Consider the following 115,343-nt stretch of genomic DNA (forward strand, 5'->3'; position numbering starts at 1 on the left):
TTTCATAATATAAAAATTTAGACATCAACAGGTAAATCATTCTTTGTACATGCTCTTTTCTGATTACTGCTAAATTAAGCAGACACATCTATTAAGTTAACACAGATATCAAAGCAAAAGCATCACTATCAATTAAAAAATACCAGAAAGCCTGGGACCGATAACTTCTAACCTTTGTAAAATAGTAATCTCCATTATTTATAATTTTTTACTACACAAAGTTCTGACTAACCAGCATAAACTAAATGATTGTTATATATTAAAGAGTCATTTATCCGTGTGGTTTGTAGAGAATTTGATAAGTACAAATTAGACATTTAGTCTAAAATATTTTTTAATTTCACTTATTTTAGTCCAAAAATTTATTTTTAGACAAAATACTTGTAAAACCACCTTAACAGTATTAAGATGCATCACACATAAAACATAACAAAACAAAGCTACTACAATGAAAGCACAAACCTTATATGAAAAACTGTGGAATAGCCATATTGTCCAAGAACAGGCTGATGGTACAGTTTTACTTTATATTGACCGCCATCTTGTACATGAAGTAACCAGTCCGCAGGCTTTTGAGGGACTGAAACTTGCTCACCGTCCGCTCTGGCGTGAACAAAGCATTGTGGCCACTGCTGACCATAACACCCCGACCGATCACTGGGATGAAGGAATTACTGACCCGATATCCAAACTTCAGGTCAATACACTGGATAAAAATATTCGTGAATTCGGTGTAGAGAAATATTATCCATTTAAAAATATCAATCAGGGTATTGTGCATGTTGTCGGCCCTGAACAGGGAGCAACTTTACCTGGGATGACAGTAGTATGCGGTGATTCACACACTTCTACACATGGTGCATTCGGGGCGCTTGCTCATGGCATTGGCACATCAGAAGTAGAACACGTGATGGCAACACAGTGTATTACTGCAAAAAAATCAAAAACCATGCTGATTAAAATCGATGGCACCCTCAAAACAGGTATCACAGCCAAAGATATTGCTTTATATATTATCGGGCAAATTGGTACAGCCGGCGGTACAGGCTATGCAATTGAATTTGGCGGCGAGACTATACGTAATCTTTCTATGGAAGGCCGCATGACCTTATGCAACATGGCCATTGAGGCCGGTGCCCGCTCCGGTCTGGTTGCCGTCGACCAGACAACTATTGATTATATTAAAGACCGTCATTTTGCACCTCAGGGTGAACTGTGGGATCAGGCTGTTAGCTACTGGCACACTTTAGTATCCGATGAAGGCGCACATTTTGATAAAACCTATCACTTTAATGCTGCAGATATAGAACCACAGGTAACATGGGGAACGTCACCCGAAATGGTGATTGCAGTCAATCAGCAGGTACCAGACCCGGCTGCTGAAACTGATCCAGTTAAACGGGAAGGTATGCAGCGCGCATTACAATATATGGGATTAACAGCTGGTACCCCAGTTAACGAGATTCCGGTAGATGTTGTTTTTATTGGTTCCTGTACAAACGGACGAATTGAAGACTTACGCATTGCTGCCAGTGTCGCAGAAGGACATCACAAAGCAGATAATGTAAAAAGGGTATTGATTGTGCCCGGTTCCGGTCTGGTTAAACAGCAGGCAGAAGCAGAAGGACTGGATAAAATCTTTACAGCAGCCGGTTTTGAGTGGCGTGAACCGGGCTGCTCAATGTGTCTGGCCATGAATGCAGACCGTTTACAGCCGCAAGAGCGCTGTGCCTCAACATCTAACCGGAATTTTGAAGGCAGACAGGGCAACGGCGGACGTACTCACCTGGTTAGTCCGGCAATGGCCGCTGCTGCTGCCATTGCCGGACATTTTACCGATGTGCGACAGATATAAAGTGAATAACTTGCAGTTTTAAGCCAGCACGTGCATGATAAGCATGTAGTTCTGATTGAATTTGTAAATATTTATCTTTGTTAAAGGAGTATGGTATGAAAAAAATGTTGTTAATTGCTGCAATGGTTATGGCCGTAGTTACTGGCTGCCATACAATTCACGGCGTGGGACAGGACGTCAAAGCTGGTGGTCAACACTTATCCAATGCTGCCAACAGATAATAATACAAGGATAAAATCATGAAAAAATTAATGCTTTTGAGTCTTGCTATTGTTGGTTTTCTGTCCGGTTGTCATACTATTTCCGGTGTAGGTCGCGATATTTCTGCCGGTGGTCAGGCTGTAAGTAATGCTTCTGACAACGTACGCTCAGAAATGTAACTGTATGCAAGCCCGCAAGGGCTTGCATAAAATTCAATCATAAACTACAAAATACTGAAATACCGCATGAAATCTTTTACTACTCTTACTGCTCTCGTAGCGCCTCTTGACCGCGCTAATGTAGATACTGATGCAATCATTCCCAAACAATTTCTTAAATCCATTAAACGCAGCGGCTTTGGGCCGAATGCATTTGATGAATGGCGTTATCTGGATCATGGTGAGCCAGGTATGGATAACAGTAAACGTCCGCTAAATCCTGATTTTGTGCTTAATCAGCCATGTTATCAGGGCGCGCATATTCTGCTCACACGGAAAAACTTCGGTTGCGGCTCCAGCCGTGAGCATGCTCCCTGGGCTCTGGATGATTATGGCTTCCGTGCCATTATTGCACCTTCTTTTGCTGATATCTTTTTCAATAACTGCTACAAAAATGGTTTATTACCTATTGTTCTGCCTGAAGAAATCGTTGATCTCTTATTTCACAATGTGACAGCTCACGAAGGTTATCAGCTAAATATTAATCTGCCGGAACAAACTGTTAACACGCCGGACGGAAAACATTATCATTTTGAGATTACTGAACACCGCAAACACTGTCTGCTTAACGGTCTGGATGAAATCGGACTGACATTGCAACATGCTGATGCTATCAAAGCATATGAAAATAAACATAAGCAACAACAACCATGGCTGTATCAGTCCTGACTGAATCAGAAATTTTCAATCATTTATAATCTGAAAAACTAACTGACGACTCAAAATTATCAGTCATTAATCGATAAGCAGAAAGAATAAAATGAGCAAACATATTGCGATTCTTCCCGGTGACGGTATCGGACCGGAAATCATCGGACAAACCGTACGTGTTCTGGACAAACTGATTGCAGAGGGGCTGGATGCAGATTATCAGTATGCACCATTGGGCGGAGCAGCCTATGATGAATACAGACATCCCTACCCTGAATTTACTCAGAATATCTGTCGTCAGGCTGATGCAGTATTGCTTGGCGCAGTCGGCGGCCCTCAATACGATAAACTGGAACGTTCTTTACGTCCCGAACGCGGTCTGCTGGCCATACGCAAAGACCTTAATCTTTTTGGCAATCTGCGTCCGGCAATTCTCTATCCAGAGCTGGCCAATGCTTCTACATTAAAACCGGAAGTAGTTTCCGGATTGAATATTCTTATCGTGCGTGAATTAACCGGCGATATTTATTTTGGCGAACCGCGCGGAATTCATACATTAGCTAACGGTGAACGCGAAGGTATTAACACCATGCGTTACAGTGAGAGTGAAATTCGCCGTATCGGTAAAATTGCGTTTGAAGCAGCACAAAAACGCAACAAAAAACTTTGTTCCGTCGATAAAGCCAATGTACTGGAAACAACAGAGTTATGGCGTGAAATCATTACAGAAATGAGTAAAGATTATCCTGATGTCAGCGTCAGCCATATGTACGTAGACAACGCTGCCATGCAACTGGTTAAAGCACCTAAGCAATTTGACGTTATCGTAACAGGCAACATCTTTGGTGATATTCTTTCTGATCAGGCTTCAATGCTTTCCGGCTCTATTGGTATGCTGCCTTCTGCTTCTCTTAATGAAACCGGTAAGGGCATGTATGAACCCTCCCATGGTTCTGCTCCTGATATTGCCGGTCAGAATCTGGCTAATCCGCTGGCTACTATACTTTCTTTAGCGATGCTTTTACGTTACAGCCTGAATAACGAAGATGCGGCTCAGCGAATCGAAGCAGCTGTAGGCAAAGTGCTGGCACAAGGTTTGCGGACAAGTGATATATTTGAAGAAGGTTGTACGCGTATTTCATGCAGCCAGATGGGTGATGCCGTACTTGCTGCGTTATAAGATAATTGCACATTATCATTAAATTACGTATATTAAACTTAACAGAGAATTCATATCTCTGTTAAGTTATTTTTTATATAGCTTTTTTATAATTGAAATTTGATATCTTGAGCTACCATTCCACACAACAGGCGCATACTTCATTAGCTGACTTGCCAGATGGCAGCCTGCCGGCACATCATGTTGGCTGCCCCTGCTGTGGTCTTTCTCTGTCTATTCCTTCGCTGACTCCCGGCGAATATGCTCATTGCCCCCGTTGCAGGCAGCATCTGGTCCGAATTGAACATCATCCACTGGATACGCCAACAGCTTATGCTATTGCTTCATTAATTATCATGTTAATTGTGTATACACAGTTATACATGAGCATAGATTTACTTGGCATACATGTAGAACTAACTATTCCGTATATGGTTGAGACACTGGCTCAGCAGGATTATTCTTTGCTGGCAGAAGTCATGTTCCTGTTAACTTTCGGTTCGCCGATACTGTTTCTGTTATTGTGTCTGTATGTATACACAGGTTTGCGCTACCGGCAGATATTACCCGGTATGCTATACGCTACCCGTACACTGGTTCGTTTGCGCCACTGGATTATGGTCGATGTATTTTATATTGCCACTTTGGTAGCTTATATCAAAATCAGTGGTATGGCACAAATTCATTTCGGATTTGCTTTCTGGCTGATGATGGTACTGGCCATTTTACTTATCCGCACTTCTCAGGGTGTACCTGAACACTGGATTTTTTATCAGATACAGCGCCTTACCGGCAATGATCCTGTTTTACAGAACAATGGTTCTGACACCATTAACTGTAATTACTGTCTTTTTGAGCAGCCAGCCAGCCTGAATGTATGCAGCGTCTGCGGTTCATATCTGAGCCGCCGTAAACCGTTAAGTCTGAGCATTAGTATGGCCTTTCTGCTGGCAGCCATTATTTTCTATATACCGGCCAATTTATTGCCGATGATGATAACCCGCTCGCCGGGCACCAATCTCTCCAGTACCATTCTTGATGGTATAGAATACATGTGGAATGATGGTGACATTTTAATTGCAGTTGTTATATTCAGTGCCAGTATGGCCATTCCCATATTGAAAATTATTTCTATGCTGGTTTTACTGTATTCTGCTGCCTACCGGCCATTAATGTCTGCACACAAATTAACCATACTCTACCGTATTACCGAATCAATCGGACGCTGGTCAATGATTGATATTTTTGTTGTTATCATTCTCATGTCGGCATTTTCCACACCACTGGCCAATGTAACCCCTGGTGCCGCCACTATTTATTTTTGTGCAGTTGTCATCCTGACCATGGTTTCTGCACTGAGTTTCGACCCGCGTTTACTCTGGGATGAAGCAGTACAACAAAGAAAACACCATAAACCTCATTATAAAAACAGCAGTAAAAGGCATTCTCATCATGAGTCAATCTGATAATCAGACGCCGCAGGCAACTGCCACTATAAAACGTAACCCACCCTTCAACGTACTGGTATGGATTATTCCGGTACTGGCATTATTAACCGGTGCATGGCTGCTTTTTCAGCATCTGCGCCATACAGGGCCGGAAATTACTCTGTATATAAAAGATGCTGACGGGCTTGAAATTAACACGACTACCATTAAAGTTATGAATGTCACCGTCGGTAAAGTTACTGCAATCAGAATCAGCCCAGATGAAAAAGGCGTACAAATCAAAGCGCAGATGACAGCTGACGTCAAAAATATGCTACGCAAAGACACTCAGTTCTGGATTGTTAAACCACGTATAGATCAGAGTGGTATTACCGGTTTGAATACCTTAGTTTCCGGTTCATATATCGCTTTTACTCCGGGGCACAGCAAAGAAAGAGCAGAAACATTTACCGTAGCTGATTTACCTCCTGTTACTGCCATATCGCAAAGTGGTATGCGTTTGCGTCTGAAAGGCCACAGTGACAAGCTGCTTAATCCGGGCAGCCCGGTACTTTACGGAGATATCAGTGCCGGACAAATTGAAAAAGCCTATTTTGACCCTAAAGACAACAGCGTACATTATCAGGTCTACATCAATAGTCCGTATGACAGCCTGATAGGCGACAAGGTTAAATTCTGGCTGCAAACAGGTCTTCAGGTTACTGCTACAGGCGGCGGTGTACATATTGATTCTGCCCCCATACCCGCACTGCTCTCCGGTGCAATCGTATTCAAAACCATGTTTGAAGGTAAAGGCAATCCTGTTGCCAACAACACAGAATTTACTCTCTACAATAGCGAACGGGAACTGGATAACCTGCCGACAAATCGTGCCCAATACTATGTTGTATTCTTCCAGCAATCTGTACGCGGCCTGAGCGTTGGTGCTCCGGTAGAATATCAGGGTATTAATATCGGTTCTGTTGCAGATGTACCATACTTTGCCCCGAATGACAGCCATAAACTCTTCCAGCATGGCTGGATACCAGTTCGTTTGCGTATTGAACCAGGACGTATGGAAATAAATGCCGGCAAACAGGATGATAAAATCTGGCAGCAGCAAATCCAACAGGCACTTAATCTGGGTTTATCTGCATCTCTGGAAAAAGACAATCTGATTACTGGTAATCAGTATATTAGTTTATCTCAGGCACAAGCGGGAGAATCACTGTTTAAACCAGTAGCACAATATCAGGGATATACCGTTATCAGCAGCACCCATACCGGACTTGATATGATCCAGAATCAATTGACTGCACTATTAGCCAAAATGAATAAGCTGCCTATAGAAAACACCATGAAACAGCTCGATATGACACTGGCGCAATTAAAAACGACTCTGGCCAGTGCAGACCGCTTGTTGTCACAAAATAAAACTCAGCAACTACCTGCTGAGCTGGCGGCTACTCTGAAAGAATTACGGACTACATTACAAGGTGTATCCAGCACCTCACCTCTATATGGTGATATTCAGCAAACCCTGAAAAGTATTGACAGCACCCTGAAAGATGCACAGCCAACACTGAAAACACTGAAACAACAACCCAATGCCCTGATTTTTAACCGTCGCGGGCATGATCCAGAACCAAAAGGAGCCAGATAATGAAAATTTTGTTACCACTTGTCTGTGCTGTCAGTCTGACGCTTGGTGCATGTGCCGGTAATCCGGTTACCTACTATCAGCTACCCGGTAGTAACTATCAATTGCCGGCCGGCAGCCAGAGAATTCCGGTACAACTTAAAGTAGTACTGGCTGAACGCCTTAATCAGGGAAATTTAGTTTATCAGGACAGTCCGACAACTCTGCACTTTGCTCAGCAGCATCTATGGGCTGATGATCTTGGCGGTGAAATTAGTCAGACTCTGGCCAATGAACTTAATAAACAAAGTATTCGCTATCTGTTTACTCCTGAAAATAAATCCAAAACCACACTAACTGTATATATTCAGTCTTTTCAAGGTAGCTATGATGGTTATATCTACATCAGTGGTTACAGCAGCTGGCAGGGTATTAATAATGAACGTGGTCAGAATTTTAATGTCCGGCTACCTCAGCAGGGCAATGGCTACAATAATATGGTGCATGCTCTGGCACAAGGGCTCAGTAGTGTTGCCAAAAGCATAGCTCCATATAATTAATCGTTAATCCGGGTATATAAATTTTTTACCCGGATTGTTAAACTAACTGAATCAAAGCTTCAATTTCTTTGCAGATTAATTTTTGATTAACATAAAAACTATAGAAATAATCAATACTGCTTCCGAATTCAATCGATTGATGTTAATTCAAAAATTTAATTTATTATTAACATCAGATTTTTTTGAGTTACTCAATTATCAGAAATTGCTAAACGTTTTAATATTCAGTAACAGCTATTGAATCAGCAGACAGAATATAAATTAAAATTATATTAAATATTTATAAATATATTAATATTACTATTTATTCGATCGTACAGTCTTATTTTTAATACCCAATAATTATTCTACTTGACAACAAATCAACTGAAAATGATAATGGCGCCGCTTTTGCAATTAATATTTAAATTCTAAGAGGTGGCAAAATGCCTGTAGTTAACACTTTATCTTAATGCCGGCACGGTATATTCTATCTTATTGTCGTTTCGCTTTTTTTATAAAGCCTCTACTTTTCAGTTCAATCTATAGATCTTTGCCTTGTCGGTTTTCCCTAATTTTCCGGAGAAAACAAAATGACAACGGACACTTATATTCAAAATTTAGAATTAATTAAATACCCGCGTACAACACACTTAGAAAGTTCGCGTTTACAGTCTGGTGATATTGAACATGGTCAGCAACCTTATCATCAATTAGCCGGACAATATATTGTAGTAGAAGAAAAACTTGATGGTGCTAACTGTGCAATCAGTTTCTCTAAGAGTGGTGAACTTTTATTGCAATCACGCGGTCATTATTTGACAGGAGGCAGTAGAGAACGCCAATTTAATTTATTTAAACACTGGGCAACTGCACATGAAAGCTGGCTGTTAGAACGCTTAGAAGATCGCTATATTATGTATGGTGAGTGGTTGCATAAAAAACATGCAATTTTTTATGATGCATTACCACATTATTTTTGTGAATTCGATATTTGGGACAGACATAATAATCATTTCTTATCGACACACAAACGCCATCAATTACTCATAAATGGCCCTGTTCTGTCTGTTCCGGTATTGTATTCTGGTATAGCGCCGGAAAAATTATGTGACTTACTGACACTTGTTAAATTTTCTTTAGCCAAATCAAAAAATTGGCGGGTTTGTTTTGAGAAAATCGTCGCTCAGGAAAAATTTGATTTAATAAAAGCATGGAAACAGTGCGATAACTCCGATTTTATGGAAGGATTATATTTAAAAATTGAATCGGAAAATACGACAACCGGTCGTTTAAAATGGGTCAGACAGGATTTTGTTCAATCCATATTAGATTCTGGTCAGCACCACTCAGAACAACCATTTATTCCCAACCAATTAGCTGAAAAAGTTGAGCTTTATACGCCACAACTAACCATCAACTGGAATAAGGAATTTTTATCCGGAGATGATTTATGAGTTATTCACAATTACAACAGGAAATTGCCTATAGTATTAGCAAAGATAATTTTGATCAGTGGCTAAACTGCATACCTGAACTGAATAAATTAATTACCACGCCTCAAGATCTATATTACCATGGTGAAGGTAATGTCTGGATTCACACTCAAATGGTACTAAGAGCATTAATTGCGCAAGATGAGTTTGCAAAATCCGCTCCTGAAGAGCAGTTTATATTATTCATGACTGCTTTGTTACATGACATTGCCAAGCCAGAAACGACAATAATCGATGAGATTAGCGGACGAATTTCACAACCAAGACATTCAAAAAAAGGTGAAATAAGCAGTCGAATATTATTATGGCGCCTGGGTATTCCGTTTGAATTAAGAGAAAAAATCTGTCGGATTATACGTGTCCATCAGGTACCGTTTTATGCATTAAGTGACAATATCAGAAATAAATCACCAGAATGGTTAATCCATTGCCTATCCTGGGAGCTGCCAGTCTGGATGCTGTGTATGCAAGCAAAAGCTGATATACAGGGTCGTATTTGCGCTGATAAAAACAGAATACTTGATGAAGTTGAGCTCTTTAAACAATTAGCATTTGAAGAAAAATGTTTATATCAGCCGCGGCAATTCATAGACGATTACACTCGGATACAATATTTTCGCGGTGCCAATGTTTGGCCTGATTATGCTTTGTACCCACAGAAAGGAGCTAAAGTTATTTTAATGTCGGGCTTGCCTGCATCAGGTAAAAATGGCTGGGTAAACAAATATAAACCAACTTTACCGGTAGCTTCTTATGATGACGCCAGAAATCAGCTTAAATTAAAGTACGGTCAAAATGAAGGATTAGTAATTCAAGCTGTATTGGCCAAAGTAAAGCAATATTTAAGAGATAAACAGCCATTCATCTGGAATGCAACTCACCTATCTCAGGATATGCGCCAAAAAGCATTAAATTTACTTTATGCCTATCATGCTGAGGTTGAAATTGTTTACCTTGAACAATCTGAAAAAACATTATATCAGCGCAATTCAAGCCGGAATACCAGTTTGCCTAATAAAAGAATTAAACAAATGTTTTCTAAATGGGAAGTACCGTTACCGACCGAAGCGCATAAGGTAACTTATTTAATAAATAGAAACTGAATGTAACTGACACAAACTATGATGGGCTCTGTAGAGCCCCATCATTAATCAATATTCATTTATATTTTAAACTATTTTCTTTAAAGCTCACTGATATCAGTCATTGGTAAAATTCATATTATTCCATAACTTTATGAAGGTAATAATTACAGAGATATATTTAAATTATAATCTACACATCATCATCGACGATCTGAACTCTGTAAGAATTTCAACTTTCAGACAACTTTATATCTGATAACAAATAAGCTCTCTCTGTAGTAAGTACAACAAAATCGCACCAATATCAGCATAAATTTATTCGCCAGATAGTCAGAAAGTTTTATAATAAAAAAAATTCTGTCCTAAAAAATTATGAAATTCATACCTCTTTCCCTTATTGCTTTCTTTCTGCTCAGTGCATGCAGTGTTGGTATGCCCTCCAATGTATCAGTCGGCATTGGTGGTGGTAATCACAATTTTGGTCTAGGCACCTCAATTAATTTCCCGATTAAAACCAAACCGTTACCATCAGAACCACCAGTTATTGCCGGTACAGAATCACCCAATCAGCCGACAAAAACACCTACCTCAAAAAAGCAGCCACAAAATAAGTAGAAATATTTTTTCTAATCAGTTAGTTAACAACATTATTTATTTTGATATCAATTCAGCGTATCAGGCTTATTGCATCAGTATTTTGCTTATAAACGGTAATTTTTCTGATAAAACTGGTAAATTTATAACCATATCAAAGCATCTGCGACAAAAACAGGCTAACCGCCAGACAAATTATGCCTAAACCGTATAAACCGTGCTAAACTCAAGAGCAAAATTATTTCGATATTTAAAAAGTAAGAGTAAAACCTATGGCTGGTAATACTTTCGGACAAATCCTTACTGTTACCACCTTTGGTGAAAGCCATGGTGCTGCACTTGGTTGTGTCATAGACGGGTGTCCGCCGGGTCTGGAACTGAATGAATCCGATATTCAGCCTGATCTGGACAGACGTAAACCAGGTACCAGCCGCCATGTGACTCAGCGCCGAGAAGCAGATACTGTTGAGATACTTTCCGGAGTATTTGAAGGAAAAACTACCGGCACACCAATAGGTTTGTTAATCAGAAATACTGATCAGCGCAGTAAAGATTATAGTAATATTGCTCAAAGCTTCCGTCCCGGACATGCGGATTATACCTACTGGCATAAATACGGTATCAGAGATTATCGTGGCGGCGGACGTAGTTCAGCACGAGAAACAGCTGCCAGGGTTGCAGCCGGCGCAGTAGCAAAAAAATGGTTACGGCAGCATTTTAATACTGAAATTATTGCCTATATCACCCAAATTGGTGAAAAGAAAATCTCTTTTGAAGATTATTCCTATATAAATAATAATCCTTTTTTTATCGCTAATCAAAGCCAGATTGAAGAACTGGAACAATATATGGATAGCATACGCAAAGCATGTGATTCCATAGGAGCCAAACTGCATGTTACCGCCAGCCACGTTCCTGTCGGATTAGGTGAACCGGTTTTTGATCGTCTTGATGCAGATATCGCTCATGCCATGATGGGCATTAATGCAGTCAAAGGTGTTGAAATTGGTGCAGGTTTTGGATGTATATACCAAAAAGGCAGCGAACATGGAGATGAATTAACACCGGAAGGATTTCAGTCCAATAACGCCGGGGGTATCCTCGGAGGCATTAGTAGCGGTCAGGATATACATATTAATCTGGCTATTAAACCCACCAGCAGCATTGCCACTCCGCGCCATTCTATAGATATTCATGGTCAGCCGATTATACTGGCTACCCACGGTCGTCACGATCCTTGCGTCGGACTGCGCGCAGTACCAATTGCAGAGGCGATGCTTGCCCTGGTACTTATGGATCATGCTTTGCGCCAGCGTGCGCAAAATGCAGACATTCACGTAGAAACACCTGATATTGCTCATTATTTATAACATGAAGCTTAATTCTGAATATTAATTTTGATAGCCATAATTGTTAAGTTATCACTAAAAATCGGTGAATTAATTTAATATCAATTCACTGAAATGGCCATAAACCCACAAGGAAGTAACCTTATGAGTCAAGAAACTGCTTTGGGTGCAGCACTGAAATCAGCTGTACAAACCATGAGCAAAAAAAAGCAAACAGATATGATTGCCGAACATATCTATCGTAAATATGATGTATTTAAACATTTTAAACCCTTGGCGATCGGCATTGATCAGGATTTAGTTACCGCATTACCCCAATACGATCCGACCCTTATTGCCCGCGTTCTGGCTAATCACTGTCGCCGGCCAAGATATATCAAGTCTCTGGCCCGCGGAGGAAAGCGTTTCGATTTAAATAATCGCTTCAAAGGTGAGGTTTCACCGGAAGAACAGGCAATTGCCAAACAGCATCCCTGCATGCAGACAGCTAAGCCGGCAACAGGAGCTGAAGCTGCTGTAACTGAGGCGACCATTGCTACTTGCGCGGATTCAGAAAATAATCAAAGTTCCGGCGAAGAACAAACACCAAACTGATATCTACAGATACACGAGCCTTAGGCTCGTGTTTTTAATTTTATGCTATTTGATAGCCACTGCCATCTCAATCACAGCCCGCTAATAGAAAATCTGGCACAAGTGCTGCAACAGGCTAGTGATAAACATATCAGCCACTTTCTTGTACCGGCCACTGCGCCAGCTGACTGGCTGACAACTATCCGGCTGGCAGAAACTTATCCCTGCATTTATGCCGGAATAGGCATCCATCCCTGGTATACCGCCAATTATAATGATTCTGCACTGAATCAACTTGAATTCCTATTAGAAGCACATCCTCACACAATAATGGGAGAGATTGGTCTGGATTTTGCACGCGCGCATAACGAAGCAGAAAAAAATTTACAAATTAATTGTTTTGAGTCCCAGTTATTACTGGCAAAAAAAATGCGGCGCCCAGCCATTATTCACCATGTTCATGCTACCGGTACATGTTTACAGAGTATTAAACGTTGCCATTTTACTTATGGAGGCATTGCTCATGCCTTTTCAGGCAGCATACAGGAGGCTCAGGCTTGGATAAAGCATGGTTTCCTCATTGGTATCGGTTCTTTGCTTTTACGAACACAGGCCAAAAAAATTCGGCATATAGCTGAAAAACTTCCTTTACAGCACATGGTAATTGAAACCGATGCACCCTATATGTCCCCTCATCCTCAGCAGAAAAACAGCCCTGATAATTTGCGTCAGATTGCTGAAATTATAGCTAGCTTACGCAACTGTCACTGGGAGGATATTGCTACTATTACCAGAAAAAACATGTTTAAAATCATTCATTAAAATTTCATATACCTATTTTACTCTATTTGAATATATATTTTTAAACACAATTCAATTTAGTCAGAGACTTATTTAATAGTTAATACAATTCTTTGATTTAAATACAGCTTACATTTAAAAACCTGCCAGTTTTCATGACTGAAAACTGGCAGGTTTTAGGCTCTTTTAAACAGTTAAAACAAAGGAATCACTTTTCCCCGGCATTGACACCTTAGTTTAAAAATTAATTTGTGCGCTAATATTATAGCGACGTCCATCCAGGGTACGACCATAATCTTTCTGATCTACTCTTTTATCAAGAATATTGTATATACCACCACTTAAAACGAAATCTTTGTTTGGTTTGAATACCAGCCCGGTATCGACAAAACCATATGATGGTTTACCAATTGCCATAGAAGTTCGTGACAAATAATCTGAAGTTCTGCTGCGGTAATTCCATCTTGCCCATGCAGAGAGTTTTTCAGTCGCATTCCAGTTAAGTGTTGTATTGAACATATTTTTTGGCATTTCATTTAATGGCTTACCACTAAACTGACCGCTTTTCTGTTCACTATGTGTATAGGTATAATTAGCAGACCAGTCCACTTTTGGTGTTATTTTCCAGGCAAATGTTGCCTCTATACCGCGTAAAACTGCTTTATCCACATTTTCCCGCTGACTGATAAAATCAAAATACTCATTGCGCCAAGAACAGGCATTTGAACCGGCATCCCCCTGACAGGTACGTACTTCCGTTATTTTGTTTTTAAATTTTGTGTAGTAAGTAGTTAAACCGGCAGAAAGATTACGGTTATTATCCCAGTTAAAACTGATTTCGAAATTATCTGATTTTTCCGGTTTAAGATTCGAGTTACCCACAATAATTCCTTTAGAATACCCGCCTCCGGTTTCCTGCCCCCAGCCACTACTTGCTGCACGTAGCGCAGGTGCTTTATATCCACGAGAATAACCACCTTTAATTATCCATTGATCATTAGGTGTCCACACACCATAAAGTTTTGGGGTTATTTCAGTGCCATAATTTTCATCATGATCCAGCCGTGCTGCACCAGTCAAGGCAAATTTCGGCAAGATACGCCATTCGTCTTGCCCGAAAATTGCCCATGAATCACGTTCCAGATGAGTTAAGCGCCGCCCGTTAATAACAAGCTGGTTACCCGTATCATTCAGTTCTTCCCGCTGCCATCTGCCACCTACACTGAGCGTATGTTTATTCAGGCGATACTGAGTTTGGGTATTAAAAATGGTATTTTTTTCATGCATATCACGTGACGGATTATTATTTTCCTCACGCTGAATATATGTCTGAGTATCAATTTTATCGTAGTAGCCACGATGAGTAATGCTATACTGATTACGATCATACAGAGTGTAATCATCAGTAGGAACTCTCCCTCTGCTTGGTTTAGGATCGATGGTTTTGCCTACTCTGCCATTACGATTTTGTAAACTGCGGTTTACTTCGAAATCAACTGTATTTTTATCATCCGGTGTCCAAGACAGCATCAGATTACCGTTGCGCATACGCTGCTGTTTATATCCCCCAATAATATTGTCTTCTTGACGATGGGAATACCCGACATTGGCCCGAATGCCTAATTTATCCTGAATTAGCGGACCGGACACATAAATGCTGCTTTGCAATGTATTCCCGCTATTACTGTGCTGTTGTATGGTTGCATCTGTTTTAACTGAACCAGTCCAGTCTGCAGCTGTTTTTTTGGTAATAATATTAATCACCCCGCCCATTGCATCTGATCCATATAATGCTGAAGCAGGACCGCGGATCACCTCAATGCGCTGAATAGCTGAAATTGGCGGCATCCAGCCCTGTTCAATTCCCGGGCCATCTGAATTAGGACGAACCCCGCGCGAATTTACCCGTTTGCCATCTATCAGCAGCATGGTATAACCACTGGACATACCACGGATACTGATATCCTTAGTACTTCCGCCACCAGTTACCACCACACCCGGGACATCCTGCAAAGCATCTGTTACATCATGATATTCTTTAGTTTCAAGCTCTTTAGCATTGATTACAGTAATTGAAGCGGCTGCTTTTTTTGCCTGTTGTTTAAATCCGGAAGCTGTTACCACCACATCATCCAATTCTGCCTCTGCAGCATATAAAGGAGATATCAGTGAAGACAATAATGCCAGTGAAAAAGAATGATGAATCAGTTTACGCATATAACAACAAACCTCTGACGATTGCATTTCAATAAAAAATAAAATAATTATTATTAAATTAAATGATAATAGTAATCATTATTTAATTTAACATATATATACATAAAATGCATCTGATTTATTGACAAATGCAAAAAAAACATACCATCTGAATTAGTTTGCTGTATGCATATACGCAACACAATGACTGCCGAACGAATAAATGCTTTTTGATCTACCCAAATAATAGTGATAGATGTTCTTAATTAAAAAGCAGGCAAATAAAAATCCCTGAAATGTAATTCAGGGATTTTAGTATATGGCGGAGAGTAAGGGATTCGAACCCTTGATACAGGTTTTGCCCGTATACTCCCTTAGCAGGGGAGCGCCTTCGACCACTCGGCCAACTCTCCGTTGAGAAGAGCGCACTATACCCGATGAACGCCAGGATGTCAAATAAAATCCGCGAAGAAATAGCTTAAAATAGAGTTTTAATGGCTAACACTATAGTAGAAAAAGAATTTTTCTTTACATCAAAAAACTGTAAACAGGCATATCTCTGAGCCTGATTAAAATAATTGTATTAGATCCGGATATTTTCATATTAAGTATGAAAGCAGATTTTAATCCGATTGATCTTCTTAACCGTATTTTGATATAGCCGAATTCTATTGATCTTTATTTAACTGTCACCTTGATAAATAACTGTTCTACCCAAGCCCTTATCAATAAAATTCGAATGTAAATTACCCTTTTCTCATACACTGCCTACGGTATAATATAAAGTTTGACAATCTGACCAATCTGATGGCTGGTAGAATTATTGTTTGTACTATTTATCGCATAACAAGATGAAATTTAAAAATTCTGGAGACCTGCATGAGTGCAATTATTGACATCTTTGCGCGTGAAATACTTGATTCACGCGGTAACCCTACAGTTGAATGTGATGTTCTGCTTGAATCCGGGGTAATGGGCAGAGCTGCTGTACCTTCCGGCGCCTCTACCGGTGAAAAAGAAGCATTGGAACTGCGTGATGGCGATAAACAGCGTTATTTGGGCAAGGGTGTGCTACAGGCCGTAGAAAATGTTAATAATGAAATTGCACAAGCACTTATCGGTATTGATGCCAGCGAACAAAGCTATATTGATCAGATTATGATTGATATGGATAGTACTGATAATAAGGGTCGTCTTGGAGCCAATGCCATGCTGGCAGTTTCACTGGCTGTTGCTCGTGCAGCAGCTGAGGATGCCGGCTTGCCTTTATATCGTTATATTGGCGGCGCCGGACCAATGTCTATGCCCGTTCCGATGATGAACGTGATTAATGGCGGTGCACATGCAAATAATAGTCTTGATATTCAGGAATTCATGATTATGCCGGTAGGCGCTGAATCTTTCCGTCAGGCATTACGCTGTGGTGCCGAGGTCTTCCATCATTTAAAAAAATTATGCAATGATAAAGGTATGTCTACCAGTGTGGGAGATGAAGGCGGTTTCGCACCTGATTTAGCCAGCCATGAAGAAGCTATCCGGCTGATTCTGTCTGCGGTAGAAGCCGCCGGCTATGTTCCGGGCAAAGATATCGTACTGGCTCTGGATTGCGCCTCCAGCGAATTTTACAAAGACGGTCATTATGAATTAACCGCAGAAGGTCTGAGTCTGACCAGTGCCCAATTCGCCGACTACTTAACTGAACTGGTTAACAAATACCCTATCGTATCTATTGAAGACGGTATGAGTGAGCATGACTGGGAAGGCTGGAAACTTCTGACTGAACGTCTGGGTAAAAAAGTACAGCTGGTTGGTGATGATCTGTTTGTTACCAATCCGGCTATTTTAAGCGAAGGTATAGCTCAGGGTCTGGCTAACTCACTTCTGGTTAAGGTCAATCAGATTGGTACATTGTCCGAGACACTTAAAGCGGTAGATTTAGCCAAACGCTCAGGCTATACCAGTGTAATGAGTCACCGCTCCGGCGAAACTGAAGACAGCACTATAGCTGATCTGGCCGTAGGTACAAACTGTATGCAAATCAAAACGGGTTCTCTTTCTCGCTCAGACCGTATTGCAAAATATAATCAGTTACTGCGTATTGAAGAGGAACTAGGTTCTGCTGCCTACTATCCGGGTAAAAAAGCCTTTTATCAGCTTAGTTAATCCTTTTCAGGAATATATGGGCAAATAAAATGAAATGGGTAACCTGGATACTGTTATTCGCACTGGTCGGTTTACAATACGATTTATGGATGGGTCATGGCAGCTGGAAAGACATGTGGAAGTTAGAAAACGATGTCTTAGAGCAGAATAGCAGTAATGAAGCACTAATACAGCGAAATCGCGCCTTGACTGCCGAAATCAAGGATCTTGCCGAAGGCAAGGATGCAATTAACGAAATGGCACGGAATAAACTGGGTTACATACAGGAAGGAGAAGTGTTCTATCGCTTTGTTCCTTCCGGTACTTTCATAACTACAAACAACAATCAGGAAAATACTTCATCTCGACGATAACTCTGATACTAATATTTCATAAACCAGCAATTTTTAATGATAAAAACTGCTGGTTTTATTTTATATCAACAATTTGCCCTGTTTTTTTGATTTGGAATCAATTATTTTTTATAGTTTAAAACCAGGTTGTATCAATACCACAGCTATCAAATTTTTACGCACTATATCAGACTGCATTTAAAAGAGTCATAGCCAATATATTAATCAATTAGTATGATGATTCTACAGATAAACAAGTGTGCTTAATCTGTTCTGGCATCAAAGGTAAATATATGATTTCTATCCATAAAGAAAATTATGGTTTAAATGTCGTACTGTATAACGAATTTACGCTGGAAGACTTTCATCAGCTGGAAGAAGCTCTGTTAACAGCTATTGAACATATTCATTTACCTAATCTGTTACTGGACCTGAGTCAGATGAAAGATTTCACTATAGATATGGCTTTAGAACATCTTAGATTTCTACGTCAGCACGCTCATGATTTTGGCTGCACTGCTATTGTCGTTGACGATATTTGGATTCGTATAGGTATACGTCTTGCTAATTTATTAACCTTGCAGCGCCCCAGGTATTTTAGTGATACAGCTACAGCACAAAAATGGTTGGAACAGTATACACAGAATTCAAGTGTTATCAGGAATAATTAACCGCTTTAGTTATCAGTAAGCTCACTTAATATATTTACCTGATAAAACCAGGAATGATTTTATTTAAATTTAATTATTTTAAAGCTGACTGAGCCAACCGGAAATAGTTTCAGCCAGTATTTCCGGCTGTTCCAATGGCAGCATATGCCCGCTATTTTCGATTATTTTCAGACTAGCCTGTGGTATAAACTCTTGCAACTCCTTGGCTTCATCAATAGAGCGCATCTGATCTTGTGCAGCAGCAATAATCAAAGTCGGGCAGGAAATTTTCTGACCTGTCGGAGTTTTACGATTTAACAAAGATTGTCTGCTTAACACATCAAAACCCAAACGTTCACTCATTTGCCGGATTCTGCTGATCATCTCTTGATTATTTTGATTATCAGGTCGCAACGTCTGAATTATAGCTTTATGCCCCAAACCACGAAAATTTAGATGCTGCTGAATTTGTAAAGTATTTTGTTTTGCTGCGTATTGCTGTGGTGTATCCTCACGCAATGAAGTAGCAATTAAGACAAGGGCAGCAACCCGCTGCGGATACTGGGCGGCCAGCGTTCTTGCAACATAGCCGCCAAGCGAAAAACCAATAAGCACAAAACGTTCAGGAGCAGAAACAGCAATATTTTTTGCCATAGCAGCAATACTGTCTCCATTTGCCAGTGATGCACATAATACCGGCTGGGATTCAGCCAAATTAGCTTTCATATCATTCCATAATGTTTCATCGAGCATAAAACCAGGAATGCATACCCAAGGTAATATTTCTTTCATCTTAATATTCTCAATAGAGCAAACCACTGGTCTGATATTTTATAACAGTTTACCAATCAGCCAAATTAATGTTTGCAATTAGTTTGCTGCCAATTTAAAACCTATTTAACTAATTCCACTGTTATTTAATATTTTTACATTTACATTGACTTAACCAACCTTATCCAGCAAAATTAAATCACTACATATATTATTTTCCAATGACATTGAGAAATATTATGCCAAATACATTTACCTTAACCAGTCCTGAATTTAAAAATGGCGATACTGTTGACTCCTCTTATCAAAGTGATCGTGATAACCAGTCTCCTGCTTTAATTTGGGAAAATGCACCAGCTGAAACCAAAAGTTTTGCAATTCAATGCCATGATCCCGATGCCCCTACAGGAGGTGCAGGTTGGTGGCACTGGATGGCGATTAATCTGCCAAAAAACTTAACTGAACTGAAAAGAAATGCTGGTGCAGAAGGCGGGCAGAATTTACCTGCTGGAACACGTCAGCTACGTAACGAGACCGGAACTTTAGGTTACTCGGGTTTTTATCCGCCAGAAGGTCATCCGCCCCATCGTTATATTTTTACTGTTTATGCTCTGAATACCGATAAAATTGATTTACCCGAGGATGCAACTACTAGTTATGCGGGTTTTGTAGTGAATAGTCATGCCATTGCCAAAGCCTCAGTAATGGTTCACTATGGCCGCTAAATTCATAATGTAAATCAGGCTAAATAATAAAAAAGAGGTTGTCCAATTTGGGACAACCTCTTTTTTTAAGCTTCATTTAATCTTCAACCGGTTTTTCTTTAGAAACTTTATCAATCAAATGCGAAATACTCATACCTCGTTCAAGTGAGTCATCATAAATGAACGTCAGCTCAGGTGTACGGAATAAAGTTATTCGACGAGCCAGTTCGCTACGCAAATAACCCTTAGCATGTTCCAATGCTTCTTCGGTTACAGCACGGGTACTATCATCCAGCACAGTGTAATAAATAGTAGCATGACTATAATCGCGGGTTACTTCTACTTCATTAATTGTAATAAAACCGGCACGCGGATCTTTGAGACCAACACGCACAAGTTCGGCCAGTTCACGCATAATCTGCTCTTTGACACGATCCTGACGAGCATAACCACGCTGAGGTTTACGCATAATCATTCCTTTCTGTGATCAGGCCAGTAAATTCAGGCAGCCGGAAACTTCTCTGGCTGCCTGTTATACCCTAAATCATTTTAAAGCTTACGGGCAACTTCAACCACTTCAAAGACTTCCAGCTGATCACCTTCCATAATTTCATTGAAGTTTTTCAGCATCAGACCACATTCGAAGCCTTGACGTACTTCCTTAACATCATCTTTAAAGCGTTTTAATGAAGCCAGTTCACCTGTATGCACAACCACATTATTACGAATTAACCGAACATGAGAATCACGCTTGATTAAACCATCGGTTACCATACAGCCGGCGATATTACCCACTTTTGATACGTTAATAACCTGACGAATTTCTACTGTACCAATCACATTTTCTTTTTGCTCTGGTGCCAGCATACCGCTTAAAGCTGCCTTCACATCATCAATAGCATCATAAATGATATTGTAATATCGGATCTCAATACCTTCATGTTCAGCCAGCTTACGAGCAGTGGCATCAGCACGTACATTAAAGCCGATGATGACTGCGCCAGAGGCGATAGCCAGATTCACATCAGATTCTGTCACACCACCTACACCACTATGCAATACATCAACCCGTACTTCATTAGTAGACAGTTTACGTAAACTACCTGCTAAGGCCTCATAAGAACCCTGAACATCTGCTTTAATAATAATCGGCAAGCTTTGCGCCTGATTTTCACCCATGTTGTTAAACATGTTTTCCAGTTTGGCAGCCTGCTGTTTAGCCAGTCGTACGTCACGATATTTACCCTGACGGAACAAAGCAATTTCACGTGCTTTTTTCTCATCGGCCAGTACAATAAAATCTTCACCAGCATTAGGTACGTCTGACAAGCCCAGGATTTCTACCGGGATAGACGGGCCGGCATCAGTAATGGTTTTGCCGTTCTCATCTACCATGGCACGTACACGACCAAAAGTTGTACCGGCAAGCACAACATCACCTTTACGCAACGTACCGCTTTGTACCAGCAAGGTTGCTACCGCACCACGCCCTTTATCCAGACGTGACTCGACAACAATACCTTTAGCAGCAGAATCTACAGGTGCTTTCAGCTCCAGAACATCTGCTTCCAGCAATACTGCTTCCAGCAATGCATCAATATTGGTGCCCTGTTTAGCTGAAACATCAATAAACTGTACATCACCACCCCATGAATCAGGGATGACTTCATGTGCTGTCAGTTCCTGACGAATACGTTCAGGATTGGCGCCTTCTTTATCAATTTTATTTACAGCCACCACTAAAGGTACTTTTGCAGCTTTAGCATGTGCAATGGCTTCAATAGTCTGAGGCATTACTCCATCATCAGCGGCCACCACCAGAATCACAATATCGGTAGCCTGCGCACCGCGGGCACGCATAGCAGTAAATGCTTCATGACCCGGTGTATCCAGGAATGTAATTACACCGCGCGGTGTTTCCACATGATAGGCACCAATATGCTGTGTAATACCACCTGCTTCACCCTGCACAACACGGGCACGGCGAATATAGTCCAGTAAGGATGTTTTACCATGATCTACATGCCCCATCACAGTAACCACCGGCGGACGGGGTAATTTTTCAGCCTCAGTAACGGTAGTATCTTCATCCAGAAAGGCCTCAGGATCATCAGCTGCAGCAGCCTTACCAATATGCCCCATTTCTTCTACTACAATCAGAGCAGTTTCCTGATCCAGTGACTGGTTGATGGTCACCATCATACCCATCTTCATCAGAGTTTTAATCACTTCTGCAGCCTTAACAGCCATTTTGTGTGCGAGCTCAGCAGCTGTGATGGTTTCCGGCACCAGCACTTCATGAACTACAGGTTCAGTAGGTGCCTGGAAGGCATGCTGATTCGGTTCCAGTTTAAGCTGTTTCTTACCACCTTTTTTACCACCTCGTCTGCTGCTGCGCCCCTCTTCTGAGTTAGTCGCATCTGCCGAGCGCCGGTTTTTACCACCGCGCGCTGATTTACCTTTTGGCATATCGTCTTCACGCTGATGACGCTGCTCATCTTTTTTACGCCGGCCTGTTGATTCAGACACGTTTTCTGCTGCTTTCGGTGCATTACTGCTCACCGTTTTTTTCTCAGTTGGCTTAGCCGAACGCACTTCAGCAGTTTTCTGCTCACTAACTGCTTTACTTTCTTCCTTAGCCTGCTGTTTAGCTGCTTCGCGCCGTGCCTGACGTTCCTGTTTCTGTTTCAGTAACATTTCACGATGAGCGCGCATAGCTTCAGCACGTCTGGCTTCTTCATCACGCTGAGCCTGCTCTTCAGGACTGATAATCGGCTTGGCTGCTTCAGCCTTAAGTGCAGCCAAATCAATTTTTTTCGCATTCCGGTTACGGTTGTTGCGCTTGGATTTAGACTGCTCGGTTTTGTCTGCTGCCGGTTTTTTATCAGCAGGTACTTCTGCAGGCTGAGCTGCTGCTTTCTGTTGCTGTTTCACTTCCTGTTTTACCACTTCTGTCTGCACAGACTCCACTTTAGGTTTCTGTTCGGTTTTACTGGCAGCCGCTGCTGCTTTCAGACGCGCTGCTTCTGCAGCCGCTGCCGCAGCAGATTCTTCTCTGCGTCGCGCTTCGGCCTGTTCTTCAGCAGCCTTTCTTGCCTGTTCTTCAGTCTCAGTATCTGCTGTTTTCACCGGTTCGGATTCAGGCTGGGGAAGATTTTGTTTTTCTTCTGTTTGTCTGTTTTCCTGTTCTTCCGGCGGTACAGCAATACGGCGCCGGCGGCGGGTTTCAACTTCAACACCGCCAACAGTACTTTTTTCAGCTGGTTTTTTACGATTCAGTGTGATAGTACCAGCAGACTGACTACCATTAGCCTGCTTTAAATAAACCAGCAACTGTTTCTTGTCTGCAGCTGTCAGTTTATCCGACGCTGCCTGTTTATGTACTCCGGCTTCGGCTAACTGTTCCAGCAACCTTGAAGTTGATAAATGCAGTTCCGAGGCAAATTGTTCTACAGTTATTTGATTACTCATTCGCGTACCCTCATACTTCGTCAAACCAGTGGGCGCGTGCTGCCATCACCACTTTCTTGGCGGTTTCCTCATCAATGCCTGTAATTTCAATCAGTTCATCTACTGACAATTCGGCCAGATCATCACGGGTTTTAATTCCTTCATTGGCCAGATCATGCAGCATTTCCTGATCAACACCTTCCAGATTTTTCAAATCTTCGTCCATGTGCTCTAACTGCTCTTCAGAGGCAATGGCCAGGGTTAAAATGGCATCACGGGCACGATTACGCAATTCTTCTACCGTACTTTCATCAAAACCCTCAATTTCCAGCATTTCCTGAACAGGAACATAAGCCACTTCTTCCAGGCTGGTAAAACCTTCCTGAACCAAGACCTCAGCAACGTTTTCATCAACACCCAGGTTATTGATAAACAGTTCACGTATGGCTTTATCTTCAGCCTCATGGCGTTCCTGAGCCTCATCCACAGTCATGATGTTCAGCTGCCAACCTGTTAGTTCGGCTGCCAGACGTACATTCTGTCCGCCACGCCCGATTGCCAGGGCCAGCTGATCTTCTGCCACAATCACATCAACAGAATGATGATCTTCATCTATCAGAATGCGAGTTACTTCGGCCGGACTCAGTGCATTAATCACAAACTGTGCAGTTTCTGGTGACCACAGCACAACATCAATACGCTCACCTGCTAACTCTTCGGTTACTGCATTGACACGCGAACCGCGTACGCCAATACAGGTACCCTGCGGATCAATACGTGCATCATTGGATTTCACAGCAATTTTGGCACGTAAACCCGGATCACGGGTTACTTCCTTGATTTCCAGCAAGCCGTCTTCAATTTCCGGCACTTCCATTTCGAACAGTTTTAACAGGAATTCACGCGAAGTACGTGTCAGAATAACCTGACTGCGGTTACCAATCTGATCTACCCTTAAAAACAAAGCCCGTACTCTGTCACCATTACGGAAGTTTTCGCGCGGAATCATCTGATCCCGCGGCAATAGTGCTTCCAGACGACCAATTTCCACGATTGCACCGTGTCGTTCTACACGTTTAATCGTACCCAGAACAAGGCTATCCTTACGCTGCAAAAATTCGTTTAAAATTTGTTCACGTTCTGCATCGCGAATGCGCTGCAAAATAACCTGTTTGGCTGTCTGTGCGCCGATCCGGCCAAATTCCACATTTTCGATCGGTTCTTCGTAATACTCACCAATCTGCAGGGTAGTTCCTGGAATTTCTTCCTGAATTTCTTCAATGGTTTTTTGAATATCAGGATAGGTATAATCCTCATCAGCCACAATCAGCCAGCGACGAAAACTACTGTAATCGCCGGTATTGCGGTTAATCACTACCCGAACATCCATATTTTCACGCTCAGTCTTTTTCTTTGCCGCACTGGCCAGAGCAAATTCCAGCGCGCTGAATACTACTTCTGTATCTACATTTTTTTCACTCGCCAAAGCTTCGGCCAGTAGTAAAATTTCACGACTCATTTAATTCTCCTTGCAAGCCTTTGCTTACAACAATATGAAATTTCAATTTAAAAATCAAATTCTGGTTTTAAACGCGCTTTATCAATATTCTGCCACTCTATTAAAACCGTCTTACCGGCTGCCACAGCAGCACGTTTAGCACGACGCGCTTCATTAATTTCTTCCAGGGTAATACTGATTAAATCGTTTTCATCAATACCATTAATCCGGCCAATAAAATTCTTCTGCCCGTCTATAGGCAAACGTGTTTTAATCTTGGCCAGTTGCCCGGCAAAACGCGTAAAATCTGCCGGTTTGGTTAAAGGACGGTCTAAGCCCGGGCTGGAAATTTCCAGACGCTGATAATCCACATCCTCTACAGCCAATACCCGGCTTAAATGATTACTGACTGCAACGCAATCATCCAGAGAAATACTGCCCTCCGCTTTATCAATAAAGACACGTAAATCCCCCTGAGCAGTCAGCTCATAATTAACCAGCTCATAGCCCAGACCCGGCAAAGTTTTTTCTAAAATGCCCTGAATATCCATCTGTGCTCCATAAAAACAAAAAAATGGCCTAAGGGCCATTTCTCAATAATTCGAAAAATTTCTTTATTTTAACTCATTGTTGAAAAAAAAGAAACCACCTGCCATTATTCTGAATATACACAAATACCGATTAGATCAGACATATCAATTAATTGCATTAATCGCTCAGCCTGATCACCCTCTGAAACCAGTCGTAAAAATCTCACATCCCATAAACTCTCAATAACATATTACGAAATAATGTCAACAACTTGACACCTCATTCAGCTATACTAACTGATAATGTGTCTGCATCATATCCGCAAACACAAAATACAATAACAATTAGTTATCAGTTGCTATGATTAATGAACAAAAAATTCTATAGAAACTCACACATAAGGGATTGGCTAAAGTTGACGTTAAGACTAAACTGCTCTCCCCGATCATTACAAGAGGTAAATAAATGCGTAAACAGTTTTCTGCCAATACCGCAATGACACTGGCTGCATTGGGTATTGTTTACGGCGACATTGGAACCAGTCCTCTGTATGCCTTAAAAGAAAGCTTCCGCGCTTCTACAATCGCTCCCACAGAAGCTAATGTATTGGGCTTTGTTTCTTTGATTGTATGGTCATTACTCCTGATCGTTACTCTGAAATATGTTCTGTTTATTCTACGAGCCGACAATAATGGTGAAGGCGGCGTTGTTGTACTGATGCAGCAGGCAATGCAGCATCTTAAGGGTAAACCCGTATGGATTGTGATGATGATGGGGCTTACTGGCACCGCCCTTTTTTACGGTGATGCCATGATTACACCAGCCGTATCGGTTTTATCCGCTGCAGAGGGATTAACGGTAATCAGTGAAAGCTTCCGCTCTTATGTTATGCCTATAGCATTGATTATCCTGTTCGGACTTTTTTTAATTCAAAAAAAAGGTACACACAAAATCGGTACACTGTTTGGTCCGATTATGCTGATTTGGTTTAGCGCTATTGCACTGATAGGTTTGTATCAGATAGTTCAGGCTCCGAAAATTATTCTTGCTTTCAGCCCTTTCTATGCAATTAATTTTGCCATTAATCATGGCTGGGACGGTTTTATCGGACTAGGCTGCGTTGTACTGGCTGTAACCGGTGCAGAAGCCCTCTATGCCGATATGGGACATTTTGGCCGTAAACCAATCCAGACAGCATGGATAAAAATTGTTTTACCTAGTCTAATTATCAATTATCTGGGTCAGGGTGCCCTGATTCTGCATAATCCGAATGCAATTAATAACCCGTTTTTTCTCAGTGCACCGCACTGGCTATTAATTCCATTAATTATTCTGGCTACTTTTGCAACTATTATTGCCAGTCAGGCCGTTATTGCCGGAGCCTACTCACTTACCCGTCAGGCAATACAGCTTGGCTTTGCCCCGCGCATGAATATTATCCATACCAATAATGAAGAAGTTGGTCAGATTTACCTGCCGTTGGTTAACTGGCTGTTACTGGTAGCAGTTACATTAGTAGTACTGGCTTTTCATGACTCAGAACATCTGGCTTCAGCTTACGGTATTGCGGTTACGGGTACCATGGTTATTACCTCATGTCTGTTCTGCGTAGTAATGATTAAAAACTGGCGCTGGCCAATCCCGCTTGCCTTACTGCTTACTTCGGTTTTCCTGTGTTTTGATCTGGTTTTCTTCAGCAGTAACCTACTAAAACTAATTCATGGTGGCTGGTTCCCGGTAATGGTAGCCCTGATTGTGGTTACATTATTCTCAACATGGCGTCGCGGACAGGCACAATTGCTTCAGGCACAGCAAAATCAGGAATTTTCATTGGATAATTTTGTTGAAAACCTGAACGACTACCCTCCTCAGATTGTTTCCGGCAATGCAGTATTCATGGTTTCCGACCCGTTCAGCATTCCGCGAGCACTCCTGCATAATCTGAAACACAATAAAGTACTGCATAGCTATAATGTATTACTCAGCGTCAAAACCAAAGAAATACCCTATGTAGCCGATAATGACCGTATTGCCATGAAACAGATTGGTCCCCGTTTTACCAGAGTCATCGCCAATTATGGTTTTCAAGAAACAGCCAATATCACCCATATTCTGAAATTGATGGCTGAACAAGGGATTAAACTTGACACCATGGATACCTCATTTTTTCTGTCGCACGACAGCATTGTTGTTGCCGCCAAAACCAAACATGGCAATATGGGGCGGTTACGTGCACGCCTTTTCAAATGGTTATATAAAAACAGTGCTTCAGCCGGTAATTACTATCATATACCGGCTAACCGCGTCGTCGAACTCGGCGCTCAGGTCGTGATTTAACGACATAGCAATTGCAAAAAATTTATGAAAGATCCATATGAGTATTAAAATCGGCATAGTCGGAGCCACAGGTTATACTGGTGTAGAACTATTACGTTTACTGGCACAGCATCCGGAAGCTGAAATCATCACCGTTACCAGCCGCAGCGCTGCCGGAACAACGCTGAGCGATTATTTTCCAAGTTTACGCGGCATCTATGATCATTTGATTTTCCAACATCCCGATCATGCTGACTTAAGTAAATGTGACCTAGTATTTTTTGCGACACCTAACGGTGTAGCCATGCATGAGGCTCCAATATTACTGACACAGGGAGTTAAAGTAATCGACCTGTCTGCAGATTACCGTATCAAAGATGTAGCAGTCTGGCAAAAATGGTATCCGTTTACTCATGCCAGTCCCGAATGGATCACAAAAGCTGTTTATGGTTTGGCGGAACTGAACCGTACTGCCATTACTCAGGCGCAGCTGGTAGCCAATCCTGGCTGCTATCCGACTTGTGTCAGCCTGCCTTTGTTACCTTTATTGCAGCAACAATGTCTGATTCATAACATGCCGCTTATTGCCGATTGTAAATCAGGAGTATCTGGTGCTGGTCGCAAAGCAAATACTGGTAACCTTTTTGCAGAATGCAGCGATAATTTCAAAGCCTATGGTATCAGCGGACACAGACATTTACCGGAAATCAGACAAACACTGAATCTTTTACAACCAGATTCAGGTAACAGTCTGGTGTTTGTACCTCATCTGACACCCTTGATTCGCGGCATGCATGCCACCATATATATTCAGGTAAAAGAAGGTTGCAACCCATATCAGTTGATTGCCGATTATTATCAATCCAGCCCGTTTATTGATGTCATGCCTGTTGGCAGCACGCCTGAAACCCGCTCAGTCCGCGGAGCAAATCTCTGTCGCATCAGTATACAACCTGCGCCGCAGAATAATACCTGGATTATTCTTTCTGTAATTGATAATCTGGTAAAAGGTGCAGCCGGACAAGCTGTACAGAATATGAATATCATGTTCGGGTTTGATGAAAAAAGCGGATTAAATCTTATTCCTCTCTTGCCATAACCGTTCAGCAGGATAGACAATCAAGTATGCACATATTATTAAAAGGACTACACCATGTCAGAAACCGATATTGAAACACCGATTATCTTTACTGAAAGTTGTTGTACCAAAGTAAAAGATTTAATTGCAGAAGAAAACAATCCAGACCTGAAACTGCGCGTATTCGTGACAGGTGGGGGATGCTCAGGTTTCCAGTACGGTTTTACTTTTGATGAAATCGTTAATGATGATGATTTTGAAATCCAGAAAGATGGCTTAACATTTCTGATTGATCCAATGAGTTATCAGTATCTGGTTGGTGCAGAAATCGATTATTCTGAAAGTCTGCACGGTTCACAATTTGTTATCCGCAACCCTAACGCAACTACTACCTGTGGCTGTGGCTCGTCTTTCTCTGTTTAAGTGAATCGACTATATAGCAAAATTTCTTTAATCAAACAACTGAATTAATTTTCTAAACCAGCCAAAGCAGGCTGGTTTATTTATGGGCAACAACTAGCGATAACCAAAAATTGTTCACTTTAAAACTCAATGCATTAAAAATTTCACACAATATTAAAAAATAATTTCCATTTACAATAAAACATAAAATAACAAAATATTAACATCATATTTTATTCAAAAGCCTATAATCATCCGGGTAGCCGAAAGCAGTAAAGGCCTTTTTTAATAACAAATTAACAAGGAGCTTTACCATGAACCATGATATAAAAAAATGCCCGGTAACCCATCTCACAACAGATCAGGGGGCGCCAGTCTCTGATAATCAGAATAGTCTCACAGCCGGACCACGCGGTCCTTTACTGGCTCAGGATTTATGGCTGAACGAAAGACTGGCCAATTTTGTCCGCGAAGTTATTCCTGAACGTCGGATGCATGCTAAAGGCTCAGGTGCATTTGGTACTTTCACAGTTACCCACGATATAACCCAATATACATGTGCCAAACTATTCAGCCAGATTGGCAAAAAAACCGAAATGTTTGTACGCTTTTCTGAAGTAGCAGCTGAACGCGGTGGTGGCGATGCTGAGCGCGATATCCGTGGCTTTGCCATGCGCTTTTATACCGAGCAGGGCAATTGGGATCTGGTAGGCAATAATACACCTGTATTTTTTCTGCGAGATCCGCGTAAATTTCCAGACCTTAATAAAGCCGTCAAACGCGACCCGCGTACCAATCTGCGCAGCCCTACTTATAACTGGGACTACTGGACTTTACTGCCGGAATCATTTCATCAGGTAACCATTACCATGTCCGACAGAGGCATACCGGCCAGTTACCGGCATATGCATGGTTTCGGTTCACATACATTTAGTTTCATTAACGCTAATAAAGAACGCTTCTGGGTTAAATTTCACTTCCGCACTCAACAGGGAATTAAAAACCTTACCGATGAAGAAGCCGCCACTATTATGGGACAAGATCGCGACAGCCATCAGCGCGATCTTTACAATGCTATCGAATCCGGTAATTTTCCTAAATGGACAATGTATATCCAAATCATGCCGGAAACCGATGCAGAAAAAGTACCCTATCATCCGTTTGATTTATCTAAAGTATGGCCGCATGGCGATTATCCGCTTATCGAGGTGGGCGAATTCGAACTAAACCGCAACCCGGATAACTATTATCTTGACGTTGAACAGGCTGCTTTCGCTCCTAGCAATCTGGTGCCGGGAATCAGCGTTTCTCCTGACAAAGTATTACAGGCACGCCTGTATAATTACGCAGACGCTGCCCGCTACCGTGTAGGGGTCAATCATCATCAGATACCCGTTAATAAAGCACGCTGTCCCGTTTTCAGTAACCATCGTGATGGTACAACCCGGGTAGATGACAATTATGGAAGTCTGCCCCATTACGAGCCTAACAGCTTCCATCAATGGCAGGAACAGCCTGAATTTCGCGAACCTCCGCTCAAAATACATGGTGATGCTGATTTCTGGAATTTCCACGAAGACGATAAAGACTATTTCAGCCAGCCCCGCGCCTTGTTTAACTTAATGAATGATAACCAAAAGCAAGTACTGTTTGAAAATACAGCACGGGCTATGGGTGATGCACCTGACTTTATCAAATACAGACATATTCGTAACTGCAATGCCTGCCATCCGGACTATGGTGCAGGTGTAGCCAAAGCACTGAGTATGACAGTAGAAGCAGCCATAGCAGCACGCAGTAGTGACCCGGCACAGGGATGCGCTGTTTTGATTTAAACTTAATCATTAATTGATAAAAATCCTTAAACAATAACGTTTAAGGATTTTTATATAGAAATATAATTTCGTTAGATAATTATTAAAATTTAAATATTAATTAACCAGAATTTATAAAAAATTAAAATAATTTAATTAGAAAATATCCTATATAAAACAGATTTCAATCATAAAATTTTCGTTATTTAATTATTTTCAATTTGTTTATATACGCTAGTTTTATATCACTTGCATACATAAATTCAGAATAATTGAAATCTATATTTTCACTATTCTCCAAAGATTTATACAATTCGATAATTTTTCTTTTGAATTTGCAATGATTAATAAAGTGGTTAAAAAATTGTTCTGCTTTTTCTTTTGGTGCAAATCGAATCATAAAACCAAGCGGGCGTAAAGAATCATCAACATATTTATTGAATTGCTGTCCGTTTACTGCCAAAAAATCAATTACCGAGGTTTTTTCTTCAAATAGATCAAATATAGGTAAAGCATAATTGTTTAATAATTCCGCAATTTCTTCAATGTACTTTTCGCGGCTGAATCCTGCTAAATTCCAAGATTTTAATGTTTTGTAAGGAGTGATATTCCCTAAATGTTCAGCCACAACAATTCCGCTACTGTACGAGTTATTTGTTTGTTCAATTATCCATTCTTTCAATTGTTTTGAGTAAACATTTATGTGGGGTAGAATTGAAATATGAGAATTTGTGTTTCTGAAACTGGACTGAAATACTATTTCATAAACTATATCTTTATTTTTAGACTTTTTTTTGAGTATCTGACCTTTTTGGATTGCATTAAAATGTTTATCCTGTAATAAATCTGCTATTTTATTACAAGATTCAATAAAAATATTTCTTATCTCTTTCATATTAATATTTTTGCATATCTGATACACTCAATCATACAATTTACATTGTATACTTCACAAGATTGCCTAATCTTCAAAAATATTAAATTTTTTAAATATAAATATTGTACTTATTTGAGGCCGCAGATTATAGAATAATGACAGCAAACTTTAAATTAAAGATGGCAGCTAACCTCTGATCAGATTATGAAAACACAATCATTAGCTATAAATTAGTTGCAAACTTGGTTTACTCTGGATGTCCAATCGCAGACCATATTGCGCGAACACTAGGCTCAGTTACAGGTAAGCAAACTTGAATCAAATAAAGCCATTCAGTATCATTTAATTGATAACTACAAGACTGATAATGATATTTGCTCATCTCATTGCAATAAGCCATCCATTAATCTTTTTAGCAAATATCAATAGCTATATATATCATTATCAGGATATATAATCTATTTTTAAATTAATTTAAATATTAACGCTTTTCCTGTCGTCGAATCAGATAAACAGCCAGACATAAAAAAAATAGTGTGGGTAAAAATGCAGCAATTACTGACGGTATACCATATAACTGGCTGGTAAATCCAAATAATCTTCCTGAAAAATGGAATAGTAGCCCTAAACAAATTCCATAAAACAGTTTTAATCCCATATTGCCGTGTCGGTTTTGTTGAGGTGTAAATGCCAGCGCGACTAAAGCCATAACCATACAAGCCAGCGGATAAACAATTTTACGCCACCAGGCAAGCTCATAGCGAGTTGTCTGCTGATGATTATGCTTCAAATGCTTAATGTAAGTTGAAAGTGCAATAATCGACATTTGCTCCGGTGCTACCAGCAATATATTAAGAAGCTGGTGATTAATCGATATATGCCAATCCAGATTTTCTATATGATTGGCAGTTATCTGATTTTTCTCTAAAATAGATTGATTTACCTGATATAAATGCCACTTAGATTTTTTACTTTCCGAAGTATGAATATCTACTTTCGCACTAGCAGCATTTAATATCTCTATCAGCTGAAATTGTTCATTATGACGAAAAATAGTGATATTTTTTAAACTACCATCAGGTAACATTTCAGCTACATTGACAATATCTTTTCCCTGTTTTAACCAGATACCGCTATCTCCGGCACTAATACTGTTTTGTCGCGCATGTAACCGATATTGTTCCGCATAGGGGCCTGTTTTAGGCACTACATACTCACCCAGTAATGCAGCAATAACAGCAAAAAATAAGCCAAACTGCAACATCATACCGATAATGCCGGTTAAACTAATACCGGATGTTCTGATTACAGTAAATTCACTATTGCTGGCCATCTGACTAAGACAAACCAGTCCTCCGACAAGCACTGCCAGCGGCATAAGCTCATAAGCATGTGTCGGAATCAGCATAAGAACATAATACAGCATCTTATTAGCAGTATAACGCCCGTCGCCAACATGGCTGATTTCACCCATGATATCGAAAAAACTATATAAGCTAATTAATGCCAGTAATGCATATAAAGTATAAACCGTCATTTGACTGATGACATAACGATTAAGCAAACGCATCAGGATCGACCTTTCATCAATGACGTAAATGTCGTTTTGAAGGATGCGGATGGCCGGTCACGCCATCGTAACAAAAATACGAACAACAAAAACATTATCAGATGCATGGGAAATAAACCCAGCCAGAAAGGGATATGACCATTTTCTACCAGATCGCGTATAAAAGTCAGACCATTCTGATAAACTAAAAATACAGCAATAGCAATCAGAATATTGTATGTATGCCCCGTACGAGGATTAAAATAGGATAATGGCAAAGCCATTAAAGCAAGTATTACCACGCTGATTGGCAAAGATAAACGCCACATCAGCTCAGCTTTATAAATAGGTTTGTCGCTGGCAAATAAAGCAGTTGTAGGAATCGTATGCCGGTTCTGTTTGGGATCAATAACTGTTGTATTAACACTGATTACCAATGTCATTTTTTGAAATGAAGCTCTTTGATAGTTAGCCTGACCGGGCAGACCATTGTAGTGAAAACCATCTTCAAGAGTAAGAATACGTTTTTCACCATCCTGTTTAAACTCGCCTTTTTTAGCAAAAATCGTGGTTTCCTTGCCATTTTTTTCTTTTTCCCGGACAAAAAGATTACTGGCAAGACCACTATCAGGATCAAATGATTCAATAAAATAAACGCGCGGATGGTTTTTACCTATTTCCCGAAATACACCCGGCTCCAATAATGACATTTCCTGTTTCTGTTTCAGCAATTCGGCAAATTCCCTACTACGCCACTCTGCCCATGGCTGAATCAGCATGGAAACGATGGCAACCAGAACAGCAAACGGAATTGCAAATTTCATTAATGGAATAATCCAGTTTTTCAATGACAATCCGCTGGATAACCAGATAACCATTTCGCTATCACGCCAGTAACGGGTAAGTACAGTAATAATGCTGATATAGGCTGTGAGAATAAGCAGTACCGGAGTCAGACCAATTGTCCAGAATCCGATTAACGCTGATACAGCATCAATAGCCACACGACCATTGGCAGCGCGACCCAGCAGATTAATTGCTTGTGTAGCCACCAGCACAATCAACAAAACCATGAATATGCCTACGGCAGCCCATGATAATTCTTTAATAAATTGGCGTTGATAAATCATAAGATAGTTAAACACATTTGCAACTGTCCGTACTTTAACGACAGCCTGCGTTACAATAGGGGCATCCTGATCAGCTTAACGCATGATACGTCCAGAGTATATACAACGCCCTCATAATGGGAGAGGAAAAGATGGAATTTAGCATAAAAGCCGAACAATTGCAGCCGCAAAACAACAGTTCGTTATTATTTGTATATTGCAAAGAAAGCAAACCAGAACATCATATAGCTAATACTTTGCTAACTCAATTACAACAGCAGCAAAAGGATTTTATTGCTACACACACAGTAAAAGATGAATTTTTACAGGCTTTAGCTGTAGTAAGCATTGATAAAGATGATTATGCCAACATTCAGAAACTGACTTCAACTGTTGCCAGCTGGGCAAAAGAGCAGCAGTTACTCAATGTAGATTTGAGTAAGCTGCCGCAAGCTCTGGCTCAGAAATGGGTACAGGCATTTACTATTGCTGTTGGTGAGGCAGTTTATTGTTTCGATAAATTTAAAAAGGATTCAAAACCTGTATTACTTGAAAAAATCAATTATCAAACAGATCACGCTGTCAGTACCTATTTCAGTAAAGCCGAAGCTATTATCTATGGTATGAATATCTGTAAAGATTTAGGTAATGCACCGGGAAATATCTGTACTCCGGCATATCTTGCTTCTTCTGCTGCCAAAATTGCCAATGATTTAGGTGCCAGTGCACGCATCATAAATGAAACTGAAATACAGGAAATGGGTATGAATGCTTTACTGTCTGTTGCACAGGGAAGCTCAGCCGGAGCTTATCTTATTGAATTGCAATACCATGGGTCTCCGGATACTGAAGATAAGCCTGTAGTTTTGGTTGGAAAGGGTATTACTTTTGATTCTGGCGGTATTTCTCTTAAACCGGGTGCTGCCATGGATGAAATGAAATTTGATATGTGTGGAGCGGCTTCGGTTATTGGTACTTTTGCAGCGGCAGTAAAACTCAAACTACCAATAAACCTCGTTGCAATAGTCCCGACCTGCGAAAATATGCCTTCCGGCAATGCGGTTAAACCAGGTGATATTGTTCGTGCCATGAATGGTTTAAATATTGAAGTTTTGAATACTGATGCAGAAGGCAGACTGATATTATGTGATGCACTTACCTATGCTGAACGCTTCCAGCCTAAAGCAGTTATCGATGTTGCTACTCTTACCGGAGCCTGTATTATTGCTTTAGGACATGTTGCACAAGGTATATTAGGTAATAATCAGCAATTAATAGATCAGTTACTACAGGCAGCAGACAGCATTAATGATAAAACATGGCAACTACCTTTATTTGATGAATACAAAGAGCAGCTAAAATCCAATTTTGGTGATTTACAAAATATAGGTGGTCGCCCTGCCGGAACAATTACTGCTGCAGCCTTTTTGTCATACTTCACTGAATCCTATTGCTGGGTTCATCTTGATATTGCCGGTACAGCATGGCAGTCTGGTAATAATAAAGGTGCAACAGGCCGCCCTGTTCCGCTTTTAATTGAGTATCTGATTTTGCAATCCTGAATTTAAAATGATATGGCCACTACTACTTTTTATACTCACATTACTGACCCCGTTTCATTTACATGTCGCCTGACGCAAAAAGTATTTAAAAGTGGTTCAAATATTTTAATTTGGTGTGATGATGTAAGCCGTGTTAATCAGCTGGATCATGCTTTATGGTCATTTCAGCCTGCAAGTTTTATCCCGCATGAAGTCTGGACACCACAACACCAACAATTATTTGATTTACAAGCTGTATTACTGGCTTATGGCGAGGATTTACCAGTAATAGAAAAAGATTATGTTGTTATTAATCTGGCGGATGCTTACTGGTGTAATGCCCCCCGGAAACCAGAACGAGTATTAGAACTGGTCAGGAATGATCTGGATGAAATTGCAACTGCACGGCAACGTTTTCGCACCTATCGTAGTGCCGGATTTAAAGTTGAGCATTTCGATATGCGTACGTAAGGCTGAAACTATCATTTATAAAAAAACGGGTTATCAGTTAACCCGCTTTTTTATACTTCTTATCTTATTAATTTTTCGACAATACGTGCTAAAGGTGTATCTGCAACCGGTTGCGGAAGCAGATTTTGCAAAGAACGACTGTCCAGAATACCGAACTCAGGTCTTCTGGCCGCTGACTGGTAATCAGCAGTAGCAATATGTTCAACCTTAACGTGTTTGTAACGTTCGTCAATTTTTGCAGCTTCAGCAAAAATACGCTGAGCAAATTCTGCCCAACTCATTTGCTGACTTCCTGCAAAATGTAATAAACCACGCGGAGAATGAGTTAAGGCAGTAAGACGTATAATGACCTCAGCCAAGTCTCCGGCATAAGTCGGACAACCAATCTGATCGTCAACTACTCTCAGACTAGGCGTTTCTAACCCTTTTTCCAACATAGTTTTTACAAAATTAGAGCCATACTCACTATAAACCCATGAAGTACGGACAATAACGGTATCCACATGGGCATTTAAAGCCAGTAGTTCACCAGCCAGCTTACTGTGCCCGTATACACTCAATGGATTAGGTGCCATGTTTTCCGAAAGAATCACATGGTGATGACCATCAAATACCTGCTCAGTCGATATATGAATCAGACGTGCGCCAATTGACTGAGCTGCCTGAGCCAGATTCAGTGTTCCAGTTGCATTTATTGCAAAGGCTTTATCTATGTCCGTTTCAGCAGCATCAACTTTTGTATACCCTGCTGCATTAATAATCACATCCGGTTCAAAAGTTTTCACCATATTGAGCACATTATGTGCATCCGTAATATTCAGTGTCTGCGAGTCACTGGCAATTAACTCCCAGCTATCTGGTAATCTGTCTCTTAAACAACTACCTACCTGCCCTTTTGAACCTGTTAATAAAATACGCATGGCGAAACCTTTGTTTTAAATTGCCAATAGAAAAATTAATATATCCACAACAATAATGCTAACACGCTCATTAAAAATCAAACCTGCTTACATGCGATAGATTCATTGTTACATATTGAAAATTTATTTTCAGCACTAAATAGCTTTTCAATCAGAAATATTAATTTGAAAATTCAGGCTAATTATGATTCTGAATCAGCTTTACCCGCCAACCATTCAGCACTTTCACGATGACGCAATAACCAGCGACAATCCTGCCCAAATATTTTTACATCAACTGTCTGCCACTCCGGCTCTGTTAAAGCCTGTGGATTTTCCGCCAGTTCGATAGCATTGCGCGCAGTAGCTCCCAGTATCTTGGGAGCCTGATAATAAATAATTTCATCAACCGCATTAGCGGTTAACAATGCCGAATTCAAAATAGAGCCTGCTTCCACCAATACTGAACCAATATCACGTTGAGCCAGAATTGGCCAAAGTTCTTGTAAATTAATCTGTCCTCGCTGATTTGCCGGTACAGTAAGCACAGAAACATGCGAATAAGATGCAAAAATAGCCTTTTTAGCACTGTCATCAATAGTAGTAATAACCAATGTAGGACTATTTGTATCCTGAATTACCTGATATTCCGGCGTAAGACGTAAGTGGCTATCCAGAATAATACGTAACGGTTGTCTTAATGTCGAAAAACGACGTACATTTAACAGAGGGTCATCTGCCAGTATAGTATTGATGCCGGTTAATATGGCACAACTTTCAGCACGTAAAGTCTGTACATCATTACGTGCTTCCTCACCAGTTATCCACTGGCTCAAACCATTGCTCAGAGCTGTTTTGCTATCCAGACTTGCGGCTATTTTCAACCTGATATAAGGCTTATGTCTTTCCTGCCTGGATAAAAAACCTGAATTCAGTTCACGTGCCTGTTGTGTAAACAGACCACTGTCGACCTGTATACCTGCCTTTCGCAACATATTTAATCCATTGCCTTTCACTAATGGATTAGGATCACTCATAGCAACAACAACCCGCTTAATCTGTGCATCAATCAATGCCTGAGCACATGGACCTGTCCGCCCTGTATGACTGCATGGTTCTAAAGTAACATAGGCAGTTGCAGCTTTTGCCCAATTTCCGGCCTGACGTAATGCATGTATTTCAGCATGTGGCTTTCCTGCACAAACATGGAATCCCTGACCAACAATTTGCTCCCCGTAAGTGATCAAGCAACCAACTCTCGGATTAGGGCTGGTAGAAAACCGCCCTTGCCAGGCTAGCTCAAGGGCGGTTTGCATAAATTTTGTATCAAGCTCAGAAAAGCTCATATTTTAACTATTCTGTACATTTATGGTTTTTAAAGTACCTGCAAGTTCAGCATAATCAGCACTCTCACTGCTGGCGCAAACTGAATACAGGTTATTGTCTCCAATCAGGGCAACACAGCTTTCATTTAACAAGCTACCATTTTGCTGATGACTGAAACGATAATTCATACGGTTTTCAGTAGCAACACCTACCTTAATATCACTAATATTTTTATTATTTTGAAGGCTGTCAGCAAGATTTTTGAAATATTCATCCGGCTTAATCTTTATTGTACCCAAATTATTTACTGCTAAAGTAATATTACTATTTTCATCATGCTGTAACAAAGTCAGACTATTTAACTCTTCCTGATCTACCCAATCTGTTGCACTGTCCATTACATCAGCAAAACTTCCATTAACTACAATGCTGAGTTTATCATCTTTACTCGTCAGAGTCTGAGTAACCGGAGTTTCAGCGGCAGATGTCGCGCTGCTGCTGGCAGCCTGAACATCACTTGCATCTATCGTTACAGAAGTATCATCTTTTTTACAAGCAGATAAACTAAGTAAAGTAATTATTACATACAACCATATACGAGATTTCAACATGATATATTTAAGCTTTCATGATAAGGCACAATAGTTACAAAGTATAACAAGAATTAGTAGCGAATGCAGTGAACTGTGTAAACTATTTTAACTGAATGAAACCTAATCTGTTTTTTTTAAAGCTGCAATTAATTGAGTGAATTCTGAAACATCATGAAAACTTTTATACACCGAAGCAAAGCGTACATAAGCAACTTCATCCAGTTTGGCCAGTAAACTTAGAACCATATCACCAATCATATAACTAGGAACTTCTTTGACACCCATGTGATATAGATTAGTTTCTATTTCTGCTACCGCATTTTCAATACTTTCCCGATCCATCGGTCGTTTGTGTAATGCCCTACTGATACTGGTATATAACTTGGCCGGATCAAATAATACCTTTTCTCCAGTACGTTTGATAATCAATGGCATACGCATTTCCACTACTTCAAGCGTACTAAAACGACAGTCACAGGCCAGACAGCGACGGCGACGGCGAATACTATTATTACCTTCGCTCAGACGCGTATCTATTACCTGTGTATTGTTATGCTGGCAAAAAGGACATTTCATATAAATACAAAATAATATTAAATTGAAGAGCTATTGTGGCAGGCAGTACTATAAGTAGCAAGCTTCTTTATTTGTCAGATTAAAATAATTTAATCCACAAAATTGAATTATCCACCTGTACACAAAATTCAGCGCAAAACTTTAGGTAAAATATGGGGATAACTCAACTATATAACTGATTTTTTTTATTTATTTTTTATTGCTTAAAAAATAAGCAATTTATGTTATTAAATCATTTAAGCTTATTCTAAAAATAATTATTTAACTGATAATCAATAGTTTATTTCATAAAAAAATAATACACAGCCAAAATTTTTATCGCAAAAAATTCGTAATCAGAATTATTCATTTAATACCAGATTGTTCAGTATTAGAAAATGAATCAAAATATATTTGATCCGGGTAAACTGTTTAAATTAGTCAAATCAATAATTACAAATAAGAATATATTTCTTGATTCTGCCGGCTTATCTGCCTCAAATAATCATTTTCTATATTTGACATGTAATTAAGCTAAATTGTTTTAACATATCATCTCATTTATTCAATTAAATATTTACGCATCAGTAAGCAGTTCACCGTAACCTGATCATTAAGAGGTAAAGCACATTCACCCAATGAAGCATAGCCATTAATTTCATAAAATTTTACCGAATTGAGTGAAGCATATAACTTCAGCATTCCCAGACCTGTACGACAGGCAATGTCTTCGGCACGCTGCAACAAGGCAGTACCTAAACCCTGATTATGTACAAAAGGATGAATATATAAAGCATCCAATTGTGCTTCTACCAGATCCATCTGAAAAAAGCCTTGTATATTACCTTTATAATCAATCACCCATAAAGCTTTATTAGCATCTGCCAGTGTATGCAAATAACTTTGTATATTCAATAAAGACAACCATGCTTTTAATACTGTTTCATCATACTTACGTGCACAGGTATATTGAACAGCATAGCGATGAGCATTATAGATATGTTCACAGTCTTCCGGTCTCGCAGGACGTAAATAGGTAATAATACTCATATGATCTTTAACCAATATGACAATGCATCAATTTATCAAAGTAAGGCAGAGATTTTATATCAGCTAAACATAATTAAGCAAAACAACATCTTTTATTCAACACATGCTGGTGTTAGCATGTACAAATAAACCACACAAATATATGGAATAACATTATGAATCTAAAAATTATTTATCTAGCTGGCGGCTGTTTCTGGGGTATAGAAGGCTATTTTAAGCGTTTAAATGGCGTGATTGAAACCGAGGCCGGATATGCCAACGGGCATACTGATAACCCAATCTATGAAGAAGTATGCAAACAGGACACCGGCCATGCTGAAACGATAAAGGTTAAATATGATGCAGATATTCTTTCCTTAACTGACATTCTGCGTCATTTTTTCCGTATAGTAGATCCCACTACTCTGAATCGTCAGGCACATGATACTGGTACTCAATATCGTAGTGGTATCTACTATACTGACCCTGCTGATCATGATGTTATTCAGGCAATGATTAAAGCTGAACAAGGCCGTTATACCGCACCTATTGTGGTAGAAAACTTGCCTTTACAACAGTTTTTTCCGGCCGAAGAATATCATCAGGATTATCTGGACAAAAACCCACAAGGCTACTGTCATATTGATTTACAAAAAGCCCGGGAACCTCTGCCTGAATTGCAAACATCTCAGACTACAACAACATTATATGATACAAACGCTTTTCATAAACCTGATGCAGCCACTTTACACCAGCAGCTGAGTGAAGAAGCTTATCAAATTACTCAGAATGCAGGTACTGAGCCTCCGTATAGTCATCCGTATGATGAACTGTTTGTCCCTGGCATTTATGTAGATATTGTCAGTGGAGAGCCACTTTTCAGCTCACGGGATAAATTTAATTCCGGTTGCGGCTGGCCGGCATTCAGTCAGCCAATACAGTCGGAAGCGGTGAGTAACCATGAGGATAATAGTCATGGTATGCAACGAACCGAAGTGCGTAGTCAACAGGCAGACTCACATTTAGGACATGTATTTACAGATGGCCCGCAAGATCGCGGTGGATTACGTTATTGCATCAACGGAGCAAGTTTACGGTTTATTCCCTATGAAGAAATGGATGCAGCCGGCTATGCTGCTTATAAAGACATGGTGAAGTAACTTTTTCAGCATCGGACAACGTGTATATAAACCATCTTTGCTGTCCGATGCTGTAGTTTCCAAGAGCATGAATTACTATCAAAACATAATTAATAATTAAATATTTAAATAAAAATATAAAATTATCACAACAATTTATCCAGAGATACATTCATTAATCAATAATAAAAAATCACCTTAAAGCGCTCAAAGCGGTATCATATAAGCAACCAAATCATAACTTGTCAGGGACACCCCGTTATGCCATGGAATTTTCCGATATTGCTCACTTGGTTGCGTATCATCATCATTCCAATATTTACTTTATTATTTTATTTGCCAGCAGACTGGATTAGTGATCGCCAGATCATTAATTGGCTTGCAGCAGGCTTTTTTGCTATAGCAGCCATAACTGACTGGTTTGATGGTTATCTGGCACGTCGTTGGAAACAAACATCTAATTTTGGTGCTTTTCTTGACCCGGTTGCGGATAAACTAATGGTAGCTGTCGCTCTGATATTACTTGTAGCAACTGGCCGTACATATGCCATATTTGCCATGATTATCATCGGTCGTGAAATCACCATTTCTGCTTTACGGGAATGGATGGCTCAGCTAGGTAAACGAAATAGCGTTGCAGTAGCCAAACTGGGAAAATTTAAAACTGCGGCACAGATGGGGGCTATTTTTCTTTTATTACTTACTTCACCACCATTGGCTGAACCGAATTTGTTATGGAAACTAGGAAATATCCTCATGCTTATAGCCTGTATTCTCACCATTTGGTCAATGCTCTACTATTTAAAGATGGCAACAAAAGAATTTAAATCCTAAAAAATCATAGTGAAAGCAAAAAAAACTTTATCAGGCTGGTTAATAATCTTGACACAATTTTTTTCAACGATATAATGTTGCTTCTTCATTCAGTACGAATGAACAACGCGGGAATAGCTCAGTTGGTAGAGCGCAACCTTGCCAAGGTTGAGGTCGCGAGTTCGAGACTCGTTTCCCGCTCCAAAAACATGTTCACATGTATAAAGTGAATTTGCGGGAATAGCTCAGTTGGTAGAGCGCAACCTTGCCAAGGTTGAGGTCGCGAGTTCGAGACTCGTTTCCCGCTCCAAAACATGCTCACATGTATAAAGTGAATTTGCGGGAATAGCTCAGTTGGTAGAGCGCAACCTTGCCAAGGTTGAGGTCGCGAGTTCGAGACTCGTTTCCCGCTCCAGTTTTATAATAGTTGCTCTACCCGATTGAGTAATATATAAGGCGGGATGGCAGAGTGGTCATGCAGCGGACTGCAAATCCGTGTACGCCGGTTCGATTCCGACTCCCGCCTCCAGATTATATTAAAGTTTTATGGCGGGGTGGCAGAGTGACTATGCCACAGTGTGCAAAGCTGTGCAGGCCGGTTTAAATCCGCGCCCCCGCCTCCATACAGCATACTGATGCACAAAACGTGCATTAAAAACTACCCGCCCGGGTGGTGAAATTGGTAGACACAACGGACTTAAAATCCGTCGGCTCTTAAAACGGCCGTGCCGGTTCGATTCCGGCTCCGGGCACCATTTATTGAATCCAGATACACTTAGATGTATCTGGATTCTTTACATTTATATTTCAAGAAATACACACTTGTATATTTTGCTTCTTCAACTTCTCTGTGACATATAAAACATCAAATTGATACCTGAAATTCTATTGATGATTTTCTATCTTTACATATATTCCTATATATAAGAGCATGCTCTAATATATTTTATAAATTTTAGAAAAGCAGTAATCAAACTATACTTATTATTTTTAATAACCATGCATTTAAAAAATATGAATTTAGAGCTGGGTGAAACGTATAGGACTTTTAAAACTGACACTGAATTCGAAATAGCGATGCATCAGGCATACTTAGCCAATAGCAAAACTGATAAAGAACTACGGAGATAAAAATCCAGCAAATTTATCTAATTTATATTGGTAACAATGAAATTGGCAATATTCCAATATTAGGTAAATGTTTTATTCAATACTACTATCGTATAAACCAAAATTTTTTATAAAAATCTATATTCTCAATTATGATGAGCTATAAATTGAAATATAAATTGAGAATATAAAAATAATTTTTATTATTGCTTAACCCAATCATTATTACTCTATCTTTAGCAGCAAATCCTTATTATTAAATCATAAACCCATTGCTTCCCAAATCATTCTTTTTTTAATTAAGCCTGAATAATTCACCAGATTCAATCCTTGATTACGAACCCAGCCAATGGCAGGAAAATAGTCATTGGCAAATAATTTGAATAAACCATCACAACTATATTGCATCAGCCTTACTGCTAATAATCTTGATCGCTGATACTGTTTGAGAATAGACCATGTACCCGAATCACTAGCATTTGTCAGTAAGTTACTGAGACATTGCACATCTGCAAAACCCAGATTTACGCCTTGTCCGGCCAATGGATGGATAGTATGAGCAGCATCCCCAATCAGAGCAATTCTTTGGCTGATAATTTTTTTAGGCTGTCGCATTATCAGCTCAAAGTTGAACACAGGAGTGGTTAGTGTTAGTTCACCTAACTTTTGATTACCTGCCAAAGCAACTTCCCGTGCAAAACTTTCTTTATCCAGCTTCGTCAGACTTTCTAGGTCAGACGTCGACCATACGATAGAAATCTGCTGCTGTGGTAAAGGTAAATAAGCAAGAATATCACTACCACGAAACCACTGATAAGCACATCCATTATGTGGTTTTTCCGTGTTGAAATTAGCAACAATACCTTGTTGCTGATATGGAGAAGCGGTTACTTCAATACCAACCTGCTCACGCAACCAAGAATTAGCTCCATCCGCACCAACAACTAGCTGACTGCAATAGGTTTGACCATTTTCCAGGGTTATTTTTGCCGACCATACATCGGTAATCACAGATTGAGTGCAACTACTGACTATTGCTACCCCCTCTTCCTGCAAGGCTAGCCACAATTTTGCCAGTAAATAGCGGTTTTCAACCATAGAATTTAAACAAGGTACATTTACACTGGAGGCGTCAAAACTAATGCATCCATTACTGTCACCATAAACTTCCATATGGCGTACTTTTTGTACTCTTTCTTCCGGCCAAACGCTTAAACTATTTAAAAATTGCTGATTAGTCGGACTAATAGCATAAATACGGGCATCCCAAGACTGAGAGAGACTAATCAAATCTGTTTGAGGTGGCTTTTTTTCAATGATAAGAATCTTTTTACCTTGCCGATGTAAAGCTAAAGCTAAAGTTGCACCAACCAACCCTCCCCCTAGAATAATGACATCAAAATCATATTGTGTGTTTATGCACATTTTGCTTTCCATATCGTTTAAACAATAGTATTTATTCTAAATATCGGGATGCGGAGTTACTCCAAAAACCAGCTGCCTGGTAAACTTATGCTTCAAAGCAGGCACTGATCCCAAAATACTCATACCCATACTTTGTCCATATGCCAGCCCGCTGTGAGCATGATCAAACAGTTGTACCAGAATATGCGTAAAGCCTACAACTGCACGAGCATCATAAGTACGTATTCGTGCATATTTTCCGGCTAAAGAACTATCATTAAGAGAAATCTTATCTGTCTTACCAAATATTGCACTTAACATTTCGGCATCACGAACACCGAGATTCAATCCTTGTGCAGCAACCGGATGCATGGTTTGGGCGGCATTTCCAATACAAATTACTCTCTGACTATACACTTGGTTAAGCTGACGTAATTTCAACGGAAAAGTTGCCGGCGTTCCCATTTGCTCTAAATGACCTAATCGTTCTCCCATTACAGACTGTAACTGCTGATTAAATTCTTCTACATTCCACAGCTCTCGTTGCAGTGCTTCTTCATGAGTACATGTCCAGACCAGTCGAAAATCATTTCTATAAGGTAATAAAGCAAGTGGTCCATTTTCAGTAAAACGTTCATAGGCTATAGTATGATTGCCTGCCTCAAACTTTAGAGTATTAACTAAAGCCAGCTGCCGGTAATCATGAGTGTGTACTTTTATATTCGGCAAGCCGGCTGCCAGTTCACCTCCTTCTGCCAGAATCAGCCATTGTGCAGTTAAGTTAAGCCTTCGTTGCTGATAAAAACACTGTGCTGAAGCCCAATGAGTTGTACTTTGTACCTGTTCAACAGTTGTTTGCCATTGCACAGGTACATTGTTTTTTTGTAATGCTTTTTCACAAGCCTGTAATAATCTGACGTAATCAATCGTCGCTCCAAGATAAGGTAAACCTATATCCTGTGCTGACATCAGTACACGACCAAAATGATGCTGCCGTGAAACATGTACCTGACGGATAAAAGTCAAAATTTCATCAGGCAGATATACTCCGGCCTGCCGGAAAGTCTGGATACTATGATATGACAAAGCAAGAGTACGCTGATCATTTAGTTTACTGTCAGCAGCTCTGGCCTCCAGTACTAAAACCGATTGATTCTGCTGTTTTAACAACAAAGCAGTAAGCATGCCAACAGGGCCTGCACCGATAATAATAAACGGATAGTGTGATAATGGCTGCATAAGCAGTACTCTTAATCAAGACAGTCAAATTCTAACGTAATTTATCCATATAGAAATATAAATCTTATTTACCTGTCAGATTAAATAAAATTCTGGCTAAATTAATATGTAATTCTTTTTTCAAGCACTAAAATTCTATACAAACTTCTTTAGCCTGATAATGAAATAAATATTACTCTTTTACTTAATAGTTTATAAATTGATAAAATTTATTTCGACAGATACAATTACTAAATCAAAAAATATGCAATATAAAACACCATTATAAAAATGGTGTTTTATATGATTTCAATGTTTCTGTTTATGCTTTTTTTCGCATCAACACACCACCAATCAGCATTGCCAGCAACTGCACACTAATTAATACAACAGCAGTCATAAACCACCCTCCACTCTCAAAGGCATGACCACATAATAATGAGCCGGCAAAACCGCCTGCATAATAGCACATATAATACAGACCGGAAGCCAATGAACGGCCTTCGGTTACATTGGCAGCTATATAAGTGATGGTAGAAGATTGGGTAATAAATATGCCACTACTCATAATAGCCAGAGCCAGAACAATTAGCCATAATGGATGCAATAAAGTGATTAACACACCAAAAATTGATAAACTCATTGCAATCAGTACAGTAAGATTGGTACCAAATTTAACAATTAAACGTGCTGATAATGGTGTAATAATCATACCAATCAGATATACGGCAAAAATATTAGCTAATTGTGAACTGCTTAGATTATATGGTGGCTGATCAAGATACAAATTGATATAGGTAAAACAACCAACCAGAGAAAACAGTACACAAAACCCTAATGCACAGGCTGCAAGGACATAATAGTTATGTAAATGATGCCATAAAGTTATTAATGCTGTTGAAACCTGAGGCCTGGCCTCAAATTTTTGGGATGCCGGAAGATTTTTCCATACCCAAACTGCACCTAATATACTGATAATGCCCATTACCATAAAAGCATGCCGCCAGCCAATAAATTCTGTCAGGTACCCCATGAGAAACCGACCAAGAAACCCACCTAATACTGTACCAGAAACATAAAAACTCATTAATTTAATACGGGTATTACCGGAAAATTCCTCGCCTAAATAAGCCAGTAAAACTACAGTTATTCCGGGAACTGCTATTCCCTGAGTAAAGCGTAACCACCATAACCAATTGATACTATAAATAAAAGCTAAGAAAAAAGTCGGTATAGACATAAAAACTATCGAACCGACTATAAAAAATTTACGCCCGAAAGCATCTGAAATCATTCCTAAAAACGGCGACATTAATGCAATAGCCAGAATCGTTGCTCCTACAGTTAAACCCATTGCCGCCGCACTGGCATGAAATTCCTGCATCAATACCGGTAAAATTGATTGAATAGCATAAACATGAACAAAAGCTAGTGCCCCGGTTATCAGTACCGTAATAATTAAAGTCATATTTAATTTTGAACCGGATGAAGTCACAGGTGAATTACGTTTAATCATGAACATTACTCATTCTATTTTCATTACCTAATTAATATATATGCTAGTATTTTTTAAATAAATATTTAACTTATATTTAAATTTTAGTTAAATTTTTTATAGAATCAATTATATCTCTTATTTGGACAATAGTTTTTTTTAATTTTGTAATAACTTAAACTAACTAACAATATAATTTTAGTATTCATATGGTTATCGTTAATTATTTATTAAAAACAGACTATTAATGAATTGAAATTATAATATTACAAAATTATAAATAAATATTACCTATAACCAAAACAGTTAGATTTAATCAATAATATTAATGTTCATTATGGTTTTTAATGAATATTATCGCTAAACATTTGTAATAAAAATTATGAAATAATATTCTTTTAGTAAATAATAATTGAAAAATATTAATTAATTTTATTACAATATAGCAAAATTGTAGTTTTTTATTATATTTTGTCAATAAAATGGCTAAATTGATTTGAAATATATGATTTTACTGATTTATTTTATGTTAAATAAAATTAGCATGTAAACGAAAATGATATTGGAAGTATTAATAATTCACCAAGGATGTTGTTTGTAAAATGGAATTGATAAATAAAATAACAGGTGTTTTTCCTGATCGTTCTTTAAAAGTAAATAAGCTGAAAAATGAAGCTTCTTCACGACAAATAGGAAGAGTATTTTGTATATTTTTATGCTTATTATTAGGGATATATTTAGCGGTGGATAATTATCCAGATTTGATTGATGATTATAAAATATCTCGTAATCCAATTGTTGTGGATCATAATATTAGTGGCGAATGCAAGGTTCGACGTTTGATTACTAGTTGTTCCGTAAAAATTTATAATGGTGATAGAGATTTTATTGAGAAAAATTTTTCTTTTTTTGGAAATAGCAAAAGGTATCAGGTACAAGTCATAGCTTCCGCTGATAATCCTTCGTTAATGACACTGGATTTAGCGATTAAAACTATGTTTAGTCGATTTTTGATTATTACGGCTCTTATACTAGCAATATTATGGGCGATTTGGTTAATAATCGATTTATTATGCAGGGCACGTAATTCAACAAAAATTATTGATGAAATAAATGGACATAAACTGAAACCAGTTAGTGTTCCAGTTAAGCTTAAATTTCTTCAGACAATAACAATAGCAATATACAAGGGAAAAGATACACAGGGTAAGAATAATAAATATTCAGCTACTTTTAATTCTAAAACAGATGGTGGTCCTATTGTACTCAAGCAGCATTCAAAAAAGAAATACGATGTTTTAGGTGTAATCAGTGATAAGAATCCTACACCTATTATTCTTGATGAAAATTTTTCCCGTTGCGATTTTACGGATGAAGAGATTCGCAGAATAAGTAAAATTTTGCAAGAAGGATAAATATTGCGACAGGTAATATGAACTTGTTATCAATTTTATTTTGGGTAAAAAAGGGCGTAAATTACGCCCTTTTTTATTAATCATAACTACTATTTAAAATTTAACTGCTGGATTGTTTCGCGAAGATTATTAGTAAGCCAGAGCAAAATCTATTAAGTCATCTATGTAGGGACATTTTATTCAGGAAGTAATGACTAATAAATTTGTGCGCCATATACCAGTGAATTTAACAGTCGTTTTAGTAAAGCAGAAACACAACCAGTAATGTGAGGTCTATAAACTGATTTTATGGATTTATTACTGGCTGCATTGGGTTGGTTTGCTTAATAAGACTAATGTGATTTAAATAAAAAAAGGAAATACATTACAATAAATGCTCTAAGTATTTCGGGATTGATTTTAGTCAATCGAACAATCTGAACAGCAATTAGGGTATAAATTTTTCATCTTACGTAAAAATTCCAACCCTTTTCCGTTGAAATAAGCCAATATTTTATCTCTTGTATAAATCGTATCCAGCTATTATTTGCTGTCATTACTACTTTAAACTGAAAAACCCATTTTTGAGGAAACTAATGATATTAAAAAATTTTTTATATTATTAAATGGGATAGATATTTAAAAAGCATTTTAAATAACTAGTATAAAGTTTAAATTAATGTCAAAATAGAATATATTTTTGTAATTTAGTCCAGTTTTGTATATTGTATCAATCTTAACCTTAATACAACGTCGCTGCCTGTTTCATTGCAGCAGCAATAACTCTCCAGGATCCTTGTATATCATGGCAATAAGTTTTTTAGATAAAACCGACCTGAAAATTTTGCAAGTTTTACAAGACAACGGTCGTCTTACTAATGTTGAGCTATCTGAACGTGTAGCTTTATCACCATCGCCATGTCTGCGCAGATTAAAACAGCTGGAAGAATCGGGGATAATTCGCCGGTATGCAGCTCTGCTTGATCCTTTTCATGTGGAACTGGGTTTACAGGCTTTTATTAGGGTGAGCGTGAATAAAAGCAAACAGTCCCGGGATGAATTTACACTGGCGGTTCAGCGATGGCCTCAGGTACTTAATTGTTTTGCTCTCACCGGTGAATCTGATTATATTCTTCAGGCTTTTTTTTCCGATATGAATGCCTTCTCGCATTTTGTACTGGAAACATTATTGGCTACACCCGGTGTTGAAGATGCTAAATCCAGTTTTGTATTGAAAGAAATTAAGACAACGACATCATTACCTTTAGAACATTTGAATGTCGGTTAAGCAAACTTATTAATAACAAAAAATTAATAACTTGTTGGTAAAGAATGTGTTATTCTCTGGTGCAGCTACGTTACACCAAGTTATCTGCTATATGTATAGATAAATACTTATGTCTGTAATTTCTACTCAAGATAAAGAAATCATTACCATTTGTCGCCACTGGCTGGAACAGGCCGTAATAGGTCTCAATCTTTGTCCTTTTGCCAAAAAACCTTACAATTTACAAAGATTGCGGTTTGGCGTGAGCCACGCCAGACATATTGATGCATTTCTGGAATTTGTGGAACAGGAAATTCAGCTTTTATTACAGACACCGGCACAAGAAATAGAAACCACATTATTAATCGAACCTTTATTATTTAAAGATTTTGAAGTTTTTCTAGACGCCGTAACATTAGCAGAAAATCTACTTCATGAAATACAAGCAAATGGCATTATACAAATAGCTCCTTTTCATCCGAATTTTCAGTTTGCGGATGAACCTGAAGATGATATCAGTAATTATACTAACCGTAGTCCATATCCTATTTTGCATTTAATCCGGGAAAGTAGTATCGATCAGGCTGTTGCAGCATTTCCAGATGCTGCAACTATTTATGAACGTAATAAAACGTTATTAAGAAAAATGGGGATAGAAGGCTGGACAAAACTGGCTATAGAATATCCGACACACAAATCAAAATAACTTAACCTGAAATGACAAATCTACCCATACGGTCCGAGTCTTTCACAAATACCATATAAATCTATCAACAGTTAACTATTATTTTTCAGGTCTGACACTTTTAGTTAATAACTCACCTTTTATCATATTAATTCTTCAACATCATAAGGAATTATTGTGAAAATCTCTGTCTGCTTAAATAGTAAACCATATACAATGTCGCCGGTTAATTCTTCTAAAGAGCGGTTTACCTTTTCTTTGTCACAGCAAGGTAATCGAATACTGCAATTAATCATTTTAATTATACTCAGTTTAGTTCCTTTTCCTGTACTGGCTGCCGGATTACCTGCCAATGAGTTGAGTTTATGGTGGTGCATCCCCTTTATTGGTACACTTTTAACTATAGCATTATGTCCGATGCTACTTCCCAAATTATGGCATCATCATAACGGGAAAATCATTTGTATTTGGTGTGCATTATTTTTGTTACCATTGAGCTGGTTTTATGGTACGTCTGAAGGTATATCTATTACTGTGCATGCATTATTTCAGGAATATATACCTTTTATGCTATTGCTACTGGTTTTGTATACCTTGTCTGGTGGTATCTTTATCAATATTAATGGTACGGGTAATGTAAAACTGAATGTGCTGATACTGACTGCAGGTACAGTACTTGCGGGTGTTATGGGCACAACTGGTGCTGCCATGCTATTTATCCGCCCCTTATTACGAGCCAATGCCCGTCGACGCCATCGAACTCATCTTGTGATATTTTTTATTTTCCTCGTTGCTAATATTGGCGGCGGATTAACACCACTAGGTGATCCTCCTTTATTTCTGGGCTTTCTGAAAGGTGTTGGTTTCCAATGGACTTTCAGTCATATGCTGTTACCAGTACTCATAAATACTCTGATTTTACTTTTGATATTTCTTTGTATTGATCACTATTTATTACAACAAGAGCCGAGTACTGATAATAAAGTTAAAGTACAGAAAACTATTTTTTCATGGTCTGTTCAGGGTAAAGCCAATCTGTTGTTATTATTTGCTGTTACCGGAGTAATATTAATTTCCGGTTTATATAAAAATGCACCGACATGGTATGTTTACGGAGTTGAAATCAGTTCAGTTGCATGGATACGTGATGGCTTACTATCAATCATTACCTTATGTTCGCTTAAATTAACACCGGCAAAAATACGCCGGCAAAATGACTTTAACTGGACTCCGATGGCGGAAGTAGGCAAATTATTTATCGGTATTTTTATTACTATTGCACCCGTTATGGCTATGTTAAAACTCGGAGACACGGGGAATTTCAAAATATTGATAAATATCATTGAGCATAATGGTGAACCGGTCAATACCCTCTATTTCTGGCTGAGCGGGTTATTATCCGGCTTTCTGGATAATGCACCTACCTATCTGGTGTTTTTTAACCTTGCAGGTGGTGATGCAGTCACACTAATGCAACATTTACCGGCCACATTAACAGCTATTTCTATGGGTTCAGTGTTCATGGGGGCATTAAGTTATATTGGTAATGCTCCTAATCTCATGGTTAAATCCATTGCCGAACAACATCAAATTACTATGCCAGGCTTTTTTGGCTACATGGGTTGGTCTGTTGCTTTACTTATTCCGGTTTTTTTGCTGGATACTTTGCTGTTTTTTTAACTTATCTGGATAACCGGTTATTAAGGATTATTAGTCATGCAATTAATAAAATACTTGCAAGCACAAGGTTTGGGTAGTCGCAAGCAATGTCAGGCATTAGTTACCGATAGTGCCGTACAAATTAATAATACACACTGCAATGATCCTCATATGGAGATCAATCCGCAAATGGTAAGCAGTTTACACATTGATGATGTAAGCCTGATACCAGTCCCTCTTCCTTACTTTTATATTCTGCTCAATAAGCCAGCAGATTATGAAACCTCGCATAAACCACAATTTTATCCAAGTGTTTTCAGTTTATTACCAGAACCATTGCGACATCTTGACATGCAGGCTGTAGGTAGACTGGATGCAGATACAACCGGTGTACTGATTCTGACTAATGATGGTCAGTTTAATCACCGTTGCACGTCACCAAAACATAAACTTCCAAAAATTTATCGTGTCAGTTTGAAGCATGCTGCAGACGAAAAACTGTGTACTATTTTAAAAAACGGGGTCTTGTTGCATGATGACAATGAAATAGTAACAGCACAGGCCGCTGAGTTAACTGACCCGTATACCTTGCTGCTTACGATTACTTCAGGTAAATATCATCAGGTTAAGCGTATGGTTGCGGCCGCAGGCAATCGTGTTTCCGCTTTGCATCGCTGTGCTTTCGGACAATGGGAAACTGATCATTTACCCACTGGAGAATGGCGTTTTTTTCAACCAGAATCTGACTTGAAGTAACATGCCTAATACAGATTTTATTTTTCAATTGATAAGTATAATCGGAACTGCCGCTTTTGCTGTATCCGGCTATCTGGTTGGTTTCCGCAAAAGGCTGGATATTCTGGGCGTAGTGATTGTAGCTTTGCTAACTGCAGTAGGCGGAGGCATGATGCGTGATGCTCTGGTTGGCCACATTCCAATGATTTTTAAAAATAATACTGCATTATGGACTATTTTCATTACACTAGTAATTTCTTGGGTATGTCATTTGCAGTATTACCGTCATCGTGTATTGACTGTATGGTTTGTCGTTGCCGATGCACTGGGACTAGCCGCTTTTAGTTTGACAGGTGCGCAAGTCGGCCTTGATCTTGAGTTAAACTGGTTTGGGGTAATTACACTGGCATTTGTAACAGCAGTAGGTGGCGGCATACTACGCGATATACTGGTAAATGAAGTACCCATTATTTTGCGCAGCGATATTTATGGCACTATTGCTATTTTACTTGGTCTGCTATTGTGTTTGCTGGATCACTGGAAAATGGTTACACCAGTGAGTATCAATATTTTATTTATTGGCGGAGTAATAAGCCGTTTATTCGCTTATCATTACAATATTACCCTGCCGGGATTTCAAAAGAAAAAAAATTACAAAATATAACAAAACTATAAGAACTTTCTCAGCAAAAAACAGTCTAAGTCATTAAGATGATATCTATACGCAGCAACAAGCGTATAACTTAAAGATTTAAAATGGTTTTTAGTATTCTCTTGTCGAAACATTATTTTAGCCCTCTGCTGCTTCTCCCCTTGGCACAGAGGGTTCTTTTTATTCTCAATCTTTGATTGCCATTTAACCCATACAATAAAACTAATGGATATACCATAAACACATATAATTTTTAGTTCTGATATTTAGTTACTATTGTCTTAATTTATTCAGATTTATAGTATGAATTAATGATAAATATTTTTATAATCAATTATGTTTATACTAATTTCATACGATACAATACTGTCTTTTTCGCAAAAGCCACCATAAAACCGTAAAAGAGATTAAATAATTACTACATTTTTGCTTGAAATCTTATTTTTCAGCGCTATGTACGGTAGAGTTAGTTTTAATATTTCTGATGTGAAAGTATCCAAGTGATGGAAAATAGAAAATTACGCTATATAGTTTCAGCATTAATCCTTTGTCTGACACTAAGTCCACTGGCTGAAGCCAAACGAATTGGCGGCGGCAGTAATCGTGGAATGTCACGCTCCAATTACTCCAACTCTTATTCCAACTCCGGACGCAATGATTATCGTGCTAACAACCAGAATAATTACTCTGGTCAGACACAGCCTCGCTCAAGCAATACCGGTCGGATAATTGGTGCAGGTGTAGCTGGTGCGACGATTGGAGCCCTTGCCGGTCATGCAATGGCTAATCATAATCAGCAGCAATCTAATGCACCAGCTCCGAATGCTGATGGTAATTACAGTGAAAACACCAATGATAATAGCGTAGCAGCTACTCAATCGACCAATAATGATCAGCCACAAGTACAGTCACAACCAGAGAAAAAAAATGGTTTTAGCTGGCTTTGGCTACTTATTATTGCATTAGGCGGCTTTTATCTTTACCGTCGTTTTACCGGCAAAAAAAATCATCAGTCCAATATACCTTACGCGGGTACTGGAAAGTATGGAAATTTTAACTCATCAAATATTAATGGCAATAGTAACAGTACCAATATATTTGGACAAAAAATTGTAAGCAATAATAATTCCATACCACATAATTCATCTACTATGGCAGACGGAAGCAATCCAGATGCATTTCTGCGCTTTGCCCGCCAGCGTTTTAATCATGTCCAGTCAATGAACAACGCTTCTAATCTGGAAGAAATACGTCGCTACTTTACTTCAGATATGTTTGCAGATATTCGTAATGATATTATGAATAATCAGGATACAGCTGAATTTAGTAATCTTAATACCGATCTAGTAGACAATACTCAGGAAAATGGTCAGTATGTTGCCAGTGTACGATTTAGCGGTTTGGTAAGTGAAGAGTTGGGCAGTCCACAACAGCCATTCAGTGAAATCTGGCATTTTGTTAAACCGATTGGTAGTCAGCAAGACTGGCTGATTGCCGGCATACAACAGAATTAATCAGTAACTGCAAAGAAATAACCAATATTTCACTTAACATGTTTAAAAGCACTGATAATATCAGTGCTTTTTTACTTAAAATATGGGACAAATATCATTATTCAAACAAGATAATCCCGTTTATAACGTATTGATAAAAAAGTAATGCCGTCTATATTTTCATTATCCGGACATCATTCATGCGTTTCAAAATATACATTACCATAATATTCTTTGAATATCATTGAGTTAACATTATTTACAAAACTGCTGTTTATGATATTGATTTATATTTTTATTAATTACTCTATTACCGAATTAGTGTTGTATTAATAATTATTGAATACAAATAATATAAGCACATTCAAACTAAAGTTGATTTTTAAAAATATTACATACTTAAAACATTTTTCTTCACACCATATTAAAGAATAATGAAATAAAAACTGCCGGCAGCACTGTTATTGGTATGAATAATTTATAACAACGGACCAACCAGACGCACTGTATTCTCCACCAGCCCCCACCACTTTGAACGAGCCTGCCATGTTTTCAGTTCGATAAATTCACAAGCTTTCAAATAAGTACTCTGTAATGCCACTACTTTTTCAGTCATACTTTCATCATAAATAGCCAGACTAATTTCCATATTGAGATAAAAACTGCGCATATCCATATTTACAGTGCCAAACAAAGTGTAATCACTATCTACAGTTAAAGTTTTAGCATGTAACAGCCCACCCTTAAACAAAGCAATTTTCACCCCAGCCTGTAATAGTCTTGGATAATATGCACGTGAAGCATATTTCACCAGCATTGAATCCACTGCTTCCGGTACAATCAGAGTAACATCCACTCCCCTGGTAGCAGCCGTAGTTAAAGCCAGCAGCAAAGCATCATCCGGAACAAAATAAGGCGTCGTAATAATAATACGTCGTGTAGCGGCATGAATTGCATTAACAATAGTGTCGTAAATAACCGGACTGCCTTGCTCAGGTGCTGAAGGAATCACCTGAACTACTACACCACTTTGTTCCTGTTGTGCAACTTGCAGATTATGCATGAGTGCCTGTTTACCGTAACTGTCTACCCATTGCTGTACCTGCATTAAATTAGATTCAGTTTCTACTGCCATATCACCGGCAAATACTGCTGCCAGAGGTTGTACCAGACTTCCTTCACAACGCATCATCACATCAACCCATTGTCCGACACCAGCATTTTTTTTGAAAAAACGCGGGTCGACCAGATTAAAACTGCCGGTATAGCCAATTTTCTGATCTATAACCGCAATTTTACGATGATTACGCAAATCTGCACGTACAAGAAAAGTGCGCCATAATTCAACAGGTAAAGCTTCAGTCAATGTAATACCTGCATTGCGTAAACGCTGAGGCCAGTCACTACGCCAGAATTTTACACTACCAATACTGTCAACCAGCATACTGGTAACCACACCTCGTTGTGCTGCTGCAATGGCATCATTCAGCAATTCAATAATTTCTCCCTGCGGATCAACAATATAAAAAGCCAGTAAACAGCTTGTTTTCGCATGCTGAATATCATAACGAATGGCGGCAATGATTTCTTCATCATTGGTAAGAAGCTTTAAGTGATTGTATTCGGTAGCCTCAAATCCAGTTTTATCGGCTGCAATCAAACTGATACCATGATAACGTTCATTCAGACCACTACAAGCATGCTGATTGAAATTATGCAGATATTTATTACTGAATCCCTGATAAAATTTCACCAGTTCATTCTGACGACGTAGCCGGCGTGAACCCAGCCTGGGTTCACCAATTAACAAGTAGCCTACAGCCCCGACTAAAGGAAAAGCCATTAACATCAGAATCCAAGCAACGGAAACTCCTGTATTACGCTGATGGTATAACACTCTCACTACCAGAACAGTAACCACAATCACATGTAATACAACAAGAATTTCAGCCCAGGGTATATCATGTAACATATAAGTAAACCAATTATTTAATGTCTAGAATATAGTAGATTATAAATGGATAAATAATCTATATAATGAATTGAGATAAATATCAGATAAAAAATTCTGGCAGGTACAGAAAACTAAGTCTGTGACTGCCAGAAATAGCAAGTAATTATTCACATCATTTATTTGTTTCAGAATTAATTAATATTCTCTGAAATAAAAATAATTAATTCTGATGATATTCTGTAGAAATGCGATGTACCGCATCTACTGCATATTTCACCATTTCCGGATTAGTATATTGATTGATACCATGACCCAGATTAAATACATGTCCGCTGCCAGCTCCGTAAGCAGCAAGTAAACGCTTTACTTCGTCTGTAATACTTTCTGAATCACCAAATAGAGCCAGCGGGTCAAGATTTCCCTGTAATGCCACCTGCTGTCCGACCAACTGACGTGCCTGCTGTAAATTGACAGTCCAGTCCACGCCTAACGCATCAGCACCCAGTGCTGCTAATTGTTCCAGCCACTGGCCACCGCCCTTAGTAAATATAATGACTGGTACCCTACGACCATCTGCTTCACGCTGTAAGCCTGAAACGACCTGTTGCAAATAGCGTAAATCAAACTCCTGAAAAGCTTTATCGCTGAGAATTCCGCCCCATGTATCAAAAATCTGTACGGCCTGCGCACCTGCAGCTATCTGTTCATTCAAATAAGCAGTTACAGTCTGCGCATTAATATCCAGTATCCGGTGTAACAATTGCGGTCGCTGATAAAGCATGGTTTTCAATAAACGAAAATCCCGACTGCCTTCTCCTTCAACCATATAACAGGCTAGTGTAAACGGACTGCCAGAAAAACCAATTAACGGTACACGACCGTTCAAAGCATTACGTATACTATGAACAGCATCGAACACATAGCGCAAACGGTTCATATCAGGAACCTGTAAACGTGTCACATCCTTTTCATACTGCAACGGATGAGTAAATTTAGGTCCTTCACCTTCGACAAAATGCAAACCCAGCCCCATTGCATCCGGTATAGTGAGAATATCGGAAAACAAGATAGCAGCATCCAGTGCAAAACGCTCCAATGGCTGAAGAGTCACCTCTGTAGCCAGCTCTGGATTATGACAAAGTGCGAGAAAACTGCCGGCTTTCGCCCGTGTTTCTCTGTACTCCGGTAAATAGCGTCCAGCCTGTCTCATTAACCATACCGGCGTATATTCAACCGGCTGCTTTAGTAAAGCACGTAAAAAAATATCGTTATGTAAAACTGCCATAATTAACCTCAGGCAGTTAGTACATACAGTACCAACTGCCTGTTAAATAAAAACTAAAAATTACAACTCATCATTATTACCAATTGTGGCCAGAATTTCATTACGCTGCTGCTCGGCAGCCTCGCTCTGACCGGATTGCTCCAGTACTTTAGCTAATAACAATCTGGTTACATTATTATTACTGGCCTGCAAACTGGCTTCGAGATAAGTTTTTGCCTTTCCCCAAAGTTGTTGCTGATAACTTAACTCACCCATCAACAATAGTATGTCCGGGTCTTGCGGATTTTGTTGTAACCACTTATCGACGGTTACCATATTTTTTTGCTGTTCTTTACTGCTTAGATATTGATTGGCCTGATTAAATGCAGGTAATAGTGAAGCATCATGAGTGCGCGGATAATATTTTTTTACCCATTTCAATGCCTGAGTATACATACCTAGCTGAAGATATTTTTCTGCAATGTTTGCACTAAGTGTACTTTCACGTTCATCTACCGGAATCAAATTAAGACTGCTTTTCAGCTCACTCGGCTCTTTAACATTTGCCAGTAACTGTCGATAAGCCCAGTATTGGTAATTATGCTGTTCGCTTTCGCTTAACGCCCCTGCGCGGCTTAATTTATCAACTGCTTCCAAAACACCCTGAGCATCATGCTTTTCCCAGTCATATCGTAACTGCAGCTTAACAAGCTGGGTTAAATTCGGATTGATTTTGGCTGCTGCTTCTAGTGCACTTCTGGCTTGCTGATCATTGTGCTGTGATAAAGCTGATTGAGCCAGAAGCAAATAGCGGGAAAGCTGCTGTTTTTCCGGCAACTTTGCAATTTCATCTAAATAACGGTCTCGTGTTGTACTGTCATCCATCTGATCAGCACTATGGGCAGCCAGTAATAAGGCCAGAGCACGACTGTGCTGCCCCTGTTTATTACGTAAGATCCGCTCAGCCTCACGCTCAGCAAACTGATAGCGACCTTCAAAGTAGGCTAAACCGGCATGATTTAATGCTGTTTCAACCTGATGGCGCTGATGATTGATACGCCAGTGATGCCAGTGACCGGGTAAATGCACAAAACCCATAATAATGCGTAAAAATATATACAACAGCACTACCGTTAGCAGCACAAGACCAATAAACAGCTGCAGATTGATACGTATCAGAGTTTGCTCAACTACAATATACACATCACCACTGTAATATTTCGCACCCAGTACGACACCCACTGCAACAATAAACAGAACAATCAACCATAATAGAGATCTCATAATGAATGGTCTCCTTGTCTGGAAGATGACGCTGCAGAAGCATTATTACTGTTTATAGGGCTAGCCTGTTGTTGTTCGGTATGTACCGGTACACTGCTGGCAGATGATGCACTTAAATCCGGCAACGCCGTTGACATATCCATTCCAGACTGATTCTGGTATTCACGTACAGCAGCCAGGCTGGCTGACAGACTATTGTCCTGACTAGTTTGCACGTTAAGTGTCTTTAACTGAGTTAATTCTTTCAGCCACGACTGCGTTGCTGCTGAACCACCGTCAAAATATTGCTTAACAGCAGCTTCTGCACCATTTAAATCAGCAACATAGACTTCTCCGCGGCGCTGAATCAGAGCAATACGTGCATCCAGCAATCGCAGCCGCAGATTTTCACGTACAAAATATATCTGTTCAGGCGACATTAGCATTGAATCATTGTGATTAATGTGACGCACTTCTACCATACTGCGTAAAGAGTGCAAAGTATTTTGCCATGTACGCTGCCACCATGAAGCATTTGGATTCACCGGTGTATTACTTGTCACTCCGGGCTGTAACTGACTTTCAACTACTAACGGCAGACCTGCTATAGCAGACTCAAGACGATTTAGACGCAATGAAACACTGGCAACATCCAGATAAGGCCGGTTTTTCAGATTTTCCAAATCACTGCTTATAGCCTTTTTGATAGACAGCAATTGCGGCTGGTCAAAGCGAGATAGCCGGCCATCCAGACTTTCAAGTACATTAACTGCAACAGGAACATTACCGGAAATCAGCAACTGCTGAGAGGCAAGATTCAATGTAGCTTCTATTTCATCAACCAGCCAGTCAGTGCGATTTTTTACCAGCTCCTGATAGGCACGGGTAAGCCGGTCTACATTATCACCCTGAGTTTTCTGTTGGGTTTGAATTTCCTGCAATTGACGACTTAACTCATCAATGCGTGTCAGGCTGGTTTCTATCGAAACAACTGTTTTGCTGGCACTAATTCCAGCATTGTCGATTTTCTGATCAAATTGTATCTGCTGGTTTTTAAGCTGATTCTGTCCTTCAACAAATAAAAACCCACTGGCTCCCAGAGCCAGTAATGATAATACCAGTGCGCCCAGAGCAATTCCCTTACCTGAGCCGGATTGCGACTGTTTTGCCGGAGATGGCTGAACAGGAATACTAGATGCAGAAGCATCTGATACTGTGTTGTTTTTTTGGGAATTCATAGTTTGATGTGTCGTGTTTTGATCTTTATTGGTAGCTTCAGTAATCGCAGAAGTAGCCGATTCGGGAGGAGCACTAACTTCGCCTTGTTTATTCACCAGCAATGGCTGCTTTTCCTGTTCAGGAGGCTGGCCAGCCTGTGCATTCTGTTGTTCACTCATTCGGTATACTCCCTACTTTATATAATAGGTTAACAGCACTACTGAAGAAAATATCATCAGGTGCTGCGTGAATGCAAAAGTGCCAGTCCGCGACATAAGTCCGGAACATGAAGTGTCTGGACACCATATCCGGTTAACGTAGCATCTATGCGCGGATGGTGAACTAAGTATAACAAGCTTTTGCTAACTGCGTACAAATCCGGAGGTAATTGAGTAAACCACGCTTGGACTGCGGCAGTTGTCGTCATATACACTGCCTTCAAATTTCCCTGTTCAGCCTGTGTTGAAATAACTGACCAGTTTATAGGCACCGGATTTCGCTGATATACTTCTGCTACCTCAATTTGCCATCCTAGTTGATGCAGTTGCTTAATCAGCCAGTCGCGGCCACCTATGCCTCTAATCAATAGCAATTTACCTTTACGCTGCTGCCATAAAGGCAAATGTAAAACTGCTTCACTATCATGTCCGTTTTCCGGATAAACAATCTGTTTAAATCCATAACTGGATAATGCTGATGCCGTAGCAGCACCCACTGCCACATGTATTAATTTATCAGAACGTGAAACATAATTTGCAGCAATATGTACGGCACTCGGGCTAACCCAGAAAATAATATTCTGACTCTGGCTTTGACCAGATAGCCGGTTTAAAGCCGCTGATTGTGTCTGTAATTGCAGATATTCAAGTAAAATAGGTTGCCAGCCATAACGAATGCAACAGCCTATATCGGCAGTAGCTGCCAGCTGCGGACGCATTAGCACCAGACAAGGTAAAGTATTCATCGGATAGATAAAACATCATTAATTAACTGCTGCGCACCTTGATCAGCTAGCTGCTGTGCAACCATCAAACCCAGCTGCTCTGCTTCACTAATATTTGCCTTTTCACTGGCTCGCAACACTGTTACACCATCTGCAGATGCCACTAAACCACGTAACTCAAGCATGCCGGATTTTTCAGTACAATACGCTGCCAGCGGTACCTGGCAGCTACCACCAAGTACACGTGCCAGAGTGCGTTCTGCAGTAACACAGGCTGCTGTAACAGGATGGTGTAATGGTTGTAATAAAGTCAGTAAGTCCTCACGATGAGCGGCGACCTCTATAGCCAGCGCCCCCTGACCGGCAGCTGGCAGCAATATTTCTGGAGATAATATACACTGAATTCGCTGCTCTAAACCCAGTCGCTCAAGACCGGCTGCAGCAAGAATAATTGCAGCATATTCCTGTCTGTCAAGTTTATCCAGACGTGTTTGCACATTACCCCGCAGAGGCTTTACCTGCAAATTAGGATACAGCAACCTAATCTGAGCTTCCCGACGCAGACTTGAAGTTCCGACTATGGCATTAGCCGGTAAATCAGCCAAACAGCTAAACTGATGAGAAACAAATGCATCAAACGGATTAGCCCGCTCAGTTATTGCTGCCAAGATAAATCCATCCGGCAGTTGCATAGGAACATCTTTAAGAGAGTGCACAGCAATATCTGCTGTTCCCTTTTGCAAGGCTAACTCAAGCTCTTTTATAAATAATCCCTTACCACCTATTTTGGATAAAGACTGATGCAATATCTGATCACCTCGGGTTGTCATACCCTGAATTTCAACAGATAACCCCGGATATGCAGTCTGAAGACATTGCTGTACATAATGAGCCTGCCACATAGCCAAAGTGCTCTCGCGGCTGGCAATGACTAAATCATTTTTTGTCATATTAATTTACAAGAATCTAGAAAATCAGAACAGAAATTTTAGCACTAACTAAAATTTGATTTTGATATACCACCCATATCAGCAGGATAAAGAATGTGCTTCAGGACGTTGCAGTAATTCATTAACCAGACTAGATACACCAGCCTGAGCCGGTGCGCGAATAATCTGTACATTTTGCAAGCCATCAATCGGCTGGGGATCAACAAGGTAAATTTCAGCGTTCGGTGGTATATACTGGATTAGACCAGCGGCCGGATAAACCTGCAAGGAAGTGCCAATGATAATTGCAATATCAGCTGAACGCATCACTTGTATAGCCTGTTCAATCATAGGCACCGCCTCACCAAACCAGACAATATGCGGCCTCATCGGAAAACCATTAACATCAACATCTGTTACTTTCTGATCCCCCGGGCAATCCACAATATAATTTTCATCAACACAGCTTCTGGCTTTTAATAACTCACCATGTAAATGTAAAACATGAGCACTTCCGGCTCGCTCATGCAAATCATCTACATTTTGAGTAATTATATCTACATCATAACCATCTTCCAGACGTTTCAGAGCAACATGAGCAGAATTGGGTTCGGTTTTTAGCAGTTGACGTCTTAGGTGATTATAAAAATTAAGCACATATAATGGCTGACGCTTAAATGCCTCCGGTGTTGCCACATCCTCTACACGTTCACCCTCCCACAAACCTCCCTGATTACGAAAAGTCTGTAAACCGCTTTCAGCACTAATACCGGATCCGGTTAATACAACAATATGCTGTCTGTTTGAGTTGGGCATAAATTCCATCATCAGATATGTATAAAAGCCGTAATCGCTGCTTTCAGTCGTTGTAATCCTGCCTGTAAATCAGTATCACTCAATAACAAACTCGGAGCCAGACGCAAGACATTATTACCGGCAACCAAAACCAGCAAACCATGTTGTAAAGCCAATTGCATTAACTGAGCAGCCTTTCCGGAATATGCCTCAGACATAACACAGCCAAGTAGTAATCCCTGACCCCTTACCTGAGAAAATACGCCAGTTGATTCAGCAAGTTCCTGCAAACCTGCCTGTAATTTTTTCCCTTGCTGAAGCACATTCTGCATTGTTTCCGGTGTATTAATAATATCAAATGCAGCACAACCGACGGCACAGGCCAACGGATTACCACCAAAAGTACTGCCATGGCTGCCCGGTGTAAAGCTGTTTCCTATCTGAGCTGTGGTCAGCATTGCACCAATAGGAATACCACAACCCAAAGCTTTGGCGCTAGAAACTATATCTGGCTGAACATCATAATATTGATGGGCAAACAGTTTTCCTGTTCGCCCCATACCTGTTTGTACTTCATCAAAAATCAGTAAAGCCTGATGCCGGTCACAAGCCTCTCTGGCTGCCTGCAAAAATTCTTCAGTTGCCGGTAATACTCCGCTTTCCCCCTGAATAGGTTCAATGACAACTGCACAGGTTTTATCGTTAACAGCTGCCACAATGGCTGAGGAATCATTAAACGGAATATGTTTAATTCCGGTAGGTAAAGGTGCAAAATCATTACTGTATTTAGGTTGCCCGCCTACTGATACCGTAAACAAAGTACGTCCATGAAATCCGTTTACACAAGCTATAATTTCATGTTTTTCAGTTCCAGCAAAATGATCTCGTGCATACTTGCGAGCCAGCTTGAAAGCAGCCTCATTGGCTTCTGCTCCGGAATTACAGAAAAATACTTGCTCAGCAAAGGTATTTTCTACGAGTCTTTTTGCCAAATCCTGTGCCGGCTGTGTTGTATAAATATTAGAAATATGCCAAAGCTTGTGTGCCTGTGCAGTCAGTGCCTGAATTAAGGCAGGATGGCAATGCCCCAGTGCATTAACAGCAATACCGCCGGCTAAATCTATATATTCCTGACCATTATCATCCCATACCCGACTGCCCTGTGCATGATCCGGCAGGATAGGTGCAAAAGTAAAATTCGGGGTTAAGTAGTTGTGCATTTTTCTCTCTATTTATTATAAAAACATAATTTGGCTTGTAAAATTATATATTGTTACAGCAATCATGAATTAAAGTCTGATCAATTAAAATATAGCCACAAAACAACTAAATTTTGTATAAATAATACAAGATTACCACTTAGATAATAATAAATTCAAATATGTATGCTATTTAATCAAAATATACCAGTATGTTTTGCCGCTAAATAATCAAATTTGAAATTCTTTTCAATGAAACAGATACGAGTACAATCCATGAATAAATCTGGAGTTTTAAAAAAAAACAGTTTTGATTAAAATTCAGATTTGCCGGATTTAAATAGATAAAATCTACTTCTATCATATTAATATCACATCTGACGTAAGCGATTAATCCTGTTATCCAGTGTTGGATGAGTACTGAAAATCGCATCAGCAGTTTCACTGGCAATTCCGAAAGCCAGCATACCTGCAGGTAAATGGCTAGTTTCACCTTTTAATCTTTGCAGGGCCGCTATCATTTTAGGCGCACCTACCAGATGAGCCGCTCCTTCATCTGCACGGTATTCACGCTGACGGCTAAACCACATAACTATCAAACTTGCCAGAAAACCAAATACTGTCTGTAAAATCATGCTTACCAGATAATAAGTACCATGAGATACCTCACCATTATCTTTTCTGGCTACAATCTCAGCAATTCGATGAGCCCAGAAAAAAACAAAAGTATTAACCACTCCTTGTAACAAGGTCATCGTTACCATATCACCATTGCCAATATGAGCTATTTCATGAGCCAGTACCGCTTCTACTTCATCCTGTGTCATACCATGCAGCAAACCGGTACTTACTGCTACCAGTGAACTATTGCGTGTAGCTCCGGTAGCAAAAGCATTAGGCTCGGGTGAAATATAAATAGCCACTTCCGGCATGGCAATATTCCACTGACTGGCCAGACTGGCAACAGTATTTAACAGCCAGGCTTCTTCTGCTGTTTGAGGCTGACCAATGACTTGACCATTAACAGAATTGAGTGCCAGTGTTTTAGACATTAGCAAAGAAACAAAAGAACCGGTAAAACCAACAACAGCAGCGAGTAACAACAGAATACCATAGCTATCACTATGAATATTAATACCCAAGAGTGTACAGAAAATATTCAGAACAATATTGATAACAATAATGACTGCCAGATTAGTAGCAATAAACAATACAATGCGTTTCACATTATACCCTTTTAATTTCTGTAAAATTTCATTAGTACAATAATATCAGTGACATATATAATAGTTATATTTAATTTTTATCTAATAAAAAACTGATATTTTATTCATAAATTTCGTAAATCAATTATTTAAAAAATTTATTGAAATCTAGCATTAAAAGCATAACAAATAATCATATGACAATTAACCAATATATGCTTAAATAATATTATGACCTAAAATTTAAAGACGTACTTGTCCTTGTCCCAAAGCAATCCATTTCTGGCTGGTTAATCCATATAAACCAACCGGGCCTCGAACATGCATTTTATCAGTCGATATTCCAATTTCAGCCCCCAAACCATATTCATATCCATCTGCAAAACGAGTTGATGCATTAACCATTACACTAGATGAGTCTACCGTACGTAAGAATAATTGTGCATTAGATAAGTCATTTGTGACAATACTATCAGTATGATGGCTACCGTAGTAATTAATATGACTGATAGCTTCGTTGATATCATTCACCACTTTAATTGAAAGAATAGGAGCCAGATACTCTGTTGACCAATCGACTTCTGAGGCGGGAATAATATTATCATTCAAAATTTTCTGAGTACGTTCACATCCACGTAATTCAACACCTTTTTCTGCATATTTTTCTTGAAGTAAAGGTAATAATTCTGTTGCACGACTAGCATGAATCAGCAAAGTTTCCATAGTATTGCACGTTCCGTAACGTGAAGTTTTAGCATTGATAGCGATATTAATCGCCATTTCTGCCTCAGCTGATGCATCAATATATACATGACATATACCATCCAGATGCTTGATAACCGGTATCCGCGTTTTTTCATTTACCCGCCGCACCAGACCTTTACCGCCCCGCGGAATAATTACATCAATATATTCAGATAAACTCACCAGTATATCTACACCGGCACGATCAGTATTAGTCAGCAGATTAACGGCCGTTTCCGGTAAACTAGCCTGTTTTAATGATGACGAAATAACCGAAGCAATTGCTTTATTGGTATTGATTGCTTCACTACCACCCCGTAATACACAACTATTACCTGCTTTCAAACATAATATCGCCGCATCCAGAGTGACATTCGGACGGGATTCATAAATCATACCTATTACACCTAACGGCACGCGCATTTTACCGAGCCTAATGCCATTAGGCAGTACACGGAATTCATCCATTTCACCAACGGGATCCTCCAATGCGGCAACCTGATGTACACCATCAATCATTGCTGCAATTCTGCTTTGTGTAAGTTGCAGCCGATCCAGTAAAGCAGAATCCACTCCCTGCTGCCGTGCCAAACTCATATCCGTTTCATTGGCAGCAAGAATTGCATCTCGCTCAACAGACAAGCCCTTTGCAATAAAGGACAATACCTGATTTTTCTGTACAGTAGATGCTGTATTAAGAGAAAAGCATGCATCCTTGGCTGCTTTAGCGATATCAGTAATATACTTGGTTAATTCCACGTGAGTTTACTTTCCTAAAAATAATACAAAAAATCATTCGTATTCTTATATAAAATCACATAAGACACATTTACCCAAGTAAAACAACCCTTGCATACCCATTAGAATCCATATGATATGTTAATTTCATCACATCTAAAATAGTTATCCAGCTATAGATTTAATCAATATGCGTATCGGTTGAATCTTTAAACTGAGTTTGTGGCTTTAGGACAATTAAATCATCTACAGCACCTATTGCATTGATATCCTTACCGGGATAATCCAGCTCAGTAAGAAAATGACGAATACAATTCAAGCGCGCACGTTTTTTATCGTCAGACTTAATCACTGTCCATGGAGCATCGCCGGTATGAGTATGGAAAAACATATCATTTTTAGCTTCAGTATAATCATCCCAGCGATCCAAGGACTGAATATCAACCGGAGAAAGCTTCCAATGCTTTAACGGGTCATCGCGCCGTGAAATAAAACGACGGAGCTGCTCTTCTCTGGATACAGAAAACCAGAATTTAAACAAATATATGCCACTATTTACCAGCATACGCTCCAATTCTGGTGTCTGGCGCATAAACTGCAAATACTCATGAGGCTGACAAAATCCCATTACACGCTCCACTCCGGCACGGTTATACCAGGAACGATCAAAAAAAACCATTTCACCACTAGTAGGCAAACGCTCAATATAACGCTGAAAATACCATTGCCCTTTTTCAGTTTCCGTAGGTTTTTCAAGTGCTACAACTCGTGCACCACGAGGATTAAGATGTTCCATAAAACGTTTAATCGTTCCCCCTTTACCTGCAGCATCTCTTCCTTCAAATAAAGATACAATTTTCTGACCTGATTCCTTAACCCAGTTTTGCACTTTCAGTAATTCTATTTGCAATTTTGCTTTTTCACGTTCATAAGCCGCACGCCGCATCCGGGTGCGATAAGGATAGTTTGATGGCAAAGGAGCTGTAGATGAATCTTCATCTGTATGCCTTTTTCCCTGGGAGTCCAATACACTTTTCTCAAAAACTGTCAGCGTGGCTTCTTTATCCTTTGTATCAATTTCACTTGACTGCTCTTTCTGTAATTGTTGCTCGCTCATATATAATTCCTTTCTTTTCAACCCAGAAGCTATTTTAAAATTACTTATAAAATTGTGATAATTTGTATAATCATTGTAACTCAATGTTATATTGATATACTAAATAATATGAATTACTAAAATAGACGATTGATTTTATTGATATTTTAATCAATTTGTTTTTTTTACTTGATTACTTTTTCAGTATTCTGATTTTAAACCTTAAAATTTTCCGGCATTATTAATTAATTAAATATTAATGATTTAATACATCTATATTTAAAACCCAATAAAAATGGACAATCATCCGGATTGCCCATTTTTATTGGGGAATATAATTGTATTAATATTGAAATTTAAAATAATGAATCTAGCTGACCATTATCGCCAGATTGAGGTACAACTGGTATTTCACCTCCATCATCTGCACCTCCGCCATTATTATTACTGCTTGTTTTAGCTGTTACCGGACCATCTGCACGATTATCTAATGGCAAATCAGGATTAGTTGTCTGATGTTCTTTCAGAAAGTATTCACCGGATTTCTGAATAATACCTGCGGGAGCAGGTGTATTAACGACAGGTTTTCCTTTTAATGCATGTCGCATATATTCCAGCCATACCGGTACAGCAATAGTACCACCGAAAGCAGAACGCCCCATACTGCGAGGCCGGTCATAACCGATATAAACTGCACTGACGATGTTCGGATTAAAACCTACGAACCATGCATCTTTATTATCATTTGTTGTACCTGTTTTGCCTGCAATATCACTGCGTCCTAACGCATGTGCACTGTAAGCTGTACCATGGTTCACCACATCCATCATCATATGATACAGAATAAATGCGTTTCGTGGATCAATAGCCTGCGGTGCATTGACCTTAGCGACTAACGGCTGCATCCGCGCACGCAGATTACCGCGACTATCATAAATCCGGTCAATGACATAATTGGAAACTTTAAAACCGCCATTAGCAAAAATAGCATATCCTTCAGCCATCTGCATTGGCGTTACCTCACCACTGCCAAGAGCCATGGATAAGCTGTTCGGAATCTGCTCCAGACGAAAACCAAAATGCTGAACATACTGTCTGGCGTAGTCAACGCCCATTGCCATCAGTATGCGAATTGAAACCATATTTTTGGACGCAGTTAAAGCCTGACGCAATGTAATAAACCCGGCATAACGTCCGTCTGAATTCTTAGGTGTCCAGGCGCGACCGCCAGAACCCATTCCTGGTAAAACAATCGGAGCATCATTTACCAATGATGCCGGCGTAAAGCCTTTAGCAATAGCTGCTGAATAAATAAATGGTTTAAAAGATGAACCGGGCTGACGCTTGGCCTGAGTAGCACGATTAAAACTGCGGCGATAAAAATCATAACCACCAACCAAAGCTTTTACTGCTCCTGTTTGTGCATCCAGAGCAACAATCGCTCCTTGTAGCTCAGGCTGCTGTACAACACGATACTCTTTACCATCACCCCGTACATGCACAACAGAACCTACTCGGATAGCAGCATCTTCTAATTTTGGATTATTAATGGTTCGTTTAATCCAGTTGTAACTACTACCACCGATCCTGCTCTCTCCTACACCGCCAATGTACACCACAATTGAATTTGTACTAAGTTCAGTCACCACAGCCGGTAACATACCGTCTACAGCAGAACGATTTGCCAAGTACTGTTCTATTTGCTCATCACGCATATCTTCCGGGATTTTACTCAGGTCAAAAAAACCTTCTGCCCCCCGGTAAGCTGCGCCTCTATCAAAATTATTCAGCGTTTTACGCAAAGCTTCTGTTGCTACAGCCTGATCTTGCGAATTAACTGTTGTATAAACGCGAAATCCCTGAGTATAGGCTGCATCACCATATTTTTCATACATTTGCTGACGAACCATTTCTGCAACATAGAGTGCATTCTGATCGATAGGCTGCTGATAATGAACATAATTTAATGGTTCTGCAAAAGCGGCATCAGCCTGAGCAGGCGTAATTTTGCCCATTTCCACCATATTATTGAGAATATAACGCTGACGCATTTTAGCCCGTTGCGGATTTACAACAGGATTAAAGGTTGAAGGAGCCTTAGGTAAACCTGCCAAAATCGTTGCTTCAGCCAAGTCTAGTTTTTGTACCGGCTTATTAAAATAAACAAGAGAAGCAGCTGCAAACCCGTAAGCCCGCTGTCCCAGGTAAATCTGATTAAAATAAAGCTCAAGAATCTGATCTTTACTCAATTTCTGTTCGATTTTATATGCAAGAAGCGCTTCATTGAATTTACGCGTATAGGTACGCTCATTAGTCAGATAAAAATTACGTGCTACCTGCTGAGTAATCGTACTGGCTCCGGATTGCACACCACCGGTCAGATTTGTAATCAGAGCTCGGGCAACACCAATAAAATCGACTCCGCCATGGTCATAAAAACGTTTGTCTTCAGCAGCGACCACCGCATCTTTCAACACCTGAGGAAAGTCATTGATTCGTGTAAAAGCACGCTTTTCCTCTCCAAACTGCCCCAGCAGCTTATTATCTGCCGAATAAATTGTCAGCGGCAATTTGGGTTGATAATGTGTTACCGCTTCCAACGAAGGCAGTTTCGGATAGGTAACCATAATCGCCACTGCCAGCAAACCGACAGCAAATAGTGCCAGTCCGGCAAACAAACCTACAGCAGAAAGTAAGAATTTTCTAATCATAATCAACTAATTTTCATTTAAAGGCTGCGAAATATATCCAAAATAAAGTAAACTTTGTTCTAAATTTTGTTAGCAATACATAACAACTACTTTTAACATCCGACATGACCCGTTTGATAAACAGACAGAAAGCCCTTTCATGAAACTGAATAATTTTAATATAAATTCAAAGAATAAGAAGGTGGCCACAACATCCTCGAGACAGTGTCTTGGTATCAGTATTACTGATAAAAGCATTAACATGGTGCTATTAAATGCACGCAGTTTAAATCAATTTCGTCTCGAAAAATACGTTGTTGTCCCTCTGCCAAAAAATATTATTGGTAATGGCAACATCGAAGACCATGAAGAATTTGTAGCTTATTTGCAACAAGCAAAACAAAAATTGCAAAGCAATTGTCGTAACATTACGGTAGCTATTTCGCAAAAACAGGCCTCAGTTCAATTTCTCGACAGAAGTCCGGATACAGAGTATACCGAAGAAGAACAGATAATGGCTGAATTAGGTCAATATGACTCACTTGATGATGTGAGTTATGACTATCAGAGTGTTGATACAGATGATCTCGGTGATGAAAATCTGTTGTTAGTCAATAGCAAACGGGACGATGTCAATACTTTGATGGATGTTTATACTGAAGCTGGAATTGTACCTACACAGATGGATGTAGATTTACTGGCAATAATGAATAGTGCCATCACCTGGATCAATATCAGACAACCGGAACTGGCTAATAAATGTGTTGCTGTCTTCAATATTGATTACAGCGAAACACAAGCAATTATAATGCGCCACGGTAAATTACTTTATAAACAAGAAATTAACCTTGGTTATGATCATTTAATGCAGTCTTTAAGACGCAACTATCAGTTAACTGAAGAAGAAGCATGGGACATGCTTTATAATCCGTCCAAACCTGAAAATTACCTTGAATTAGTAGCCCACCCTTTCCAGCAACAATTTATTCAGGAAATTCAAAGGGTTTTACAGTTTTACTTCACATCAGCCAGCCAGGAAAATGAAATTGAGGAAATCCTGATTTTTGGCTATAGCAATAATAATGCCAATGGCTTTACTGACAGTATTAACCAGCAAACCCGTATACCGGCACAACAAATTAATCCTATCCTGTTAGCTCAGCCTGGTGATCGTATTGAAAAAGCTAAATTACTGCAGGATAGTAGCTTATTAACTGTTGCCTTTGGTCTGGCCGTAAGAGGATTATAAGATGTTACCATTACTAAAAATTAACCTGCTGCCTTATCGTGAAGTATTGCAGGCCAAACAAAAGAAAGAGTTTCAAACTTTACTTATCGGTGCAGTAATAATTGGTTTAGGTCTGGCCACTCTTGGCTATCTGACATTTGAAGGCCGGTTAAGCAGTCAGGAAAGACGTAATCAAGTATTAACAGACGGTATCAGTTTACTGGACAAAGACATTAAGAAAATTGGTCAGCTTGAAGCCGAGCGCAAAAACTTTCTGGCCCGGCAGGAAAAAGTTGAAGAGCTGTCCAATAAGCGTTTTGAAGCGGCAAGAATACTGGACACACTAAACACTGTTGCTCCTATGGGTTTGTATATCACCAGTATTGAGGCCCAAAACGCCAATACCTATATAATTAATGGCAGAGCATTCAGTGATGCTAAAACAGCAGCATTTATGAGTGCGCTTCCGGGTAAGTTATTCAGTACTCCCGAATTAATGAATATTAAACGTGTTAATAATGCACAAGAGTTTAGCATCCGTATAAGCTTGAATAGTCTCTCCGATCAAGGTGACAAGAGTGAGTTTGATCAGCACAATAGTGCAAACTCAATAAATGCTGAGCAAAATCAAGCAACAGAAACACAAAATAGTCAGAGTGACTCTGAAGCATCAGCGGCATCAAATTGAAGGAGAAACTGAATATGGCAAAAAATATTAATTTAAAAGCAATAGATTTAAACTCCTTACCACAACAAAGCAAACCTGTACAATTAGGTATTGCAGGCGGGATTGTTATTGTTATACTGGTATTGGCTTATTTCTTGGTATACAGTGGTGTAAATCAGCGAGTTACTGAGTTGCAACAGCAAGAAGAAGAGCTAAAACAGACTTATGCTGATAAAAGTAAAAAGGCAGCCCATTTAGATCAGCTGCAAGCTGAGCTCAATAATATAAATGGTTCATTTAATTTACTATTAAAACAGTTGCCTACACAAGCTGAAATCCCTAATCTGATTCAGGAATTGCATGAATGTGCAACCAGAAACGGATTAAATATGGATAGCGTTTCACCTGCTGCGGCTACAGAAATAAGCTCCGATAAAACCGGTGATTCTAAAGAGGCACAGCAAGTTATTCAAACTTTACCTTATCAGATTACACTGTCAGGCAATTACAACCAAATTAGCCAGTTTGTAAGGGACGTAGGAAAATTATCACGAATTGTGACCTTAAATTCAATTGTATTAAAACGTAATGAAAAAGATAACACACTTACTTTAAATGCAGTTGCCAATACATATAAAGCTTTAAGCAATGCAGAAATCAAAGCACAGAACGATAATAGCAAGGATAAGAAATAGCTTAACATCTCTGTAATCGCGATACTTTAAGATAAATAAGCAACGGATTAATTATGAATAAATATCTACTTTGCCTTTGTATGCTTACACTAGCTGCATGTTCGGCAGAAAATGAAGATTTACAGGAATGGATGCGCAATACCAGACAGCAGGCCAAATCGACTCCTATACAGACTCAAGAAGCTCAGGTTAATATTCAGCCGACTTATACACCACCTGCGCCACCACAAATGAATATTTTTGAACCAGCACGTTTAAGAGCCGGACTACAAGGCGATAACGCTCCGGATTTGAATCGTCCTAAACAAATTCTGGAAAATTTTCCATTGAATGAATTACATTATGTTGGTTTGATACAGGCAGCAGGTAAAGCTCCTTCTGCGTTTATATCTGTGAATGATCATGTATACACTGTTAATCTTGGAAATTATCTGGGTGAAAATTATGGACGCATTACATCTATCACCCCTGATGAAATTGTTATTGCGGAGCTAGTCGAAGATTCTTCATCCGGTAAATGGATTAACAGACGTGCCAGCTTACCTTTACAGGCAGCAGACAACGCTTCTACAAATACATCTAGCCAGAACTGAAAAAGTAACCCATTTTAAAATTAAGAAGGTACCAATATGAAAATTAAAACCATATCTATTTTATCCACTCTGGGTCTGGGTTTACTGAGTCAGAGCATACTGGCGGGCAATATTACTGCCATTAATGTCGGTACACTGCAGAATCAACAACGTCTGATCAAAATCCAGTTTGATCAGGATCCTGCACTACCACGAGGATTTACCACAGAAAATCCGGCACGGATTGCTCTGGATTTTGCAAATACAGGATTAGCCCTGTCTCAGAATTTATTAAAATTTGATGATTCTGTCCTTCAGCAGATTGAAGCAGGTCAGACAGCCGATCGTACTCGTGTGATGTTATCGCTGGCAAAAGCAGGTCAGTATAATGCCACCATTAAAGGCAATGAAGTATGGATATATGTACAAGAACCTGCTTCCCCAAGAAGTAAAGTAAAAACTAAAAAGACACCATCTGTTGATCCCACTCCTGTATACAATCCGCCCTATCCTGTAACTAATAATATTACTGAAGAAGTTATTGATAGTCAGTCAGTAGCCAACTCAAATGACAAAACATACAGTACTGCTGCTACAGTGAATGTTGATTTTCAAAAGGGTAAAAATGGCGATGGTATCGTAGTAATTAAAGGGCTTGCTAATAAAGGTCAGCCTGAAATTAAACGTAATCTGGCCAATCTAACCTTAACTTATAAAAATGTACCATTATTAGCTGAACAGCAACGTAATCTTGATGTAACAGATTTCAATACACCTGTACGTATAATTAGGTTACGCAGGGTTGGTAATGATACTGAAATTAATATCCAGATGCAGGGACAGTGGGATCTTAATCAGTCAAAAAGCGGTGGTAATCTGATTTTAAAAGTAATACGTAAAACTGAGATAGATACTGAAGGATTGAAAAATACTAACAAAGCATTTAAGGGCAAACGTGTTTCTCTGGATTTTCAAGATATTGAAGTCCGTACAATTTTGCAAATTCTGGCAAAAGAATCTGGCATGAATATTGTTGCCAGCGATTCTGTCCAGGGTAAAATGACTCTGTCAGTAAAAGATGTTCCCTGGGATCAGGCTTTAGACCTAGTTTTGGTAGCCCGTAATCTGGATATGCGTCGTAGTGGTAATGTCATTAATGTTGCTCCTCGTGAAGAATTAATGGCACGAGATGCCTCAACTCTTGAGCAGCAGAAAAAAATAGATGATTTAGGTCCGTTACTATCTCAAACCTTTCAACTGAAATATCGTGCTGTAAAAGATTTCAGTAAAATTCTAAATATTGATGAGAACGGAAAAAGTACTAATCCAGAGAATAGCATTTTAAGCTCTCGCGGCAGCGCATTATTCGATCCGGTTACTAATACTTTAATTATTACTGATATTGCCAGTGTAATTAAAAAATTTGAAAAATTGGTAGCACAAGTTGATGTTCCTTCTCAACAAGTATTAATTGAAGCGCGAATAGTCGAAACTACAGATAGCTTTGCCCGTGAGTTAGGAACAAGATTCGGATATAATAGAATTACAGGTCATAATACAATTGGTGGTCATCTTACTGATTCACAATGGAAGAATGACAAACAAACAGGTGTAATCGAAAATTCAGCAAAGTTTGACTCACCTAATGTAAATCTTGGAGTAGCAAATGCTACATCAATAGTTTCATGGGTACATAATTTTGCTTCCGGAGCATTAATGCTTGAGCTTTCAGCATCACAAACACAAGGTAAAACTAAAATTATTTCCTCACCACGAGTGTTAACTCAGGATCGTCGGGAAGCCAAAATTGAATCCGGATATGAAGTTCCCTATCAGGAAGCCAGTTCAAGCGGAGCAACATCAACCAGCTTTAAAGATGCAGTGCTAGGCTTAAAAGTTACACCACAAATTACACCTGATGGTAATATCATTATGACATTAAACGTACAAAATGATCGACCAATTGCGTGTACAAGCGTAGCTCCTGGAATACTTAATACCGGTGATATTTGTATGCAAAAAAGAAATGTTGATACCCAGACCATGATTGAAAATGGCGGTACATTAATTATTGGTGGTATTTATAATGAGAATATTGAAAACACTACTGATAAAGTACCTTTATTAGGTGACATTCCGGGCATTGGTAATCTGTTTAAAAAGAGAAAGAATACTCAGCAACGTAATGAATTACTGGTTTTCATAACGCCACGAATTGTTGAGTCCAGCAGTACCCCTTTACAGTATTAATGTAAGAGCATTAATTTGAAAATAATTAGCCAGTCTGTAAACCAGACTGGCTTTTTTACTAGAAGAAAATCTATATAATTTTCATAAATATTAATTTTTTAAATTAGTGTATTCAAGAAAAATATCGAAATTAATTTTTATCTTTAATTTATTTCATAGTTTAGATTATTCTCCTTTAATTTTTCAACAATAAAAATCATTGAGACATATAATTAAATAAACTTCGTCAACTATCTATTGGCAGGTTAATAATGCATAATCTGAAGCTCTCAGTTACAATAACAGACATGGATAATATAGCTGGCAATCTGATTCTGATCGGTTTGATGGGAGCAGGTAAAACTACTCTTGGTAAACAACTGGCAACAAAATTACATCGCGATTTTTATGATAGCGATCAAGTAATATGTGAACGTACTGGCGTATCTATTCCCACTATTTTTGAAGTTGAAGGAGAAGCCGGTTTTCGGTTTCGGGAAGCGGCCATTATCAGCGAGCTAGTGCAGCAAAAAAATATTGTTATTGCCACTGGTGGCGGTACTATTTTACAAATCGAAAACCGACTTAAACTGCAACAAAATGGCCACGTTGTTTATCTACATGCACAACCAGAAATACTGTTAAGTAGAATTCAGCACGACAAAAACCGACCACTACTTCAAGTTTCTGATCCTCTGGCAAAATTGCAAGAACTATATACCGTACGTGATCCTATCTATCGTGCAACAGCCCATACCATAATAGATGTAGACAGTCCTTATAGCTCCAAGACGATTAATCGATTAATTCGATTATTACGATACCCCTCTCAACAACTCTCTCTTTTATAACCCATCATGTATACCCTTTCTGTTGCAACTGCTTCACACCAGTACCCGATATTTATTGGCAGTGATCTGCTGAAATCCGCACAAAATATTCTTGCTCCTTATTTAAATCATAAGATTGCCATTGTTACCAATGTAACCGTTGCTGAATTGTATCTACCTCAGTGGCAGCAAATCATGAATCAGGCAGGTTATGATTATTTCAGTATTATTCTGCCAGACGGAGAACGGTATAAAAATTGGGAAACTCTCAATTTAATTTATGATGGTTTGATGCAAAACCGTGCAGAACGCCAAACCACTTTATTGGCTTTAGGAGGAGGTGTAATTGGGGATATGGTTGGTTTTACCGCTGCGACCTATCAGCGCGGCGCACCTTTTATCCAGATTCCTACAACACTGCTCAGTCAGGTAGATTCATCTGTTGGCGGTAAAACAGCAATCAATCATCCTTTAGGAAAAAATATGATTGGAGCGTTTTATCAGCCCCAAGCCGTATTTATTGACTTAAACAGTTTGCAAACATTACCAACACGTGAGTTTTCTGCCGGTTTAGCAGAAGTAATCAAGTATGCCGTATTAGGTGATATCGAATTTCTTCAATGGCTGGAAAATAACATCACCGCATTAATGGCACAGAATCCATCAATACTAGCTGAAGCCGTTTATCGTTGCTGTCAGATGAAAGCTGAAATTGTGGGTGCCGATGAAAAAGAAGCCGGTATCCGTGCTTATTTAAATCTGGGACATACATTCGGCCATGCCATCGAAGCAGAAATGGGTTATGGTAATTGGCTGCATGGAGAAGCTGTGGCTGCCGGTACAGTACTTGCCTGCCGTTTATCTGAGCAACTGGGTTATTTGAACAAAAAAGATACGGAGCGTGTTATTGCATTATTAAATCAGGCCAAGCTACCCGTTCTCCCTCCGGCGATGTCACTTAAGGCATGGCTTGGACATATGAGCCATGATAAAAAAGTAATTGATGGAAAATTACGTTTTGTTGCACTCAAACAACTTGGGCAGGCAATGATAGCTGATGATATTGTAACCGAAACACTAGCCACAACTCTGAAACCCTATATTTTGTGAAGCATGTTAGAATCTGCGCCTAATTCTATTATCGACTTTTACATTAAACACAAGATAAAGTATGACTAATCAATCCGATCTCCAGGCGGAAAATAATCACGATCATAAGCGCAGCATCCGCAGTTTTGTTCTTCGTCAAGGCCATATGACAGCTGCCCAGCAGCGTGCCATTGATACTCAATGGCCACTGTTTGGTATTGATTTTAACCAAAATCAAATTGATTTAGATATCATCTTCAATCGTCCTTCACCAAAAATTCTGGAAATTGGCTTTGGGATGGGAGTAGCAACAGCTGCAATTGCCCAAAACCTGCCTGAGTGTGATTTTCTGGCTATTGATGTACACGGCCCGGGCGTAGGTAATCTGCTAAAGCTGATTCAGGAACAAAATATTCAGAATATACGGGTGATGCGCCACGATGCGGTGGAAGTCGTCAATTACATGCTCCATGATAATAGTTTGCATGGGATTCATATTTTCTTTCCTGATCCATGGCATAAAAAACGCCATAATAAACGACGTCTGATTCAGATACCTTTTATTGCCCAATTACTTCCCAAACTGAAGCAAAACGGCTATATCCATTTGGCTACCGACTGGCAGGAATATGCCGATCAGATGCTTGAAGTGTTATCCAACTTCCCTGAATTACAAAATACTGCTGATAATTTTGCTGCCACTCCGGCCTACCGGCCGGAAACTAAATTTGAAGCACGCGGAAAACGTCTGGGACACGGTGTGTGGGATTTGATTTTTGTAAAAAAATAACATCAAGAATTAATAAAAAGTAAAGACATTTAAGGTACAATCAACTTGATTGCATTGCGGCAATTCTTTTTTCTGTTAAATAATATTGCTGTCTTCTAAGGAACTGAGATGTTTCAGAATGTCGAATACTATCCGGGCGATCCCATTCTGGGTCTGATGGATCAATACAAACAAGATTCACGTAATCAGAAAGTAAATTTGGGTGTTGGCGTTTATTGTGATGATACCGGCCATGTCCCAGTACTGGAATGCGTTAGCACCGTAGAATCGCAACTGGTTAAAGAAAATTTACCACATGATTACCTGCCTATGGACGGACTGCCCGGTTATCGCCAGGCCTGTCAGAAATTATTACTTGGCAGTGAACATGAAGCTATTAAAAGTGCACGAGTTGCTACCATTGCCAGCCTTGGTGGTTCTGGTGCCCTGCGCGTCGGTGCTGAATTTATTCACCGTTGGTTTCCTCAGGCAAAAGTTTATGTCAGCAATCCTACCTGGGGTAACCACATCAGTATTTTTGAGGGTGCAGGTATAGAGGTACTAAAATACCCCTACTATGATCCTGAAACAATTGGCATTAAATTTACAGAATTAAAACAATTCCTTCAGCAACTGGATGCAGGCAATATTATTTTGTTACATCCGTGCTGCCATAATCCTACCGGTGTAGACCCAAGCCAACAGCAATGGGATGAGCTACTTGAGATTATCAAACAAAAACAACTTATTCCTTTTATGGATATAGCATATCAAGGCTTTGGTGACGATATAAAAACCGATACCTATGCTATTCGTAAAGCTGTTGATTTAGGTTTATGTGTTTATATCAGCAACTCTTTCTCTAAAAATCTTTCAATGTACGGCGAGCGAGTGGGTGGTCTGAGTATTGTCTGCCCGACAGCTGAAGAAGCCCGTCTTGTACAAAGTCAGCTTAAATTTACTGTACGCCGTTTATATTCAAGCCCTCCTGCTCACGGCGGTCATGTCGTTGACCGTGTAATGAACAATAATCAGTTATTCAAGCAATGGGAACAAGAAGTCTATATGATGCGCGATCGTATTCGCGCTATGCGCAGCCGTTTGCATGAAGTCTTACAGGCAAAATTCCCAGAGCGCGATTTCAGCTATTTTGTAAAACAACGTGGTATGTTCAGCTTCACTGGTCTGAATCCGCAGCAGGTTGAACGTCTGAAAAGCGAATTTGGTGTGTATATGGTTGAAAATGGTCGTATGTGTATGGCTGGATTAAATAGCAGTAATATAGAATACGTAGCCAATGCAATGGTTGCTGTATTAAAGTAATTAGTATCTGAACAATGAAACTGGCTGATTATTAACTAATCAGCCAGTTTCATTATTTGTATTACCAACACAATAAATTCAATTACAAAGTAAATTTCTTAATTGGTTGAATGGATAGAAAACCGGCGCAACCGGAAAGCCAATGCAATATTCATGACACCGAATAATGCTGCATAAACACCAATTACCCAAGTTAATGCTATACCGCCCTGCACTGGATCAATTAACAGAATAATACCTACCAAAACCGATAAAATACCGGCAATAATCATCCACCATTCACCTTGAATAGTCTTGCGTAAACGTATTGCAGTTATAACCTGGAATATACCGGATATCAAAGCCCAAGCAGCAATAAATGTAATTAAAACCAGCCAGGTAATTCCCGGAACAAAAAATGTCAGGATACCGGCCAGAATACTTACAATACCCCAAATCAGCATTAACCACCAATCCTGATGACTTTTTCGACCATTAATAGAAATGATTACGCCCATTACACCATCTATTAAAGCATAAACACCGAAGAATATAACCATGACCATTATAGTGATGAATGGATAGAACCACGTTAGCAATCCAAAAATCAATGCAGCAATCCCACGTAAAAGTACTATCCACCAATTTTTTGAAAGTAAATTAGCTAACGGACTGCGAAATGTAAAATTATTCACAATATTTCCTTTAATTAAATGTCCATTTCTAAATGATAAAATATTAATGGATAAGATATCAATAAACGATTGCTATTGATAACGCTTATTTTTATATAACAGCCAGCCATCATGATGACGATGCTTTGGATCATGGTGTGTCCAATGGACTAATCCGCCACGGTTGTTACTGATATACTCACCTGAAAAGCCAACTGTGTCTTCACGCTGCAAATCATTCAGCCTCGGCGCTATATCAATATTATGCACTATTAAAACCGTACTATCTGTGCCTGTACGCAGTATAAAACGCTGATGACGACTGCCTTTATTATCATCAGGTAATGTTTTAATAACTTTACCTTCTCCATATACCTGTACTTTATCAAGATTTTCTTTTTGAGCTTGCTCAATCGACACACTTTCCTTTGGATTACTTGCAACAGGTGCAGCAGTAAAACTATGTCGCATAGATTTAAAAGAATTAATTACCTGTTCCTGTGCCTGACTTTTTGGCCGCTCGTCTGTTGTGCTTTGCAACCACAACCATAAGCCCAGTGCCACAATAACCAGCAAAATAACTTTCTTCATAAGTAAAAATTTTGTTGTGCAATTAGTAACAATTTAATTCATCATACAAAATGTAATCAGTGATAGCAAAATTAATGTTGATATAAATAAAAAATCAGGCTAACCGGGAACCCGGATAGCCTGATTCTAATAAAAACTATAATAATTTATTTTTTATAAGCTAATGCTGCTTTAATAAAGGCTGTAAACAAGGGATGGCCATTTTTTGGTGTTGAAGTAAACTCAGGATGAAACTGACAAGCGAAAAACCAAGGGTGATTCGGTAATTCAATTGTTTCAACCAAATGCTCATGCCCGGTAGATACACCACCAATAACCAAACCAGCCTGTTCTAACTGTGGCACATAATAATTATTAACTTCATAACGATGACGATGACGCTCGCGAATCAACTCATTACCATAAATGTTTCTCGCCAATGAGCCGTCAGCCAGTTTAACTTCTTGTGCGCCTAAACGCATCGTACCGCCAAGATTAGTATTAACATCGCGTTTTTCAATCTGTCCGTCTCTATCCTGCCACTCACTAATCAAAGCAACAACAGGATGCTGGGTTTTCAGATCAAATTCAGTTGAATTGGCTCCATCCAGATTAGCCACATCACGTGCATATTCAATCAGCGCGATTTGCATGCCCAGACAGATACCCAAATAAGGAATTTGCTTTTCACGCGCATAACGAACAGCAGCGATTTTTCCTTCAACACCACGCGTACCGAAACCACCGGGAACCAGTATGGCATCCATATCTTCTAAGCAGGCCGTTCCTTCTGTTTCCAGAGCTTCACTATCTATATAATGAATATCCACTTCAGTTTCGGTCTGAATACCGGCATGCTTTAAAGCTTCCGACAAAGATTTATATGACTCAGTTAAATCGACATATTTGCCGACCATGGCAATTTTTACTTTGTGTTTCGGATGTTGTACTAAATAAACAATTTTATTCCATGCAGTCAGATCGGCCTGCTGAACATTAAGTTGCAGCTGCTCACAGATAATATTGTCAATACCCTGATCATGAAGCATTGCCGGTACTTCATAAATGCTATTAACATCATAACAGCTTATAACCGCACGCTCTTCAACATTACAGAATAAAGCGATCTTACGTTTTTCTTCTTCCGGCATCGGCCGGTCCATACGGCAGATAAGTACATCCGGCTGAATGCCGATTTCACGTAATTCTTTAACGGAATGCTGGGTCGGTTTGGTTTTTATCTCACCTGCAGCCGCAATATACGGTACATAGGAAAGATGAACAAAAAGAGTATTAGTTCGTCCCTGCTGGCTGCGCATTTGTCTGATGGCTTCCAGAAAAGGCAAAGACTCGATATCACCTACCGTACCTCCGATTTCGACAATCGCCACATCGAAACCGGCAGCACCTTCATGAATTTTGCGTTTGATTTCATCAGTAATGTGGGGAATAACCTGAACCGTACCCCCCAGATAATCACCACGGCGTTCTTTATGAATTACACTTTCATACACCTGGCCGGATGTAAAATTATTGCGCTTTTGCATCGTAGCATCAATAAAGCGCTCGTAATGCCCGAGATCCAGATCTGTTTCAGCACCATCATCAGTAACAAATACTTCCCCATGCTGAAAAGGACTCATTGTACCCGGATCAACATTAATATACGGATCCAGTTTAAGCATGGTTACTTTTAAACCACGGGATTCTAAAATAGCAGCAGTAGACGCAGCGGCAATGCCTTTACCCAGTGAAGAGACCACACCGCCAGTTACAAAAATAAACTTGGTCATGACAATCAGCAGGAAATTGAATTGAGCATTTTAGCCGAAAACAGCATGAAATGAAAGATACTGCCCGGTCACATAAAGAGTAAGAATATTATCTCTAGATTGGCGCAATAATCACGGTTGTGGCATAATTAATCACCGTAACCGCTAAATTTTTATTATGTTGCAATCTGGACATATTTTCATTGTTTCCGCCGCTTCCGGAACAGGCAAAACCACTCTGGTTTCACGTCTGAGTGCCTGTCAGCCTGATATCCGTATTTCTATCTCCCACACCACCAGAATGCCGCGAGATGGAGAACAAAATGGCATTCATTACCATTTTGTCAGCCGTGATGAATTTGAGCAAATGATTGCTGCCAATGCCTTCATAGAACATGCAAATGTCTATGGTAATTATTACGGCACCAGTTTAAAAGCTGTTGAGTCATTATCAAAACAGGGCTATAACGTTATTCTGGAAATAGATGTGCAGGGTGCTGAACAGATCCGCCGTTTATTACCGGAAGCCACCAGCATTTTTATTCTGCCTCCGTCAATGGCTGAACTGAACGAACGTCTGCGAAACAGAGGCACAGATAGTGAAGATGTAATAGCCTACCGGCTGGAAAAATCACGTGAAGAAATAGAGCAAAGCCTGTTATTCGATTATGTGATTGTTAATGAAGAGATTACACAAGCAGAAAATGACCTGCTGGCGATTATTCGCTCAGTTGGCTTGCGTGCCAAAGCACAAAGCCAGACAATTATACAAATTTTATCCGAAAAATAATTTATTTACCTTTTATTACTTATCCTGATATCAGGAATGGAACTCAGATTATGGCTCGTATCACTGTAGAAGATTGTATCGGACGTATTCCGAATCATTTTGACCTGACCATGATAGCTGCTTTACGCGCCCGTCAGCTTGCCAACGGCGCTACTGCACTGGTCGAAGAAGATCATGATAAACCGACTGTCATTGCCTTGCGCGAAATTGCCGGCGGACAAATCGGAACAGAATTACTTAACCAGCAAAAATAATACAGGCAAACAGCCATGTACCCCCCCAGCGTGCCTTATAAACCACCAGTAAATCAATGGCGGGATAATCTTTTCGCGCATACAGAATATCTGAATAAACAGGAACGCTGGGAATTGCTGGAACAGGCATGCGCCTATATATATTCTCTTGCAGACAAAACTGGCAAAACTGCATTACTGGAACGCAGTTTTGCCATTACTACATCTCTTGCACAAAATCTGCACAGAGTACAAGCTCTTGCTGCCGTTTTAATCAAAATTGCTTTTGAAGATTTAGGTACTTCAGATTCTCATCTGCCAAGTCATGCATTAGGACAGGTGGGGATGAAAATTTTAAACGAAATTAATACCTCAGCATATACCGATATTGCTTCACAACTCAAATGCTGTGAACAGCAAATAGAAAACAGCTATCATGCCATTATTACCGAGGCACAGAATAAATTATTGCACACCGCATCCTACCTCGGAAAAGATGATCTGCGATTACTTGGCAAAGCCTGCGAATTCGGTGCAACTGCACATCAGGGACAGTTTCGCAATAGTGGCCTGCCCTATATTACCCACCCTATAGCGGTGGCGACACAACTGGCTGAATGGCATGTAGACATTCAGGCTTTATGTGCAGGTGTATTACACGACGTACTAGAAGATACCGGTACCACCAAAGAAGAAATTATAGCCGTATTCGGAGAAACCATAGCCAATATGGTTGACGGTCTATCTAAACTGGAAAAACTGGAATATAACAGCCAGCAGGAAGCACAGGCTGAAAGTTTCCGCAAGCTTATTATGGCAATGACTCAGGACGTACGGGTGATCATTGTCAAGCTGTCAGACCGGCTGCACAATATGCGCACACTGTCAGCAAAAAAACCAGCCAGCCGAAGACGTATTGCTCAGGAAACCATGGAAATCTATGCGCAACTGGCCAATCGCATCGGATTAAACCATGTGTACCGCGAATTACAGGACCTGGCATTCAAGCATTTGTATCCGCATCGCTATGAAGTACTCGCCAAAGCTATTCAGTCATCTCGGCGTAACCGGCGTGACGTGGTTGGAAAAGTACTGCGCGCATTCAGCCAGCGTCTGGTTAGTGCCAATATCGAGGCACAGGTAAGAGGTCGAGAAAAAAATCTTTATAGCATATATGAAAAAATGCGCCGGAAAAATCTCCATTTTGCCGACGTAATGGATATATATGCATTCAGAGTTATCGTTAATAATATACCAGCCTGCTATACCGCTTTAGGCGTACTGCATAATCTTTACAAGCCTAAGCCGGGAAGAATCAAAGACTATATCGCCATCCCTAAAAATAATGGTTACCAGAGTCTGCATACCATACTGGTAGGCCCGTATGGTCTACCAATTGAAGTACAGATTCGTACACATGAAATGGATACCATTGCCGAACGCGGTATAGCCAGTTACTGGATGCACAAAGATGGTGAGCAGAATAGCTTTGATCAGGCTCAGATGCGTACAAATCAATGGCTGCAAAGCATACTTGATATTCAGGCGCATAGTGCCAATGCCATTGAATTCTTTGAACATGTAAAAACTGATCTGTTTCCAAACGAGGTATACGTTTTCACCCCTAAAGGCAAAATCATTACCTTACCGGAAGGTGCCACACCGGTGGATTTTGCTTATGCAGTCCACACTGGTATTGGTAATCGCACTGTTTCAGCACGTATTAATCACAATCTTATGCCATTACGCACCCGGCTGCACACTGGTGATACAGTAGAAATCATTACCTCCAGCAATGGTCATCCTACCCCGGCATGGCTTGATTTTGCTGTTTCCAGCCATGCACGCAGCGCCATTCGCAGCCAGATTAAAAAAATGAATCGTTCAGATGCCATCCGTCTGGGTGAGAAATTATTACAAAAAGCACTCTCCAGCCTGTTACCGGAAAACGTTTTACTTTCAGACAGTCTGAAAGATAAATATCTGGCCGATTTACAACAGAAAAATACTTCCTTTGAAAATATCCTGTGCGAAGTTGGTATGGGATTGTTGCAACCGGTTTCCATAGCCATGCACATCGCAGAGCTGGCCGGAGAACACTTTAACAATACCATTAAACTGGCACCCATTAATCTTACCGGCAATGAATCTACCCATATTCATCTGGCCAAATGCTGCCACCCTATTCCCGGCGATACTATTAAAGCCTTATTAATCAAAGATCAGGGAATCATTATTCATCGTGACACTTGCAATACCATTCTGAAAACAGATCCTGAGCTTCAGCTTGATGCTAACTGGGATATTATGCAGGCAAGCAACTATCAAACAACACTGTGTCTGAATGCAATCGACAGTCATGGCTTACTCGCCACTATTGCTCAGGCTATTTCCTCCAATGGCGGAGATATCAAGTCGGTTGAAACAACATCGAAAAAACTTGAAGGCATTGAGGGATTTATCGAATTTCGCTTTGTTTTACAGGTAAAAGATCTAGACCAGCTGAACCAGATTACCCGGGATTTGCACTCTGTACCTCAGATTCGCCGCGTAAACCGCGTCTGAACAATCTTTCCTGATAAATATTCATATATATCCGTTAAATATCATCTTGACGAACGATATTTAATCAGACATAATTCTGCCTTATTTTTAAAATAAACCTATGTCTGTTATTACTTTGTTTATTACAGATATAGCCATTATTTACACCTTAGGAGGTGATGTTGTAAACGGTTATGCGGTACCGTAAACACCGCCCTAGCCCTAAGTGGCAATATTTAAATATTTAGCTGATTAATAGTAATCAGCATCAGAACTCATTTATTCAGGAAAAAACATGCCTTCTGTACGTGTAAAAGAAAATGAACCCTTTGAAGTTGCGATGCGTCGCTTTAAACGCTCTGTTGAAAAAACCGGTCTGATGACCGAACTGCGTGCTCGTGAAGCTTACGAAAAACCAACTACTGAACGTAAGCGTAAAAAAGCAGCAGCCGTAAAACGTTTACAGAAACGCTTGCGCAGCCAGCAATTGCCACCAAAATTCTATTAATTGGTAGCTCCGGTTTATCATTTTCTGGTAACCGGAAATAAATACAATTGAAAACAATACCGCAGGCTATTGCTTGCGGTATTTGCATTTTACAGAAATAACTATCTGAAGCACCGCAATTTTAGCAGTATCATACTAAACTAATTTAATTTTTATTTATTGCGAGCAATATTATGAGCCTGAAACAACAACTGCAAGAAGATATGAAAACTGCCTTGCGCAATCATGATTCAGCTACCCTGTCCACCATTCGAATGGCGCTGGCTGCAATAAAACAGATCGAAGTAGATGAACGAATCGAAGTAGACGATACCCGCTTCATAGCTATTATCAGCAAAATGGTGAAACAGCGCAAAGAGTCTGTACGCATGTATACCGAGGCTGGCAGAACTGATCTGGCAGAAAAAGAACAGTTAGAAATCGATCTGCTGCAGAATTATCTGCCCAAAATGCTCGACGAAGCTGAAATTGACGCAGCAATTAAAGAAGCCATAACCAGCACAGGCGCTGCGCAGCCAAGTGATATGGGTAAAGTTATGGGTGTACTGAAAAAAACACTGGCCGGTAAAGCTGACATGAGTGAAGTCAGCAAAAAAATCAAACAGCTTTTAAACTAAAAGTTATCTGCATTAACCATAACAGCAGATCACAAAGACCGTTTTCCAATCTTTCATATTGAAGATAGCAGGCATAGTTGGCATGATTCCCAGTGAATTTATTGACGAATTATTAAATAAAATTGATGTCGTCGATGTAATTGAAGAGTTTGTACCGTTAAAAAAAAGCGGTGCCAACTACATGGCCTGTTGCCCTTTTCATAAAGAAAAATCTCCTTCCTTTTCTGTCAGTCCCGGCAAACAGTTTTATCATTGCTTTGGCTGCGGCGTACATGGTTCAGCCATTGGCTTTATCATGGAATATCAAGGATTAAGCTTTCAGGAAGCTGTGCAATTTCTGGCCGACCGGATCGGAATGACCGTACCCAGACAGATCGGCAACAGCAACTCACAGGCACATAAAGCCCTTAAACAGCAACAGCAGACACTGGAACAAACCACAGCTGATGCCGCCACCTTTTACCAGCAACAACTTAAAACCTCGCCAAGTGCTCAGAATTACTTACAGCAGCGCGGGCTAAGCGATGAAATCATTCTTCATTATGGTTTGGGATATGCACCTGATGACTGGCAGGCACTGGCAAAAGTATTCCAGCCCTATCCAAGCAATGCACTGGTAAACAGCGGTATGGTCATCACCAAAAACGACCGCCATTACGACCGGTTCCGTAACCGTATTATGTTTCCAATTCGCAGTACCCGTGGTCAGATTATCGGGTTTGGTGCGCGCATTCTGGATTCAGGCGAACCTAAATATCTTAATTCACCTGAAACTCCCTTGTTTGATAAAGGTCGTAATCTGTATGGCCTGTATGAAGCACGTGCCGCCATTAAAGAAGCACAGCGTGTACTGGTAGTAGAAGGTTATATGGACGTAGTTGCCCTGGCACAGTTTGGTCTGGGCTATGCAGTAGCCGCACTCGGTACAGCCACCACCGCCGAACATGTGCGCTTACTGATGCGGCAAAGCGACCATATCTATTTTTGCTTTGACGGCGACAGCGCAGGTAAAAAAGCAGCCTGGCGGGCTTTAGAAAATGCCTTACCTCAGTTAAAAGACGACAAAATTTTACACTTTCTGTTCTTACCGGCCGAACACGATCCTGACAGTTATGTACGCAGCTATGGATTAAAACCATTTGAAGATGCATTACTTAATCAGAGTCTGCCGCTGTCCGCTTATTTCTGGCAGGTACTGACAGAAAATATTGATATGGATACACAGGAAGGCAAAGCAGAGCTGATTAAAACTGCCAGTCCTTTACTGGCGCAAATCAAAGCACCGGCACTTTCTTTTCTGCTGCGTCAGGAACTTAGCCGGAAAGTAGGTATTGATGAACACAATCTGGCACAACTGCTCGGGCAGGAACTGCCCAGACCTCAGACTATCAGACAGAAAAGTTATCAATTACCCCGCAACACTTTCCGGCAGCCGCCAGTCATGTCATTAGTGCAAAAGCAGATACGCGCGCTATTGATAAATCCGCAATGGGCCGTATATATAGAACTACCAGAATATCTGGACCTGCACGGCGATTATGCATGCCTCGCCGCGCTGGCTGAACGTATTCAAGCCTCCGTTACCCCGTTAAACAGTGGTGCCGTGCTGGAACTGATGCGTAATACTGAATTTGAACCCGTTATCCGGCAGATTATTCATGATTATATGGACTCACCGGATGTCATGCAGCCAGGCAATGAAGATGACTGCACTACATTCAGACAGGGCATGCAAAAATTACTGGACAACCTTAAAACACAGCAGATTGATGCGTTGAAGCGCAAACTCCAGCATGAGCGACTAAGTGCCGACGAAAAACAGTTACTACTGCTACTTTTAAGTCCGTCCAAAATGCCGTCAGTATAAACCGGCGGTTATTGTAAACGCTTGCAGCGACAAAGTCGTTGTGAATACATCGAGTAAAATATGGCAAACTCCACACCTAAGAAATCCACTATTGATACCAGTCAGGAACAGGATGATACTCGCCCGTTAACCGCAGAAGAACAGCGTGCCCGCCTGCGCCAGCTGATTATTCAGGGTAAAGAGCGTGGTTATATTACCTACGCCGAAATCAATGATGCCCTGCCCGACGAAATGTCTGACGCCGATCAGATTGACAACATTGTATCGATGATCTCCGGTCTGGGTATTCAGGTTACAGAAGAAGCTCCTGATGCCGAAAGTCTGCTCATGGGCGACAACACCGCCAACATGACCGACGACGATGCAGTAGCAGAAGCAGAAGCAGCACTATCTAATGCCGACAACGAATTCGGACGAACCACCGATCCGGTACGCATGTATATGCGTGAAATGGGACAGGTAGACCTGCTGACTCGTGAAGATGAAATCATCATCGCCAAAAAAATTGAAAATGCCCTGCGTAACATGATTCAGGCCATTTCCGCATGTCCGGGATCAGTAGCAGAAATACTTGAGCTGATTGATGCCGTGCGCAAAGATGAAATCAAAGTAGACGAAATAGTCGAAGCCATTGTCGACCCGCATGAAGAGCTGCTGGATGAACTGGGCATTGGTCTGGATACCAAAAACGAAGACACCGAAATTACTGATGACAGTGATGACAGTGTAGACGTTGATGATGAAGAAAATGATGAAGAGAGTGCAGCGCTGGCCGCTTCAGCCAACCTTGAAGAACTGCGCCAGAAAACACTCGAACATTTCGACGGTATTCAAAGCCTGTACGATACCATGGTTGCCACCTTACAGGAAAAAGGCAGTCACCATGCCGATTACCTGAAATTACAGCAGGAAATTGCCGAACAACTGCTACAGGTGCGTTTCGCTACCCGCCAGATTGAAAGCCTGTGCGACAATCTGCGTATGCGCGTTAATCAGGTAAGACAGCTTGAACGCGAGATTCGCGATATTGCCCTGAACCGCGTCCACATGGAACGTGACTATTTTATTAAAAGCTTTACCAATCGTACTACCGACCTGGGCTGGGTAGATGAAGAACTCTCCCTAAACCGCGTATGGAATGAAGCATTGCGCCGTTTTCAGTATGCCATTATCGAAAAACAGACCGAACTGGCCAATCTGGAGCAGTCTGCCCAGATCTCACTGGATGAGCTTAAACAGATTAACAAGAACATGGTGAAAAGCGAGCAGGAAACTGCCGCAGCCAAACAGGAAATGATTCAGGCCAACCTGCGTCTGGTGATTTCCATTGCCAAAAAATACACCAACCGCGGTCTGCAATTTCTCGACCTAATTCAGGAAGGTAACATCGGCCTGATGAAAGCCGTAGATAAATTTGAATATCGCCGCGGCTATAAATTTTCCACCTATGCCACATGGTGGATTCGTCAGGCGATTACCCGCTCTATCGCCGATCAGGCGCGTACCATCCGTATTCCGGTACACATGATTGAAACCATCAACAAAATGAACCGTATCTCCCGCCAGTATCTGCAGGAAAACGGCGAAGAAGCTGATTCAGCCAAACTGGCTGAGCTGATGGAAATGCCGGAAGACAAAATCCGCAAAATCATGAAAATTGCCAAAGAGCCTATTTCAATGGAAACTCCGATTGGTGATGATGATGATTCTCATCTGGGCGACTTTATCGAAGACGCCAATAACGTCGCACCGGCTGATGCGGCCATGTACTCCAGTCTGCGCGAAGTAACCAAAGATGTACTTGAAAGCCTGACTCCGCGCGAAGCCAAAGTACTGCGCATGCGTTTCGGTATCGACATGAATACCGATCATACACTTGAGGAAGTGGGTAAACAGTTTGATGTTACCCGTGAGCGCATCCGTCAGATTGAAGCAAAAGCCCTGCGCAAATTGCGCCACCCTACCCGCTCTGACCGGCTGAAAAGCTTTCTTGATAGTGACGAAAATAAACAATAAACATTTTTTAGTTTAAAACCAGAATCATCCGCCAAGAGCGGATGATTTTTTATGTAAAACCTTGCAATACCCATCCGTATTGGTTACAATACGCGGCTTACGGGTCTGTAGCTCAGGGGTTAGAGCAGGGGACTCATAATCCCTTGGTCGTGGGTTCGAACCCCACTGGACCCACCAAATAACCCATAAAATTCTGTATCAGAAAACAGAGTTTTTATCAAAAAAGCCGCTGAAAGCGGCTTTTTTATTGCTTATTAAAATAATCTGCAAAAATAATAAACACTATAATTTTTATTATTCAGCATTCAATAATCACTGTAAACACATCCTGTAAAAATCCTGAGCTAAAAATTATATTTATGATATTCTGCACACAATATCTTAAACTATAGCTACTAAATAATTGTTTAATTATGTTTTTTATCATCTGTATAGCTGAATATATTTCAGGCCGGATGATACATTTACATTAAAACAGTAACTATCATTTAACATTTATTCATCATAAAAAAGCCGTTGGTTAATTATACTGTATAACAGACTCATTTCTCAGTATTTAGCTTTAGCAAATCAATTAATCATATTTTAAAAATATGCATAAAATAATAAATATTAGAATAAAATCCTTTTTACATGCATATAGTTGCACAATTAATACACTTATTTCTGATTTTTATATTTTTTAATTAACCGTAAATCTCACGTCAGTACTAGGGTTACTGCTGTTTCTGTTCAAATATTCTTTAGATTTCTTTTCAGCAAAACAGGCTTGACATTCAACTTAGGTGAAGGTTTAAGTTATTCTTTTTCTTAATAAGAATCATTATGCACAGAAGAGACTTTCTCAGATATTCGGCCATGGTAAGTGCCGCAGCTACGCTACCGCTTTCTGCTTATGCTCTGAATACTCCGGATTTACCGGTACTGGCAATTCCGCCATTATTAGATACCGGTAAAGATAACAGGATTCAACTTACTGTTCAGCAGGGCACCAGCCGTTTTGGTAAATATCAAACGCAGACATGGGGCTATAATGGTGCTTTGCTTGGTCCTGCTATACGTATTTACCGGGGCAAACCGGTACAGATAAAACTGCAAAACCGATTAACTGAAGTCACAACAGTACACTGGCATGGTCTAGAAGTACCGGGTGAAGCAGATGGAGGACCTCAGGCCTGTATCCCGGCCGGACAAGCACGAGTAATTGAATTTACCTCAAGCCAGCCTGCTGCAACATGTTGGTTCCACCCACACCAACATGGGCAGACCGGCCGTCAGGTAGCAATGGGGCTGGCAGGTTTGCTGTTGCTGGAAGATACTGTCAGTACTGGTCTGCCTATCCCCAAAAACTGGGGATTAGATGATATTCCTCTGATCGTACAGGATAAAAAATTTAATACAGTCGGACAAATTGATTATCAGCTTGATGTTATGAGTGCTGCCATAGGCTGGTTTGGAGATACTCTGCTGTGTAACGGTCAGATATATCCGCAGCATAACGCGCCGCGTGGCTGGTTGCGATTACGTCTGCTTAATGGCTGTAATGCCCGAACTCTGAATTTTGCCTGCAGTGATGGCCGCCCTTTATATGTTATTGCCAGTGACGGTGGCTTTCTGCCTCAGCCAGTAACGGTGTCCGGCCTGTCGGTATTGTCCGGCGAACGTTTTGAAGTAATGATTGACACCAGTAACGGTAAAGCTTTTGATTTGCTTACTTTACCGGTAAAACAGATGGGCATGAATCTGCCGCCTTTTGATCAGCCCTGCCCGATAGTTCGTGTATCTGTACTTTCTTCGCGTAATGATGCATATTTACCCGATCAGCTTACCAGCTCTCTGCCTGCATTACCGGCTCTGTCTCAGCTTGTACACCGCCATTTTCAGCTGTCTATGGATCCTGAGCTGGACAGTATGGGTATGCAGGCTTTACAGCAACTGGCGGGAAAATCAGCTATGCCAATGGAGCATATGTCTATGCATCAGTCTCATATGGAAATGATGCATAATATGCACACGGATAAAAACGCATTAGATTTAATGCATGCCAACAGGATTAACGGACTGACTTTTGATATGAATAAGCCGGCATTTGCTGCTAGCAAAGGGAAATATGAGTGCTGGGAAATATCCGGTTTAGGCGATATGATGCTGCACCCGTTTCATATTCATGGTACTCAGTTTCGCATTCTTAATGAAAACGGACAACCGCCTGCTGCTCATCGCTCAGGCTGGAAAGATACGGTACGGGTAGAAGGTGGTGTAAGTAAAGTATTGGTGAAATTCAACCACAGTGCGCCAGCCAGTTTTCCTTACATGGCTCATTGCCACATACTGGAACATGAAGATACGGGGATGATGCTGGGGTTTACTGTCTGAATATACGCTCGTTATAAGTTGAATTTTTTCAGATATTTAAAAACTGAAGCTAATAATACTTATGGATTAATAAAACGTTAAATTAGCTGCGCCAATAAATATTTTTCCATAAGCCGGATTAGCATAAACAATGAAATTCTGGCATGAAAATATATAATTTTTTCAAAAATATTCCATAGGTGTCATCGTATCAGGTCTGTAAATATCCCGATAAAAATATAAACCACTCAAAACGATTGGTTTTGAGTGGTTTCTTATGTCAGTTATTAATTAGCTGCACTGGTACGAATCAAATAATCAAAAGCACTTAATGCCGCTTTAGCACCTTCACCGGCAGCAATAATAATCTGCTTATAAGGTACGTTTGTACAGTCACCGGCGGCAAAAACACCCGGCACACTGGTTTTACCAAAAGCATCAATTGCAATCTCGTGCATTGGTTCAGTTAAGTCTACTGTACCTTGCAAAAATCCGGTATTTGGTAATAAACCAATCTGAACAAAAATACCTTCCAATGCCAGATGATGCTCTGTATTGCTTACCCGGTCCAAATAGTTCAGACCATTAACTTTGCCGTTTTCGCCGGTTACCTCGGTAGTCTGAGCATTCATAATAATCTGAACATTAGGCAGACTATGCAATTTTTGCTGTAATACTTCATCAGCACGCATTTTGTCGGAAAATTCCAGCAGAGTAACATGCTTAACAACGCCAGCCAGATCAATGGCAGCTTCTGCACCGGAATTACCACCGCCAATTACGGCTACATCTTTGCCTTTAAATAACGGGCCATCACAATGCGGACAATAAGTCACACCTTTCGTACGGTATTCCTGCTCACCGGGCACATTCATTGAGCGCCAGTGTGCACCTGTAGACAGGATAATGGTACGCGATTTTAAAACAGCACCACTTTCTGTATGTACCTCAATCAGTCCGCCTGTAGTTTTAGCCGGTACCAGCGCACTGACTCTTTGCAAATTCATAATATCGACATCATAACTGCGTACGTGGCTTTCTAAATCATGGGCAAAACGCGGACCGTCGGTACGCAAAACAGATATGTAATTTTCAATATCCAGCGTGTCGAGAACCTGACCACCAAAACGTTCGGCCACAATACCGGTACGAATACCTTTACGTGCTGCATATACAGCGGCAGCAGCACCGGCAGGTCCCCCGCCCACAATCAGCACGTCAAACGGTGCTTTTGCATTCAGTTCATCAACTGCCGCACTTGCAGCATTGCTGTCCAGTTTAGCAACAATTTCTGCCAGTTCCATTCTGCCCTGACCAAATGGTTCACCATTCAGAAAAACTGCCGGCACACCCATAATCTGTTTCGCTTCAATTTCTTCCTGAAACAATGCTCCGTCAATAGCTGTATGGCTGATATTCGGATTGAGAATAGTCATCAGATTCAATGCCTGTATAACATCCGGACAATTGTGACAGGTAATAGAATAATAAGTTTCGAAGTGATAACTGCCCTGCAAATTTTTAATTTGTTGCTGTAATGATTCTGCTTCTTTAGATGGATGACCGCCTACCTGCAATAAAGCCAGTACCAGTGAACTGAATTCATGCCCCATTGGATTACCGGCAAAAACCAGTCCTGTATGCACACCGGGATTAGTGATTTCAAAAGATGGCTTACGTTCAGACTGACCATCGGTACGCAGACTGACTTTATCGCTTAACGCCTCTACTTCCTGTAACAGTGCCAGCATGTCGCGAGCACCTTTACTTTCGTCCAGCGTAGCAATAATTTCAACCGGTCTGGTTACATATTCAAGATAAGCTTTTAGTTGGTTTTTCAAAGTGTCGTCTAACATTTTACTGCTCCATTACATTAATAAAAATAAACTATAGATATTCTATTTTTGATAGCCTACATTTTTGTTTTAGTAAAAAGCCCGTATACCGCAGCCGGTATTCGGGCTGAATGACTGTTTATTTAACAGTAAGTTTCTGATGTGTGTATTTAAGTGTGTTAGATTTTACCAACCAGTTCCAGAGAAGGAGCCAGAGTTTTTTCGCCTTCTTTCCATTTAGCAGGACAAACTTCACCAGGATGAGAAGCAACATATTGTGCAGCTTTAACTTTACGTACCAGATCTGAAGCTTCACGACCGATACCTTCAGCAGTTACTTCCACACACTGGATAATACCCTGCGGGTCAACCAGGAATGTAGCACGGTCGGCAGAACCCTGACCTTCACGCAGTACACCAAAATTAGTTGTTAGGGTAGCATTGCGGTCACCCAGCATAAAGTACTTAATTTTGGCAATTGTGTCAGAAGCATCGTGCCATGCTTTATGAGTAAAATGAGTATCGGTAGAAACAGAGTAAACTTCTACGCCCAGTTTCTGCAATTCTTCATAGTGGTCAGCCAGATCACCTAATTCAGTAGGACAAACAAAAGTAAAATCTGCCGGATAGAAAAAGAATATAGACCATTTACCTTTTACGTCAGCATCACTGATGTCTACAAATTTACCATTATGAAAGGCAGTGGTATTGAACGGTTTGATTTCAGTGTTAACATTAGCAACCATGAAATATCTCCTTGAATGTACAGGTTGAATTAATCGATGGATGTATAGTACACAAATTTACTCAATAAATATAATCAAATGATTTTATGTAATCGATAGTTTTTATTTTTCATAAAAAACAAAGTATTATATTTTCAGAATTATAAAAATAACTTACAAACCAGATAAATACACTAAATTCATATATAAAAACTATTAGCTGTATGGGAGTTGCTCTGCAAATAAATCTAAAATAGCTGTAACTAAATCGATCACAGCTTGTATGCTGCACATTACTGATATTTGCCCTGTGCATTTATCAAGATTAATATACAGATTATTATAAAAAAAGAAGTCAAATTAAGATTGATATCGGCAAAAAATTTTTTCACTTTTTAGTTTCAGTTTAATTCTGCTACTGAATATTTGCAGGTGATGTATGGTATGAAAACGCATATTCTGCAATTGATAATATTTATACTGGTATTCATATGGTCTGCTTATCAACCGCATGACTACCCTACCTGGTGGCTTGAAGTTTTTCCGGCATTGCTGGGATTGATACTTCTTGTATTCACCTATTCCCGTTTTCGTTTCAGTCAGCTTATGTACTGGGTAGTTTTAGTTCATGCAATTATATTACTGATTGGCGGACATTATACTTATGCCGAAGAGCCGGTATTTAATTATCTGCGCGGTGTATTTGGCTGGTCACGTAATAATTACGATAAGCTTGGACATTTTTTTCAGGGTTTTTCACCAGCTATTATAGCCAGTGAATTACTATGGAGATTACAAATTGTACGCTACCGCGGCTGGGTGGTATTTTTGAGTGGGTGTGTATGTATGACAATTAGTGCTATATACGAATTGTTCGAGTGGCTGGTAGCAACACTGAGTAATCAGGAAGCAGTTACTTTTCTTGGTACACAGGGCGATGTATGGGATACACAGAAAGACCTGCTTTGGTGTCTGATAGGTTGCAGTACCATGCTTATCTATCTTTATTTTAGTAAACAGCACTTACGGAGACCATCACGTTAAAAACGCAGGCAGTTACCATTACAAGTAAAAATCAGATCGGATCCAACTGATAACAGCAAAGTATCTGATTAATCTTGCATGGCAGCTTTGACTAAAGCTGCCATCTCTTAACGCTCAGATAATTAGGCTGAAACGGATTGTGTTTTTTCCAATTTGATTTTTAATTCTTTGATATCTTCTTCAAATATCATAATTACGCCCAGATAGGCCATACCAAACATCATAGCCGTAATGAATGAACTGGCAATTGCCATGGTATTCATCCATACCAACCCTAAAGCAAATACCAGAAAACACAAAGCAAATATGACATTAAAATAGAACTTTACTCTTTTAAATTTTTGCTCTTTGTGTGCAAGCTGTACACTTAAATCATTACTGTTTGTTGAAAATTCAGCAGTTTGGTTCATGTATTCAAACTCCAGTAAATGTAAAGCTAATGAATATTATTGTAATGTCAAATTACAAGACAAGTCTATTTTAACCGGTATTACACTCGTAATGAAGAACTATTTTAACAATTTGATATAAGAGAATAACTCAGAAGTATTCTGTTAACGCCTGTTTTATCAAATACACATCCGCAAAATTATCAATTTTATTTATATGACATATTGTAAATATTTTTAATTTATAACTAATATTCAAATATATATATAGTTTTAAAGCTGCATAGCTTCAAAAATTTTATTTTCTGTCTGTTCAAATTACGGCTAACTTTTCATCAATTTTATATATATTTATTAGCTATAAGAACTGATTAATTTGTCACACTTTATTTAGTACAAATAGAATAAAATGTTATCAGTCTGAATCTTAAAAAATCAAAAGGGCTGAAACCATCAGTCAGTTTCAGCCCTGTTTATCAATAAACAAATTACTTCTTATCTGCTAAGAAGATATTCTATTAATAACAATCGTTATTTAACTATCTTCAAACCTTTTTTCGCACCAGATTTATTACTGTCATCTGCAGGTAAACTCTCTGGCACAGAAGGCTCGTTTTCAGATATGATGTTATCCTCGCCTGCTGTTGGGTGTTCACTGTTTTCAGTAAGAGGTTCTACATCAAACCCCATGCCGTCACCAGTTTCTCTGGCAAAAAGACTGATTACATGACCAACCGGAATCCATATATCATGAGAAACGCCGCCAAAACGGGCAGAAAAACTAACCCATTCATTATCTATATTCAGATTATGTGCGGCTACAGGCCCGATATTAAGCACAATTTCATTGTTTTTTACATACTGAAGCGGTACCTGAGTTTTATCATTTACCCATACAGCAATATGCGGTGTATACCCGCTATCCAGCGACCATTCATATAATGCTCGCAGAATATACGGTTTGGTGTTCAGCTTGCTCATTGTCCTCCCCTTTGTCAGGATAATTTAACGACGCATCGCTTTCTCGGCAGGTGTTAAGGCATCAATAAACGCTTCACGCTGAAAAATACGTTCCGCATATTTAAGCAATGGCGCAGCTGATTTTGGCAGCTTAATATCATAGTGATCCAGACGCCACAAAAGCGGAGCCAGCGCCACATCAATCATGGAGAAATCATCACCGATAATATATTTGTTTTTAGTGAATGCAGGAGCCAGCATCGTTAAGCCCTGAGTAATGGCTTCGCGGGCTTTGTTCATTTCCTTATTACTTGATTCAGGATTTTCCAGCACCAGTACATGACTGAACAGTTCTTTTTCCAGACGATATAAAACAAGACGGCCGCGACCACGCATAATCGGGTCTGCCGGCATTAGCTGCGGATGCGGAAACCGCTCATCAATATATTCATTAATAATATTGGATTCATATAAAATTAGGTCACGTTCAACCAGAACAGGAACCTGATTATACGGATTCATCACGGCCAGATCTTCCGGCTTATTGAAAACGTCTACATCTTTAATTTCAAAATCCATGCCTTTTTCATAAAGTACAAAGCTGCAACGCTGACTAAACGGGCAAGTAATACCCGCATATAATGTCATCATAATTAGTTTCCCAGAATTACTGTATAATCAATACAGTGTGGTGTTTAAGAATTATCCAATTATAGACAAATGACTCTATTTTTACCAGAAAAATAGCTTAAGTTTATGTTTATTAAAATTTTTATTATATAAATTACCGCTAATCACACAAAATTTATTTAAGCCGGATTAGGCTCGTCAAAAAACTGCTGAGTAATCCCGAATTCACAGGCTAATGCACAGGCAAGTGCCTGAATACCATATCTTTCGGTAGCATGATGTCCTGCCGCGATGAATACCACTCCGCATTCCTGAGCCAGATGGTATTGCGGTTCGGATATTTCACCTGTAATAAATGCATCAACCCCGGCATCAATAGCCTGCTGAAAAAAACTCTGGCCGCCGCCGGTACACCAGGCCAGCCTGCGTACTGGTTGTTGTTTGTCAGCACATAACAATATGGGTTTGTGATTCAGGCCTAGCTCAATCTCCTGAGCCAGCTGTTCTGCAGTTTGCTCATAGGTTAAAGCACCGTACTGAATTAAATTCTGTTCACCGCCACAGCCGGTAATCTGCCAGCCTAAACGCTGAGCCAGCTGCACATTATTCCCCCAGCGCGGATGCGCATCCAGCGGTAAATGATAGCCAACCAGATTAATATTATTGGCTAATAATGTCTGAATACGGCGTTTTTTCCAACCTGTAATCACAGCCGCTTCATTTTTCCAGAACATACCATGATGAACCAGCAGCATATCTGCCTGCTGCTTTACGGCAAAATCAATAGCAGCCTGACTGGCAGTGACAGCACAAACAATAGTGCTAACTTCATCCCTGCCTTCTACCTGTAACCCATTCGGGCTGAAATCGCGAAACTGAGCAACCGCCAGCTCCTGAGCGCACCAGTCTAAAATTTCTTTTCTGAAAGCCATAAATTTCCTTTAATCGTGCAAGATATAGCAGTCTGCATTGTTAATACATAGCTTTATTCTTATTACAATAAAGTCATTATACTAACAAGCACAGGGAGAAAGCTGAAAATGTCTGAATACAGCTGAGTGAATATGAAATTATAAAAAATCATTATCTTTAAATAAAAATATTTATATGCTTTGTGATTAACTAAATAAATGTTATTTTATGTTAATATTTATCAAAATAATGTAGTATTAAATTTAAAAGCTCGCAGATTTTTGGAATATCAAAATGAAAATATTGCTTTTGTTATTAATTTTAAGTTTAAGCGGATGTCTTAACAGCAACAATGATAGCGAACAGGACAAAATTAAAAAAATGGAGGAACAACGGATAATCACAGACACCACAGAGATTACTGTGCGCATTCCATCAAAAGTATCAGGTAAAAAACTGGAGATTACCCTGCCGCGCTGCATGTTTGGTTTTAGTATAAAAAATAAAATTATTGATGGTATAGTCGAGCAAAAGGCAGCAGCAGTTATATTTGCCTTACCTACTTTATCAGGTTTTCCCAATGATGAAGAAGCAATTCATCGATGTCCTGATTTTTCTAAGCCTGTTGTAGGTCTTAGTTTTGCGCCGTTATTTCGCCACATAAAAGCAGAAAAACTGGAATATGGAAATCATTGGTTCAAACGGGAAAATTACCGATTCCGATTAAAAGAAAAGAAAAATAATCAGGAATTGTATTATATTGGTATTTCAGGAAAACAAACTATGTTTATTAATAAATCCGAAACCAATCAACAAGATTTAAGAATTGATTTCTGGCCATTTGATGTTAAGGATGAATACGATGCTTTTCCGCATCAAATTGATATTTATTCTGTTTTAGATAAAGAGTTTAGTGTTGCTTACACTGTATATTCCTCGAGATTTCTACATGGAAAATATAAACCACCAGTAAGCCAGAACTATTTTGTTGATGGATTAATTCAAGTATATAAGCACAATGAAAGTTTACTTGATCATCCGGAAATTCAACTGGGTTTCATTCAAAATAATAACCGTATTCTGGATTATATCCATCAGCACAGTAAGGTAGTTACAGACCAAAATCATTAAGAATAGCCATATTTAATCTTGCTGATATTTGATTACAGAAAAAACTAAAACTATTAATTTCTCACCATTTAAAATTAATTTTTCAATATATTATTAAGATAAAAAGCTGCCGGTTGCTAATGATGCAACCGGCAGCTTTTTACCTTGAAATAATTAGTTTTGCAGAGCTGTCTTTATGCGTTGATGTAAATTCTGAATACTGTAAACATCAGTACGGGATAAACGGCTTACACCCTCGCTCATCGCTAAAGCACCTGCGATGGTGGTATATAGTGGAATACGCATATTCAGTGCACTACGGCGGATTGAATGGCTGTCTTTAATAGACTGTACATCACTGCTGACAGTATTAACAACCAGAGCAATCTCACCGTTTTTAATGGCATCAACAATATGCGGACGCCCTTCAGTTACCTTATTCACCACTTGCACATTGATTCCGTGCTCAGCCAGAAAAGCTGCTGTCCCGCGAGTGGCACATAGTCCGTAACCGAGCGACTGAAAATTGGTTGCCACCTGAACAACAGCAGGTTTGTCTTCATTACGTACAGCCAGAAACACTTTACCAATAGTCGGCATACGTTCACCCGCTCCGAGCTGGGCTTTTAAATATGCTTCGGCAAATGTTTCACCAACACCCATTACTTCACCGGTAGAACGCATTTCCGGCCCGAGAATGGTATCTACGCCGGGAAATTTAATAAAAGGAAATACGGCTTCCTTAACTGCAAAAAATTCAGGAATAACTTCTTGTGTGTAGCCCTGTTCGGCCAATGAGATACCGGCCATAACCCTTGCTCCAATTTTAGCAAGAGACACACTTGTGGCTTTAGATACAAATGGAACAGTACGTGAAGCACGCGGATTAACTTCAAGTACGTAAACGATATCATCCTGTACCGCAAACTGCACATTCATCAGACCAACTACATCTAAAGCCATTGCCATGGCTGCTGTCTGACGACGAATTTCATTCTGAATAGCTTCACTTAGCGAATAAGGCGGAATGGAACATGCTGAATCGCCACTATGGACACCTGCCTGTTCCACATGCTGCATGATGCCGCCGATAACCACCTGTTTACCATCACATATACAATCTACATCTACTTCAATAGCGTGGCTGAGAAAGTAATCAAGCAATACCGGGCTATCATTTGATACTTGTACAGCTTCGCGCATATAGGTTTGTAATTCATTGGCTGAATGCACTACCTGCATAGCTCGTCCGCCAAGTACATAAGATGGACGTACTACTAGCGGATAGCCAACTTCTTCAGCCAGTTGCAGTGCCTCTGCCTCGGTACGTGCTGTACGGTTTTCCGGTTGACGCAATCCCAGTTTATGTAGAATCTGCTGAAAACGCTCACGGTCTTCTGCTGCATCAATGGCATCGGCAGAGGTGCCGATAATATTAACACCATTAGCTACCAGTTCATTAGCCAGTTTTAAAGGCGTCTGACCGCCATAATGCACAATGAGACCGTCTGGCTGTTCGGTATGACAGATTTCCAGTACGTCTTCAAGGGTTAGCGGCTCGAAATACAATCTGTCAGAAGTATCATAATCTGTCGAAACGGTTTCAGGATTACAGTTCACCATAATGGTTTCAAAACCGGATTCGCGCAATGCTAATGCAGCATGTACACAGCAATAATCAAACTCAATACCTTGACCGATACGATTTGGTCCGCCACCAAGAATCATAATTTTTTTACGCTGTGTCGGTTCCGCTTCGCATTCTTCTTCATAAGTTGAGTACAGATAGGCAGTATCGGTAGCAAATTCCGCTGCACAGGTATCTACGCGTTTAAAAACCGGATGCAGATTCATGGCATAACGATGCTGCCTTACACTGGCTTCATCCTGATTAAGCAATTGCGCCAGCCGTTTATCAGCAAAACCTTTGCGTTTAAGTTTACGCAGATAACTGTAATCGATATCTTCCAGTCTGATCGCGGTCAGTTTATGTTCTTCATTAACTAGATCAGCAATCTGTGCCAAGAACCACGGATCAATAGCACAAATTGTATAGATTTCCTCTAATGAAAAGCCGGCACGAAATGCATCGGCGACATACAGTATGCGTTCAGGACCGGGATTAGCCAGTTCACGCTGAATGGCTGCACGGTCACTGCTGCGGCAATCAAAGCCGCTCAGACCGACCTCCAGACCGCGCAGAGCTTTATGGACAGATTCCTGAAATGTACGGCCGATAGCCATTACTTCCCCAACTGATTTCATCTGTGTCGTCAGGCGATCATCTGCGGACGGAAATTTTTCAAAGGCAAAACGGGGAACTTTAGTTACCACATAATCAATGGAAGGCTCAAAGGAAGCCGGTGTGCGTCCGCCGGTTATATCATTTTGCAATTCATTCAGTGTATAGCCTATTGCCAGCTTAGCTGCGATTTTGGCAATCGGAAAACCAGTAGCTTTAGAAGCCAGAGCAGAAGAACGGCTGACACGCGGATTCATTTCAATCACAATCATTTCGCCGTTTTGCGGATTAACGGCAAACTGCACATTAGAGCCACCGGTATCCACACCGATTTCACGCAGCACTGCCAGAGAGGCATCACGCATCAGCTGATATTCTTTATCCGTCAGTGTTTGTGCCGGAGCTACTGTAATCGAATCACCGGTATGTACACCGCACGGATCAAAATTTTCTATCGAACAGATAATAATGCAATTGTCGGCACGGTCACGCACCACTTCCATTTCATATTCTTTCCAACCCAGTACAGACTGTTCGACCAGTAATTCATGAGTAGGTGAAGCATCAAAACCACGTTCACAAATAGTAATAAATTCATCTTTATTGTAGGCAATACCGCCGCCACTGCCGCCCATGGTGAAAGACGGGCGAATTAATGCAGGAAATCCAACCTGTGCCTGTGCATCCAGAGCCTGCTCCATGCTATGGCAAATAAAGGATTTCGGGGTATGCAGACCGATTTTATTCATTGCTTCTTTAAAACGGCCGCGGTCTTCTGCTTTATCAATTGCATCTTCGGATGCACCAATCAGCTCTACCTGATATTTTTTCAGAATACCGTTATGCGCCAGATCAAGAGCACAGTTGAGTGCCGTTTGCCCGCCCATCGTTGGCAAAATGGCATCGGGACGTTCTTTTTCAATAATTTTTGCCACTGTCTGCCACATAATCGGCTCAATGTAAGTAACATCAGCCATATCCGGATCTGTCATAATCGTAGCCGGATTGGAATTAACCAGAATGACTTTATAGCCCTCTTCACGCAATGCCTTGCATGCCTGAGCTCCGGAGTAGTCAAACTCGCATGCCTGACCAATTACAATAGGACCGGCACCAATAATTAGGATAGATTTTAAGTCTGTGCGCTTAGGCATACTGATACCTTTATCAAAAAATTATCTGTTAATTTAGCGGTATGGCAAGATTGATTTTCTGACAGTCAATCGGTCATTCGATACTTGCCGTCCATAATTTCAGTGCAAACGCAATAAACATTAGCCCGATTGTGGCTACTGCCCCGGCAGCCAGACGCTGATAGTGACGAAACCACTTGACCAGCGATAAGCCACTGAATATCAGTACGCTTAGATAAGTCAGGCTGAAAATTTGCAAAATAATAGCCAGCAGTAAAAAACTATATGCCGGATGTGAGTAATGCGGATCAACAAACTGAACAAAAAAAGCCAGAAAAAACAAAATGGCTTTCGGGTTTAACAAACTGAGCAGCAAAGCATGCTGAAAGTAATGACGTGCCGGAAGCGGTTTACTGGCTTGTGCCGGCTCACACAATGATTGTCTGAAAACATCTGCAGCAGCCTGCTGACGTCTGTTCCATTGCTTAAGAGCTGAACGCAGCAACTGCCAGCCCAGATAAAACAAATACAAACCACCGACCAGTTTCAGTATTAAAAACAATGCAGGTATGGTTTTGATAATCGATGTTGCACCTGAAGCTGAAAGCAACATCAAAATACTGTCACCCAGAAATATTCCGGCAACCGCACAATAAGCAGCCCGTGCTCCATATTTTCCGGCCATAGCCAAACAATACATTGAATTTGGTCCCGGCAGCAGAACAATTGCTATGGCACCAACAATATACGTTCCCAGATCAGTAATACCAAACATGGGGATTCCTGTACTTTTTTACTATTCTCAATAAATGTAGTTCGTAATATCACGCAATTAATTTTTATTTGCCGCCTGCATATGTTCGATAAAGCGGTCAAAAAGGTAGGCAACGTCGTGCGGGCCCGGACTGGCTTCCGGATGTCCCTGAAATGAAAAAGCCGGCTGACTGGTCATGCTAATACCTTGTAGTGAACCGTCAAACAGCGATTTATGAGTAATACGAACATTTTCCGGTAAAGTATCTGCATCTACTTCAAAACCATGATTCTGACTGGTAATCACAACCCGGTCGGTATCCATATCCTGTACCGGATGATTGGCTCCGTGATGACCAAAAGGCATTTTGCGGGTTTTCGCCCCTAAAGCCAGACCAAGCAGCTGATGTCCCAGACAAATACCGAATAGTGGCAGTTTATGTGCCAGAATTTCCTGCACAGCTTTAATGGCATAATCACAAGGTTCCGGATCACCCGGCCCGTTAGACAAAAATACGCCGTCAGGATTCAATGCCAGTACTTCAGCTGCCGGTGTAGTAGCAGGAACCACAGTCAGACGGCAGCCGCGTTCACTCAGCATACGCAAAATATTGGTTTTTACCCCGAAATCGTAGGCAACCACATGATATCTGGCTTCCTGCGGTTGAACATAACCCTGCCCCAGCTGCCATTCACCCTGAGTAAATTCATATTTTGCAGAACAGCTTACTTCTCGTGCCAAATCTTTTCCGGCCATGCTGCCAAAAGCACGTGCCATTTCCAGAGCCTGTTCTTTATTTGCATCGGCACCAGTCAAAATACAGCCGGCCTGTGAACCTTTATCCCGCAGCAAACGGGTAAGGCGTCGGGTATCAATATCTGCGATTGCCACAGTATGTTGACGTTTCAGATAATCGGACAGGCTTTCTTGCGCACGAAAATTACTGTGCAATAAAGGTAAGTCGCGAATAATTAACCCGGAAGCATAAATTTGTTTACTCTCAGTGTCTTCACTGTTGATGCCGGTATTGCCGATATGCGGATAAGTAAGAGTCACCATCTGCTGGGTGTAAGACGGATCAGTGAGAATTTCCTGATAGCCAGTCATGCTGGTATTGAAGACTACTTCACCAACTGCCTGCCCGGCTGCTCCAATGCTGACACCATGAAATACGGAACCGTCAGCCAACACCAGAATTGCACTTGTAGTCATGGATGAGTCCTGTGTATTTAATAGACCGTCAATAACGACAATCTGTTTTTTATGGATTAATAATCGTGCTTCCAGTTACCAGTTGCAGGCAAAAAAAAACACGCCACTTCACGCAAAAAGCGTGAGCTACGTGCTTGATTATGGCAGAGACATAATATCTGACACTGCCATGAAAGCAATGCATTTTAGCTAATCTTCTCTGCTTTGGCAATGCAGATATTACTAAATAAAAAAGAAAATTTTTATTAATCTGCTGAGCAGCCCGCCGGCTGCCCTTTAGACTGACTGCAAATTTTACAACATTATTTAGCGTACATGATAATTCGGCGCTTCTTTGGTGATTTGCACATCGTGTACATGCGACTCACTCATACCCGCTGCGGTAATTTCAACAAATTCTGCCTTATCATGCATATCATGAATGGTTTTACAACCCAGATAGCCCATGCTGGAGCGTAATCCGCCTACGAGCTGATGGATAATCTGACTGATTGGTCCTTTATAAGGTACCCGTCCCTCGATGCCTTCCGGCACATATTTATCAGCGCTGGAGACATTATCCTGAAAATAGCGGTCAGATGAGCCCTGGCTCATGGCTCCCATTGAACCCATACCGCGATAGGATTTATAAGAGCGTCCCTGATAAAGCTCGATTTCGCCCGGTGCTTCTTCAGTACCGGCGAACATACCGCCCAGCATTACCGCAGAGGCGCCGGCTGCCAGTGCTTTAGCCAGATCACCTGAAAAGCGTATACCACCGTCAGCAATCAGCGGCACACCAGTACCGGCAAGTTCTGCAGCCACATTATGAATAGCGGTTAACTGCGGCACACCTACACCGGCTACTATACGGGTTGTACAGATTGAGCCCGGCCCAATGCCAACTTTAACTGCATCCACTCCGGCTGCAACCAGATCACGCGCAGCAGCGGCTGTTGCTATATTACCGCCAATGACATCTACATCGGGATAATGCTGTTTTACCCAGCGTACACGTTCTATTACACCCTGACTGTGTCCATGTGCTGTATCCACCACCAGTACATCTACTCCGGCCTGTACCAGAGCAGCTACCCGCTCGTCTGTGTCTTTTCCGACTCCGACTGCTGCGCCTACTCTCAGCCGCCCTTCACTGTCTTTATTGGCATTAGGAAAAGCCGTGTTTTTTAATATGTCTTTTACTGTAATCAGACCTTTCAGCACCCAGTCTTCATTCACTACCAGCACACGCTCAATTTTATGTGTATGCATTAATTCACGGGCATCATCGATACTGGTAGTTTCACTTACAGTAACCAAACGCTCACGCGGGGTCATAATACTGGATACTTTTTGCTGCAGATTACGTTCAAAACGTAAATCCCGGTTAGTAACCAAACCAACAACTTTGCCATTTTCCAGTACCGGTAAGCTGGAAACTTTGTATTTACGCCCGGGACCAATTAAATCGCTAATCAGCGTATCAGGTGTAATAGTTACTGGATCCTTGACCACACCACTTTCATATCGTTTAACATTGGCTACGGCACGTGCCTGCCGTTCAACACTCATGTTTTTGTGAATAATGCCAATACCGCCTTCCTGAGCCATGGAAATAGCCAGCCTAGCCTCAGTAACCGTGTCCATCGCCGCTGATACCAGTGGTAAATTCAGATTAATCCGGCGGGTAAGCGGGGTTTTCAGAATAACGTCGCGCGGCAGTACTTCAGAATGAGCAGGTACGAGTAGCACGTCGTCAAAAGTGTAAGCTTTTTCGACTATACGCATTTTAGGGCTTCTTTTTAGAGGATGAGAAGAAATTCAGATAAGGGAATTGGCGGGCAATTTTAACAAATATACGACACACTGGCAAAATATACTTTTACATAAATCTGTCAATTGACAAACATTGTTTTTTTTTATCGTATAATGGTCAAAACATATATTTTCAAACCCAAGGAAAAGTAAACATGCGTCACAAAATACTGAAAATGTCACTGGCAATGGTACTGATGGGCAGCACATTAATAGCAGGTGCTGTGGAGGTATATACATGGCGTGATAACAAAGGCGTAAGTGAATACTCAGACTCTCCCGTTAACCTCACCCCGGGCAAAACTCAGCGATTCAATGTACGAACACAGACCACTACCTCACTGGCTCAGCCCAAAATTAATGCTGAGGCCAGCTCTGAGTCTCTGACTGATCAACAGGCAGAGCTTAACCGCAAAATTGAAGAACAGAATAAACAGACAGCTGAGCAAAACAAAAAAATTGCGGCTGAAAATAAGAAAAACCGTGATGCCGCCTGCAAAACTTCGCAGATGAACCGCAAAATGGCAGATAGCCTGCGCACCAATAATCGCGATGCACTGATTAAACGTTATGATGAAGACGTACGGCTGAATTGTAATTAAATTTTTACTCTTGACTATTTTACTTCTCATCCATAAGTTGTTTATGCAGCTTATGGACTTTTTTATGGCTGCATACATAGTTATTAACCAGATATACCATTACTATGACCGATACCACAGCCGCATCATCCAGCTTTGCAGACAATCATAAATTTGATATAGCCCTGTTTCTTAAAAACCTGCCTTTAGTGCCGGGTGTATACCGTATGCTTGATGCAAGTGATAAAGTATTATATGTAGGCAAAGCGGTGAATCTGAAACGCCGCGTCAGCAGCTACTTTCAGAAAACCGATTTATCGCCCCGTATTCAGCTTATGGTGAAACAAGTGGCGCGAATTGAAGTTACAGCCACTCATTCAGAAACAGAAGCATTGATTCTAGAAAATAACTTTATCAAGGCATTATCGCCGAAATACAATATTCTGTTCCGGGATGATAAAAGCTATCCTTATCTGATGCTGAGCGGACATGAGTTCCCGCAAATGGCTTATTACCGCGGCAGTCTGAAAAAAAATAACCAGTATTTCGGTCCTTATCCTAATGGTTATGCAGTACGCAACAGCATCCAGACATTACAGAAAGTATTCAGACTGCGTACTTGTGAAGATAGTGTATTTGAACATCGCGACCGTGCCTGCCTGCTTTACCAGATTAAGCGTTGTTCTGGTCCATGTACAGGACATATCAATGCTGAAGATTATCAGAGCAGTGTTAAAGCTGCTGTCAGCTTTCTGCAGGGAAAAACCAGTGAGCTGACTGCTTCTCTGCATTCCAAAATGCAACATGCCGCTGAACAGCTGGATTTTGAAACGGCAGCACAGGTACGAGATCAGATTCAGGCACTGGGGCTGATGCAGTCTCAGCAATTTATAGACAGCAAACAGGCTCGTCACAATGACATTGATATCCTTGCGCTGGCTGAAGAAAATGATATTGTATGTATTCACTGGGTTAGTATTCGCGGCGGTCGACATGTAGGGGATAAAAATTTTTTTCCGGATACCCGCTACCGTGTTGCCGAAAAACTCAATCACTATGGAGAAGCATTTGCTGCACAACATTATCTGGGTAAAAATAAGCCGGATATAATCATCAGTAATTTTCAGTTTCCCAAAAGCCTGTGTGAAGCACTGAATAACGAAAACGGTAAACAGATTCAATTTATTCATAAAACTGTAGGTGAACGGCGCGTGTGGCTGAATATGGCGGAACGCAATGCGCATATGGCGATTGAACAGCATCGTTTACAGCAGCATAGCCAGCAACACCGGATTGAAGCGCTGGCTCAATTGCTGGATATGGATGCGGAAAATCTGAACCGGATTGAATGTTTTGATATCAGCCATACTCAGGGCGAAGCCACAATTGCCTCATGTGTGGTATATGAAGATGAAGCCATGCAGCCTGCCAAATATCGCCGCTACAACATTACAACCGCAAAGGCCGGTGATGATTATGCCGCCATGCGCGAAGTATTAACCCGTCGCTACGGACGACTGGCAGATAATGATGACAGTATCGGTGCATGGCCGGATCTGGTGCTCATAGACGGAGGCAAAGGTCAGGTACATATGGCTCTGGATGTATGGCAGGAGCTGGGTATTCATATTCCGATAGTCGGTATTGCCAAAGGTCCGGAACGTAAAGCCGGTCTGGAAGAACTGATTATTCCGCATCAGCAGCGCAATATCCGGATAGAACCGCACAATCCTGCCCTGCATTTGTTACAAACTGTCCGGGATGAATCTCACCGTTTTGCTATTACCGGTCATCGGCAGAAACGTGCCAAAGCAAGAGTCACTTCTTCGCTTAACGACATACCGGGTATCGGCAGCAAGAGGCGTCAGGCACTATTAACCCGTTTTGGGGGTTTACGCGGCGTGGTTGCTGCCAGTGTGCATGATCTGAGTCAGACGGAAGGTATTAGCCTTGCTCTGGCCGAAAAGATATATGATGCTTTACATTAGTACAAATAAATTAATATTGCAAATAAACAATACCGGAATATCCAGAAATTTTGTTTACAATATTAAATATACAATTATTGAATGACAAAACAGTGCTACTTATAGCAAATATCATTTTGAGATAATACAGAGCATTATTATAAATATGTCAAAACAATATTTATTACTTCATTAGACTATATACTCATGACTGGAAACCAGAGATACTGGATATTATTAATTATTACCAGAACATTACCAAATTTGCTTATAACCAGTAAATAGCAAAAGATTAAAGCAAGGTTTGGCTAAAATATTTATTTTTCTTTACATAAAAACATACCGGTTTTGAATATATATCGAAGTTTGAGGATATACTGACTAGTGAATTCTTTATTTTCTTTTGTTCTTTTTTGTACTTGTATCTGTTTTTTAATTTTATTTTTCGCCAAAATAATCAAATGGCTTTTCTTACGTTCAGCTTAATGATAAAAATATTAACTAATTAATTTGGTAAAAAAGTATATAAACCTTACTCAATACTTACTGTAAAATAAACATAATGACTCATATCATTTTATATTTAATTATGAATCAATATATTTATTCCGTACTCAATTATTTATAACATCAGCACCAAATGCAGCATTTTAATTAGAAATGTAATAGCCCGAGCCAGAATTAATTTTTAAACAGACATTCATATATACAATCGGTTAGTGATAAATCTAAATATTTTAATGAGTTCAGCAGCAGAGAATATTATTTTCCAGTTGCTGTAATTTAAGGTAATTATGATAACTGACCCATCAATATAATGATAATTATATATATGATTTAAATCAAACCACAACATTTAAATATATTTAATTTAAAAAGATTTATATATAATAAAATAATTTTTATTTACAATAAAATTTAAATATGATTCAGCATTACTTAAATCGCAGAAAATTGATCAGATTTTTAATTAGCTATTTAATATTTATAATATTTTTTTTCATTATATTCGAATTCCATGTTGGTTTTAAAGATATAAATAGAATTTTTACACGAGAGATAGTTTTGGGTCTAATAAAAGAAACTTTCATTCTCTTTTTATACTTCTTTTTTTTGTTCAAAACGACTAAAGCTATTTTCATTCGCAACAGCAAAAATCAATCATCTTCTTTTAAATCTTTATTTTTTAAATTAGCACTTAATATTGGTTTAATTTTGCTATTTCACTTTGTTGTTTATTTATTAAGTATCTACTACAGAGATTTAGAGTACACTACTTTAGCATATTATTTAGCGTACACTATTTATGGTTTAATGATATATTTCATTTTATATTGCTGGGCAGTCAGTATTTTTTTACTAATAAATATAAAAATCATAAAATATTTTTTACGGGCAGAAGAAAATGTTCAGATTTCTTCTTATAGACTTGTATCCGAAGATTTATTTATGTTTTTAATTAGTTACTCATTAGTTATAATCTGCATGATTGCATCATACTACTCTTTTGGTGATTATACTTACCAATTCAATATTTTGTTAGGAAGCGGATATTTAATCTTAATTCTGCTCGGAATTAATTTTTTAACTTTTATATTGATTATATTTGTTTCTACTATTAAACCTGTAAAATGTATTTTTTTTAATATTGAAAATAGTGAATTCTTTTCATTTAATTCTTTACTTAGCAGCTCCGGATTATCTCTGATAAACTGCCTCTTTTTGTTTTTTATTAACGGTATATTATTTTTTATAGAATCTTCACAACTTATACAACTTGTTTTCATTTCAGGTGAAATTTTCTGCTTGTGTATCTTTATTCGTTTTTTTATTTTACTTCTTGCTAAAATAATTCAATTATTTTTCTCTTTCTTAACCGGGATAAGAGATTTTAAATAAATTAATACAGAATAAATAGCAAAATATTTATATCTTTATAATAATTAAAAATATTCATTTAAAATATTATAATTAAACTATTATTTTCATAAATAAAGTATTGCTTAATAAAAAATAAACTATATAATTTATTTACCTAACTTTTTTTAGCTTAGGTTATTAATTTAAATTATAAAAAATCTTAAAAGCATATAAAAGGAGAAAATAATATGTATAATATTGACTACAATAGCTATCGCTCTATAAACAGTTTTAATCAGCGCGTACGCTTTTTAATATTACATTA

Annotated in this window: 96 protein-coding genes, 8 tRNA genes and 1 pseudogene (1 of these 105 only partly in view); 62 read left to right on the forward strand and 43 right to left on the reverse strand. The window is 39.9% G+C overall.

Going from position 1 to position 115,343, the window contains the following annotated elements:
* Positions 1 to 448: 448 nt before the first annotated feature.
* The 14 genes from leuC to GY065_RS07675 all read left to right on the forward strand — a co-directional run bounded on the left by leuC (position 449) and on the right by GY065_RS07675 (position 13,608).
* Positions 449 to 1,855 carry a 3-isopropylmalate dehydratase large subunit gene (gene leuC, locus GY065_RS07610; RefSeq protein ID WP_174833673.1) on the forward strand — a complete coding sequence of 469 codons (1,407 nt, stop codon included), beginning with the start codon at positions 449 to 451 and terminating at the stop codon, positions 1,853 to 1,855.
* Positions 1,856 to 1,950: 95 nt separating this feature from the next.
* Positions 1,951 to 2,076 carry an entericidin A/B family lipoprotein gene (locus GY065_RS07615; RefSeq protein WP_078474712.1) on the forward strand — a complete coding sequence of 42 codons (126 nt, stop codon included), beginning with the start codon at positions 1,951 to 1,953 and terminating at the stop codon, positions 2,074 to 2,076.
* Positions 2,077 to 2,094: 18 nt separating this feature from the next.
* Positions 2,095 to 2,235, forward strand: a complete 141-nt coding sequence (locus tag GY065_RS07620) for an entericidin A/B family lipoprotein (protein WP_174833674.1) — start codon at positions 2,095 to 2,097, stop codon at positions 2,233 to 2,235.
* A 66-nt stretch (positions 2,236 to 2,301) separates the two neighbouring features.
* Positions 2,302 to 2,943 carry a 3-isopropylmalate dehydratase small subunit gene (gene leuD / locus GY065_RS07625; RefSeq protein WP_174833675.1) on the forward strand — a complete coding sequence of 214 codons (642 nt, stop codon included), beginning with the start codon at positions 2,302 to 2,304 and terminating at the stop codon, positions 2,941 to 2,943.
* Between the two features lie 91 nt (positions 2,944 to 3,034).
* Entirely contained in the window at positions 3,035 to 4,105 is a 1,071-nt protein-coding gene (leuB, locus tag GY065_RS07630) for a 3-isopropylmalate dehydrogenase (protein WP_084548022.1), read from the forward strand.
* Between the two features lie 107 nt (positions 4,106 to 4,212).
* Positions 4,213 to 5,550 carry a paraquat-inducible protein A gene (locus tag GY065_RS07635; protein ID WP_174833676.1) on the forward strand — a complete coding sequence of 446 codons (1,338 nt, stop codon included), beginning with the start codon at positions 4,213 to 4,215 and terminating at the stop codon, positions 5,548 to 5,550.
* A complete protein-coding gene (gene pqiB / locus GY065_RS07640) occupies positions 5,537 to 7,174 on the forward strand; it encodes an intermembrane transport protein PqiB (protein WP_174833677.1) in 1,638 nt (545 codons plus the stop codon). Before GY065_RS07635 ends, pqiB begins: the two co-directional genes overlap by 14 nt.
* Positions 7,174 to 7,710: a membrane integrity-associated transporter subunit PqiC gene (locus tag GY065_RS07645; RefSeq protein WP_174833678.1), complete on the forward strand. Its 537-nt coding sequence runs from the start codon at positions 7,174 to 7,176 to the stop codon at positions 7,708 to 7,710. Before pqiB ends, GY065_RS07645 begins: the two co-directional genes overlap by 1 nt.
* Positions 7,711 to 8,282: 572 nt before the next feature.
* Positions 8,283 to 9,146 carry an RNA ligase family protein gene (locus tag GY065_RS07650; protein WP_174833679.1) on the forward strand — a complete coding sequence of 288 codons (864 nt, stop codon included), beginning with the start codon at positions 8,283 to 8,285 and terminating at the stop codon, positions 9,144 to 9,146.
* Positions 9,143 to 10,288: an AAA family ATPase gene (locus GY065_RS07655; protein WP_174833680.1), complete on the forward strand. Its 1,146-nt coding sequence runs from the start codon at positions 9,143 to 9,145 to the stop codon at positions 10,286 to 10,288. Before GY065_RS07650 ends, GY065_RS07655 begins: the two co-directional genes overlap by 4 nt.
* Before the next feature lie 354 nt (positions 10,289 to 10,642).
* A complete protein-coding gene (locus GY065_RS07660) occupies positions 10,643 to 10,885 on the forward strand; it encodes a hypothetical protein (RefSeq protein ID WP_174833681.1) in 243 nt (80 codons plus the stop codon).
* Positions 10,886 to 11,136: 251 nt separating this feature from the next.
* The gene (gene aroC, locus GY065_RS07665) at positions 11,137 to 12,234 is read left to right on the forward strand and encodes a chorismate synthase (RefSeq protein ID WP_174833682.1); all 1,098 of its coding nucleotides are present in this window, start codon (positions 11,137 to 11,139) and stop codon (positions 12,232 to 12,234) included.
* Between the two features lie 123 nt (positions 12,235 to 12,357).
* The gene (locus tag GY065_RS07670) at positions 12,358 to 12,807 is read left to right on the forward strand and encodes a ProQ/FINO family protein (RefSeq protein ID WP_037474262.1); all 450 of its coding nucleotides are present in this window, start codon (positions 12,358 to 12,360) and stop codon (positions 12,805 to 12,807) included.
* Between the two features lie 42 nt (positions 12,808 to 12,849).
* A complete protein-coding gene (locus GY065_RS07675) occupies positions 12,850 to 13,608 on the forward strand; it encodes a TatD family hydrolase (RefSeq protein WP_174833683.1) in 759 nt (252 codons plus the stop codon).
* 216 nt (positions 13,609 to 13,824) lie between these two features.
* Here the strand turns inward: GY065_RS07675 and GY065_RS07680 are convergent, their stop codons facing one another.
* Together GY065_RS07680 and GY065_RS07685 are read right to left on the reverse strand one after the other, a co-directional pair.
* Entirely contained in the window at positions 13,825 to 15,804 is a 1,980-nt protein-coding gene (locus tag GY065_RS07680) for a ligand-gated channel protein (RefSeq protein ID WP_174833684.1), read from the reverse strand.
* A gap of 299 nt (positions 15,805 to 16,103) precedes the next feature.
* Positions 16,104 to 16,196: transfer RNA gene (locus GY065_RS07685), tRNA-Ser, on the reverse strand.
* 466 nt (positions 16,197 to 16,662) lie between these two features.
* Between GY065_RS07685 and eno the strand changes: the two genes are divergently transcribed.
* From eno to GY065_RS07700, 3 genes are all read left to right on the forward strand, one after another.
* On the forward strand, positions 16,663 to 17,946 hold the full coding sequence (gene eno / locus GY065_RS07690; protein ID WP_174833685.1) for a phosphopyruvate hydratase: 1,284 nt from the start codon (positions 16,663 to 16,665) through the stop codon (positions 17,944 to 17,946).
* Between the two features lie 29 nt (positions 17,947 to 17,975).
* Complete coding sequence (ftsB, locus tag GY065_RS07695) at positions 17,976 to 18,299, forward strand: cell division protein FtsB (protein ID WP_174833686.1); 324 nt, start codon at positions 17,976 to 17,978, stop codon at positions 18,297 to 18,299.
* A 272-nt stretch (positions 18,300 to 18,571) separates the two neighbouring features.
* The gene (locus GY065_RS07700) at positions 18,572 to 18,949 is read left to right on the forward strand and encodes an STAS/SEC14 domain-containing protein (RefSeq protein WP_174833687.1); all 378 of its coding nucleotides are present in this window, start codon (positions 18,572 to 18,574) and stop codon (positions 18,947 to 18,949) included.
* Positions 18,950 to 19,027: 78 nt separating this feature from the next.
* Here GY065_RS07700 and GY065_RS07705 read toward each other — a convergent pair whose 3' ends face one another.
* A complete protein-coding gene (locus GY065_RS07705) occupies positions 19,028 to 19,720 on the reverse strand; it encodes an alpha/beta fold hydrolase (RefSeq protein ID WP_202984074.1) in 693 nt (230 codons plus the stop codon).
* Between the two features lie 218 nt (positions 19,721 to 19,938).
* Here GY065_RS07705 and GY065_RS07710 point away from each other — a divergent pair, with 218 nt between their 5' ends.
* On the forward strand, positions 19,939 to 20,424 hold the full coding sequence (locus GY065_RS07710; protein WP_174833688.1) for a YbhB/YbcL family Raf kinase inhibitor-like protein: 486 nt from the start codon (positions 19,939 to 19,941) through the stop codon (positions 20,422 to 20,424).
* 76 nt (positions 20,425 to 20,500) lie between these two features.
* Here the strand turns inward: GY065_RS07710 and rbfA are convergent, their stop codons facing one another.
* The 4 genes from rbfA to rimP form a co-directional block, all read right to left on the reverse strand.
* Positions 20,501 to 20,872, reverse strand: a complete 372-nt coding sequence (gene rbfA, locus GY065_RS07715) for a 30S ribosome-binding factor RbfA (RefSeq protein ID WP_025330989.1) — start codon at positions 20,870 to 20,872, stop codon at positions 20,501 to 20,503.
* A gap of 80 nt (positions 20,873 to 20,952) precedes the next feature.
* Positions 20,953 to 23,874, reverse strand: a complete 2,922-nt coding sequence (infB, locus tag GY065_RS07720) for a translation initiation factor IF-2 (protein ID WP_174833689.1) — start codon at positions 23,872 to 23,874, stop codon at positions 20,953 to 20,955.
* Between the two features lie 10 nt (positions 23,875 to 23,884).
* Complete coding sequence (gene nusA, locus GY065_RS07725; RefSeq protein WP_174833690.1) at positions 23,885 to 25,372, reverse strand: transcription termination factor NusA; 1,488 nt, start codon at positions 25,370 to 25,372, stop codon at positions 23,885 to 23,887.
* Between the two features lie 47 nt (positions 25,373 to 25,419).
* Complete coding sequence (rimP, locus tag GY065_RS07730; protein ID WP_174833691.1) at positions 25,420 to 25,902, reverse strand: ribosome maturation factor RimP; 483 nt, start codon at positions 25,900 to 25,902, stop codon at positions 25,420 to 25,422.
* A gap of 445 nt (positions 25,903 to 26,347) precedes the next feature.
* On the opposite strand from rimP, the gene GY065_RS07735 reads away from it, so the two are divergent.
* The 4 genes from GY065_RS07735 (at position 26,348) to GY065_RS07750 (ending at position 31,513) form a co-directional block, all read left to right on the forward strand.
* Positions 26,348 to 28,219, forward strand: a complete 1,872-nt coding sequence (locus GY065_RS07735) for a potassium transporter Kup (RefSeq protein WP_244621511.1) — start codon at positions 26,348 to 26,350, stop codon at positions 28,217 to 28,219.
* Between the two features lie 31 nt (positions 28,220 to 28,250).
* Complete coding sequence (gene argC / locus GY065_RS07740) at positions 28,251 to 29,297, forward strand: N-acetyl-gamma-glutamyl-phosphate reductase (protein ID WP_174833796.1); 1,047 nt, start codon at positions 28,251 to 28,253, stop codon at positions 29,295 to 29,297.
* Positions 29,298 to 29,351: 54 nt separating this feature from the next.
* Entirely contained in the window at positions 29,352 to 29,699 is a 348-nt protein-coding gene (erpA, locus tag GY065_RS07745) for an iron-sulfur cluster insertion protein ErpA (protein WP_025330995.1), read from the forward strand.
* A 293-nt stretch (positions 29,700 to 29,992) separates the two neighbouring features.
* Positions 29,993 to 31,513 (forward strand): catalase, encoded by a 1,521-nt coding sequence (locus GY065_RS07750; protein ID WP_174833692.1) that lies wholly within the window; start codon positions 29,993 to 29,995, stop codon positions 31,511 to 31,513.
* Positions 31,514 to 31,694: 181 nt separating this feature from the next.
* On the opposite strand, the gene GY065_RS07755 is transcribed toward GY065_RS07750, so the two are convergent.
* From GY065_RS07755 to lptF, 3 genes are all read right to left on the reverse strand, one after another.
* Positions 31,695 to 32,387, reverse strand: a complete 693-nt coding sequence (locus GY065_RS07755) for a hypothetical protein (RefSeq protein ID WP_174833693.1) — start codon at positions 32,385 to 32,387, stop codon at positions 31,695 to 31,697.
* 463 nt (positions 32,388 to 32,850) lie between these two features.
* The gene (lptG, locus tag GY065_RS07760; protein WP_100116918.1) at positions 32,851 to 33,939 is read right to left on the reverse strand and encodes an LPS export ABC transporter permease LptG; all 1,089 of its coding nucleotides are present in this window, start codon (positions 33,937 to 33,939) and stop codon (positions 32,851 to 32,853) included.
* Complete coding sequence (gene lptF, locus GY065_RS07765; protein WP_174833694.1) at positions 33,939 to 35,048, reverse strand: LPS export ABC transporter permease LptF; 1,110 nt, start codon at positions 35,046 to 35,048, stop codon at positions 33,939 to 33,941. The genes lptG and lptF overlap by 1 nt, the downstream gene beginning before the upstream one ends.
* Positions 35,049 to 35,179: 131 nt before the next feature.
* On the opposite strand from lptF, the gene GY065_RS07770 reads away from it, so the two are divergent.
* A complete protein-coding gene (locus GY065_RS07770; protein WP_174833695.1) occupies positions 35,180 to 36,589 on the forward strand; it encodes a leucyl aminopeptidase in 1,410 nt (469 codons plus the stop codon).
* Between the two features lie 12 nt (positions 36,590 to 36,601).
* A complete protein-coding gene (locus GY065_RS07775; protein ID WP_174833696.1) occupies positions 36,602 to 37,039 on the forward strand; it encodes a DNA polymerase III subunit chi in 438 nt (145 codons plus the stop codon).
* Between the two features lie 59 nt (positions 37,040 to 37,098).
* Here the strand turns inward: GY065_RS07775 and rfbD are convergent, their stop codons facing one another.
* The 5 genes from rfbD to GY065_RS07800 all read right to left on the reverse strand — a co-directional run bounded on the left by rfbD (position 37,099) and on the right by GY065_RS07800 (position 41,462).
* On the reverse strand, positions 37,099 to 37,959 hold the full coding sequence (gene rfbD / locus GY065_RS07780) for a dTDP-4-dehydrorhamnose reductase (RefSeq protein ID WP_174833697.1): 861 nt from the start codon (positions 37,957 to 37,959) through the stop codon (positions 37,099 to 37,101).
* A gap of 182 nt (positions 37,960 to 38,141) precedes the next feature.
* Entirely contained in the window at positions 38,142 to 39,284 is a 1,143-nt protein-coding gene (ribD, locus tag GY065_RS07785) for a bifunctional diaminohydroxyphosphoribosylaminopyrimidine deaminase/5-amino-6-(5-phosphoribosylamino)uracil reductase RibD (RefSeq protein WP_174833698.1), read from the reverse strand.
* Positions 39,285 to 39,287: 3 nt separating this feature from the next.
* Positions 39,288 to 39,875 carry a cytochrome C gene (locus GY065_RS07790; protein ID WP_174833699.1) on the reverse strand — a complete coding sequence of 196 codons (588 nt, stop codon included), beginning with the start codon at positions 39,873 to 39,875 and terminating at the stop codon, positions 39,288 to 39,290.
* A gap of 102 nt (positions 39,876 to 39,977) precedes the next feature.
* The gene (nrdR, locus tag GY065_RS07795; RefSeq protein ID WP_100116926.1) at positions 39,978 to 40,433 is read right to left on the reverse strand and encodes a transcriptional regulator NrdR; all 456 of its coding nucleotides are present in this window, start codon (positions 40,431 to 40,433) and stop codon (positions 39,978 to 39,980) included.
* Between the two features lie 540 nt (positions 40,434 to 40,973).
* A complete protein-coding gene (locus tag GY065_RS07800) occupies positions 40,974 to 41,462 on the reverse strand; it encodes a GNAT family N-acetyltransferase (RefSeq protein WP_100116928.1) in 489 nt (162 codons plus the stop codon).
* Between the two features lie 146 nt (positions 41,463 to 41,608).
* Here GY065_RS07800 and msrAB point away from each other — a divergent pair.
* The 8 genes and pseudogenes from msrAB to GY065_RS07840 form a co-directional block, all read left to right on the forward strand.
* Positions 41,609 to 42,601, forward strand: a pseudogene (gene msrAB, locus GY065_RS07805) (bifunctional peptide-methionine (S)-S-oxide reductase MsrA/peptide-methionine (R)-S-oxide reductase MsrB); the annotation flags it as partial.
* A gap of 240 nt (positions 42,602 to 42,841) precedes the next feature.
* On the forward strand, positions 42,842 to 43,414 hold the full coding sequence (gene pgsA / locus GY065_RS07810) for a CDP-diacylglycerol--glycerol-3-phosphate 3-phosphatidyltransferase (protein ID WP_174833701.1): 573 nt from the start codon (positions 42,842 to 42,844) through the stop codon (positions 43,412 to 43,414).
* Between the two features lie 107 nt (positions 43,415 to 43,521).
* Positions 43,522 to 43,597 (forward strand) — tRNA-Gly (locus GY065_RS07815).
* Positions 43,598 to 43,627: 30 nt separating this feature from the next.
* Positions 43,628 to 43,703 (forward strand) — tRNA-Gly (locus GY065_RS07820).
* A gap of 29 nt (positions 43,704 to 43,732) precedes the next feature.
* A tRNA-Gly gene (locus GY065_RS07825) sits at positions 43,733 to 43,808 on the forward strand.
* Between the two features lie 40 nt (positions 43,809 to 43,848).
* Positions 43,849 to 43,922: transfer RNA gene (locus GY065_RS07830), tRNA-Cys, on the forward strand.
* 19 nt (positions 43,923 to 43,941) lie between these two features.
* Positions 43,942 to 44,016 (forward strand) — tRNA-Cys (locus GY065_RS07835).
* Positions 44,017 to 44,057: 41 nt separating this feature from the next.
* Positions 44,058 to 44,148: transfer RNA gene (locus tag GY065_RS07840), tRNA-Leu, on the forward strand.
* A gap of 616 nt (positions 44,149 to 44,764) precedes the next feature.
* On the opposite strand, the gene GY065_RS07845 is transcribed toward GY065_RS07840, so the two are convergent.
* The 3 genes from GY065_RS07845 to GY065_RS07855 form a co-directional block, all read right to left on the reverse strand.
* The gene (locus GY065_RS07845; protein ID WP_174833702.1) at positions 44,765 to 45,928 is read right to left on the reverse strand and encodes an FAD-dependent monooxygenase; all 1,164 of its coding nucleotides are present in this window, start codon (positions 45,926 to 45,928) and stop codon (positions 44,765 to 44,767) included.
* Positions 45,929 to 45,964: 36 nt separating this feature from the next.
* The gene (locus tag GY065_RS07850) at positions 45,965 to 47,146 is read right to left on the reverse strand and encodes an FAD-dependent monooxygenase (protein WP_174833703.1); all 1,182 of its coding nucleotides are present in this window, start codon (positions 47,144 to 47,146) and stop codon (positions 45,965 to 45,967) included.
* A 301-nt stretch (positions 47,147 to 47,447) separates the two neighbouring features.
* The gene (locus GY065_RS07855; protein ID WP_174833704.1) at positions 47,448 to 48,641 is read right to left on the reverse strand and encodes an MFS transporter; all 1,194 of its coding nucleotides are present in this window, start codon (positions 48,639 to 48,641) and stop codon (positions 47,448 to 47,450) included.
* A gap of 581 nt (positions 48,642 to 49,222) precedes the next feature.
* Between GY065_RS07855 and GY065_RS07860 the strand changes: the two genes are divergently transcribed.
* The 7 genes from GY065_RS07860 (at position 49,223) to GY065_RS07890 (ending at position 56,526) form a co-directional block, all read left to right on the forward strand.
* Positions 49,223 to 50,035, forward strand: a complete 813-nt coding sequence (locus tag GY065_RS07860; protein WP_174833705.1) for a hypothetical protein — start codon at positions 49,223 to 49,225, stop codon at positions 50,033 to 50,035.
* Positions 50,036 to 50,819: 784 nt separating this feature from the next.
* Positions 50,820 to 51,302 carry an Lrp/AsnC family transcriptional regulator gene (locus GY065_RS07865; protein WP_174833706.1) on the forward strand — a complete coding sequence of 161 codons (483 nt, stop codon included), beginning with the start codon at positions 50,820 to 50,822 and terminating at the stop codon, positions 51,300 to 51,302.
* A gap of 109 nt (positions 51,303 to 51,411) precedes the next feature.
* Entirely contained in the window at positions 51,412 to 51,987 is a 576-nt protein-coding gene (locus GY065_RS07870; protein WP_174833707.1) for a DUF1415 domain-containing protein, read from the forward strand.
* Positions 51,988 to 52,182: 195 nt separating this feature from the next.
* Positions 52,183 to 53,646, forward strand: a complete 1,464-nt coding sequence (locus GY065_RS07875; RefSeq protein WP_174833797.1) for a sodium:proton antiporter — start codon at positions 52,183 to 52,185, stop codon at positions 53,644 to 53,646.
* 36 nt (positions 53,647 to 53,682) lie between these two features.
* Complete coding sequence (locus tag GY065_RS07880) at positions 53,683 to 54,381, forward strand: 16S rRNA pseudouridine(516) synthase (protein ID WP_174833708.1); 699 nt, start codon at positions 53,683 to 53,685, stop codon at positions 54,379 to 54,381.
* Between the two features lies 1 nt (position 54,382).
* Positions 54,383 to 55,024 (forward strand): trimeric intracellular cation channel family protein, encoded by a 642-nt coding sequence (locus GY065_RS07885; protein WP_100116654.1) that lies wholly within the window; start codon positions 54,383 to 54,385, stop codon positions 55,022 to 55,024.
* 491 nt (positions 55,025 to 55,515) lie between these two features.
* A complete protein-coding gene (locus tag GY065_RS07890; protein ID WP_174833709.1) occupies positions 55,516 to 56,526 on the forward strand; it encodes a Tim44 domain-containing protein in 1,011 nt (336 codons plus the stop codon).
* 457 nt (positions 56,527 to 56,983) lie between these two features.
* On the opposite strand, the gene cls is transcribed toward GY065_RS07890, so the two are convergent.
* The 12 genes from cls to GY065_RS07950 all read right to left on the reverse strand — a co-directional run bounded on the left by cls (position 56,984) and on the right by GY065_RS07950 (position 72,564).
* Positions 56,984 to 58,477, reverse strand: coding sequence for a cardiolipin synthase (gene cls, locus GY065_RS07895; RefSeq protein ID WP_174833710.1), 1,494 nt, complete (start codon positions 58,475 to 58,477; stop codon positions 56,984 to 56,986).
* Positions 58,478 to 58,679: 202 nt separating this feature from the next.
* Complete coding sequence (gene hemE / locus GY065_RS07900; protein WP_174833711.1) at positions 58,680 to 59,744, reverse strand: uroporphyrinogen decarboxylase; 1,065 nt, start codon at positions 59,742 to 59,744, stop codon at positions 58,680 to 58,682.
* Between the two features lie 60 nt (positions 59,745 to 59,804).
* Positions 59,805 to 61,007, reverse strand: a complete 1,203-nt coding sequence (locus GY065_RS07905; RefSeq protein WP_174833712.1) for a heme biosynthesis HemY N-terminal domain-containing protein — start codon at positions 61,005 to 61,007, stop codon at positions 59,805 to 59,807.
* The gene (locus GY065_RS07910; protein WP_244621512.1) at positions 61,004 to 62,383 is read right to left on the reverse strand and encodes a uroporphyrinogen-III C-methyltransferase; all 1,380 of its coding nucleotides are present in this window, start codon (positions 62,381 to 62,383) and stop codon (positions 61,004 to 61,006) included. The genes GY065_RS07905 and GY065_RS07910 overlap by 4 nt, the downstream gene beginning before the upstream one ends.
* Before the next feature lie 56 nt (positions 62,384 to 62,439).
* Entirely contained in the window at positions 62,440 to 63,168 is a 729-nt protein-coding gene (locus GY065_RS07915) for a uroporphyrinogen-III synthase (RefSeq protein WP_174833713.1), read from the reverse strand.
* Positions 63,165 to 64,097 (reverse strand): hydroxymethylbilane synthase, encoded by a 933-nt coding sequence (gene hemC, locus GY065_RS07920; RefSeq protein WP_174833714.1) that lies wholly within the window; start codon positions 64,095 to 64,097, stop codon positions 63,165 to 63,167. The genes GY065_RS07915 and hemC overlap by 4 nt, the downstream gene beginning before the upstream one ends.
* A gap of 78 nt (positions 64,098 to 64,175) precedes the next feature.
* Complete coding sequence (locus tag GY065_RS07925; RefSeq protein WP_174833715.1) at positions 64,176 to 64,892, reverse strand: NAD-dependent deacylase; 717 nt, start codon at positions 64,890 to 64,892, stop codon at positions 64,176 to 64,178.
* 11 nt (positions 64,893 to 64,903) lie between these two features.
* Positions 64,904 to 66,091: an acetylornithine/succinyldiaminopimelate transaminase gene (locus GY065_RS07930; protein WP_174833716.1), complete on the reverse strand. Its 1,188-nt coding sequence runs from the start codon at positions 66,089 to 66,091 to the stop codon at positions 64,904 to 64,906.
* A gap of 350 nt (positions 66,092 to 66,441) precedes the next feature.
* Positions 66,442 to 67,296 carry a protease HtpX gene (htpX, locus tag GY065_RS07935; protein WP_174833717.1) on the reverse strand — a complete coding sequence of 285 codons (855 nt, stop codon included), beginning with the start codon at positions 67,294 to 67,296 and terminating at the stop codon, positions 66,442 to 66,444.
* A gap of 222 nt (positions 67,297 to 67,518) precedes the next feature.
* On the reverse strand, positions 67,519 to 68,778 hold the full coding sequence (locus tag GY065_RS07940) for a glutamate-5-semialdehyde dehydrogenase (RefSeq protein ID WP_371731950.1): 1,260 nt from the start codon (positions 68,776 to 68,778) through the stop codon (positions 67,519 to 67,521).
* A 160-nt stretch (positions 68,779 to 68,938) separates the two neighbouring features.
* Positions 68,939 to 69,874 (reverse strand): polyphosphate kinase 2, encoded by a 936-nt coding sequence (gene ppk2 / locus GY065_RS07945; protein ID WP_174833718.1) that lies wholly within the window; start codon positions 69,872 to 69,874, stop codon positions 68,939 to 68,941.
* 335 nt (positions 69,875 to 70,209) lie between these two features.
* Positions 70,210 to 72,564, reverse strand: a complete 2,355-nt coding sequence (locus tag GY065_RS07950; RefSeq protein WP_174833719.1) for a penicillin-binding protein 1A — start codon at positions 72,562 to 72,564, stop codon at positions 70,210 to 70,212.
* Between the two features lie 181 nt (positions 72,565 to 72,745).
* Between GY065_RS07950 and pilM the strand changes: the two genes are divergently transcribed.
* From pilM to GY065_RS07995, 9 genes are all read left to right on the forward strand, one after another.
* On the forward strand, positions 72,746 to 73,792 hold the full coding sequence (gene pilM / locus GY065_RS07955) for a type IV pilus assembly protein PilM (RefSeq protein WP_174833720.1): 1,047 nt from the start codon (positions 72,746 to 72,748) through the stop codon (positions 73,790 to 73,792).
* Position 73,793: 1 nt separating this feature from the next.
* Positions 73,794 to 74,459, forward strand: coding sequence for a PilN domain-containing protein (locus tag GY065_RS07960; protein WP_174833721.1), 666 nt, complete (start codon positions 73,794 to 73,796; stop codon positions 74,457 to 74,459).
* A gap of 14 nt (positions 74,460 to 74,473) precedes the next feature.
* Entirely contained in the window at positions 74,474 to 75,133 is a 660-nt protein-coding gene (locus tag GY065_RS07965) for a type 4a pilus biogenesis protein PilO (RefSeq protein WP_174833722.1), read from the forward strand.
* Positions 75,134 to 75,186: 53 nt separating this feature from the next.
* Positions 75,187 to 75,726, forward strand: a complete 540-nt coding sequence (locus tag GY065_RS07970) for a pilus assembly protein PilP (RefSeq protein WP_174833723.1) — start codon at positions 75,187 to 75,189, stop codon at positions 75,724 to 75,726.
* Between the two features lie 36 nt (positions 75,727 to 75,762).
* The gene (gene pilQ, locus GY065_RS07975) at positions 75,763 to 77,955 is read left to right on the forward strand and encodes a type IV pilus secretin family protein (protein ID WP_174833724.1); all 2,193 of its coding nucleotides are present in this window, start codon (positions 75,763 to 75,765) and stop codon (positions 77,953 to 77,955) included.
* A gap of 251 nt (positions 77,956 to 78,206) precedes the next feature.
* Positions 78,207 to 78,785 carry a shikimate kinase gene (locus GY065_RS07980; protein ID WP_232346079.1) on the forward strand — a complete coding sequence of 193 codons (579 nt, stop codon included), beginning with the start codon at positions 78,207 to 78,209 and terminating at the stop codon, positions 78,783 to 78,785.
* Between the two features lie 6 nt (positions 78,786 to 78,791).
* The gene (gene aroB / locus GY065_RS07985; RefSeq protein ID WP_174833725.1) at positions 78,792 to 79,874 is read left to right on the forward strand and encodes a 3-dehydroquinate synthase; all 1,083 of its coding nucleotides are present in this window, start codon (positions 78,792 to 78,794) and stop codon (positions 79,872 to 79,874) included.
* 61 nt (positions 79,875 to 79,935) lie between these two features.
* A complete protein-coding gene (trmB, locus tag GY065_RS07990; RefSeq protein WP_174833726.1) occupies positions 79,936 to 80,643 on the forward strand; it encodes a tRNA (guanosine(46)-N7)-methyltransferase TrmB in 708 nt (235 codons plus the stop codon).
* A 108-nt stretch (positions 80,644 to 80,751) separates the two neighbouring features.
* Positions 80,752 to 81,945: an amino acid aminotransferase gene (locus GY065_RS07995; RefSeq protein WP_174833727.1), complete on the forward strand. Its 1,194-nt coding sequence runs from the start codon at positions 80,752 to 80,754 to the stop codon at positions 81,943 to 81,945.
* A 98-nt stretch (positions 81,946 to 82,043) separates the two neighbouring features.
* Here GY065_RS07995 and GY065_RS08000 read toward each other — a convergent pair whose 3' ends face one another.
* The 3 genes from GY065_RS08000 to GY065_RS08010 all read right to left on the reverse strand — a co-directional run bounded on the left by GY065_RS08000 (position 82,044) and on the right by GY065_RS08010 (position 84,961).
* Complete coding sequence (locus GY065_RS08000) at positions 82,044 to 82,619, reverse strand: HdeD family acid-resistance protein (protein ID WP_174833728.1); 576 nt, start codon at positions 82,617 to 82,619, stop codon at positions 82,044 to 82,046.
* A 72-nt stretch (positions 82,620 to 82,691) separates the two neighbouring features.
* Entirely contained in the window at positions 82,692 to 83,189 is a 498-nt protein-coding gene (locus GY065_RS08005; protein WP_198189962.1) for a DUF3465 domain-containing protein, read from the reverse strand.
* Between the two features lie 146 nt (positions 83,190 to 83,335).
* A complete protein-coding gene (locus tag GY065_RS08010) occupies positions 83,336 to 84,961 on the reverse strand; it encodes a CTP synthase (RefSeq protein WP_084547392.1) in 1,626 nt (541 codons plus the stop codon).
* A 157-nt stretch (positions 84,962 to 85,118) separates the two neighbouring features.
* Between GY065_RS08010 and gmk the strand changes: the two genes are divergently transcribed.
* The 9 genes from gmk (at position 85,119) to cueO (ending at position 95,891) form a co-directional block, all read left to right on the forward strand.
* Positions 85,119 to 85,730, forward strand: a complete 612-nt coding sequence (gmk, locus tag GY065_RS08015) for a guanylate kinase (protein WP_025331048.1) — start codon at positions 85,119 to 85,121, stop codon at positions 85,728 to 85,730.
* A gap of 50 nt (positions 85,731 to 85,780) precedes the next feature.
* Positions 85,781 to 85,984, forward strand: coding sequence for a DNA-directed RNA polymerase subunit omega (rpoZ, locus tag GY065_RS08020; protein ID WP_025331049.1), 204 nt, complete (start codon positions 85,781 to 85,783; stop codon positions 85,982 to 85,984).
* Between the two features lie 15 nt (positions 85,985 to 85,999).
* Complete coding sequence (locus GY065_RS08025; protein WP_025331050.1) at positions 86,000 to 88,528, forward strand: bifunctional (p)ppGpp synthetase/guanosine-3',5'-bis(diphosphate) 3'-pyrophosphohydrolase; 2,529 nt, start codon at positions 86,000 to 86,002, stop codon at positions 88,526 to 88,528.
* Positions 88,529 to 88,802: 274 nt separating this feature from the next.
* On the forward strand, positions 88,803 to 89,015 hold the full coding sequence (gene rpsU / locus GY065_RS08030) for a 30S ribosomal protein S21 (protein ID WP_025331051.1): 213 nt from the start codon (positions 88,803 to 88,805) through the stop codon (positions 89,013 to 89,015).
* Positions 89,016 to 89,188: 173 nt separating this feature from the next.
* A complete protein-coding gene (locus tag GY065_RS08035) occupies positions 89,189 to 89,632 on the forward strand; it encodes a GatB/YqeY domain-containing protein (RefSeq protein WP_174833729.1) in 444 nt (147 codons plus the stop codon).
* Positions 89,633 to 89,714: 82 nt separating this feature from the next.
* On the forward strand, positions 89,715 to 91,499 hold the full coding sequence (gene dnaG / locus GY065_RS08040) for a DNA primase (RefSeq protein ID WP_174833730.1): 1,785 nt from the start codon (positions 89,715 to 89,717) through the stop codon (positions 91,497 to 91,499).
* A gap of 60 nt (positions 91,500 to 91,559) precedes the next feature.
* Positions 91,560 to 93,515 (forward strand): RNA polymerase sigma factor RpoD, encoded by a 1,956-nt coding sequence (gene rpoD, locus GY065_RS08045; protein WP_174833731.1) that lies wholly within the window; start codon positions 91,560 to 91,562, stop codon positions 93,513 to 93,515.
* A 101-nt stretch (positions 93,516 to 93,616) separates the two neighbouring features.
* Positions 93,617 to 93,692: transfer RNA gene (locus GY065_RS08050), tRNA-Ile, on the forward strand.
* 648 nt (positions 93,693 to 94,340) lie between these two features.
* A complete protein-coding gene (gene cueO / locus GY065_RS08055) occupies positions 94,341 to 95,891 on the forward strand; it encodes a multicopper oxidase CueO (protein WP_174833732.1) in 1,551 nt (516 codons plus the stop codon).
* Between the two features lie 266 nt (positions 95,892 to 96,157).
* Here cueO and ahpF read toward each other — a convergent pair whose 3' ends face one another.
* Positions 96,158 to 97,726 (reverse strand): alkyl hydroperoxide reductase subunit F, encoded by a 1,569-nt coding sequence (ahpF, locus tag GY065_RS08060; RefSeq protein ID WP_174833733.1) that lies wholly within the window; start codon positions 97,724 to 97,726, stop codon positions 96,158 to 96,160.
* Positions 97,727 to 97,884: 158 nt separating this feature from the next.
* Positions 97,885 to 98,451 carry an alkyl hydroperoxide reductase subunit C gene (ahpC, locus tag GY065_RS08065; RefSeq protein ID WP_025331058.1) on the reverse strand — a complete coding sequence of 189 codons (567 nt, stop codon included), beginning with the start codon at positions 98,449 to 98,451 and terminating at the stop codon, positions 97,885 to 97,887.
* A gap of 423 nt (positions 98,452 to 98,874) precedes the next feature.
* Between ahpC and GY065_RS08070 the strand changes: the two genes are divergently transcribed.
* Positions 98,875 to 99,474, forward strand: coding sequence for a DUF2238 domain-containing protein (locus tag GY065_RS08070; RefSeq protein WP_174833734.1), 600 nt, complete (start codon positions 98,875 to 98,877; stop codon positions 99,472 to 99,474).
* Positions 99,475 to 99,596: 122 nt separating this feature from the next.
* On the opposite strand, the gene GY065_RS08075 is transcribed toward GY065_RS08070, so the two are convergent.
* The 4 genes from GY065_RS08075 to GY065_RS08090 all read right to left on the reverse strand — a co-directional run bounded on the left by GY065_RS08075 (position 99,597) and on the right by GY065_RS08090 (position 102,385).
* Positions 99,597 to 99,884, reverse strand: coding sequence for a hypothetical protein (locus GY065_RS08075; RefSeq protein ID WP_037475305.1), 288 nt, complete (start codon positions 99,882 to 99,884; stop codon positions 99,597 to 99,599).
* Between the two features lie 510 nt (positions 99,885 to 100,394).
* Positions 100,395 to 100,844, reverse strand: a complete 450-nt coding sequence (locus GY065_RS08080) for a ClpXP protease specificity-enhancing factor (RefSeq protein ID WP_037475303.1) — start codon at positions 100,842 to 100,844, stop codon at positions 100,395 to 100,397.
* A 24-nt stretch (positions 100,845 to 100,868) separates the two neighbouring features.
* Positions 100,869 to 101,474 (reverse strand): glutathione S-transferase N-terminal domain-containing protein, encoded by a 606-nt coding sequence (locus GY065_RS08085; RefSeq protein ID WP_025331062.1) that lies wholly within the window; start codon positions 101,472 to 101,474, stop codon positions 100,869 to 100,871.
* Positions 101,475 to 101,632: 158 nt separating this feature from the next.
* On the reverse strand, positions 101,633 to 102,385 hold the full coding sequence (locus tag GY065_RS08090) for a Nif3-like dinuclear metal center hexameric protein (RefSeq protein ID WP_174833735.1): 753 nt from the start codon (positions 102,383 to 102,385) through the stop codon (positions 101,633 to 101,635).
* Between the two features lie 460 nt (positions 102,386 to 102,845).
* Here GY065_RS08090 and GY065_RS08095 point away from each other — a divergent pair, with 460 nt between their 5' ends.
* Positions 102,846 to 103,496, forward strand: a complete 651-nt coding sequence (locus GY065_RS08095) for a hypothetical protein (protein ID WP_174833736.1) — start codon at positions 102,846 to 102,848, stop codon at positions 103,494 to 103,496.
* Positions 103,497 to 103,649: 153 nt separating this feature from the next.
* Here GY065_RS08095 and carB read toward each other — a convergent pair whose 3' ends face one another.
* The 4 genes from carB to guaB form a co-directional block, all read right to left on the reverse strand.
* Positions 103,650 to 106,871 (reverse strand): carbamoyl-phosphate synthase large subunit, encoded by a 3,222-nt coding sequence (carB, locus tag GY065_RS08100; protein ID WP_174833737.1) that lies wholly within the window; start codon positions 106,869 to 106,871, stop codon positions 103,650 to 103,652.
* 73 nt (positions 106,872 to 106,944) lie between these two features.
* Positions 106,945 to 107,625, reverse strand: coding sequence for a leucine efflux protein LeuE (gene leuE / locus GY065_RS08105; protein ID WP_084547217.1), 681 nt, complete (start codon positions 107,623 to 107,625; stop codon positions 106,945 to 106,947).
* A gap of 57 nt (positions 107,626 to 107,682) precedes the next feature.
* Entirely contained in the window at positions 107,683 to 108,816 is a 1,134-nt protein-coding gene (carA, locus tag GY065_RS08110) for a glutamine-hydrolyzing carbamoyl-phosphate synthase small subunit (protein WP_174833738.1), read from the reverse strand.
* 306 nt (positions 108,817 to 109,122) lie between these two features.
* A complete protein-coding gene (guaB, locus tag GY065_RS08115; protein ID WP_174833739.1) occupies positions 109,123 to 110,583 on the reverse strand; it encodes an IMP dehydrogenase in 1,461 nt (486 codons plus the stop codon).
* A 182-nt stretch (positions 110,584 to 110,765) separates the two neighbouring features.
* Between guaB and GY065_RS08120 the strand changes: the two genes are divergently transcribed.
* The 3 genes from GY065_RS08120 to GY065_RS08130 all read left to right on the forward strand — a co-directional run.
* Positions 110,766 to 111,212, forward strand: a complete 447-nt coding sequence (locus tag GY065_RS08120; RefSeq protein ID WP_037475284.1) for a DUF4124 domain-containing protein — start codon at positions 110,766 to 110,768, stop codon at positions 111,210 to 111,212.
* Between the two features lie 104 nt (positions 111,213 to 111,316).
* Positions 111,317 to 113,179 carry an excinuclease ABC subunit UvrC gene (uvrC, locus tag GY065_RS08125; RefSeq protein ID WP_174833740.1) on the forward strand — a complete coding sequence of 621 codons (1,863 nt, stop codon included), beginning with the start codon at positions 111,317 to 111,319 and terminating at the stop codon, positions 113,177 to 113,179.
* A 2,087-nt stretch (positions 113,180 to 115,266) separates the two neighbouring features.
* Positions 115,267 to 115,343 carry the 5' portion of an N-acetylmuramoyl-L-alanine amidase gene (locus GY065_RS08130; RefSeq protein ID WP_174833741.1) on the forward strand. 700 nt of this gene lie beyond the right edge of the window, so only the first 77 of its 777 coding nucleotides appear in the window; the start codon lies at positions 115,267 to 115,269; its stop codon lies beyond the right edge, outside the window.

It is taken from the genome of Snodgrassella sp. ESL0323, assembly GCF_013346865.1.
GTDB lineage: Bacteria > Pseudomonadota > Gammaproteobacteria > Burkholderiales > Neisseriaceae > Snodgrassella > Snodgrassella alvi.

Coding starts and splice junctions, on each gene's coding strand:
- nrdR (WP_100116926.1), bottom strand. CDS start 40,433: ATGAAATGTCCTTTTTGCCAGCATAACAATACACAGGTAATAGATACG.
- GY065_RS08025 (WP_025331050.1), top strand. CDS start 86,000: ATGTACCCCCCCAGCGTGCCTTATAAACCACCAGTAAATCAATGGCGG.
- GY065_RS07655 (WP_174833680.1), top strand. CDS start 9,143: ATGAGTTATTCACAATTACAACAGGAAATTGCCTATAGTATTAGCAAA.
- gmk (WP_025331048.1), top strand. CDS start 85,119: ATGTTGCAATCTGGACATATTTTCATTGTTTCCGCCGCTTCCGGAACA.
- GY065_RS07995 (WP_174833727.1), top strand. CDS start 80,752: ATGTTTCAGAATGTCGAATACTATCCGGGCGATCCCATTCTGGGTCTG.
- GY065_RS07775 (WP_174833696.1), top strand. CDS start 36,602: ATGGCCACTACTACTTTTTATACTCACATTACTGACCCCGTTTCATTT.
- GY065_RS07755 (WP_174833693.1), bottom strand. CDS start 32,387: ATGAAAGAGATAAGAAATATTTTTATTGAATCTTGTAATAAAATAGCA.
- GY065_RS07675 (WP_174833683.1), top strand. CDS start 12,850: ATGCTATTTGATAGCCACTGCCATCTCAATCACAGCCCGCTAATAGAA.
- guaB (WP_174833739.1), bottom strand. CDS start 110,583: ATGCGTATAGTCGAAAAAGCTTACACTTTTGACGACGTGCTACTCGTA.
- GY065_RS07750 (WP_174833692.1), top strand. CDS start 29,993: ATGAACCATGATATAAAAAAATGCCCGGTAACCCATCTCACAACAGAT.
- GY065_RS07870 (WP_174833707.1), top strand. CDS start 51,412: ATGTCTGTAATTTCTACTCAAGATAAAGAAATCATTACCATTTGTCGC.
- GY065_RS08090 (WP_174833735.1), bottom strand. CDS start 102,385: ATGGCTTTCAGAAAAGAAATTTTAGACTGGTGCGCTCAGGAGCTGGCG.
- GY065_RS07925 (WP_174833715.1), bottom strand. CDS start 64,892: ATGCCCAACTCAAACAGACAGCATATTGTTGTATTAACCGGATCCGGT.
- GY065_RS07700 (WP_174833687.1), top strand. CDS start 18,572: ATGATTTCTATCCATAAAGAAAATTATGGTTTAAATGTCGTACTGTAT.
- GY065_RS07705 (WP_202984074.1), bottom strand. CDS start 19,720: ATGAAAGAAATATTACCTTGGGTATGCATTCCTGGTTTTATGCTCGAT.
- carB (WP_174833737.1), bottom strand. CDS start 106,871: ATGCCTAAGCGCACAGACTTAAAATCTATCCTAATTATTGGTGCCGGT.
- GY065_RS07890 (WP_174833709.1), top strand. CDS start 55,516: ATGGAAAATAGAAAATTACGCTATATAGTTTCAGCATTAATCCTTTGT.
- GY065_RS08095 (WP_174833736.1), top strand. CDS start 102,846: ATGTTTGGTTTTAGTATAAAAAATAAAATTATTGATGGTATAGTCGAG.
- GY065_RS08085 (WP_025331062.1), bottom strand. CDS start 101,474: ATGATGACATTATATGCGGGTATTACTTGCCCGTTTAGTCAGCGTTGC.
- ribD (WP_174833698.1), bottom strand. CDS start 39,284: ATGAGCTTTTCTGAGCTTGATACAAAATTTATGCAAACCGCCCTTGAG.
- ahpC (WP_025331058.1), bottom strand. CDS start 98,451: ATGGTTGCTAATGTTAACACTGAAATCAAACCGTTCAATACCACTGCC.
- GY065_RS08070 (WP_174833734.1), top strand. CDS start 98,875: ATGAAAACGCATATTCTGCAATTGATAATATTTATACTGGTATTCATA.
- rpsU (WP_025331051.1), top strand. CDS start 88,803: ATGCCTTCTGTACGTGTAAAAGAAAATGAACCCTTTGAAGTTGCGATG.
- GY065_RS07620 (WP_174833674.1), top strand. CDS start 2,095: ATGAAAAAATTAATGCTTTTGAGTCTTGCTATTGTTGGTTTTCTGTCC.
- GY065_RS07735 (WP_244621511.1), top strand. CDS start 26,348: ATGCGTAAACAGTTTTCTGCCAATACCGCAATGACACTGGCTGCATTG.
- GY065_RS07905 (WP_174833712.1), bottom strand. CDS start 61,007: ATGAGATCTCTATTATGGTTGATTGTTCTGTTTATTGTTGCAGTGGGT.
- GY065_RS07980 (WP_232346079.1), top strand. CDS start 78,207: ATGCATAATCTGAAGCTCTCAGTTACAATAACAGACATGGATAATATA.
- cueO (WP_174833732.1), top strand. CDS start 94,341: ATGCACAGAAGAGACTTTCTCAGATATTCGGCCATGGTAAGTGCCGCA.
- GY065_RS07855 (WP_174833704.1), bottom strand. CDS start 48,641: ATGATTAAACGTAATTCACCTGTGACTTCATCCGGTTCAAAATTAAAT.
- GY065_RS07660 (WP_174833681.1), top strand. CDS start 10,643: ATGAAATTCATACCTCTTTCCCTTATTGCTTTCTTTCTGCTCAGTGCA.
- aroC (WP_174833682.1), top strand. CDS start 11,137: ATGGCTGGTAATACTTTCGGACAAATCCTTACTGTTACCACCTTTGGT.
- erpA (WP_025330995.1), top strand. CDS start 29,352: ATGTCAGAAACCGATATTGAAACACCGATTATCTTTACTGAAAGTTGT.
- GY065_RS07950 (WP_174833719.1), bottom strand. CDS start 72,564: ATGATTAGAAAATTCTTACTTTCTGCTGTAGGTTTGTTTGCCGGACTG.
- GY065_RS07965 (WP_174833722.1), top strand. CDS start 74,474: ATGGCAAAAAATATTAATTTAAAAGCAATAGATTTAAACTCCTTACCA.
- GY065_RS08075 (WP_037475305.1), bottom strand. CDS start 99,884: ATGAACCAAACTGCTGAATTTTCAACAAACAGTAATGATTTAAGTGTA.
- GY065_RS07970 (WP_174833723.1), top strand. CDS start 75,187: ATGAATAAATATCTACTTTGCCTTTGTATGCTTACACTAGCTGCATGT.
- lptG (WP_100116918.1), bottom strand. CDS start 33,939: ATGCGTTTGCTTAATCGTTATGTCATCAGTCAAATGACGGTTTATACT.
- GY065_RS07670 (WP_037474262.1), top strand. CDS start 12,358: ATGAGTCAAGAAACTGCTTTGGGTGCAGCACTGAAATCAGCTGTACAA.
- rimP (WP_174833691.1), bottom strand. CDS start 25,902: ATGGATATTCAGGGCATTTTAGAAAAAACTTTGCCGGGTCTGGGCTAT.
- nusA (WP_174833690.1), bottom strand. CDS start 25,372: ATGAGTCGTGAAATTTTACTACTGGCCGAAGCTTTGGCGAGTGAAAAA.
- rpoD (WP_174833731.1), top strand. CDS start 91,560: ATGGCAAACTCCACACCTAAGAAATCCACTATTGATACCAGTCAGGAA.
- leuC (WP_174833673.1), top strand. CDS start 449: ATGAAAGCACAAACCTTATATGAAAAACTGTGGAATAGCCATATTGTC.
- GY065_RS07845 (WP_174833702.1), bottom strand. CDS start 45,928: ATGTGCATAAACACACAATATGATTTTGATGTCATTATTCTAGGGGGA.
- GY065_RS07800 (WP_100116928.1), bottom strand. CDS start 41,462: ATGAGTATTATTACCTATTTACGTCCTGCGAGACCGGAAGACTGTGAA.
- lptF (WP_174833694.1), bottom strand. CDS start 35,048: ATGATTTATCAACGCCAATTTATTAAAGAATTATCATGGGCTGCCGTA.
- GY065_RS07865 (WP_174833706.1), top strand. CDS start 50,820: ATGGCAATAAGTTTTTTAGATAAAACCGACCTGAAAATTTTGCAAGTT.
- GY065_RS07875 (WP_174833797.1), top strand. CDS start 52,183: ATGTCGCCGGTTAATTCTTCTAAAGAGCGGTTTACCTTTTCTTTGTCA.
- trmB (WP_174833726.1), top strand. CDS start 79,936: ATGACTAATCAATCCGATCTCCAGGCGGAAAATAATCACGATCATAAG.
- GY065_RS08010 (WP_084547392.1), bottom strand. CDS start 84,961: ATGACCAAGTTTATTTTTGTAACTGGCGGTGTGGTCTCTTCACTGGGT.
- GY065_RS07650 (WP_174833679.1), top strand. CDS start 8,283: ATGACAACGGACACTTATATTCAAAATTTAGAATTAATTAAATACCCG.
- GY065_RS08120 (WP_037475284.1), top strand. CDS start 110,766: ATGCGTCACAAAATACTGAAAATGTCACTGGCAATGGTACTGATGGGC.
- GY065_RS08035 (WP_174833729.1), top strand. CDS start 89,189: ATGAGCCTGAAACAACAACTGCAAGAAGATATGAAAACTGCCTTGCGC.
- infB (WP_174833689.1), bottom strand. CDS start 23,874: ATGAGTAATCAAATAACTGTAGAACAATTTGCCTCGGAACTGCATTTA.
- GY065_RS07680 (WP_174833684.1), bottom strand. CDS start 15,804: ATGCGTAAACTGATTCATCATTCTTTTTCACTGGCATTATTGTCTTCA.
- GY065_RS07910 (WP_244621512.1), bottom strand. CDS start 62,383: ATGAGTGAACAACAGAATGCACAGGCTGGCCAGCCTCCTGAACAGGAA.
- ppk2 (WP_174833718.1), bottom strand. CDS start 69,874: ATGAGCGAGCAACAATTACAGAAAGAGCAGTCAAGTGAAATTGATACA.
- hemC (WP_174833714.1), bottom strand. CDS start 64,097: ATGACAAAAAATGATTTAGTCATTGCCAGCCGCGAGAGCACTTTGGCT.
- dnaG (WP_174833730.1), top strand. CDS start 89,715: ATGATTCCCAGTGAATTTATTGACGAATTATTAAATAAAATTGATGTC.
- GY065_RS07790 (WP_174833699.1), bottom strand. CDS start 39,875: ATGTTGAAATCTCGTATATGGTTGTATGTAATAATTACTTTACTTAGT.
- GY065_RS07960 (WP_174833721.1), top strand. CDS start 73,794: ATGTTACCATTACTAAAAATTAACCTGCTGCCTTATCGTGAAGTATTG.
- pgsA (WP_174833701.1), top strand. CDS start 42,842: ATGCCATGGAATTTTCCGATATTGCTCACTTGGTTGCGTATCATCATC.
- eno (WP_174833685.1), top strand. CDS start 16,663: ATGAGTGCAATTATTGACATCTTTGCGCGTGAAATACTTGATTCACGC.
- hemE (WP_174833711.1), bottom strand. CDS start 59,744: ATGGCAGTTTTACATAACGATATTTTTTTACGTGCTTTACTAAAGCAG.
- aroB (WP_174833725.1), top strand. CDS start 78,792: ATGTATACCCTTTCTGTTGCAACTGCTTCACACCAGTACCCGATATTT.
- carA (WP_174833738.1), bottom strand. CDS start 108,816: ATGACTACAAGTGCAATTCTGGTGTTGGCTGACGGTTCCGTATTTCAT.
- GY065_RS07885 (WP_100116654.1), top strand. CDS start 54,383: ATGCCTAATACAGATTTTATTTTTCAATTGATAAGTATAATCGGAACT.
- GY065_RS08080 (WP_037475303.1), bottom strand. CDS start 100,844: ATGAGCAAGCTGAACACCAAACCGTATATTCTGCGAGCATTATATGAA.
- GY065_RS08005 (WP_198189962.1), bottom strand. CDS start 83,189: ATGAAGAAAGTTATTTTGCTGGTTATTGTGGCACTGGGCTTATGGTTG.
- pilQ (WP_174833724.1), top strand. CDS start 75,763: ATGAAAATTAAAACCATATCTATTTTATCCACTCTGGGTCTGGGTTTA.
- cls (WP_174833710.1), bottom strand. CDS start 58,477: ATGTTACATGATATACCCTGGGCTGAAATTCTTGTTGTATTACATGTG.
- rbfA (WP_025330989.1), bottom strand. CDS start 20,872: ATGCGTAAACCTCAGCGTGGTTATGCTCGTCAGGATCGTGTCAAAGAG.
- uvrC (WP_174833740.1), top strand. CDS start 111,317: ATGACCGATACCACAGCCGCATCATCCAGCTTTGCAGACAATCATAAA.
- GY065_RS07850 (WP_174833703.1), bottom strand. CDS start 47,146: ATGCAGCCATTATCACACTATCCGTTTATTATTATCGGTGCAGGCCCT.
- leuD (WP_174833675.1), top strand. CDS start 2,302: ATGAAATCTTTTACTACTCTTACTGCTCTCGTAGCGCCTCTTGACCGC.
- leuB (WP_084548022.1), top strand. CDS start 3,035: ATGAGCAAACATATTGCGATTCTTCCCGGTGACGGTATCGGACCGGAA.
- GY065_RS07770 (WP_174833695.1), top strand. CDS start 35,180: ATGGAATTTAGCATAAAAGCCGAACAATTGCAGCCGCAAAACAACAGT.
- leuE (WP_084547217.1), bottom strand. CDS start 107,625: ATGTTTGGTATTACTGATCTGGGAACGTATATTGTTGGTGCCATAGCA.
- ftsB (WP_174833686.1), top strand. CDS start 17,976: ATGAAATGGGTAACCTGGATACTGTTATTCGCACTGGTCGGTTTACAA.
- GY065_RS07860 (WP_174833705.1), top strand. CDS start 49,223: ATGGAATTGATAAATAAAATAACAGGTGTTTTTCCTGATCGTTCTTTA.
- ahpF (WP_174833733.1), bottom strand. CDS start 97,726: ATGTTAGACGACACTTTGAAAAACCAACTAAAAGCTTATCTTGAATAT.
- pqiB (WP_174833677.1), top strand. CDS start 5,537: ATGAGTCAATCTGATAATCAGACGCCGCAGGCAACTGCCACTATAAAA.
- GY065_RS07915 (WP_174833713.1), bottom strand. CDS start 63,168: ATGAATACTTTACCTTGTCTGGTGCTAATGCGTCCGCAGCTGGCAGCT.
- GY065_RS07615 (WP_078474712.1), top strand. CDS start 1,951: ATGAAAAAAATGTTGTTAATTGCTGCAATGGTTATGGCCGTAGTTACT.
- GY065_RS07880 (WP_174833708.1), top strand. CDS start 53,683: ATGCAATTAATAAAATACTTGCAAGCACAAGGTTTGGGTAGTCGCAAG.
- GY065_RS07645 (WP_174833678.1), top strand. CDS start 7,174: ATGAAAATTTTGTTACCACTTGTCTGTGCTGTCAGTCTGACGCTTGGT.
- rpoZ (WP_025331049.1), top strand. CDS start 85,781: ATGGCTCGTATCACTGTAGAAGATTGTATCGGACGTATTCCGAATCAT.
- GY065_RS07710 (WP_174833688.1), top strand. CDS start 19,939: ATGCCAAATACATTTACCTTAACCAGTCCTGAATTTAAAAATGGCGAT.
- rfbD (WP_174833697.1), bottom strand. CDS start 37,959: ATGCGTATTTTATTAACAGGTTCAAAAGGGCAGGTAGGTAGTTGTTTA.
- GY065_RS07930 (WP_174833716.1), bottom strand. CDS start 66,091: ATGCACAACTACTTAACCCCGAATTTTACTTTTGCACCTATCCTGCCG.